107 protein-coding genes, 1 tRNA gene and 2 pseudogenes (2 of these 110 cut by a window edge) are annotated in these 113,706 nt (G+C 68.1%); 33 read left to right on the forward strand and 77 right to left on the reverse strand.

The genetic code is table 11. The features are described from left to right. On the forward strand, positions 1-575 hold the 3' portion of the coding sequence (moaA, locus tag WFG93_RS01540; RefSeq protein WP_336644554.1) for a GTP 3',8-cyclase MoaA. Its footprint begins 511 nt before the window's first position; only the last 575 of its 1,086 coding nucleotides appear in the window; the start codon falls outside the window, past its left edge; it ends in the stop codon at positions 573-575. A 10-nt stretch (positions 576-585) separates the two neighbouring features. Here moaA and coaBC read toward each other — a convergent pair whose 3' ends face one another. Beyond that, the gene (coaBC, locus tag WFG93_RS01545; RefSeq protein ID WP_336644555.1) at positions 586-1,800 is read right to left on the reverse strand and encodes a bifunctional phosphopantothenoylcysteine decarboxylase/phosphopantothenate--cysteine ligase CoaBC; all 1,215 of its coding nucleotides are present in this window, start codon (positions 1,798-1,800) and stop codon (positions 586-588) included. Positions 1,801-1,828: 28 nt separating this feature from the next. Here coaBC and WFG93_RS01550 point away from each other — a divergent pair, with 28 nt between their 5' ends. Continuing rightward, the gene (locus WFG93_RS01550) at positions 1,829-2,527 is read left to right on the forward strand and encodes an NRDE family protein (RefSeq protein WP_336644556.1); all 699 of its coding nucleotides are present in this window, start codon (positions 1,829-1,831) and stop codon (positions 2,525-2,527) included. Positions 2,528-2,652: 125 nt separating this feature from the next. Beyond that, a complete protein-coding gene (locus WFG93_RS01555) occupies positions 2,653-2,805 on the forward strand; it encodes a hypothetical protein (RefSeq protein WP_336644557.1) in 153 nt (50 codons plus the stop codon). A gap of 110 nt (positions 2,806-2,915) precedes the next feature. Here the strand turns inward: WFG93_RS01555 and WFG93_RS01560 are convergent, their stop codons facing one another. From WFG93_RS01560 to WFG93_RS01590, 7 genes are all read right to left on the reverse strand, one after another. After that, entirely contained in the window at positions 2,916-4,046 is a 1,131-nt protein-coding gene (locus WFG93_RS01560) for a glycerate kinase (RefSeq protein WP_336644558.1), read from the reverse strand. Positions 4,047-4,063: 17 nt separating this feature from the next. After that, the gene (gene gcl, locus WFG93_RS01565) at positions 4,064-5,851 is read right to left on the reverse strand and encodes a glyoxylate carboligase (protein ID WP_336644559.1); all 1,788 of its coding nucleotides are present in this window, start codon (positions 5,849-5,851) and stop codon (positions 4,064-4,066) included. A gap of 27 nt (positions 5,852-5,878) precedes the next feature. Next, complete coding sequence (locus WFG93_RS01570; protein WP_336644560.1) at positions 5,879-6,898, reverse strand: 2-hydroxy-3-oxopropionate reductase; 1,020 nt, start codon at positions 6,896-6,898, stop codon at positions 5,879-5,881. Further along, positions 6,783-7,568 carry a hydroxypyruvate isomerase family protein gene (locus WFG93_RS01575; protein ID WP_336644561.1) on the reverse strand — a complete coding sequence of 262 codons (786 nt, stop codon included), beginning with the start codon at positions 7,566-7,568 and terminating at the stop codon, positions 6,783-6,785. Before WFG93_RS01575 ends, WFG93_RS01570 begins: the two co-directional genes overlap by 116 nt. Positions 7,569-7,761: 193 nt before the next feature. Then, positions 7,762-8,571, reverse strand: coding sequence for a bifunctional allantoicase/(S)-ureidoglycine aminohydrolase (locus tag WFG93_RS01580; protein ID WP_336644562.1), 810 nt, complete (start codon positions 8,569-8,571; stop codon positions 7,762-7,764). Beyond that, positions 8,568-9,866 carry a DUF6986 family protein gene (locus WFG93_RS01585; protein WP_336644563.1) on the reverse strand — a complete coding sequence of 433 codons (1,299 nt, stop codon included), beginning with the start codon at positions 9,864-9,866 and terminating at the stop codon, positions 8,568-8,570. Before WFG93_RS01585 ends, WFG93_RS01580 begins: the two co-directional genes overlap by 4 nt. Positions 9,867-9,871: 5 nt before the next feature. Further along, positions 9,872-11,272, reverse strand: coding sequence for an NAD-dependent malic enzyme (locus tag WFG93_RS01590; RefSeq protein ID WP_336644564.1), 1,401 nt, complete (start codon positions 11,270-11,272; stop codon positions 9,872-9,874). Positions 11,273-11,479: 207 nt separating this feature from the next. Here WFG93_RS01590 and WFG93_RS01595 point away from each other — a divergent pair, with 207 nt between their 5' ends. Beyond that, positions 11,480-12,244, forward strand: coding sequence for an IclR family transcriptional regulator (locus tag WFG93_RS01595; protein WP_336644565.1), 765 nt, complete (start codon positions 11,480-11,482; stop codon positions 12,242-12,244). 193 nt (positions 12,245-12,437) lie between these two features. Here WFG93_RS01595 and aceE read toward each other — a convergent pair whose 3' ends face one another. Next, positions 12,438-15,164 (reverse strand): pyruvate dehydrogenase (acetyl-transferring), homodimeric type, encoded by a 2,727-nt coding sequence (aceE, locus tag WFG93_RS01600; RefSeq protein WP_336644566.1) that lies wholly within the window; start codon positions 15,162-15,164, stop codon positions 12,438-12,440. A gap of 68 nt (positions 15,165-15,232) precedes the next feature. Between aceE and WFG93_RS01605 the strand changes: the two genes are divergently transcribed. Beyond that, on the forward strand, positions 15,233-15,985 hold the full coding sequence (locus WFG93_RS01605) for an SDR family oxidoreductase (RefSeq protein ID WP_336644567.1): 753 nt from the start codon (positions 15,233-15,235) through the stop codon (positions 15,983-15,985). A gap of 85 nt (positions 15,986-16,070) precedes the next feature. Here the strand turns inward: WFG93_RS01605 and WFG93_RS01610 are convergent, their stop codons facing one another. The 6 genes from WFG93_RS01610 to WFG93_RS01635 form a co-directional block, all read right to left on the reverse strand. After that, positions 16,071-17,576 (reverse strand): nucleobase:cation symporter-2 family protein, encoded by a 1,506-nt coding sequence (locus tag WFG93_RS01610; RefSeq protein WP_336644568.1) that lies wholly within the window; start codon positions 17,574-17,576, stop codon positions 16,071-16,073. A gap of 108 nt (positions 17,577-17,684) precedes the next feature. Next, complete coding sequence (pucL, locus tag WFG93_RS01615) at positions 17,685-18,578, reverse strand: factor-independent urate hydroxylase (protein ID WP_336644569.1); 894 nt, start codon at positions 18,576-18,578, stop codon at positions 17,685-17,687. A gap of 9 nt (positions 18,579-18,587) precedes the next feature. Next, positions 18,588-18,929 (reverse strand): hydroxyisourate hydrolase, encoded by a 342-nt coding sequence (uraH, locus tag WFG93_RS01620; protein ID WP_099194946.1) that lies wholly within the window; start codon positions 18,927-18,929, stop codon positions 18,588-18,590. An 11-nt stretch (positions 18,930-18,940) separates the two neighbouring features. Next, positions 18,941-19,429: a 2-oxo-4-hydroxy-4-carboxy-5-ureidoimidazoline decarboxylase gene (gene uraD / locus WFG93_RS01625; RefSeq protein WP_336644570.1), complete on the reverse strand. Its 489-nt coding sequence runs from the start codon at positions 19,427-19,429 to the stop codon at positions 18,941-18,943. Positions 19,430-19,660: 231 nt separating this feature from the next. Then, positions 19,661-20,128, reverse strand: a complete 468-nt coding sequence (gene bcp, locus WFG93_RS01630) for a thioredoxin-dependent thiol peroxidase (RefSeq protein WP_336644571.1) — start codon at positions 20,126-20,128, stop codon at positions 19,661-19,663. A gap of 67 nt (positions 20,129-20,195) precedes the next feature. Next, positions 20,196-21,053 (reverse strand): HpcH/HpaI aldolase/citrate lyase family protein, encoded by an 858-nt coding sequence (locus tag WFG93_RS01635; protein WP_336644572.1) that lies wholly within the window; start codon positions 21,051-21,053, stop codon positions 20,196-20,198. Positions 21,054-21,269: 216 nt separating this feature from the next. On the opposite strand from WFG93_RS01635, the gene allB reads away from it, so the two are divergent. Further along, a complete protein-coding gene (gene allB / locus WFG93_RS01640) occupies positions 21,270-22,667 on the forward strand; it encodes an allantoinase AllB (RefSeq protein ID WP_336644573.1) in 1,398 nt (465 codons plus the stop codon). 44 nt (positions 22,668-22,711) lie between these two features. On the opposite strand, the gene WFG93_RS01645 is transcribed toward allB, so the two are convergent. Further along, complete coding sequence (locus WFG93_RS01645; protein WP_336644574.1) at positions 22,712-23,890, reverse strand: glycosyltransferase; 1,179 nt, start codon at positions 23,888-23,890, stop codon at positions 22,712-22,714. A 94-nt stretch (positions 23,891-23,984) separates the two neighbouring features. Between WFG93_RS01645 and WFG93_RS01650 the strand changes: the two genes are divergently transcribed. Beyond that, the gene (locus WFG93_RS01650; RefSeq protein WP_336644575.1) at positions 23,985-24,569 is read left to right on the forward strand and encodes a hypothetical protein; all 585 of its coding nucleotides are present in this window, start codon (positions 23,985-23,987) and stop codon (positions 24,567-24,569) included. Positions 24,570-24,596: 27 nt separating this feature from the next. Here the strand turns inward: WFG93_RS01650 and WFG93_RS01655 are convergent, their stop codons facing one another. Further along, positions 24,597-25,634, reverse strand: a complete 1,038-nt coding sequence (locus WFG93_RS01655) for a YeiH family protein (protein WP_336644576.1) — start codon at positions 25,632-25,634, stop codon at positions 24,597-24,599. Positions 25,635-25,711: 77 nt separating this feature from the next. Between WFG93_RS01655 and WFG93_RS01660 the strand changes: the two genes are divergently transcribed. Continuing rightward, positions 25,712-26,629 (forward strand): LysR family transcriptional regulator, encoded by a 918-nt coding sequence (locus tag WFG93_RS01660; RefSeq protein WP_336644577.1) that lies wholly within the window; start codon positions 25,712-25,714, stop codon positions 26,627-26,629. Positions 26,630-26,671: 42 nt separating this feature from the next. Here the strand turns inward: WFG93_RS01660 and WFG93_RS01665 are convergent, their stop codons facing one another. From WFG93_RS01665 to WFG93_RS01675, 3 genes are all read right to left on the reverse strand, one after another. Further along, positions 26,672-28,303, reverse strand: a complete 1,632-nt coding sequence (locus WFG93_RS01665) for a fucose isomerase (RefSeq protein ID WP_336644578.1) — start codon at positions 28,301-28,303, stop codon at positions 26,672-26,674. A gap of 25 nt (positions 28,304-28,328) precedes the next feature. Further along, positions 28,329-29,837, reverse strand: a complete 1,509-nt coding sequence (locus tag WFG93_RS01670) for an FGGY-family carbohydrate kinase (protein ID WP_336644579.1) — start codon at positions 29,835-29,837, stop codon at positions 28,329-28,331. A 108-nt stretch (positions 29,838-29,945) separates the two neighbouring features. Next, positions 29,946-30,518: a hypothetical protein gene (locus WFG93_RS01675; protein WP_336644580.1), complete on the reverse strand. Its 573-nt coding sequence runs from the start codon at positions 30,516-30,518 to the stop codon at positions 29,946-29,948. Between the two features lie 179 nt (positions 30,519-30,697). Here WFG93_RS01675 and WFG93_RS01680 point away from each other — a divergent pair, with 179 nt between their 5' ends. After that, positions 30,698-31,834 (forward strand): sensor histidine kinase, encoded by a 1,137-nt coding sequence (locus WFG93_RS01680; RefSeq protein ID WP_336644581.1) that lies wholly within the window; start codon positions 30,698-30,700, stop codon positions 31,832-31,834. Beyond that, positions 31,831-32,481 (forward strand): response regulator transcription factor, encoded by a 651-nt coding sequence (locus WFG93_RS01685; RefSeq protein WP_336644582.1) that lies wholly within the window; start codon positions 31,831-31,833, stop codon positions 32,479-32,481. The genes WFG93_RS01680 and WFG93_RS01685 overlap by 4 nt, the downstream gene beginning before the upstream one ends. Before the next feature lie 27 nt (positions 32,482-32,508). On the opposite strand, the gene WFG93_RS01690 is transcribed toward WFG93_RS01685, so the two are convergent. The 6 genes from WFG93_RS01690 to WFG93_RS01715 form a co-directional block, all read right to left on the reverse strand. Next, complete coding sequence (locus tag WFG93_RS01690; protein ID WP_336644583.1) at positions 32,509-33,486, reverse strand: LacI family DNA-binding transcriptional regulator; 978 nt, start codon at positions 33,484-33,486, stop codon at positions 32,509-32,511. Between the two features lie 62 nt (positions 33,487-33,548). Further along, positions 33,549-34,418 carry a dihydrodipicolinate synthase family protein gene (locus tag WFG93_RS01695; protein ID WP_336644584.1) on the reverse strand — a complete coding sequence of 290 codons (870 nt, stop codon included), beginning with the start codon at positions 34,416-34,418 and terminating at the stop codon, positions 33,549-33,551. Further along, positions 34,415-36,064 (reverse strand): tripartite tricarboxylate transporter permease, encoded by a 1,650-nt coding sequence (locus WFG93_RS01700; protein WP_336644585.1) that lies wholly within the window; start codon positions 36,062-36,064, stop codon positions 34,415-34,417. Before WFG93_RS01700 ends, WFG93_RS01695 begins: the two co-directional genes overlap by 4 nt. Continuing rightward, complete coding sequence (locus WFG93_RS01705) at positions 36,061-36,579, reverse strand: tripartite tricarboxylate transporter TctB family protein (protein ID WP_336644586.1); 519 nt, start codon at positions 36,577-36,579, stop codon at positions 36,061-36,063. The genes WFG93_RS01700 and WFG93_RS01705 overlap by 4 nt, the downstream gene beginning before the upstream one ends. Then, complete coding sequence (locus WFG93_RS01710) at positions 36,579-37,544, reverse strand: tripartite tricarboxylate transporter substrate binding protein (RefSeq protein ID WP_336644587.1); 966 nt, start codon at positions 37,542-37,544, stop codon at positions 36,579-36,581. Before WFG93_RS01710 ends, WFG93_RS01705 begins: the two co-directional genes overlap by 1 nt. A 105-nt stretch (positions 37,545-37,649) precedes the next feature. Then, positions 37,650-38,315 (reverse strand): GntR family transcriptional regulator, encoded by a 666-nt coding sequence (locus WFG93_RS01715; RefSeq protein ID WP_336644588.1) that lies wholly within the window; start codon positions 38,313-38,315, stop codon positions 37,650-37,652. A gap of 236 nt (positions 38,316-38,551) precedes the next feature. Here WFG93_RS01715 and mgtE point away from each other — a divergent pair, with 236 nt between their 5' ends. Then, the gene (gene mgtE, locus WFG93_RS01720) at positions 38,552-39,910 is read left to right on the forward strand and encodes a magnesium transporter (RefSeq protein ID WP_336644589.1); all 1,359 of its coding nucleotides are present in this window, start codon (positions 38,552-38,554) and stop codon (positions 39,908-39,910) included. Between the two features lie 71 nt (positions 39,911-39,981). Next, the gene (locus WFG93_RS01725) at positions 39,982-41,565 is read left to right on the forward strand and encodes a cation:proton antiporter family protein (protein WP_336644590.1); all 1,584 of its coding nucleotides are present in this window, start codon (positions 39,982-39,984) and stop codon (positions 41,563-41,565) included. A gap of 28 nt (positions 41,566-41,593) precedes the next feature. Here the strand turns inward: WFG93_RS01725 and WFG93_RS01730 are convergent, their stop codons facing one another. The 6 genes from WFG93_RS01730 to treS all read right to left on the reverse strand — a co-directional run bounded on the left by WFG93_RS01730 (position 41,594) and on the right by treS (position 49,011). Next, entirely contained in the window at positions 41,594-42,055 is a 462-nt protein-coding gene (locus WFG93_RS01730; protein ID WP_336644591.1) for a heat shock protein transcriptional repressor HspR, read from the reverse strand. A 15-nt stretch (positions 42,056-42,070) separates the two neighbouring features. Further along, entirely contained in the window at positions 42,071-43,054 is a 984-nt protein-coding gene (locus tag WFG93_RS01735) for a DnaJ C-terminal domain-containing protein (RefSeq protein WP_336644592.1), read from the reverse strand. A gap of 7 nt (positions 43,055-43,061) precedes the next feature. After that, positions 43,062-43,715 carry a nucleotide exchange factor GrpE gene (locus WFG93_RS01740; RefSeq protein WP_336644593.1) on the reverse strand — a complete coding sequence of 218 codons (654 nt, stop codon included), beginning with the start codon at positions 43,713-43,715 and terminating at the stop codon, positions 43,062-43,064. A 2-nt stretch (positions 43,716-43,717) separates the two neighbouring features. After that, a complete protein-coding gene (gene dnaK, locus WFG93_RS01745; protein ID WP_336644594.1) occupies positions 43,718-45,577 on the reverse strand; it encodes a molecular chaperone DnaK in 1,860 nt (619 codons plus the stop codon). A 132-nt stretch (positions 45,578-45,709) separates the two neighbouring features. Further along, positions 45,710-47,251, reverse strand: a complete 1,542-nt coding sequence (locus WFG93_RS01750) for a maltokinase N-terminal cap-like domain-containing protein (RefSeq protein ID WP_336644595.1) — start codon at positions 47,249-47,251, stop codon at positions 45,710-45,712. Further along, on the reverse strand, positions 47,248-49,011 hold the full coding sequence (gene treS / locus WFG93_RS01755) for a maltose alpha-D-glucosyltransferase (RefSeq protein WP_336644596.1): 1,764 nt from the start codon (positions 49,009-49,011) through the stop codon (positions 47,248-47,250). Before treS ends, WFG93_RS01750 begins: the two co-directional genes overlap by 4 nt. Before the next feature lie 260 nt (positions 49,012-49,271). On the opposite strand from treS, the gene WFG93_RS01760 reads away from it, so the two are divergent. Continuing rightward, the gene (locus tag WFG93_RS01760; RefSeq protein WP_336644597.1) at positions 49,272-50,630 is read left to right on the forward strand and encodes a nucleobase:cation symporter-2 family protein; all 1,359 of its coding nucleotides are present in this window, start codon (positions 49,272-49,274) and stop codon (positions 50,628-50,630) included. A 27-nt stretch (positions 50,631-50,657) separates the two neighbouring features. Here the strand turns inward: WFG93_RS01760 and WFG93_RS01765 are convergent, their stop codons facing one another. After that, positions 50,658-51,119 carry a DUF3817 domain-containing protein gene (locus tag WFG93_RS01765; RefSeq protein WP_336644598.1) on the reverse strand — a complete coding sequence of 154 codons (462 nt, stop codon included), beginning with the start codon at positions 51,117-51,119 and terminating at the stop codon, positions 50,658-50,660. A gap of 93 nt (positions 51,120-51,212) precedes the next feature. Next, the gene (locus WFG93_RS01770; RefSeq protein WP_336644599.1) at positions 51,213-52,553 is read right to left on the reverse strand and encodes an HNH endonuclease signature motif containing protein; all 1,341 of its coding nucleotides are present in this window, start codon (positions 52,551-52,553) and stop codon (positions 51,213-51,215) included. A gap of 92 nt (positions 52,554-52,645) precedes the next feature. On the opposite strand from WFG93_RS01770, the gene WFG93_RS01775 reads away from it, so the two are divergent. Next, on the forward strand, positions 52,646-54,058 hold the full coding sequence (locus WFG93_RS01775; protein WP_336644600.1) for an MFS transporter: 1,413 nt from the start codon (positions 52,646-52,648) through the stop codon (positions 54,056-54,058). Between the two features lie 30 nt (positions 54,059-54,088). Here WFG93_RS01775 and WFG93_RS01780 read toward each other — a convergent pair whose 3' ends face one another. From WFG93_RS01780 to dcd, 3 genes are all read right to left on the reverse strand, one after another. Beyond that, the gene (locus WFG93_RS01780; RefSeq protein WP_336644601.1) at positions 54,089-55,303 is read right to left on the reverse strand and encodes an NAD(P)/FAD-dependent oxidoreductase; all 1,215 of its coding nucleotides are present in this window, start codon (positions 55,301-55,303) and stop codon (positions 54,089-54,091) included. 107 nt (positions 55,304-55,410) lie between these two features. Next, positions 55,411-55,806 (reverse strand): hypothetical protein, encoded by a 396-nt coding sequence (locus tag WFG93_RS01785; RefSeq protein WP_336644602.1) that lies wholly within the window; start codon positions 55,804-55,806, stop codon positions 55,411-55,413. Positions 55,807-55,808: 2 nt separating this feature from the next. Continuing rightward, a complete protein-coding gene (gene dcd / locus WFG93_RS01790) occupies positions 55,809-56,414 on the reverse strand; it encodes a dCTP deaminase (protein WP_336644603.1) in 606 nt (201 codons plus the stop codon). Positions 56,415-56,459: 45 nt separating this feature from the next. On the opposite strand from dcd, the gene WFG93_RS01795 reads away from it, so the two are divergent. Beyond that, complete coding sequence (locus WFG93_RS01795) at positions 56,460-56,981, forward strand: 2'-5' RNA ligase family protein (protein ID WP_336644604.1); 522 nt, start codon at positions 56,460-56,462, stop codon at positions 56,979-56,981. A gap of 39 nt (positions 56,982-57,020) precedes the next feature. Beyond that, positions 57,021-57,094: transfer RNA gene (locus tag WFG93_RS01800), tRNA-Gly, on the forward strand. A gap of 197 nt (positions 57,095-57,291) precedes the next feature. Here the strand turns inward: WFG93_RS01800 and WFG93_RS01805 are convergent. From WFG93_RS01805 to WFG93_RS01815, 3 genes are all read right to left on the reverse strand, one after another. Next, positions 57,292-58,548: a 5-methylcytosine restriction system specificity protein McrC gene (locus WFG93_RS01805; protein WP_336644605.1), complete on the reverse strand. Its 1,257-nt coding sequence runs from the start codon at positions 58,546-58,548 to the stop codon at positions 57,292-57,294. Continuing rightward, positions 58,548-60,068, reverse strand: a complete 1,521-nt coding sequence (locus WFG93_RS01810) for an McrB family protein (RefSeq protein ID WP_336644606.1) — start codon at positions 60,066-60,068, stop codon at positions 58,548-58,550. Before WFG93_RS01810 ends, WFG93_RS01805 begins: the two co-directional genes overlap by 1 nt. Before the next feature lie 237 nt (positions 60,069-60,305). Next, positions 60,306-61,217: a DNA adenine methylase gene (locus tag WFG93_RS01815; RefSeq protein ID WP_336644607.1), complete on the reverse strand. Its 912-nt coding sequence runs from the start codon at positions 61,215-61,217 to the stop codon at positions 60,306-60,308. An 81-nt stretch (positions 61,218-61,298) separates the two neighbouring features. Here WFG93_RS01815 and WFG93_RS01820 point away from each other — a divergent pair, with 81 nt between their 5' ends. After that, a complete protein-coding gene (locus WFG93_RS01820) occupies positions 61,299-62,633 on the forward strand; it encodes a site-specific DNA-methyltransferase (RefSeq protein ID WP_336644608.1) in 1,335 nt (444 codons plus the stop codon). 189 nt (positions 62,634-62,822) lie between these two features. Here WFG93_RS01820 and WFG93_RS01825 read toward each other — a convergent pair whose 3' ends face one another. Further along, positions 62,823-64,439, reverse strand: coding sequence for a Mur ligase family protein (locus WFG93_RS01825; protein ID WP_336644609.1), 1,617 nt, complete (start codon positions 64,437-64,439; stop codon positions 62,823-62,825). A gap of 164 nt (positions 64,440-64,603) precedes the next feature. Between WFG93_RS01825 and WFG93_RS01830 the strand changes: the two genes are divergently transcribed. The 4 genes from WFG93_RS01830 (at position 64,604) to WFG93_RS01845 (ending at position 68,836) form a co-directional block, all read left to right on the forward strand. After that, positions 64,604-65,416 (forward strand): metallophosphoesterase family protein, encoded by an 813-nt coding sequence (locus WFG93_RS01830; RefSeq protein WP_336644610.1) that lies wholly within the window; start codon positions 64,604-64,606, stop codon positions 65,414-65,416. Continuing rightward, complete coding sequence (locus tag WFG93_RS01835; protein WP_336644611.1) at positions 65,410-65,811, forward strand: hypothetical protein; 402 nt, start codon at positions 65,410-65,412, stop codon at positions 65,809-65,811. Before WFG93_RS01830 ends, WFG93_RS01835 begins: the two co-directional genes overlap by 7 nt. Positions 65,812-68,226: 2,415 nt before the next feature. Beyond that, entirely contained in the window at positions 68,227-68,355 is a 129-nt protein-coding gene (locus WFG93_RS01840; protein WP_336644612.1) for a hypothetical protein, read from the forward strand. 229 nt (positions 68,356-68,584) lie between these two features. Then, complete coding sequence (locus WFG93_RS01845) at positions 68,585-68,836, forward strand: helix-turn-helix domain-containing protein (RefSeq protein ID WP_336644613.1); 252 nt, start codon at positions 68,585-68,587, stop codon at positions 68,834-68,836. Positions 68,837-68,934: 98 nt separating this feature from the next. On the opposite strand, the gene WFG93_RS01850 is transcribed toward WFG93_RS01845, so the two are convergent. After that, entirely contained in the window at positions 68,935-69,627 is a 693-nt protein-coding gene (locus WFG93_RS01850; protein ID WP_336644614.1) for a hypothetical protein, read from the reverse strand. Between the two features lie 351 nt (positions 69,628-69,978). On the opposite strand from WFG93_RS01850, the gene WFG93_RS01855 reads away from it, so the two are divergent. The 3 genes from WFG93_RS01855 (at position 69,979) to WFG93_RS01865 (ending at position 72,537) form a co-directional block, all read left to right on the forward strand. Next, positions 69,979-70,203, forward strand: coding sequence for a DUF2188 domain-containing protein (locus WFG93_RS01855; RefSeq protein WP_336644615.1), 225 nt, complete (start codon positions 69,979-69,981; stop codon positions 70,201-70,203). A gap of 8 nt (positions 70,204-70,211) precedes the next feature. Continuing rightward, the gene (locus tag WFG93_RS01860) at positions 70,212-71,222 is read left to right on the forward strand and encodes an ATP-dependent DNA ligase (protein ID WP_336645045.1); all 1,011 of its coding nucleotides are present in this window, start codon (positions 70,212-70,214) and stop codon (positions 71,220-71,222) included. A gap of 122 nt (positions 71,223-71,344) precedes the next feature. Then, a protein-coding gene (locus WFG93_RS01865; protein ID WP_336644616.1) for an IS3 family transposase occupies positions 71,345-72,537 on the forward strand; the annotation gives its coding sequence in 2 pieces (ribosomal slippage) (positions 71,345-71,629 and positions 71,632-72,537; 1,191 coding nt in all). A gap of 75 nt (positions 72,538-72,612) precedes the next feature. Here the strand turns inward: WFG93_RS01865 and WFG93_RS01870 are convergent. From WFG93_RS01870 to WFG93_RS01880, 3 genes are read right to left on the reverse strand one after another with little or no spacing between them, the layout of a single operon-like run. Continuing rightward, positions 72,613-73,320, reverse strand: coding sequence for a DCL family protein (locus WFG93_RS01870; RefSeq protein WP_336644617.1), 708 nt, complete (start codon positions 73,318-73,320; stop codon positions 72,613-72,615). 21 nt (positions 73,321-73,341) lie between these two features. Continuing rightward, positions 73,342-74,481, reverse strand: coding sequence for an XRE family transcriptional regulator (locus WFG93_RS01875; RefSeq protein WP_336644618.1), 1,140 nt, complete (start codon positions 74,479-74,481; stop codon positions 73,342-73,344). After that, complete coding sequence (locus tag WFG93_RS01880; RefSeq protein WP_336644619.1) at positions 74,478-75,200, reverse strand: hypothetical protein; 723 nt, start codon at positions 75,198-75,200, stop codon at positions 74,478-74,480. The genes WFG93_RS01875 and WFG93_RS01880 overlap by 4 nt, the downstream gene beginning before the upstream one ends. Before the next feature lie 796 nt (positions 75,201-75,996). Between WFG93_RS01880 and WFG93_RS01885 the strand changes: the two genes are divergently transcribed. Further along, complete coding sequence (locus tag WFG93_RS01885) at positions 75,997-76,422, forward strand: Panacea domain-containing protein (RefSeq protein WP_336644620.1); 426 nt, start codon at positions 75,997-75,999, stop codon at positions 76,420-76,422. A 71-nt stretch (positions 76,423-76,493) separates the two neighbouring features. Here WFG93_RS01885 and WFG93_RS01890 read toward each other — a convergent pair whose 3' ends face one another. Further along, positions 76,494-78,743 (reverse strand): hypothetical protein, encoded by a 2,250-nt coding sequence (locus tag WFG93_RS01890; RefSeq protein ID WP_336644621.1) that lies wholly within the window; start codon positions 78,741-78,743, stop codon positions 76,494-76,496. A 489-nt stretch (positions 78,744-79,232) separates the two neighbouring features. Between WFG93_RS01890 and WFG93_RS01895 the strand changes: the two genes are divergently transcribed. Then, positions 79,233-80,114: a trypsin-like peptidase domain-containing protein gene (locus tag WFG93_RS01895; protein ID WP_336644622.1), complete on the forward strand. Its 882-nt coding sequence runs from the start codon at positions 79,233-79,235 to the stop codon at positions 80,112-80,114. On the opposite strand, the gene WFG93_RS01900 is transcribed toward WFG93_RS01895, so the two are convergent. From WFG93_RS01900 to WFG93_RS01910, 3 genes are all read right to left on the reverse strand, one after another. Next, entirely contained in the window at positions 80,075-80,554 is a 480-nt protein-coding gene (locus WFG93_RS01900) for a tyrosine-type recombinase/integrase (protein WP_336644623.1), read from the reverse strand. The two genes, WFG93_RS01895 and WFG93_RS01900, sit on opposite strands and share 40 nt — an antisense overlap. A gap of 355 nt (positions 80,555-80,909) precedes the next feature. Continuing rightward, positions 80,910-81,284 carry a hypothetical protein gene (locus tag WFG93_RS01905; RefSeq protein WP_336644624.1) on the reverse strand — a complete coding sequence of 125 codons (375 nt, stop codon included), beginning with the start codon at positions 81,282-81,284 and terminating at the stop codon, positions 80,910-80,912. A 104-nt stretch (positions 81,285-81,388) separates the two neighbouring features. Continuing rightward, a complete protein-coding gene (locus tag WFG93_RS01910) occupies positions 81,389-81,865 on the reverse strand; it encodes a hypothetical protein (RefSeq protein ID WP_336644625.1) in 477 nt (158 codons plus the stop codon). 659 nt (positions 81,866-82,524) lie between these two features. Here WFG93_RS01910 and WFG93_RS01915 point away from each other — a divergent pair. Beyond that, a complete protein-coding gene (locus tag WFG93_RS01915) occupies positions 82,525-82,869 on the forward strand; it encodes a protein-L-isoaspartate carboxylmethyltransferase (protein WP_336644626.1) in 345 nt (114 codons plus the stop codon). A 38-nt stretch (positions 82,870-82,907) separates the two neighbouring features. Here the strand turns inward: WFG93_RS01915 and WFG93_RS01920 are convergent, their stop codons facing one another. Further along, on the reverse strand, positions 82,908-83,207 hold the full coding sequence (locus WFG93_RS01920; protein WP_336644627.1) for a peptide ABC transporter permease: 300 nt from the start codon (positions 83,205-83,207) through the stop codon (positions 82,908-82,910). A 116-nt stretch (positions 83,208-83,323) separates the two neighbouring features. After that, on the reverse strand, positions 83,324-83,683 hold the full coding sequence (locus WFG93_RS01925; protein ID WP_336644628.1) for a DUF7882 family protein: 360 nt from the start codon (positions 83,681-83,683) through the stop codon (positions 83,324-83,326). Between the two features lie 132 nt (positions 83,684-83,815). Between WFG93_RS01925 and WFG93_RS01930 the strand changes: the two genes are divergently transcribed. Next, a complete protein-coding gene (locus WFG93_RS01930) occupies positions 83,816-84,286 on the forward strand; it encodes a MarR family winged helix-turn-helix transcriptional regulator (RefSeq protein ID WP_336644629.1) in 471 nt (156 codons plus the stop codon). A 29-nt stretch (positions 84,287-84,315) separates the two neighbouring features. Here the strand turns inward: WFG93_RS01930 and WFG93_RS01935 are convergent, their stop codons facing one another. The 6 genes from WFG93_RS01935 to WFG93_RS01960 form a co-directional block, all read right to left on the reverse strand. Further along, positions 84,316-85,518: a MalY/PatB family protein gene (locus WFG93_RS01935; protein ID WP_336644630.1), complete on the reverse strand. Its 1,203-nt coding sequence runs from the start codon at positions 85,516-85,518 to the stop codon at positions 84,316-84,318. Between the two features lie 77 nt (positions 85,519-85,595). Then, positions 85,596-86,630: a magnesium and cobalt transport protein CorA gene (locus WFG93_RS01940; protein WP_336644631.1), complete on the reverse strand. Its 1,035-nt coding sequence runs from the start codon at positions 86,628-86,630 to the stop codon at positions 85,596-85,598. 98 nt (positions 86,631-86,728) lie between these two features. Next, on the reverse strand, positions 86,729-87,322 hold the full coding sequence (locus tag WFG93_RS01945) for a copper resistance CopC family protein (protein ID WP_336644632.1): 594 nt from the start codon (positions 87,320-87,322) through the stop codon (positions 86,729-86,731). Between the two features lie 98 nt (positions 87,323-87,420). After that, positions 87,421-88,017, reverse strand: coding sequence for a hypothetical protein (locus WFG93_RS01950; protein WP_336644633.1), 597 nt, complete (start codon positions 88,015-88,017; stop codon positions 87,421-87,423). Positions 88,018-88,061: 44 nt separating this feature from the next. Then, positions 88,062-89,345, reverse strand: a complete 1,284-nt coding sequence (locus WFG93_RS01955) for a serine hydrolase domain-containing protein (protein ID WP_336644634.1) — start codon at positions 89,343-89,345, stop codon at positions 88,062-88,064. A gap of 62 nt (positions 89,346-89,407) precedes the next feature. Then, complete coding sequence (locus WFG93_RS01960; protein ID WP_336644635.1) at positions 89,408-90,820, reverse strand: ATP-dependent DNA helicase; 1,413 nt, start codon at positions 90,818-90,820, stop codon at positions 89,408-89,410. A gap of 69 nt (positions 90,821-90,889) precedes the next feature. On the opposite strand from WFG93_RS01960, the gene WFG93_RS01965 reads away from it, so the two are divergent. After that, entirely contained in the window at positions 90,890-91,990 is a 1,101-nt protein-coding gene (locus tag WFG93_RS01965; protein WP_336644636.1) for a hypothetical protein, read from the forward strand. A 2-nt stretch (positions 91,991-91,992) separates the two neighbouring features. Here the strand turns inward: WFG93_RS01965 and WFG93_RS01970 are convergent, their stop codons facing one another. From WFG93_RS01970 to rpmB, 7 genes and pseudogenes are all read right to left on the reverse strand, one after another. After that, a complete protein-coding gene (locus WFG93_RS01970) occupies positions 91,993-94,014 on the reverse strand; it encodes a cytochrome c oxidase assembly protein (RefSeq protein ID WP_336644637.1) in 2,022 nt (673 codons plus the stop codon). Positions 94,015-94,085: 71 nt separating this feature from the next. Then, positions 94,086-94,373, reverse strand: a complete 288-nt coding sequence (locus WFG93_RS01975) for an HU family DNA-binding protein (protein ID WP_336644638.1) — start codon at positions 94,371-94,373, stop codon at positions 94,086-94,088. A gap of 301 nt (positions 94,374-94,674) precedes the next feature. After that, on the reverse strand, positions 94,675-95,244 hold the full coding sequence (locus WFG93_RS01980; protein ID WP_336644639.1) for an endonuclease domain-containing protein: 570 nt from the start codon (positions 95,242-95,244) through the stop codon (positions 94,675-94,677). Between the two features lie 135 nt (positions 95,245-95,379). Next, a pseudogene (locus WFG93_RS13970) lies at positions 95,380-95,499 on the reverse strand (type IV toxin-antitoxin system AbiEi family antitoxin domain-containing protein); the annotation flags it as partial. Positions 95,500-95,764: 265 nt separating this feature from the next. Continuing rightward, positions 95,765-96,070, reverse strand: coding sequence for a 30S ribosomal protein S14 (rpsN, locus tag WFG93_RS01985; RefSeq protein ID WP_336644640.1), 306 nt, complete (start codon positions 96,068-96,070; stop codon positions 95,765-95,767). Between the two features lie 2 nt (positions 96,071-96,072). Then, entirely contained in the window at positions 96,073-96,243 is a 171-nt protein-coding gene (rpmG, locus tag WFG93_RS01990; protein WP_045250846.1) for a 50S ribosomal protein L33, read from the reverse strand. After that, complete coding sequence (gene rpmB / locus WFG93_RS01995) at positions 96,243-96,479, reverse strand: 50S ribosomal protein L28 (protein WP_336644641.1); 237 nt, start codon at positions 96,477-96,479, stop codon at positions 96,243-96,245. Before rpmB ends, rpmG begins: the two co-directional genes overlap by 1 nt. A gap of 340 nt (positions 96,480-96,819) precedes the next feature. Between rpmB and WFG93_RS02000 the strand changes: the two genes are divergently transcribed. Then, entirely contained in the window at positions 96,820-98,028 is a 1,209-nt protein-coding gene (locus tag WFG93_RS02000) for a Gfo/Idh/MocA family protein (RefSeq protein ID WP_336644642.1), read from the forward strand. Positions 98,029-98,044: 16 nt separating this feature from the next. Beyond that, complete coding sequence (locus WFG93_RS02005) at positions 98,045-99,073, forward strand: LacI family DNA-binding transcriptional regulator (protein WP_336644643.1); 1,029 nt, start codon at positions 98,045-98,047, stop codon at positions 99,071-99,073. Positions 99,074-99,107: 34 nt separating this feature from the next. Here the strand turns inward: WFG93_RS02005 and WFG93_RS02010 are convergent, their stop codons facing one another. From WFG93_RS02010 to WFG93_RS02065, 12 genes and pseudogenes are all read right to left on the reverse strand, one after another. Beyond that, positions 99,108-99,797 carry a DNA-3-methyladenine glycosylase gene (locus tag WFG93_RS02010; RefSeq protein ID WP_336644644.1) on the reverse strand — a complete coding sequence of 230 codons (690 nt, stop codon included), beginning with the start codon at positions 99,795-99,797 and terminating at the stop codon, positions 99,108-99,110. Beyond that, on the reverse strand, positions 99,794-101,398 hold the full coding sequence (locus WFG93_RS02015) for a hypothetical protein (RefSeq protein WP_336644645.1): 1,605 nt from the start codon (positions 101,396-101,398) through the stop codon (positions 99,794-99,796). The genes WFG93_RS02010 and WFG93_RS02015 overlap by 4 nt, the downstream gene beginning before the upstream one ends. Beyond that, positions 101,388-102,176, reverse strand: a complete 789-nt coding sequence (locus tag WFG93_RS02020) for a TIGR03943 family putative permease subunit (RefSeq protein ID WP_336644646.1) — start codon at positions 102,174-102,176, stop codon at positions 101,388-101,390. The genes WFG93_RS02015 and WFG93_RS02020 overlap by 11 nt, the downstream gene beginning before the upstream one ends. Further along, positions 102,169-103,146, reverse strand: a complete 978-nt coding sequence (locus WFG93_RS02025) for a permease (protein ID WP_442928226.1) — start codon at positions 103,144-103,146, stop codon at positions 102,169-102,171. Before WFG93_RS02025 ends, WFG93_RS02020 begins: the two co-directional genes overlap by 8 nt. A gap of 197 nt (positions 103,147-103,343) precedes the next feature. Further along, positions 103,344-103,742 (reverse strand): annotated as a pseudogene (locus WFG93_RS02030) (Fur family transcriptional regulator); the annotation flags it as partial. Between the two features lie 53 nt (positions 103,743-103,795). After that, a complete protein-coding gene (locus WFG93_RS02035; RefSeq protein ID WP_336644647.1) occupies positions 103,796-104,650 on the reverse strand; it encodes a metal ABC transporter permease in 855 nt (284 codons plus the stop codon). Next, entirely contained in the window at positions 104,647-105,468 is an 822-nt protein-coding gene (locus WFG93_RS02040) for a metal ABC transporter ATP-binding protein (RefSeq protein WP_336644648.1), read from the reverse strand. Before WFG93_RS02040 ends, WFG93_RS02035 begins: the two co-directional genes overlap by 4 nt. 71 nt (positions 105,469-105,539) lie before the next feature. Next, entirely contained in the window at positions 105,540-106,526 is a 987-nt protein-coding gene (locus WFG93_RS02045) for a metal ABC transporter solute-binding protein, Zn/Mn family (RefSeq protein ID WP_336644649.1), read from the reverse strand. A 200-nt stretch (positions 106,527-106,726) separates the two neighbouring features. Continuing rightward, positions 106,727-108,400: a glycoside hydrolase family 13 protein gene (locus WFG93_RS02050; protein ID WP_336644650.1), complete on the reverse strand. Its 1,674-nt coding sequence runs from the start codon at positions 108,398-108,400 to the stop codon at positions 106,727-106,729. A gap of 61 nt (positions 108,401-108,461) precedes the next feature. Further along, the gene (locus WFG93_RS02055) at positions 108,462-109,379 is read right to left on the reverse strand and encodes a carbohydrate ABC transporter permease (protein WP_442928220.1); all 918 of its coding nucleotides are present in this window, start codon (positions 109,377-109,379) and stop codon (positions 108,462-108,464) included. Next, a complete protein-coding gene (locus tag WFG93_RS02060; protein ID WP_336644651.1) occupies positions 109,379-110,287 on the reverse strand; it encodes a carbohydrate ABC transporter permease in 909 nt (302 codons plus the stop codon). The genes WFG93_RS02055 and WFG93_RS02060 overlap by 1 nt, the downstream gene beginning before the upstream one ends. Further along, a complete protein-coding gene (locus WFG93_RS02065) occupies positions 110,284-111,588 on the reverse strand; it encodes an ABC transporter substrate-binding protein (protein WP_336644652.1) in 1,305 nt (434 codons plus the stop codon). Before WFG93_RS02065 ends, WFG93_RS02060 begins: the two co-directional genes overlap by 4 nt. A 99-nt stretch (positions 111,589-111,687) precedes the next feature. Between WFG93_RS02065 and WFG93_RS02070 the strand changes: the two genes are divergently transcribed. Then, the gene (locus tag WFG93_RS02070; protein ID WP_336644653.1) at positions 111,688-112,905 is read left to right on the forward strand and encodes an ROK family protein; all 1,218 of its coding nucleotides are present in this window, start codon (positions 111,688-111,690) and stop codon (positions 112,903-112,905) included. Between the two features lie 190 nt (positions 112,906-113,095). Continuing rightward, positions 113,096-113,317 carry a hypothetical protein gene (locus WFG93_RS02075; RefSeq protein ID WP_336644654.1) on the forward strand — a complete coding sequence of 74 codons (222 nt, stop codon included), beginning with the start codon at positions 113,096-113,098 and terminating at the stop codon, positions 113,315-113,317. A 262-nt stretch (positions 113,318-113,579) separates the two neighbouring features. Here WFG93_RS02075 and WFG93_RS02080 read toward each other — a convergent pair whose 3' ends face one another. Continuing rightward, positions 113,580-113,706, reverse strand: partial view of a dihydrolipoamide acetyltransferase family protein gene (locus WFG93_RS02080; RefSeq protein ID WP_336644655.1) — the 3' portion only. It continues 1,208 nt past the right edge of the window; the window shows 127 of its 1,335 coding nt (coding positions 1,209-1,335); the start codon falls outside the window, past its right edge — the gene reads right to left on this strand; its stop codon occupies positions 113,580-113,582.

Consider the following 113,706-nt stretch of genomic DNA (forward strand, 5'->3'; position numbering starts at 1 on the left):
GCATCGACGCCGCACACGAGGCGGGGCTGGGTCCGATCCGGTTGAACATGGTGGTCAAGCGGGGCGTGAACGACGGCGAGGTGCTCGACATGGCGCGCCGGTTCAAGGGCACCCCGTACACGCTGCGCTTCATCGAGTACATGGACGTCGGCACCACCAACGGCTGGTCGCTCGACGAGGTGGTGCCCTCGGCCGAGATCATCCGGCGCATCCACGACGTGTTCCCGCTCGAGCCTGCGGATGCCGTCGTGCCGGGCGAGACCGCGAAGCGCTGGCGCTACGTCGACGGCGGCGGTGAGATCGGCGTCATCTCGAGCGTCACCAACGCGTTCTGCGGCACGTGCACGCGAGCGCGCATCTCCACCGAGGGTCGGCTGTTCACGTGCTTGTTCGCCTCGAGCGGGCACGACCTGCGGGCGCTGCTGCGCGGGGGTGCAGGCGATGACGAGCTCGCCGCGGCGATGGCATCCATCTGGGGTGCGCGCGACGACCGCTACTCCGAGGTGCGCGCCTCGCTCACGCCCGAGCTGCGTGCGCAGCGCAAGCGCATCGAGATGTCCTACATCGGCGGCTGAGGCGCGGCGATCAACCGAGGACGTCGGCGACCACGTTCCAGATCTCGTCGGCGACCGCCCGCTTCGTGCCGCTCGCCTGCGCGAGCACGGCGCCCTCCTCGCCGATCATGTGCACGCTGTTCTGCGAAGTCTCGAAGCCGCGGTCCCAGCCCACCTCGTTGACCACCAGCAGGTCGACGCCCTTGCGCTCCCGCTTGCGCCGCGCGCGAGCGAGGAGCTGGGCGTGGTCGTCCGCCGTCTCGGCGGCGAATGCCACCACGACCTGGCCCGGCGTGCGGCGTGCGGCGAGCGCCGCGACGATGTCGTCATTCGGCACCAGCTCGATGCTCCTGAGCGGCCCGGACTCCTTGGTGAGCTTGCGCTCCGACACCTCCGCCGGCCGGTAGTCGGCGACCGCCGCGGCCATGACGATCACGGCGGCGTCCTCGGCCGCCGTCCGCATCGCCGCGCCCAGCTCGGCGGCGGTGCCGACGTGCTCGACGCGGGTGAGCGGGTGCTGCGCGGCATCCGCGAGCACGGCCTCTTCGACGTGTGCGCAGACGAGCGCGACCTCCGCCCCCAGGTCCGCCGCCGCGAGGGCCAGGGCGACGCCCTGACGGCCGCTGGAGCGGTTGCCGAGGAAGCGCACCGGGTCGAGCGGCTCGCGGGTGCCGCCGGCCGACACCGCGACGCGCAGCCCGTCGAGGTCGCCGGGCGCGTCGTGGTCCACCAGGGCGAGGGCCTGCTCCACGATGCGCTCGGGTTCCCGCATCCGTCCGGGGCCTGAGTCGCCTCCGGTGAGCTCCCCGGAGTCGGGGCCGAGCACCGCGACTCCGCGCCCGCGCAGCGTGTCGATGTTCGCCTGCGTGGCCGGGTGCCGCCACATCTCGGTGTGCATGGCCGGCGCGATCGCGACCGGAGCGGTGGTCGCCAGCAGGGTCGTGCCGAGCAGGTCGTCCGCGAGGCCGGCGGCCATCTTCGCGATGGTGTTCGCGGTCGCGGGAGCCACGATCACCAGCTCGGCGGCCTGACCGAGCGCGACGTGGCGCACCTGCGCGACGTCCTCATGGACGCTGGTGGTCACCGGATGACGGCTGATGGCCTCCCAGGTCGGCTTGCCGACGAAGCGGAGGGCGTCCTCGGTGGGCACGACTGTCACGTGGTGGCCGGCTGTCACGAGCAGGCGCACGAGATGCACGGTCTTGTATGCGGCAATGCCGCCGGTGACTGCGACGACGATGTTCACGTGTTCGATTCTGCCTAGACTCGTGCTCGTGTGCACAGTCGTGATCGATGTCGACGCCGTGGCGGGTGCCGGCTCGCGCCTGCTCGCCGTGCGCGACGAGGACCCGCAGCGCCCCTGGGACGACCTCGGCGAGTGGTGGCCGGAGAGGTATCCGGGCGTCATCGGCATCCACGACCGCCGCGCGGGCGGCGCCTGGCTGGCGGCGGATCCGTCGCGGAAGCGACTGGCCGTGCTGCTCAACCGCGCGGACGTGCTCGAGCTTCCCGAGGACCGGGTGCGCTCACGCGGGTCGCTGGCACTGGAGTCGGTGGCGGGACGCTCACCGCAGGGCGACGACCTGCCGATGCACGGCTTCAACCTGCTCGAGGTGCATCCGGATGGCGCGCGCGTGCTGTCGTGGGACGGCGCGCAGCTGCGTGAGACGCCCGTGCCGAGCGGCGTGCACATGATCGCCCACGACGACCTCGACGACCCGGGCACAGCACGCATCGCTGCATGGCTGCCGCGCTTCGCCGCGGCCCGACCGCACGACGACTGGACGGCGCGCTGGACGGAGGTGCTCGGCGACAGTACCGGACTGGCGCCGGAGGACGACCGCGCGATCATCCGCGACAACAACCCGCACGGCTACCCGACCATGTCGCTGCTGTTCTGCACCGCCGAGGTGTCGGATGCCCGCGTCGTGCTGCGCTCGCGCGCGCTTTCCGAGCCCGGCCACTGGGCCTGACGGAAACATCCCGTCACAGATCTCCGCCGAGGTCTTGACGTTCGGCATGCGCGCGCCTTACTCTTTTCACATAGCAAGACGATTCTTTCACTTCCTGGAAGAACCAGATGAGAACGGAGAGGGACATGAACGCACACGCAGCAGAGGCGCACGGGTACGTCCCAGCCGTCGAGACCAGCATCCCGTCGGTGAACATCGATCCCGATTTCCACCTGCCGGCCGAGCGCGGCAACGGATTCGTCCGCGCCTTCCGGATCCTCTTCCCCAAGGCCGCCTGAGGGCTCAGGGAAGACACACCAGGGACGCGCAAAGGGTTCGGCCCCCACGATGAAGTGGGGCCGGACCCTTCTGCGTGTCCTCCGGACAGGTCTGCGTCTGCGGACTGCGGTCAGCGGCCGAGGAGGCCCGGGATGTCGGCCGCGATCACACGGCCCACCTCGCGCAGCAGCGGCGCGGCGTTCGCCATGCTCTTCGCCGGCTCGGGTTCGATGTCGCTGAGCGCGTAGACCCGGGCGAAACCCGCGGCATCCGCCTGCGCGGCATCCAGGGTGGTGCGACCGCACACCGCCACGACGGGCTTGCCCGCCCTGGCCGACGCGGCCGACACGCCCAGCGGGGTCTTGCCGCCGAGGCTCTGGTCGTCGAGGCTGCCCTCCCCGGTGATGACGAGGTCGGCGTCGGCGATGCGCTCGGCCAGTCCGGTCAGTCGCTGGATGACATCGATGCCCGGCTCGCGCACCGCGCCGAGCACCGCGAGCGCCGCGTATCCCACGCCGCCCGCCGCGCCTGCGCCGGGCGCGGTCGCCGAGGGGCGCACGCCGGGCAGCGGCTCGAGCAGTTCGGCCAGTCGCGCCAGTCCCGCCTCGAGGACGGCGACATCGTCGGCGCTCGCCCCCTTCTGCGGTGCGAACACCGCGGCGGCCCCCCGGTCTCCCAGGAGAGGGTTGTCGACGTCGGCGGCGAGCACGAAGTCCACGCCGTTCAGTCGAGGATCGAGGCCAGTGATGTCGGCCGACGCGAGGTCGACCAGCCCCGCACCGCCCGGGCGGACGGGACGGTCGAGTGTGCGCAGGGCCACGCCGAGCGCCTGCAGCATTCCCGCGCCGCCGTCGGTGCAGGCGCTGCCGCCCACGCCGAGCACGATCGAGGTGCAGCCATGATCGAGCGCTGCCACGATGAGCTCGCCGGTGCCCCGGCTGGTCGCCTCGAGGGCTGACTTCTCGCCGTCGGGCAGCACGTCCAGACCGCTCGCGGCGGCCATCTCGATGATGGCCTGCTCGTCGCGGACCGCGAAGGTGGCGTCCACCGGACGACCGGTCGGGCCGGTCACCGAGACCGTGATCGGCGTGAAGCCGCTCGCGACGGCCGCCTCGACTGTGCCCTCGCCGCCGTCGGCGACGGGAGCGGCGTCGACGACGGCATCCGGGATGATCTCCCGGATGCCGTCGGCGAGCGCTGCCGCCACCTCGGAGCCCGTAGCCGAGCCCTTGAACTTGTCAGAGGCGATGAGGATGCGCATGTCGTGCTCGGAATCGCTCAGTCGAGCAGGGCGTAGATCGCCTCGGGGGCGTCGGCCGGCGAGGCGGCGAGGTCCTCGAACTCGTTCATGGTGTCGAGGTCGGCACCCATCGCGATGTTCGTGACGCGCTCGAGGATGACCTCGACGACCACCGGCACCTGGAACTCCTCCTTGAGGCGCTCCGCCTCGGCGAAGCCGGCAGCGAGGTCCTCAGGGCGCTCCACGCGGATCGCCTTGCAGCCCAGCCCCTCGGCGACCTTGACGTGGTCCACGCCGTAGCCGGTGGCGACGCTGTTCGGGTCGTTCGGGGTGTTGACGTTGTCGAAGGCCAGCGAGACCTCGTAGTCCATCTCGAAGCCGCGCTGCGACTGACGAATCAGGCCGAGGTAGCTGTTGTTGACCACGACGTGGATGTACGGCAGCTTGTGCTGCGCGCCCACGGCGAGCTCCTCGATCATGAACTGGAAGTCGTAGTCGCCCGAGAGCGCGACGACCTGCTCGCCCGGCTTGCCGCGCACGACACCCAGCGCCGCGGGACCGGTCCAGCCCAGCGGGCCGGCCTGACCGGCGTTGATCCACTTGCGCGGACCGTACACGTGCAGCAGCTGGGCCCCGGCGATCTGCGAGAGGCCGATCGTCGTGACGAAGGTGGTGTCGCGGTCGAACGCCGTGAGCATCTCCTGGTAGACGCGGTGCGGCTTCATGGGCACGTCGTCGAAGTTCGTCTTGCGCTGCAGGCGCGCCTTGCGATCGCGGCAGGACTCGGCCCAGGCCGTGTAGTCGGGCAGCTCGGCGACGCGGTCGCGGGCCGCCTCGAGCAGGGCGTCCATGAACGCACCGGCGTCGGAGACCACACCGTAGTCGGGTGCGAATACGCGACCGATCTGGGTCGGCTCGATGTCGACGTGCACGAAGGTGCGGCCCTTGCGGTACGTGTCGAGGCCGCCGGTGTGGCGGTTCGCCCACCGGTTGCCGATGCCGAGCACGAAGTCGCTCTCGAGGAAGCTCGCGTTGCCGTAGCGCTGCGAGGTCTGGATGCCGACCAGGCCCGCGGCGAGCGGGTGGTCGTCGGCGATCGCGCCCCAGCCCATCAGGGTCGGCACGACGGGCACGCCGAGGGTCTCGGCCAGCTCGACGAGCGTGTCGGAGGCACCGGAGTTCACGATGCCGCCGCCGGCGACGATCACGGGGTGCTTCGAGGCGGTGAGCATGTCGAGCACCTTCTCGGCCTGCGCGCGGGTGGCGGCGGGCTTGGCCACCGGCAGCGGCTCGTAGGTGTCGATGTCGAACTCGATCTCGGTCATCTGCACGTCGAACGGCAGATCGATCAGCACCGGACCGGGACGACCCGAGCGCATGATCTGGAACGCGCTCTGGAAGACGCCGGGAACCTGCGCGCCCTCGAGCACGGTCTTGGCGAACTTCGTGACCGGCTTCGCGATGGACGCGATGTCGACGGCCTGGAAGTCCTCCTTGTCGAGCTTGGCGACCGGCGCCTGGCCCGTGATGCACAGCATCGGGATGCTGTCGGCGATCGCCGCGTACAGCCCGGTGATCATGTCGGTGCCGGCGGGGCCGGAGGTGCCCAGGCACACGCCGATGCGGCCGTCGCCAGTGCGGCTGTAGCCGTCGGCCATGTGCGAGGCGCCCTCGACGTGGCGGGCGAGGGTGTGCCGGATGCCGCCGTTGGCGCGCATCGCGGAGTAGAGGGGGTTGATGGCGGCTCCGGGCAGGCCGAACGCCTCGTCGGCGCCCTCCTTGATCAGGATCTGGACGATGGCGTCCACTGCACGCATGCGGGTCATGATGTCTGTTCCTTCGTAGCTGATGTCTTATTCGCGGCCGGACAGCTCTGCGGTGAGCTTGAAGAGGCCGGAGTGGTCGAGGCCGCCGTCGCCGCGGGCGACGAGCGAGGTGACGAGCTGGGCGACCGCCGAGCCGAGGGGCACAGCGACGCCCGCGCCGCGGGCGGCGGCGGTGACGATGCCGAGGTCCTTGTTGTGCAGGGCCAGGCGGAAGCCGGGGGCGAAGTCGCGGTCGAGCATCTTCTGCCCCTTCTGGTCGAGGACCTTGGAGCCGGCGAGACCGCCGCCGAGCACCTTGAGGGCAGCGTCCGTGTCGACGCCGTAGGCCTCGAGGAAGACGATCGCCTCGCTGAGCGCCTGGATGTTGACCGCGACGATCAGCTGGTTGGCCGCCTTGACAGTCTGGCCCGCGCCGGCCGGGCCGACGTGCACGATGGTCTTGCCGATGGCCTGCAGGACGGGCTCCGCCTTCGCGAAGTCCTCCGGCGAGCCGCCGGTCATGATCGAGAGCACGCCGTCGATGGCGCCCTGCTCGCCACCCGAGACGGGTGCGTCCACAGCGCCGAGACCGGCGGCGACGGCCTCCTCGGCCAGCTCCTTGGCGACGTCCGGGCGGATCGAGGAGTTGTCGATCCACAGCGCGCCCTTCTTCGCGTTGGCGAAGACGCCTTCCGGGCCCTGCACGACACCGGCGACATCCGGGGAGTCGGGCACCATCGTGATGATGACGTCGGCGTCCTTGACGCCCTCTGCGACGCTCGCCGCACCCTGACCGCCGGCCTCGACGAGCTGATCGACGGGGCCCTGGCTGCGGTTCACGCCGGTGACGGTGTAGCCGGCCTTGACGAGGTTCTTCGCCATGGGCAGGCCCATGATGCCGAGTCCGATGATGGTGATGTTGGTCATGTCTCGCTCCTTCGCGGAAGTCGGGTCAGTTCTTCGTCCAGGCGAAGGGGTCCGCCTGGGTGGCCTTGTACTCGAGGCCGATGGGGCCGGTGTAGCCTCCGGCGCGTGCGGCGTCGATCCACTCGGTGAGCGGCAGCTCACCGGTGCCGGGCTCGCCGCGACCCGGAGCGTCGGCGATCTGGATGTGGCCGAACTCGCCGGCGTGCTCGGCGATGACGGCGGCGACGTCGTCGCCGTTCACGGCGAGGTGGTAGAAGTCGGCGAGCAGGTGCACGTTTTCGACGCCGTGCTCGTCCTTGACGCGAGCGATGATCGCGAGCGCGTCGTCCGCGGTCTTCAGGGGGTAGGCGTCCGCACCGGACACCGGCTCGAGCAGCACGATGCCGCCGATGCGGCCGACCGCCTTGCCGGCGATCGCGAGGTTCTCGACGGCGAGGTCGTCCTGCGCCTTCTCGTCGACGCCGTCCTGGCGCAGCCCGTACAGCGCGTTGAACGCCTTGGTGCCGGTGCGCTCGCCGATGCCGACGACCACCTCGACGTTGTCGCGGAACTCGTCCTCGCGACCGACCCACGACACGAGTCCGCGGTCGCCACCGGCCATGTCGCCGGCGAAGAAGTTCAGACCGGTGAGCTGCACGCCGGCATCTGCGATCGCAGCGACGAAGGCGTCGACCTCCTGCTCGGCGGGAACGGCCGAGGAGAACGGCCACCAGAACTCGACCGCGTCGAATCCGGCCGCCTTCGCGGCCGCGGGGCGCTCGTTGACGGGCAGATCGGTCAGCAGGATCGAGGCGTTGACGGTGTAGCTCATGGATCTTCCTTGATTTCGGATCGTGAAAGAAAAGTTTCTAGTAATGAAACTCTACGTCGCGGCGTCGGATCCTGTCAACGGTTCGGCGGGGGGATTCCGGCATCCGGAACGTCCCCGAACCGACGACGCACCTGCCCGCGAACGGACAGGTGCGTCATCGAGACCCGGTGGTCGCTGAGCGCGGCGCGGGGGGTCAGGTGAGCTTGATCTGCCGGTTCATGTCCTTGTACAGCAGGTAGCGGAAGTCGCCGGGGCCGCCTGCGTAGCAGGCCTGCGGGCAGAACGCGCGCAGCAGCATGTAGTCGCCCGCCTCGACCTCGACCCAGTCGCCGTTGAGGTGATAGACCGCCTTGCCCTCGAGCACGAACAGCCCGTGCTCCATGACGTGCGTCTCGGCGAAGGGGATCGACCCGCCCGGCTTGAAGGTGACGATGTTCACCTGCATGTCGTGCGCGATGTCGCTCGAGTCCGCGAAGCGCGTGGTGAGCCACGCGTCGGTGCCCACCATGGGCGTCGGCTCGATGTCCTGGTCGCGCGTGACGAACGACGCCGGCGCATCCACGCCCTCCAGCCACTCGTACGCCTTGCGGATCCAGTGGAAGCTGGTGATCTCGTCGCCCTCGTTCTGCAGCGACCACTCGGCACCCGGAGCGAGGAAGGCGTAGCCGCCCTCTTCGAGCACGTGCGTCTCTCCCTCGAGCGTGAGGGTGAGCCGGCCGGTGGTGACGAAGACGACGCCCTCGACGCCCGCCTCGGGCTCGGGCTTCGCAGCACCGCCGCCCGGGGCGATCTCGACGATCAGCTGCGAGAAGGTCTCGGCCGAACTCGGGGTCGGCTTGGCGATGATCCAGGCGCGGGTGTTCGTGAAACCGGGCAGGGTGCTGGTGACGATGTCACGCAGCACGCCCTTGGGGATGACCGTGTACGCGAGCTTGACGATCGCCCGGTCGGTGAGCAGGTCGGTCTGCGGCGGCAGGCCTCCCGTGGGGGTGTAGTAGCTCATGAGTTCTCCTTCTCGAGCGTGTCGGATGCCGCGACCGCGGCGAGCTTCGGGTGCGCGAGCCGCGTCAGCTCGGCGGGCGTGGCGCCGGTGGAACCGCGCACCTCGTCCTCGGTGAGCGCGCCGCACTCCAGGCCTCGCACGACGAAGCGGGCGAGGGCGCGGGCGGTGGCGGGCTCGTCCATGATCGTCGCGTCGCTGCCGTGCAGGTAGTTGTCGAGCCGGCGGGCCGCTGCCGCGAAGCCCTCGCGGTAGAACGCGTAGGTGGCGAGGTAGCGGGTGGGCAGCTGCGCGGCGTGCAGGTCCCAGCCCTGGTAGTAGCCGCGCTCGAGCGAGCGGCGCACGAGCCGCGCGTGCAGCTTCCAGGCGTCCAGCACGTGCTGCGAGTCGCCGACCGGGATGACATTGGTCGACCCGTCCGACAGGCGCACGCCGGTCTCGGCCACCGCGACCTGCATGACCTGCTTGGCGTAGTCGGCGGCGGGATGCTCCATCGACTGGTAAGCCGCGGCGATCTGCAGCGACGCGCTGTAGTCGTAGGTGCCGTAGTGCAGGGCCGAGACCCGGCCCTGAGCGCGATGCAGCAGCGTCGCCACCGGGATCGTGCCGTCGGCGGCGACGATCAGCTGCGGGGTCTCCATCTGCACCTCGAAGCGCAGCCGGCCCGGGGTCAGACCCAGCCGATCCTCGAAGCGCTCGCAGAGGGCGACCATCGCCTCCACCTGCGCGACGGTGGTGACCTTCGGCAGGGTGAGGACGAGCCCGTCCGGCAGCTCGCCGGCGGCGGCGAGGGTGCTGACGAAGCGGTCGAGGGTGCGGATGCCACGGCGCCGGGTGGGCGCTTCGAAGCACTTGAACCGGATGCCGATGAACGGCGGTGCGGTGCCGGCGGCCACCGCCTCGGCGACCCGCTCGGCGGCGAGGATCGCATCCGCGTCCTCCTCTTCGTCGCTGCGCGTGCCGTAGCCGTCCTCGAAGTCCAGACGCAGGTCCTCGATGGGCTCGCGGGCGAGCTTGGCATCCACGAGCGGAGCCAGCTCGGCGGCGAGGTGACCGAGGCCGATCGCCTCGGCGAGCGCAGCCGTGCCGCCGGCCTGCTCGACGGCCGCGGCTGCGTCGGCGCCGAAGCGCGCGGGCAGATCGCGGTCGAAACGGTCGGCGGGCACGTACAGGGTGTGCACCGGCTGACGGCTGCCGTCATCGCCCGGGTAGGCCTGGGCCAGCAGCGCGTCGGTGTCGGCGAGGCGCGCGTCGATGTCGGCGAAGTCGTCCTCGCCCAGCGTGGTGTTGCCTGTCATCCGGGTCACTCCTTGTCTGCCGCGGCGTTCTCGACGACGCGGACGATGGCGTCGGCGACCGCCCCGGCCACCAGCGGGTCGAACACGCTGGGGATGATGAAGCTCGCGTTGAGCTCGTCCTCTTCGACACGCGACGCGATGGCGTAGGCCGCCGCGACCAGCATAGGCGCGGTGATGTCGGCGACGCCCGCGTCGAGCAGACCGCGGAAGACGCCGGGGAAGGCGAGGACGTTGTTGATCTGGTTCGGGAAGTCGCTGCGCCCGGTGGCGACGATCGCGGCGTGCTTGGATGCCACGACCGGGTCGACCTCGGGGGTCGGGTTGGCCATCGCGAAGACGATCGCGTCGTCGTTCATGGCGGCGATGTCGTTCTCGTCGAGCACGTTCGGGGCGCTCACGCCGATGAAGACGTCGGCATCGACCATGGCCTCCTTCAGGCTGCCCTCGAAGCCGCGCGGGTTGGTGGTCGCGGCGATCTCACGGCGGTGGGCGTCGGTGTACTCCTTGCCGGCGACGATGGCGCCGTCGCGGCCGCAGGCCACGATGTCCTTCGCGCCCTCGGCCAGCAGCAGCTGGATGATGGCGTTGCCGGCCGCGCCGACGCCCGAGACGACGATGCGCACGTCCTCGATCTTCTTGTCGACGACCTTGAGCGCGTTGACGAGCGCGGCGAGCGTGACGATCGCGGTGCCGTGCTGGTCGTCGTGGAAGACCGGGATGTCCAGCTCCTCGCGCAGACGCGCCTCGATCTCGAAGCAGCGCGGCGCCGCGATGTCCTCGAGGTTCACGCCGCCGTAGACGGGGGCGATCGCCTTGACGATCTTGATGATCTCCTCGGTGTCCTTGGTGTCCAGACACACCGGCCACGCGTCGACGTTGGCGAACTGCTTGAACAGCGCCGCCTTGCCCTCCATGACCGGCAGTGCGGCCTCGGGGCCGATGTCGCCCAGGCCGAGCACCGCGGTGCCGTCGGTGACCACCGCGATGGTGTTGCGCTTGACGGTGAGGTTGCGCGCCTTGCTCTTGTCCTCGGCGATGGCCATGCACACGCGGGCGACGCCTGGGGTGTAGGCGCGCGAGAGGTCGTCGCGGTTGCGCAGCGGCACGCTGGGCACCACCTCGAGCTTGCCGCCGAGGTGCATGAGGAAGGTGCGGTCGCTGACCTGGCGCACGTGCACGCCCTCGAGGGCCTCGACCGCGTCACGGATGCGCGAGGCGTGCTCGTCGTCGATGGTGTTGCAGGTCAGGTCGACCACGATCGACGTGGGGTGCGACTCGACGACGTCGAGGGCGGTGATCGCGGCACCGGCCGAAGCCGCCGCGGCGGCGAGCTCGCTGGTGACGCTGAAGTTCGAGGGCGCGTCGATACGGAGAGTGATCGAGTTGCCGGGACCCGGATTGGCCATGTTTCCTCTTCCCTGAGGTGCGCCGCACGCGTCAGCGCCGACCCACAGTTGCTTTCGGATTCTTTCGTTGCTTTCGCATCGTGGACACTATTATCTATCATATGAAAGTCGCGCGCAATCGTCGATCGCGATCGCGCACGATTTCCGCCCTGTACTTCTCGCATGATGGAATAGTTCGGTACCTCGTTCGGTACCTAGGAGGACCTGATGGCCGAAAGCAAGACCCGCAGCAGCGGATCGGGGGTGCAGTCCGTCGAGCGCGTGTTCGAGCTGCTCGAACTGGTGACGGATGCCGGCGGCGATGTGACGCTGAGCGAGCTGGCGTCGTCGACCGACCTGCCCCTGCCCACCATCCACCGGCTGCTGCGCACTCTCGTCTCGCTCGGCTACGCCCGTCAGCTGCCCAACCGACGCTACGCGCTGGGCCCGCGGCTCATCCGCATCGGCGAGGGCGCATCCCGGCAGTTCGGCGCCCTGGCGCGCCCGCAGCTGAAGACGCTGGTCGACCAGCTCGGCGAGAGCGCGAACATGGCGGTGCTGGACGGCAACATGATCGTCTACGTCGCCCAGGTGCCATCGCTGCACTCCATGCGCATGTTCACCGAGGTCGGACGCCGTGCGCACACGCACGACACCGGCGTCGGCAAGGCCATCCTCGCCCAGCTGCCCGACGACACGGTGCGCAGCCTGGTCACCCGCGCCGGCATGCCCACGCCCACCGAGTTCAGCATCGGCGACGTGGACGCGCTCATCGCCGACCTCGACCGCATCCGCGAGCGCGGCTACTCGATCGACGACCAGGAGCAGGAGATCGGGGTGCGTTGCTTCGCCATGGCCGTGCAGGACGCCCCGACGCCCATGGCGGTGTCGGTCTCGGGGCCGATCTCGCGTGTGGACGAGTCCTTCGGCGAGCGCGCGGTGCCGCTGCTGCGCCGTGCCGCCGAGGCGATCGGCGCCGAGCTGGCATCCTGACCCTTCGACAGGCTCAGGGACCCACTTCGACAGGCTCAGGGACCCAGTTCGACAGGCTCAGGGACCCACTTCGACAGGCTCAGGGACCCACTTCGACGAACTCCTTCGGGAGGGGTTCTCACCTTCGGGAGGAGGTCCGGACTGCGGACCTCCTCCCGAATGCGTCTTCCCCTCCGATGGGAGTGCGCCGGTCTCAGGCGTCGCCGCCCGCGTTCCCGCTGGTGCCCGCGTTCACGTCGAGCAGACGGTAGCGCTCAGCGGCCTGAGCAGGCGCTGAGGTATCCACCTCTCCGCGCGCGGCGAGCAGCTGCAGCGCGCGCACGACGACCGAGTGCGAGTCGATCTTGAAGAAGCGGCGCGCGGCGGCGCGGGTGTCCGAGAAGCCGAAGCCGTCGGCGCCCAGCGTCGCCCAGTCGTTCTTCACGAACTGGCGGATCTGATCGGGCAGGTCCTTGGCGTAGTCGCTGACGGCCACGATGGGCCCGTCGTGACCGGCGAGCTGCTTCTGCAGGAACGGCGTGCGCACGCCGTTCTCGGGGTGCAGGAAGGCCTGCTCCTCGGCGCGCACGGCGTCGCGACGCAGCTCGGTCCATGAGGTGACCGAGAAGACATCCGCGGCGACACCCCAATCGTCGCGCAGCAGCTGCTGCGCCTCGAGCGCCCAGGTGACGCCGATCCCGGAGGCCAGCAGGTGTGTGCGCGGCCCCTCGCCCTGGGCGGCGGAGATGCGGTGGATGCCGCCGAGGATCCCCTCGACGTCGACGTCCGCCGGCTCGGCGGGCTGCACGATCGGCTCGTTGTAGACCATCAGGTTGTAGATCCAGTTGCGATCCGTCGAGTCCGGCCCGTACATGCGCTCGATGCCGGCGCGCACGATGTGGCCGATCTCGTACCCGTAGGCGGGGTCGTAGGTGACCACGGCCGGGTTGGTGGCCGCCAGCAGGGGGGAATGCCCGTCGGCGTGCTGCAGACCTTCACCGGTCAGGGTGGTGCGACCGGCGGTGGCTGAGATGAGGAAGCCGCGCGTCATCTGGTCGGCGGCCGCCCACAGCGAGTCGCCCGTGCGCTGGAAGCCGAACATCGAATAGAACACGTACACCGGGATGAGCGGCACGCCGTGCGTGGCGTAGGCCGTGCCGGCCGCGGTGAACGCGGCGATGGAGCCGGCCTCGTTGATGCCGACGTGCAGGATCTGCCCCGCCGTGGACTCCTTGTACGAGAGCACGATGTCACGGTCGACGGCCAGGTAGTTCTGTCCGTTCGGGTTGTAGATCTTCGCCGTCGGGAAGAACGCGTCCATGCCGAAGGTGCGCGCCTCGTCGGGGATGATCGGCACGATGCGCTGGCCGAACTCCTTGTCGCGCATGAGGTCCTTCAGCACGCGCACGAACGCCATGGTCGTCGCGGCCTCCTGCTTGCCGGAGCCGCGCGCCGCGACCTCGTACGCCATCGCGTCGGGCAGGACGATCTGGCCGGCCGCGTGGGGGCGACGCTCTGGCAGGTACCCGCCGAGCGCACGTCGGCGCTCCTGCATGTACTGGATCTCGGGGGCGTCCGCGCCGGGGTGGTAGTACGGCGGCTGATACGGATCGGCCTCGAGCTGGGCGTCGGTGATCGGCACGCGCAGGTGGTCGCGGAAGTCCTTGAGGTCCTGCAGCGTGAGCTTCTTCATCTGGTGCGTGGCGTTGCGCGCCTCGAAGCGCTGGCCGAGGCCGTAGCCCTTGACGGTCTTGACGAGGATGACGGTGGGACGTCCGTTGCGCTGCATCGACTGCTGATAGGCGGCGAACACCTTGTGGTAGTCATGGCCGCCGCGCTTGAGGCCCCAGATCTGGTCGTCGGTGAGGCGCTCGACGAGCTTCTCGGCCCGCGGGTCGCGGCCGAAGAAGTTCTCGCGGATGAACGCGCCGGACTCGGCCTTGTACGTCTGGTAGTCGCCGTCCCGGGTGGTGTTCATGATGTCGACGAGGGCGCCCTCGTCGTCGTGTGCGAGCAGCTCGTCCCATTCCCGGCCCCAGATGACCTTGATGACGTTCCATCCCGCGCCGCGGAAGAAGCCCTCGAGCTCCTGGATGATCTTGCCGTTGCCGCGCACCGGTCCGTCCAGGCGCTGCAGGTTGCAGTTGACGACGAAGGTGAGGTTGTCGAGGCCGTCGTTGGCTGCCAGCTGCAGCAGCCCGCGTGACTCGGGCTCGTCCATCTCGCCGTCGCCGAGGAACGCCCACACATGCTGGTCGCCGGTGTCCTTCAGCCCGCGCCCCTGCAGGTAGCGGTTGGACTGCGCCTGGTAGATGGCGTTCATCGGTCCGATGCCCATCGACACCGTCGGGAACTCCCAGAACTCGGGCATGAGCCGAGGGTGCGGGTACGACGACAGCGCGTGTCCCTCGCGGGACTTCTCCTGCCGGAAGCCGTCGAGGTCCTCCTCGCTCAGGCGCCCTTCCATGTATGCGCGGGCGTACATGCCCGGCGATGCGTGGCCCTGGAAGAAGACCTGGTCGCCACCGCCGGGGTGATCCTTGCCGCGGAAGAAGTGGTTGAAGCCGACCTCGTACAGGGTGGCTGCACCGGCGTAGGTGGAGATGTGCCCGCCGACGCCGATACCGGGTCGCTGCGCGCGGTGCACGAGCACGGCGGCGTTCCAGCGCATCCAGGCGCGGTAGCGGCGCTCGAGCTCTTCGTCGCCGGGGTACTGCGGCTCGTCGCCGGCGGCGATGGTGTTGACGTAGTCGGTCGTGGCGGTGGGCTCGTCACGTAGCCCGGCGCGGGCGAACAGGCTGCGCACGAGGTGCTCGCCGCGCGCAGCTCCGCGCTGCGTGACGACGGCGTCGAGGGACTCCAGCCATTCCGCCGTCTCCTCGGGATCGACGTCGGCGGTGGCAGTGGCGGATGCGGGGGCAGAGGCGCGATCGTCGGTCACGGTTCGGCCTTTCTTGTTAGATGGAGGGGAGGCTGCCGGGTGCGGCAGAGGATCGGGAAGCGAAAGGGGTGACTGTGAGCGAACGCGTCGCCGTCGTCACGGGTGCAGGTTCAGGGATCGGACGCGCGGTGGCCGAGGTCATGCTCGCCGCCGGCTTCAGGGTGGCGCTGGCCGGACGTCGATCCGACGCGCTGCGCGAGACCGCGGCCGGGCATCCGAACGCCCTCGTCGTGCCCACCGACGTCACGGTCGGCGCCGAGGTGGATGCGCTGTTCGAGCGGGTGGTGGCGCAGTGGGGCCGTGTGGACGTGCTGTTCAACAACGCCGGGATCTTCGGGCCCGTGGCATCCGCTGCCGACATCCGACTGGACGAATGGCAGCGCACCCTCGACGTGAACGTCACCGGCGCCCTGCTGTGCGCCGGTGCGGCGATGCGCACCATGATCGCGCAGCGCCCCGCGGGCGGCCGCATCATCAACAACGGGTCGATCTCGGCGCAGGTGCCGCGCCCGCTGTCGGTCGCGTATGCGGTGAGCAAGCACGCGATCACCGGCCTGACCCGCTCGATCGACCTGGACGGTCGAGCGCACGGGATCAGCTGCGGCCAGATCGACATCGGCAACGCCGCGACGCGCATCATGTCCGAGATCGGCGTGGGCGCGGGCGCCCTGCAGGCGGACGGCTCGCGGCTGGTCGAGCCCACTTTCGATGTCGCTGACGCGGCGCGGGCCGTGCTGTTCATGGCGCAGCTGCCGGCCGAGGCGAACGTCTCCTCGCTCACCGTCACCGCGGCCGGCATGCCGTTCGGCGGCCGCGGATGAGCTCTGCGTGCTGATCATCGGTGTCGGATCCCCCATCGGGGTCCGCGCTCTCGCAGGAGTGCGGACCCCGATCGCGGTGCGGGTCTCAGTGCCCTGAGCCGGGTTCGTCGTCGACGACCTGCACGACCTTGCCGTCGGCGCCCACGAGCTTGCCGTCGACGTAGCGATCGCCCTCCTTCAGCACCCGGATCACGTCGGTGCGGATGATGCGCACCGGGCTCGCCGCGAACACCGACGGGTCGTCGGAGTTGCCGCGCGTGAAGTGGTTGAAGACGAGATTCAGCAGGATCGCCGTCACGGCCGCCGAGCTGATGCCGGAGTTGAAGATCACCTGGAACCAACTCGGGAAGTTCGAGTAGATCGCGGGGATGAGCTCGGGCAGGATGCCGATCGAGATCGCGGTGGCGACGATGATCAGGTTCATGTTGTTCTCGTACTTGACCTTCGCCAGCGTGCGGATGCCCGACGCCGTGACCGTGCCGAACAGCACGATTCCCGCGCCGCCGAGCACTGCCGTCGGCATCGCGGCGACCACGCGGCCCAGGAACGGGCACAGGCCGAGCACGATGAGCACCACGCCACCGGCGGCGACGGCGTAGCGGCTCTTGATCTTCGTCACCGCGACCAGACCGACGTTCTGGGCGAACGCGCTCTGGGTGAAGGAGTTGAATACCGGCGAGACCGCGCTGGAGAGCATGTCGGCGCGCAGACCGGCCGCGATGCGCTTGCGGTCGACCTTCGAACCGACGATCTCGCCGACGGCGAGGATGTCGGCCGTGGTCTCGGTGAGGATGACCAGGACCACGATCAGCATCGACAGGATGGCGGCCAGGTCGAAGGTGGGCGCCCCGAATGCGAGCGGGGTCGGGAAGGCGAAGAAGTCGCCCTGGAAGACCTTGGAGAAGTCCGCACGTCCGATCAGGGCGGCGAAGATCGTGCCGACGACGAGCGCGAGCAGGATGGACAGCCGCGAGACGAACGCGTTGCCGACCTTGCTGAGCACGATGATGACCAGCAGGGTGAAGCCCGCGATGCCGATGTTGACCGGGTCGGCGAAGTTCGCCGCGGTCGGGTCGTTGCCGACGATCCAGCGCCCGGCGACCGGCATCAGTGAGAGGCCGATCGAGGTGATCACGACGCCCGTGACGACGGGCGGGAAGAATCGCACGATCTGCGCGAAGAAGGGGGCGATGACCAGACCGATCAGCGAGGCGATGATCACCGCGCCGAACACGTTGGTCAGTCCGTCGCGCCCGTTGCCGTTCACGATCGCGAGCATCGTCGCGACGCCGGCGAACGACACGCCCTGCACCAGGGGCAGCTGCGAGCCGAAGAACGGGAATCCGATGGTCTGCAGCAGGGTCGCCAGGCCGCCGACGAAGAGGCAGGCTGCGATGAGCAGTCCGATCTCGGCGGGGCTGACTCCGGCTGCGGAGCCGATGATGAGCGGCGGCGCGATGATGCCGCCGTACATGGTCAGGACGTGCTGGAGCCCGTAGGCGATGGATGGGCCGATGCCGAGGTGCTCGTCCTCCGGACGAGTCGACTCGGTTCTCGCCCTGGCTTTGGTTGAGCTGCGTGCAGCGAACATGTGGTGGACCTCCTTGTCCGGTGACCCGCTATTCGGGGTGGGCATATGAGTGTGAGAGGAGAGGAAGCGGGGGTGGGCCCGTGTTCAGCGGGCCCACCCTCCGTGTGATCAGCAGAAGCCGGCGATGCCGTCCCAGCTCCAGTGGTCGGTGTCGGCGCCCTGACGCAGGAACGCCGCCTCGATCAGGCCGTAGGGACGGTCTGCGGCGAAGAACACCTCGTTGGGGTTCTCGAGTCCGAACGGCGACAGGTCCACGACGAAGTGGTGGCTGTTCGGGGTGGAGAAGCGGATCTCGTCGATCTCGGGGTGCGCCTCGAGAACGGCCTCGGCCATCTCCTTGAGCGTGTGCTGCAGCGCGTAGGAGTAGTTGCGCGAGAAGCCGGCGAGCAGCAGGCGGCGGACGTCCGCGAAGACCTCGTTGAAGTCGATGTCGGTGCGGTTGTAGCGCCACTTGGCGGTCACGGAGGTCGCGAGGATGCGGTCCTCGGTCTCGGCCAGGGTGGTGTACTTGTCCTTCGGGTAGCCCACGAAGCCGCTCTGCGTCGACTTCAGCACCTTGAGGTCCTGCAGACCGGCGATGACGACCGTGTCATCTCCGTCGAGCTGCACGACAGCGGTGCGGGTCTCGGTGCCGCCGCGGACGAACGAGTGGTCGTGCTCGCCCTCGTCGCCCTGAATGCGCTGCCAGGTGTACTGCTCGGCCGCCCAGCGACCGCCGGTGATCCAGTCGAACTCGCCGGTGAAGTGGCGGCCCAGGCGGAGCAGGAACTCCTCGGGGCTGCCGACGCCGTCCTTGGCGAACGCGTAGACGGTGTTCTTCTGCGTGTCGGTCGGCACGACGTGCTCGTTGTTGCCGTCGAAGTGCGCGCTGTCTAGATCGCCGCGCAGCTGCGAGGTGACGTTGAGGTCCTCGATCTCGTGGCGGTCGGAGTCGCGCGTGATGCGGACGACCCGCACCTCGGCCTTGCCGTACTGGTTCTTGCCCAGAATGATTTCGGTCATGCTCTGTACTCAGCTTCCTCGGTAAGTGGAATAGGCGAACGGGCTGAGCAGGAGCGGCACGTGGTAGTGCGCCTGCTCAGCGTCGACCTGGAAGGTCAACACCACCTCCGGGAAGAAGGTGTCCGTGTCGATGCCGGCGAAGTAGGCCGCCGTGTCGAACCGGAGTCGGTATGCACCGCTCTCCAGCCGCTCGGGGCCCAGTTCTTTCACCCGCCCGTCAGCATCTGTGGATCCTGAACCGATCCCGACCCACTCGTCGCCCTGGCGGGCTTCGAGTGCGACGGCGACGTCGGGCGCGGGGCGTCCGATCGAGGTGTCCAGGATGTGGGTGGTCACGTGGGAAACGCTCATGTCGCGCTCCTTCAGCTCTGGAGGGCTCCGGCCAGACGCAGCGCTGCGATCTCGCGCAGCTGCTGGTCGACGACCGCGAGCTCCTGTTCGGGGGTGTTGCCCAGCCGCTCCTGCAGCAGGGCGAGGATCTCTTCGGCGGAGCGTCCGGCCGCGCGCACCAGGTAGACGCGGTCGAACTTCTGCTCGTAGGCCTTGTTGCCGGCCACCAGCGCGGCGGCGGCCTCTGCGTCGACGCCGGGCTGCTCCTTGCGCGACAGCGCCGCCTCTGCGGTCTCGCCCTGCGGCTTCTCCCCGATGCGCGGGTGGTGCGCCAGCGCGGCATCCAGTTCGGCCTCGGTGAACGGCGCAGCCGCAGTGGCGGCGGCGGCGGCGACCTCGTCGAGGTCACGGTACGGGCGCCCGTCGACGATCGCGTCGATCCAGCGCGGGATGTCCAGCGCGGGCTTGACGAGTGCGACTGCGTCTGCACGCTCTGCGGTGTTGAAGTTCTCGAGTGACATCTTCGATCCTCAAGCAGCTGCTGGCATCCGGCGCGAAGGCTATACGGAAACCCCTGACGGAGTCTTCACGAGAAGGTTACTTCCGTATGCCGGAACTGTTATTTCAGCATGTGTAAATAGTGTGCGCGCTGGTCCGGGCGGTTGTCAAGCCGTTCGGCGACCTTTTTCTTTCTCCACCCCGCGCTGGGCGCCCCAAGGCCGGGCCTTCCGGCCCGGCCTGGGTGGGACGGCTCAGACTCCGAGCTCGCTGCGCAGGCGCGCGACGTGCCCCTCGGCATCCACACCGTACTCCGCGCGCTGCACGATGCCGTCGCCGTCGAGCACGAAGGTGGAGCGGATGACGCCGTCGAACGTGCGATCGCCGATCGTCTTCTCGCCCCAGGCCCCCCACGCCTGGGCGACGGCTGCGTCGGTGTCGGCCAGCAGCGGGAAGCTGAGGTGCTCGGTCTCGGCGAAGGCGCGGATCTCGGCCACGGAATCGGGCGAGACGCCCAGCACGGCGTAACCGGCCGCGTCGAGCGCCGAGAGGCTGTCACGGAAGTCGCACGCCTCGGTCGTGCAGCCCGGGGTCGCGGCCTTCGGGTAGAAGTACACGACGACGTTGCGTCCGCGGTAGTCGGCGAGCGAGACCGTGCGGCCCTGCGCGTCGGCGAGGGTGAAATCGGGCGCGGGTGCTCCGGTGGTGAGGGTGTGGGTCATGATGGCTCCGTTCTGGGGTGTTCTGTTGCGGATGGGCGTGATGGTCGGGTGTGTGGATGCTACGCGCTCAGCGGCCCTGGATGTGCACGTCGAACGCCTCGGCCAGCTGCATGATCTTGCGCGCACGTCCCAGACGCGGAAGGTCGCTGCCGTCGCGGACGATGCGGCCGCGCGCGTCGAAGTCCTCGAGGAAGGTGAAGGCCCATTCCACGTCGGTGCGCGTCGGGCTGATGACCTCGTTCACCACCGGGGTCTGATCGGGCGTGAGGCAGAGCTTGCCGGTCATGCCCATCGACACGGTGGTGGCGGACTGCTCGCGCAGGATCGGGTGACTGCTGCCCACGGTCGGCCCGTCGATGGGCCCCGGCAGCTCGCCGCAGCGGCTGGCGATCACCAGGCGGGCGCGCGGGTAGGCCATCGCCTCGCGGTCGGCGGACATGCCGGTGTCGCGACGGAAGTCCCCGCTGCCGAAGGCCAGGCGGAACGCACCCTCGGCGCGCGCGATCTCGGTGGCGTTCTCGATGCCCAGTGCGGACTCCACGAGTGCGACGACGGGCACCCGGCCGCCGAGGCGGTTGAAGGTGTCGGTCACCTGGCTTCCGAACTCCGTCTTGGCGAGCATGACGCCCTGCAGACCGGAGGCCGCGCGCAGCTGTTCGACGTCCGCGGCCCAGTGGTCGCTGGTGACATCGTTGATGCGCACCCAGGCGCGGCCGCCGTCGTGCAGCCAGCGCGAGACGTCGTCCCTGGCGGCGTCTTTGCGGCTGGCGTCGACGGCATCCTCCACGTCGAGCACGACCGCGTCGGCGTGCGAGGCGGCAGCCTCATCGAAGGTGTCGGGCCGCGTCGCAGCGACGAGCAGCCACGAGCGGGCCAGCTCGGGCGCGATCGTGCGCTGCGCGAGGGCGGACAGGGGAGCGTTCATACTGGTTCCGATCAACGAAAATCAACTTCTGCAATGCGATATTCTATCGCGCCCGCCGAGCAGATGCCCTGAGCCTGAAGCCGCCCCCTCCCTTCTGCCCCAGGTCTACACTCTCAGCGAGAAGTCCACGTGTTGACACCGGAATCTGCGCGTGATGAAATCTCCTAGTGCGAAAACTAGTTCTCGCATCATGAAACACTTGAAGGGACGGCCGACATGTCGCAGGACGCCGAACACCACGATTCCGACCTCACGTCCCTCGATCCCACGGGCGAGCACTACGACCTGGTGATCCGGGGCGAGCGGGTACTCACGAGCTCCGGCATCCGTCCGCGCGAGGTGGGTGTGCGCGGCGGTGTCATCGTCGCGATGCAGCCGCTGGGCAACAACCTCTCCGGCACCGAGGTGATCGACCTCGGTGACGACGAGACGCTGATCCCCGGCCTCGTCGACACCCACGTGCACGTCAACGAGCCGGGCCGCACCGAGTGGGAGGGCTTCGCCTCCGCCACCCGCGCCGCCGCCGCCGGCGGCGTCACCACGATCGTCGACATGCCGCTGAACAGCATCCCGCCCACCGTCAGCGTCGAAGCGCTGGAGATCAAGCGCGATGTCGCCCGCGGGCAGACTCACGTGGACGTCGGCTTCTGGGGCGGCGCGATCCCCGGCAACACCGCAGACCTGCGTCCGCTGCACGACGCGGGCGTGTTCGGGTTCAAGAGCTTCCTGCTGCACTCCGGCGTCGACGAGTTCCCCCCGCTCGACCCGGACGAGCTCGAGAAGGACATGCGCGAGCTCGCCACGTTCGACTCGGTGATGATCGTGCACGCCGAGGACTCCCGCGCCATCGATCGCGCGCCCCAGCCCGACGGCGACGACTACGGCAAGTTCCTCGCCTCTCGCCCGCGCGGTGCCGAGAACCTCGCGATCGCCGAGGTCATCGAGCGCGCCCGCTGGACGGGAGCGCGCGCCCACATCCTGCACCTGTCGTCGTCGGACGCGCTGGCCATGCTGCGCACCGCCAAGCGCGACGGGCTGAAGATCACCGTCGAGACCTGCCCGCACTACCTGACGCTGGTCAGCGAGGAGATCCCTCTCGGCGCGACCGCGTTCAAGTGCTGCCCGCCCATCCGCGAGGCGGGCAACCGCGAGCTGCTGTGGCAGGGTCTGGAAGAGGGCACGATCGACTTCATCGTCTCGGATCACTCCCCCTCCACCCTGGATCTGAAGGATCTCGAGAACGGTGACTTCGGCGTCGCATGGGGCGGCGTGGCCTCACTGCAGCTGGGCTTGTCGCTGATCTGGACCGAGGCGCGCCAGCGCGGGCTGTCCCTCGAGCAGGTCGTGTCGTGGATGAGCGAGCGCCCGGCGCAGTTCGCCGGCCTCACCGGGAAGGGCCGCATCGCCCCCGGCTACGACGCCGACTTCTCCATCTTCGCCGCCGACGACGCGTACGTGGTCGACGTGAAGAAGCTGCATCACAAGAACCCGATCACCCCGTACCAGGGCAAAGCGCTCGCGGGCGTCGTGCGCCGCACCTGGCTGCACGGCGAGGTCATCGACTTCGACAATCCGCGCGGGCGCCTGCTGCGCCGCGGCATGATCGACGCCTGAGCGCTGGTCCGCCGCGCGACGAGCCGCTGCCGGCCTGACTCCGCTCAGGCCGGCAGCGGCTCGTCGCGATAGAGCGCCTCGAACGTGTCGAGTGTGCGATTGATGTCGTGCGCAGCGACGCCGTCGAGCGATGCGCGCTGCATCCGCTCGTACTCCTCAGAGCTCGCGGTCAGGACGGCGGTGAGCTTCTCGGCGAGACCATCGACGTCGCCGGGCTCGAAGAGATAGCCGTTCTCGCCGTCGTGGACGAGGTGCGGCAGGGCCACCGCGTTCGCCCCGACGACCGGCAGCGCCGACGCCATCGCCTCCATGGTGACGATGGACTGCAGTTCGGCGATCGACGCGATCGCGAACACCGAGGCGCGCGAGTAGAGCTCGCGCAGCTGCTCGTCGCTGACGAGTCCGTGGAAGGTGACGCGATCCTCGATGCCGAGCTGCGCGGTGAGCGTCTCCAGCGCCTTGCGCTGGTCGCCGCCACCGGCGATGTCGAAGTGCACGTCGAGGGCGGGATCGAGCCGCTGCACGGCGCGCAGCACCACGTCGACCTGCTTCTCGCCGGTGAGCCGCCCGACGAAGAGGATGCGGTTGCGCTCGCGCGGCCCCACGACCGGACGGTAGTTGCGCCGATCGATGCCGCAGCTGATCGGCACGACGCCGGCGATGTCGATCGTGCGCTCGAGGAAGTCGGCGGCGTTGCGAGTGGGCGTGGTCACGGCGCGGGTCATGTCGAACGTGCGCTTGGCATCGGCCCACGCCAGGCGCAGCACGACGTCGTCGACGACCTTCGGCATGGTGGTGTGGTCGAGGATGTTCTCGGCCATCACGTGATTGGTCGCGATGACCGGGATGCCGCGCTCGCGCGCGATGCGGGTCAGTCCGCGACCGATGATGATGTGGGACTGGATGTGCACGACATCCGGCTGCACCTCGTCGAGCACCTTGCGGGCGTAGTGCTTCGAGCGCCACGGCCAGACGAAGCGCACCCAGTCGTGCGGCAGGTAGCGCAGGGCGGGCAGGCGGTGCAGCGTCATCGGCTCGCCCTCGATGATCTCCGTGCGCGCGGGCGTGCGGCGGTACGCCGTGTTGGGTGCGACGACGTGCACCTCGTGGCCGCGCTGCACGAGGCCGGCGGCGAGGCGCTCGGCGAATCGAGCGGCGCCGTTGATGTCGGGTGCGAACGTGTCGCAGCCGATGAGGATTCTCAGGGGGCGTCCGGAGGTCACGGGAAGTCTGCTGCCTCTCTCTTGCTCTGGGCGCCCGTCACTCTACCCGAGCGCGCTGCACCCGCCGGGGAGGCGGGCCGCGTACCGTGTTCTCATGCGTCTGATCTCCTCCGCCGACCCCCGGCTGTGGTCGCCGGTGACCGGTTCCCTCGGATTCGCCGGTCGTCGCCATCGCAAGGCCGCGATCAGGATGCTGATGGCACAGGCTGCCGCCGGCGCCGGTCGGGAGAGCTTGCCCGGCGCACGGGTGGGCAGCTGGCTGGCCAGCCAGGCCATTCCGTTCGCGATGCGTCGCGCCGACGGACGGGTGCTCGCGTGGACGTGGCGCGCGGAACCCGAGCTCGTGGTGGCGATGGCGAACGTGCAGCCTCTGACGCCGCAGCTGCGCACGGCGCGCGCGATGATGCCGATGCAGTACGACGACACGGAGGACTTCCCCACCGCCCTGGGGGTGGGCGAGAAGCTGATGATGCCGGTGCCGGCGAATCCGGCATCCCCTCCGTTCGCCACCTACAGCTGGGACACCGGCACGCACCTGATCACCCTCACCGCCGTGTGCGGCGATCGTGAGCGCTTCGGCACAGTGGAGCCCGCCCTGGATGAGCTCGCGCGCAGCATCCGCATCGCGACCGATGTCACCGGGGGCGAGTCGGACGTGCTGCGACTTCCCCCGGCGTGAGCGTCGGCCCTGCCGGCTCGGGACGGGTCAGAGCTGGCCGGTGGCGGTCATCGTGATCAGGGTGGTGACGGTCACGAGCGCCCACAGCAGAGCGCCGAGCAGCATCGGTCGCCACCCGGCCGATCGGATCCCGGCGGGATCCGTCGACAGCCCGATGCCGGCCAGCGCCACCGCGACGAGGAAGACGCTGATGTGTGCCAGCACGTCGCTCGCGGTGGGCGGGATCACGCCGGCGGAGTTGATCAGCGCGATGAGGACGAAGCCGACCAGGAACCAGGGCACGAGTCGCACGATCCGCGCGAACGAGAGCGGTGCGTCCTCGCCGCGGCGCCGTCCGTCGACGACGGCGAGGCCGACGCTGATGGGGATGATCATCAGCGTGCGCACGAGTTTGACCACGACGGCGAAGCCGAGCGATGCTCCGCTGAACACGCTGGCTGCGGCGACCACCGAGCTGGTGTCGTTGACGGCTGTGCCTGCGAAGAGCCCGAAGGCCTCGGCAGACATGCCGAGGGCGTGACCGAGGAACGGGAACGTGAGCACGGCGAGGATGTTGAACAGGAAGATGGTCGAGATCGCGTAGGCGATCTGCGCGCTGCGGGCGCGGATGACGGGCGAGACCGCGGCGATCGCCGAAGCACCGCAGATGCCCGTGCCGACGCCGATGAGAGTCGTGATGCCGGGATCGATCCGCAGTGCACGGCCGAGGATGAAGGCGCCGACCAGGCATACGGACAGCGAGATCAGCATCACGGGCAGTGTGCGCGCTCCCACCTGCAGCACCACCCCGATCGACAGCTGCGCACCGAGCAGCACGACCGCGCACTGCAGCACGAACGAGCTCGCGTACTTCACCCCGGGCGCCATGCGCGCAGAAGGACGCCGCAGGAGCGCGATGAGCACGCCGATGAGCACGGCGGGAATGGCGGAGCCGACCACCGGCGCCGCCGCGCCGATGACCGTCGCGACCGCGGCGATCGCGACGCAGACGCTCAGGCCGGGCAGCACGTCGACGCCGCGGACGGCGAGACGGGTCGGGAAGGTCGCGACAGGGCTCAGTTGCATGCTGTCCAGTCTGAAAGCGGGCGCCCGCCCTGGGAAGGGACCCGATTCCTGTAGGGTCACAACGAGGAGTTGTGGCCATGGAGATCGTCGACGTCCGTCCGCTGCGCGCGCTGGTGCAGGTGGCCGCAGACGGCAGCATCTCGCGCGCCGCTCGCAGCCTCGGGCTCACTCAGCAGGCGCTGTCGGCTCGGCTGCGCGCATTCGAGCGCGAGCTCGACGTCGAGCTGCTGCAGCGCTCGGCGCGCGGAACGACGCTGAGCCCGCAGGGCGACCTCGTCGTGGTGTGGGCCCGCGAGGCCCTGGCAGGGATGGACCGGTTCAACGCCGCCGTCGGCTCGCTGCGCCGGCACTCCCCCACCGACCTCGTCGTCGCCGTGAGCCAGACCGTCGGTGCGCATCTGCTGCCCGGCTGGGTGGCGGCCCTGCACAGTCGGCAGATCGATGACGGGCAGCAGCCGTCGCCCGTCGTCTTCGTCACCGCCAACAGCGATGAGGTGACCCGCAAGGTGCACGACGGGGAGTGCGCCCTCGGCTTCATCGAGAGCCCGACGATCCCGCCCGAACTCGGCTCGAGGGTCGTGCGCTGGGACACGATGGTCGTCGCCGTCGGAATCAGCCATCCGTGGGCTCGGCGGCGTGCTGTCGACCTCGCCGAGGTGGCGCGTACGCCCCTCGTCGTGCGCGAGCAGGGCAGCGGCACCCGGGCCGCCCTGGATCGGATGCTCGATGCCGCCGGCCACGTGAGCGAGCCGCCGGCATCCGTGCTCTCCACCGAGGCCGCGGTGCGCTCGGCTGCCGTTGCGGGGATCGGCCCAGCCGTGCTCAGCGAGCTGTCCATCGCCGACGACGTCGCCCTCGGCCGACTCCGCGCTCTCGAACTCTCGCCGCAGCCGCTGCGGCGGCCGATCGCCGCGGTGTGGCGCGGGGGCCCGCGCGACCTCCACGGCCTCGCCCGCGAGCTCGTCGAGGTCGCGGCGGGTGCCGGCTCGGCGTGAGGCGAGGCGGCCCTCCCGACTGCAGGGGGCCGCCGACCTCTCTCAGATCCGTACGTCGCCGACGAGGTTGACCTTGATGCCCATCCCCGCGAACATGGCTGCCTTCGCCACGAGCGCACGGTCGGCCGTCGCCGCATCCGGCGCGTAGACCAGCTGCGCGTGATTCGCCTTGTGGCGGGCCATGAACTGGTCCCGGGTCTGACCGTGCAGCACGACGTGCGCGATGGGCCATTCGGGGTTCGTCGCGTCCTTGCGGCGCTGCGTCTCGGCATCCGGCAGCTCGACCACCGATGCGCGGAAGATGTCGGCCTGCAGGATGCCGTCGGCGATGAAGACCCGGCTGAGCACCACCTCGCCGGGCTTGGAGACGCCGTTGATGGTCGCGCCACCCGCGGGGAAGAACACGTGGCCCTGGCGCCAGCCCTCGGCTCGGTCCCACCCGCCGAGGTGCGAGGCGGGCACCGAGCCCGAGATCTCGTACACCCAGACGAACTCGCCCTCGTGGTCATCGCCCCAGCGCACGTCGTGGAGCGTGTTGTCGGGCACCAGCCCCATCGCACGCCAGACCCGATCGGTGACCAGCGCGTCCACCGCGACCCCCTCGTCCGCCTCGTTGAAGTGCGGGAAGGCCCGCCCCTCGTGCAGCACCCGGCCACCGTCGCGCGAGGTCACCGGAGGACGCTCGGTGGAGTTCAGGATCCCCTCGGCGAGATCGGATGCCGGCACGAGGTCCTTCAGGCCCTGCTGGTACTGGATGCCGACCGCATCGAGCCCGAAGTCGTCGGCGATGCGCAGCGCGGCGATGTACATCTTCAGCTGCCACTGCACCTGCTCGCGGGTGAGCTCGGTCGCCGGGTCCTCGCCGAACCGGAAGGTCATGCCGTGCGCGACCAGCCATTCGAAGGCCGCGTCGGCCTCGGCCTCGCTCACCTCCAGCATCTCGGCGTACAGCGCCGACTGGCTGAGACGCTCCTTGTAGATGCCGGTCGGGTTCAGCAGCTCGTCGTCGAAGATCGCGTTGTACATGCCCATGCAGCCCTCGTCGAACACGCCGATGATGGCCTTGTCGGCCAGCAGCTGAGCGGCCAGCGCCTCACCGAGCTGCTTCTCGGGGCTGTCCGGCAGATCCGGCAGGGCACGCACGTGCGAGTCGTCGTGCGTGATGCGTCCGCTCTCGGTCCATTCCCGGATGCCGTCGATGAACCACTGGTCGGTGTAGTCCACGGACCAGGTGGTCGCGTACGGCTTGCCCATCTTGGTGAGCCCCGCGTTGAGCCCGAGCAGGCCCACCAGTCCCGGCCAGTCGCCGGCGAAGTTCGCGACGGTGAGGATCGGGCCCTCGTGGGTGCGCAGGCCCGCGAGCACGTGGTGCGAGTACTGCCAGTTCGCGATCGCGACGATGAGCGGCGCATCCACGGGGATGCTCTTGAACACCTCCATGCCCATGCGCTGGCTGGAGATGAAGCCGTGTCCGGTCTCGGGATCCACGTCGAACGCGCGGATCACGCGCCAGCCGAGGTCCTCGAGCACGCCGGTGACCCCGGCTTCGAGCTCGACCTGCGTCGGCCAGCCCGCGACGTTCGCCGACTCGCGCAGATCACCCGAGGTGATCAGGTAGGCCGTCTTCGGCTGTGCTTCGGGGCGCTCGGCCGGGGCGGGGAGGGTGTAGCTCATGATGTTCTCCGTTGCTGGTGGGGTGTCAGGCGCTGCGCTGCGCGGTGGCGAGTTCGTGCACGACCTCGCGGGTGCCGGCGTACAGGCGCAGGTAGCGGTCGAAGAGCGCGTCGTAGACGTCCTTCACCGCTGGATCGGGGGTGATCGTGGTGGCCACCGGATTCCAGTGCTCGATCAGCGGCTTCGCATCGTCTGGAGCGACTGCGGATGCTGCCAGGAACGCGGCTCCGTAGCTCGCGCCGATCGTCGTGGCCGGCACCTCCTGGATCAGGCCGGTGGCATCCGAGACGATCTGCAGCCAGAGGCGTCCCTGCGTGCCACCGCCGACGGCGACGATGCGGCGGATGTCGGCGCCGGCAGCGCGCATCGTCTCGACGTTGTGGCGCACCCCGAGAGCGGTGGCCTCGAGAGCCGCGCGGTACAGGTCTCCGCGGCCGTGGCGGAGGGTGAGCCCGGCGATCACGCCGCGCGCATCAGGGTCCTGGATGGGCGTGCGCTCACCGGAGAAGTACGGCAGCATCAGCAGGCCGCGTGCTCCGGGGCCGGACGCCTCGGCCTCGGCGAGCAGCTGCGGGTAGTCGGCATCGGTGAGGTCTTTCAGCCAGCCGGTGAGGGCGCCCGAGGTCGAGAGCCCACCGGCGAGGTTGCGCGTGCCGGCGAAGGCGCCGGCCGTTGTCCACATCGACGGCGTGCGCAGCGTGCGCTCTCCCGTCGCGATGAGGAACATCGTCGTCCCGTACATGAGCATCAGGTCACCGTCACGGTGCGCGCCGACGCTGACGGCCTCGCTCCATGCGTCGATCGTGCCGGTGATCACCGGAGTGCCTTCGGGGATCCCCGTGAGGTCGGATGCCACCGGCGTGACCGTGCCGGCGATATCGCCGGCCCAGGTCAGGGCGGGGCGCTCGATCCGAGCCGCACAGGCATCCCACCACGGCTCGTGCCAGCGCTCGTTCTCGATGTCGTAGAGCGGGGAGGTCTGGCTGGCGGACTGGTGGTCGAGCACATAGGCGCCGGTCAGGCGGTGGGCGAGCCAGGAGGCCGGCATGAACAGGCGCGCGGCTCGTGCCCACGCATCCGGCTCCTCGTCGGCGACCCACGCGATCTTCGGTCCCGCCGACTGGGAAGTGAGCACGGAGCCCCCGACGGCCGTGATCTCGTCGGCCCCGAGCTCATCGGTGAGCCGCGCGATCTGCGCGGTGGCTCGCGTATCGACGCCGTAGAGGATGGCGGGGCGCACGGGTTCGCCCTTCTCGTCGGCGAGGAGCACGCAGGGGCCCATGCCGCTCACGCCGACCGCCGCGATCTCCACCTCGCCCTTCTGGGCCCCTGAGCTTGTCGAAGGGCGCAGCAGCTCCCGCGCGATGGCGACGAACTCGTCCCACCACACGTTGCCGTCCATCTCGACCCATCCGCTGTGCGGACGCTCCACCGCGTGCGCACGGGTTGCTGTCGCGAGGATCTCGCCGGTCTCCGAGACGAGGACGCCCTTGCTGCTCGAAGTGCCGATGTCCACCCCTAGGCTGCAGCGCATGTCGTCCTCCTCGACCGTTGACTGCGACCAGCGTATGCGAAATCGATTTCACGCCGCAAGCGGATGCAGCGGATGCTCCCGTCGGGACGGCATCCGCTGCATTCGCTGTCAGCCCTGGTGACGGGCGAGGATCCTTCCGGTCAGCAGCGCCCCGCCGAGAAGCAGCAGGTAGGCGCCCGCCACGACGCCGCCGCCCATTTGAGAGAAGAACAGCAGCGGCACCTGCACGAACGGCAGCAGGAGCACCAGCCACCGACGCACCCGGCGAGCGCGGAGCAGCGAGACGGTGAGCACGATCGAGCCGATCAGCCAGAGAGCGTTGGCCGCCATGGCGACGATCGGGAAGAAGTCCAGATCGATGCCGTTGATGGCGCTGGTCACCGTGCCCAGGGTGAGCAGGACGGTGCCGGTGGCGGCGATGTGCGCGCCGTGACGAGAGCGTGCGTAGCGACCGAGTCCTTCGAACAGCAGCGCGAGCGCCCAGAGGCTGAGGGTGAACATCACGAGGATGCCACGGGTGCGCGGGTCGATCGCGGGGTCCTCATCCTGCGGGAAGACGACCTGCAGGACGCCGATGACGACCGACAGTGCGCCGGCGGTCGCCGCCGCCCATCCCGCGCTGCGGTCGCTGATGGCGCCGATTCGCGGCAGCGGGCCGGCGGTGGGGGTGATGGTGGACATGAACAGCCCTTCTTCTGAGCGGTGAGTCGCCGCCGGTGCAGACGACGACGATCCGAAGCTACGGCCGGCAGTCCGGGCCGCACATCGCACGGAGGTCGAGGATCAGGTCGACTCCGGTCGCGCGCAGATGTCGACTTTCGTCGCTGTTCCAGGTATCCGCCCGGCTCTACGATCGGGGTGTGCACACCACTGTCCTGCGGGCGATCTGGCGTTGGACGACGCCGCTCGATCTGGCGATCGCCGGTGGGATCGGCGCGTGGGCGGTCGTCGAGGCGATGCTCGTCCCGGCTGCAGCACCGCTGCGGCAGCTGGTGTTCGGCGTGGCGATCTCGGCCCCGCTCGCCGTGCGTCGGCGGTTCCCGGCCACCGTCATGCTCACGGTCGCCGTCGCGCTGGTGGTGCATGCCGCTGTGGCGGGAGCGGATGCCACCTTCAACCCGTTCCCCAGCCTTCTCGTGGCGACTTACACGGTGGCCGAGCGGGTCCGCGAGCTCTGGCTTTCGGTCGCGCTCGGCCTGGTGCCCGTCGCGACCATGCTCGCCGCGCACCTGCTCGGCTATTTCGGCTCTCCCGGGATCGAGAACGCGGGTGTCGCCTTCCTCATGTTCTTCGTGTCCGGCGCGTGGGCCGCGGGGAGGATCGTGCGTGCGCGATCGATGTCGCTGCAGCGCGTCGCCGCAGGTGCGCACGTGCAGGCCAGCGAGGCCGCCGCCTCCGAGCGCAGGCGCATCGCGCGGGAGCTGCACGACATCGTGGCGCATTCGCTCTCGATCGTCTCGCTGCAGGCGGCGGCAGCGGAGCAGTTCCTGGAGCGCGACCCGGCGAGGGCGCGCACTCATCTGGAGCTCACCCGGCGCACGGCGCAGAGTGCCCTGGACGAGATGCGGCACCTGCTGGAGGTGCTGCGCGAGAGCGAGGCGTCGTATGCACCTCAGCCCGGGCTGTCGGCGCTGCCGGCACTGATCGCGGGGACCGAGGACGCGGGACACCGCTGCGAGATGCAGATCGATGACGTGCGAGTCTCGGACGGTTGCGCGCTGGCGGCCTACCGCATCGTGCAGGAGGCCCTCACGAACGTGCGCAAGCACGCGCCGGGCGCCGATGTGCGTGTCCTAGTCCAGCAGGGCGACGGCGTGCTGAGCGTCAACGTGGAGAACGGGCCCGCGGCGCACCGTTCCACGACCGTCGAAGGCAGCGGGTTCGGCATCCCGGGGATGGCAGAGCGGGCGCGCGTCTACGGGGGCACGCTGGAGGCCGGTCCGACTGGACGGGGATGGAGCGTTCGCGCGTCTCTTCCCACGGCGGTTCCGCGATGATCGGCCCCCGTGCGCTCGTCGCCGACGACCACGCTCTCATCCGCTCCGGCATCGTCGCGCTGCTCGAAGCGGCGGATATCGACGTCGTCGGTGAGGCGGCGACCGGCAGGGAAGCGGTGAGCGCGGCGTCCCGCCTGAGGCCCGAGATCGTGCTCATGGACATCCGGATGCCGGACATGGACGGCATCGAGGCGACCGCCGCGGTGACCGCGCTTCCGGATCCGCCGCGCGTGCTGGTGCTGACGACGTTCGACCTCGACGAGTACGTATACCGAGCGCTGGCCGCCGGCGCCTCCGGGTTCCTCTTGAAGGACGCGCGTCCGGATCGGCTCGTCGCGGCCGTGCGGACGGTCGCCGACGGGGAGTCGCTGCTGGCGCCGGAGCTCACTCGACGCCTCATCGAGCGCCACCTCGCCGCACCTCCACGGCCCGCGCCGCGGTTCGATCTGACAGCGCGCGAGCGTGAGATCTGGACGCTGATCGCGGCAGGACTGTCGAATGCCGAGATCGGGGGCCGGCTCTTCCTCAGCGAGGCGACGGTGAAGGCGCACATCACGCGCCTGCTGTCGAAGCTCGGCGCGCGCGACCGCGTCCAGGCCGTCGTCGCGGCGTACGAGTCGGGCCTGGTCCGGCCCGGTGGCGCCTGATTCCCCGCCCAGCGCGGAAGATCGCGCTCAGCCGGTGCGGCTCGCCGACTGCAGCTGGTTGCGCAGCACCACGGTGCGGGGCGGCTGCTGATCGCCGCGGATCCGCTCGAGCAGCATTCTTGCCGCAGTGACGCCCATGTGCCGAGCCGGCAGACGGACGACGGTGACCACGGAGGGCGACAGCGTCGTGAAGGGCAGGCCGCCGATCACCGCCACCCCGAGCTTCGGCGGGGTCAGATCCCGCTCGGTGAGAACCTGGATCGCACCGACCCCGATGAGGTTGTTGCCGGCGACGACGGCGTCCGGAGGCTCGGGCAGAGCGAGCAGCTCGGCCATGACCTCTCGGCCGCCCTCGAGGCGGAAGGTGGAGAAGCGCAGCAGCTCCTCGGGAACGTCCATCCCGGCCTCGCGGTAGGCGCGCCGCCAGCCCTCCGCACGATCCGCCGCCGTCTCGATGTGCGCAGGTCCGCCGATGTACGCCACCCGGCGGTGCGTCTCGAGCAGATGCGCGGTTGCCGTGCGCCCGGCATCCGTGTTGGCCATCACCACGCTGTCGATGTCGTATCCCGTCCCCCGGTCGACCGCGACCACAGGGCGACCGGTGGCGAGGATCTCATCGAGGCTGCTGTGGTCCGATGCGGCCGCGAGGATGACCCCGGACATCCGCTCGGCGATGGCGATGCGCAGGTAGGTGGACTCCTTCTCGGTCTGCGCGTCGGAGTTGCACAGCACCACCGAGTAGCCGGCTTCGCTCGCGACGTCCTCGACACCACGCGCCATCTCGGTGAAGTAGGGGTTCTCGATGTCGGGGATGACGAGCGCGATCACCTCCGAGCTCTGCCGCCGCAGCGTGCGTGCCGCTCTGTTGGGGGTGAAGTTCAGCTCGGCGGCGGCGGCTCGCACCGCGTCGACCTTCGTCGCCGAGACGCTCGTGCCGTTGAATACGCGTGACACCGTCGCCGGGGAGACCCCGGCACGCCGGGCGACGTCATAGATCGTGGCCACGGGGCTCCCTCGTTGCTCTGCCTCAGCACAGGGTAGCGCGCGCTGAAACCGATGTCAGCGCATCAGGCGTGCGCTGCGACGACCTCGGCGACGCGCGCCCGCGCATCAGCGTCCGGTTCGTCCAGCGCCATCCGGCAGTGCGCGTCGGTGACTCCGAGCACGCGGTACGCCTCCTTCATTCGGGCCATGTCACCTCCGATCCAGGCGACGACCTCGTCCACGGCGACCTGCGCGGCCGCCACGGCCTCGGCATCGCCCGCCCGTCCGGCGTCGGCGAGCGCACGGAACGGCTTCGGCGTCACCGAGGACACGCCGGAGACGACCCCCTGAGCGCCGACCTCGACGGCCGCGATCAGGTCACGGTCCGCGCCGGTGTACAGCTCGAAGCCGGCGGGAACGGCGGCGCGATAGGCGGCGAGCTCGTCGAGGGACAGCTCGCTTACCTTCGCCCCCACGATGTTGGGCAGCTCCGCCAGCCGTGTGAGCAGCGCGGGCGTGACGGGGTTGCCGCTGCGCGCCGGATAGATGTACACGTAGAGGCGTCCATCGCCGACGGCATCCGATACCCGCCGGAAGTACTCCAGCACCGCATCGTCCGACGAGCGCAGGTAGTACGGGGTGAGCGCGGCGAACTCGCGCGCGCCCAGGTCCCGAGCAATGCGTGTGAGGCGGACGGCCTCATATGCGCTGGGGCGGCCGACGTGCACGATGACGCGCATCCGATCGGCGAGCTCGTCGATCGCGGCCTCGACCAGCGCGCCGAACTCCTCGACGTCGACCGCGGGGAACTCCCCGGTGGTGCCGAGCACGAAGGCCCCTTCGTTTCCTGACCCGGCCACGTAGCGGAAGATCGCTCGCGACCCCTCGAGGTCGAGCGATCCATCCTGCGCGAAAGCGGTGGGGATCGCGGTGAGGATGTCGTAGCGCGTCACTTCTCGTTCTCCTTACGGGTGCGACGCGCACGGCGCGCGCCCCTCTCATCGATGCTGCGCACCGTGGAGGTGAGCAGGTCAGGTTGGGCCGCGAGTTCCTCGCGAGCATGGGTGATCTGCTGGATGCTCTCCGTGTCGAGCACCGAGTCCTCGAAGGCAGCCCGCTCCGCGCGCGGCTTGCGCGCGGCACGGATCGCCGGCATCACGACCGACAGCACTGCCAGGGCGATGAGCAGGATGGCGATCGGGCTGACCACCTCGAAGAACGGGCGCGTCGGCAGGATGGCCAGCGTACGTGCCAGGTTCTCCTCGGCGAGCGGTCCGAGCAGCAGGCCCAGGACCACCGGACCGGCGGGCACCTGCATGCGCTTCATGAGCACGCCGATCACCCCGAACACGAGCATGGTGATCACGGTGGAGATGCTGTTGGAGGTGGCGTAGGTGCCGATGATGCAGAAGATGAGGATGCCGCTCCACAGGTACGGCTGAGGCACATCGAGCAGCTTCACCATGCCGCGCATGCGCACAAGGCTCAGGGCGAGCGACAGCAGGGTCGCGACGAGCATGATGCCGGCGATCGACACGACGAGGTCCGGGCGGTTCGAGAACAGGGTGGGGCCGGGCGTGATGCCCCAGATGATCATCGAGCCGATCATCACCGCCATCACCGAATCGCCGGGGATTCCCAACGCCATGGTGGTGGTGAGGGAGCCGCCGAGCGTGGCGCTGGACGCGGTGTCGGACGCCGCGACACCCTCGATCGAGCCCTTGCCGAACAGCTCGGGGTGCTTCGACACCTTGCGGGCCCGCTCCCAGCCGATGAGTCCGGCGATGTCCCCGCCGGCCGCCGGGATCAGGCCCACACCCAGCCCGACCGCACCGGCGACGGCCGTCGCTCGGCCGCTCTGCCTCAGCTCCGCGCGATTGGGCCACCACCGACCCAGGCTCGAGATGGGACGCACGCGAGACGCGCGATGCGTGAGCAGCTGGTCGAAGAGCTCAGCGATGCCGAAGAGGCCGATGATCACGGCGATGAAGTTGACGCCCTCGACGAGCTCGAGCACGCCGAAGGTGAAGCGCTGATCGGCAGTGGCAGCGTATGTGCCGACTGTGCCCAGCATGAGGCCGAAAAGGCCCGCCAGCACACCCTTGAGCATGGACTTCGACGAAATGCCGATCATGATCGCGATGCCGAACACGACCAGGGCGAACAGCTCTGGTGACCTGAAGTAGTCTCGCGCGAAGTTGGCGATCGGAACGGCGGCGACCGAGAACAGCACGAGCGAGGCGAGGATGCCGACGGCGGACACGATCGCCGACATGGTCAGGGCCAGCCCCGCCCTGCCCTGCTTGGCCATCGGATAGCCGTCCAGAGTGGTGGCGATGGACGCCGGGGTGCCGGGCGTGTTGATGAGGATCGATGGCACGCGGTCGCCGAAGTTGGCTGCGACGTAGATGGTGAGCAGCACGGCCAGGCCCTGCACCGGTTCGAGGGTCATGGTGAACCCGGCGGCGAGCGCGACGGCCATCGTCGCGGTGATTCCGGGGAAGGCACCGACCATGAAGCCGAGCACGAGGCCGATGCTCATGTACAACAGGATCGATACGTCGAGCAGGGAGCTGACTCCCTCGATGAACGGGGTCACAGCGGAATCCTCAGCAGCATGCCGAACACGATGTAGACGAACGCCGTGACGGCGACGGAGTAGATGATGAGGCTCAGCCTGCGACGGTGTCCGTAGGCGAGCATGAGGGAGGCCATCAGCAGACCCGCGGCCACGGGGAAGACCTCGATGCGGTAACCGAACAGGATGACCGAGCCGAGCGACCACACGCCGATGAAGGCGGCCGTGATGAGGAGAGTGAGGACGATCCGGCGTGTGCCGCCGGTTTGCATCCGCTCGATGTCCTCCCGGCCGGGAGCGGGTCGAGAGATGGCGATCACCAGCAGCAGAACGGCGACGACCGCCGCCGAGGTGCCGATCACCATCGGCCAGAAACGGGCGTCGATCTGACCCGCGGCGGCCACGCGGCGCAACGGGATCTGCGTGCTCAGCACCAGGTATCCCGTTGCGACCGCTAGCGCGGTGGCGGCGAAGGCGACCTCCAGGGGGCGGGATGGCGCCGCCCCCTGGTACTCGTCCTGCACGGCGTCGGACATCAGCCCAGCAGATCCTGGAACAGGGTGAACTGCTCGCCGACGAAGGTGGTCCACTCCGCCGAGTCACGGTAGACGACCAGGTTTCCGGCGTCCTTCTGGAACTTCTGGTAGCTGTCGGACTCGACCGCCTCCTTGACAGCCGACTCCAGCTTCGCCTTCACGTCCTTCGGCAGACCCTTGGCGGCGTAGATGCCGCCCCAGCCGCCGAACTCGACCTTCTCACCGACGGCTTCTTCCACGGTCGGCACGTCTTCCGCGTCGGGGTGGCGCTCGTCGTGCATGACGGCGAGGATCTTGACGGCGTCTCCCTGGGCGAGGGCCTCGCCGAGTCCCGAGACTGCGGCGATGGTCTCACCGGATGCTGCTGCGCCGACGGCGGTGGCGCCGCCGTCGTACGGGACGGGCGTGAACTGCGCACCGGTCGCGTCGCCGAGGCCGATCGTCGCCGCCTCCCAGATCGATCCCGCGCCCGAGTTGGCGACCGTCACCGCGCCGGTCTCGGCCTTCGCGACGAGCGCCTCGAGTGAGTCGATGCCGCTGTCGGCGCCGACCGTGATGACGCCGGGGGCGAGCATGATCTGCCCCAGCAGGTCGTAGTTCTCCGGCAACACCTCTGCGCCCTGCGTGGTGTTGAGCATGGCGATCTCGACGGGTGCGAAGCCGATGACGTAGCCATCGGGCTTCTGCGACCCCACGTACTCCATCGCAAGGGCGCCAGCGGCACCCGGCATGTTCTCGGGGATGACGCTGACGTCGAGGATCTTCTCGAGCTCCGTGGCGAGCGCGCGCGATGACAGGTCGGAGCCGCCTCCCGGGTTGGCCTGAATGATGAGGCGGATGTCCTTCTCCGGGTAAGCGGACTCGGCGCCGCCCTCTTCCACCTTCGTGCAACCGGTCAGGACGAGCGCGGTTGCGGCGACGGCGGCGATCGCTGCGGCCGTGCGGGACATGCGGGTGCGGGGCATCTTTGCTCCTCAGTGCGGGTCGACCGGGTTGTCGACGTCGCGAGCGTAGCAGTGTCGACTGTTAACAGTCAACATGCAGATCTTGTGCTCGCGGCCGCGACGCTGTCAGCTGCTCTGCGCGTGCAGTTCGCTCAGCATCCGCTCACGCGCGCCATCGAGGTGCGCGGTCAGCACCTTCGATGCCTCGTCCTCGGATCCGGTTCGCATCACGTCCATGAGAACGCGATGATCGGCGGCGGAGTCGCTGAGGTCCTCGTCGTGGTTGATCGTCACCTCGAGCAGTGCCGTGAACGTCGGCAGGTACTGCCGCCATGCCCCTTCCAATCGGGGGTGATCGGCGAGCGCGTAGATCTGCGAGTGGAAGTCGAGGTCGGCGACCACGAAGGCGGCGTGATCGCCGGCCTCCGCCGCCGCGCGCATGCGTCCCACGGCATCCGCCATCGCCTGCCAGCGCTGGTCGTCGCTCACCCTGACAGCCCGCGAGAGCGCCAAGTGCTCCAGGGCTCCGCGAAGGCTGTACAGCTGGTCGACATCGTCGCGGGTGAGACCGACGACGAAGACGCCGCGCGGTTTGCGGATGCTCACCAGCTTCTCGAAGCTGAGCTGAGTGAGCGCGTCGCGCACCGGCCCGCGACTCACGGCGAACTCTTCGGCCAGGCCCTCCTCGGTGATGCGCTCACCCGGACTCAATTCGCCGCGGACGATGCGCTGACGCAGGACGTTCGCTATCTGTGCTCCCAGCGATTCCGCGCGCTTGACGGTCTGTGTCACCGGCTACTCCCCCATGTTGACTGTTGACAGGTTACATCCGCCGGGTGCCCTACCATCGAGGTGTACGTCGTCATCGCACGTCCCAGGAAGCGAGGTGGTTCATCATGTCGAGTGACAGTCACAGTCGCAGACGACTCCCTACCCCCGCTTCCGCACTGCTCGGCTGATCCGCGACGCGTCCTCTGTGATGCGGTCGCCTGCGGCATCCGGCCGGCGGTGCCTGTCGAAGGCCTGCCATGACCCCCACCCAGCTGCAGAACATCTCCGATTCCGCTGACGCCATCGGTCAGCTGATCACCGACGGCGACCTCGCCGGTGCGTCCGATCTGCTCACGCCGCTCTCGGTGCCCGAGGTCGTCGAGCTGGTCGACCGGCTGCGCACCGACCACGCCGCCATCGTCTACCGCCTGCTCACCAAGGCGAGGGCGCTGGACGTGTTCGAAGGGCTCTCACCGGGTGCGCGCGGCGAGCTCGTGCGGGCGCTGCGCAACGCCGAGGTGGCGACCCTGTTCGCCGAGATGGACCCCGACGACCGGGTCTGGCTGCTCGACGAGCTGCCGGCCTCCGTCGCACCGCAGCTGCTGCGCGGGCTCTCGCGCACCGAGCGCGATCTGACCGCGGCGATGCTCGGCTACCCGCAGGCGTCGATCGGGCGCCGGATGAGCCCCGAGTTCGTCACGACCCACCCGCACCTGTCGGTGCGCGACACTCTCGCACGGGTGCACGCCGCGCTGGACAGCGCCGAGACGGTGTACACGCTGCCGGTGACCGACGCGGGCCGGGGTGTGGTGGGGGTCGTGAGTCTGCGCGACCTGATGTCCGCCGACGCCGACACCCCGGTCAGCGCGCTGATGAGCGAGGCGCAGGTCGCTGTCGTCGACGAGCAGGCCGAGACCGCCGCGCGGCGGATGACGGACTTCGGGCTTCTCGCCCTGCCGATCGTGGACAGTGAGCACCGCCTGGTCGGCATCCTCACGATCGACGACGCCGCTCGCATCCTCAAGCAGGAGGAGAGCGAGGATGCCGCCCGGCAGGGCGGTGTGGAGCCACTGCGGCGGTCGTATCTGTCGACGCCGATCCGGCGGCTGGTGCGATCGCGCGTGGTCTGGCTGCTCGTGCTCGCCGTCGGCGCCACCCTGACCGTGCAGGTGCTCGACCATTTCGAGGCGACACTGGCGCAGATGACGGTGCTGGCGCTGTTCGTGCCGCTGCTGATCGGCACCGGCGGCAACACCGGCAATCAGGCCGCGACGACCGTGACGCGTTCACTGGCGCTGGGTGAGGTGTCACCGCGCGATGTGCGACGGGTGCTCTCGCGCGAGATCCGGGTGGGCTCGTGTCTGGGTCTGCTGCTGGGGGTGCTCGGCTTCGCCCTGGCGGGACTCGTCTACGACTGGCACATCGGGCTGGTGATCGGGCTGACGCTCGTGGCGGTGTGCACGGTCGCCGCATCCATCGGCGGGATCATGCCGCTGGCGGCACGGGCGATCCGCGTCGATCCGGCCGTGTTCTCGAATCCGTTCATCACGACGTTCGTCGACGCGACGGGGCTGATCATCTACTTCCTCATCGCGCGGGCGGTGCTCGGGCTCTGAACGCTACTCTCGGGAGCACACCGACCGTCCGATCGCCGTGACCGGGCGCGGCGCGCGGGCGAAGGAGCAGCATGGAGCAGATCGTTCTGACCTTCGTCGCCGCCGCGGCGCTCGGCACGCTGGCGCACATGCTGCGCATCCCGCCCCTGGCGGGCTTCCTCGTCGCCGGCTTCGTGCTCGGCGGCCTCGGGGTCGAGCCCTTCGCCGGGCTGGAGCTGCTAGCCGACATCGGCGTGGTGCTGCTGCTGTTCACGATCGGCCTGAAATTCGACCTGCGCTCGCTGCTGAGACCCGAGACTTACGGCACAGCGACGATCCACATGCTGCTGCTGTCGGTGATCGGAATGGGGACGGTCGCGCTGCTGGCGGCGCTCGTGCTGGCCTCGCTGCAGAACGGCTGGCAGGAGGCGGCCGTGGTCGGGTTCGCGCTGTCGTTCTCGTCGACGGTGCTGTGCGTGAAGGTGCTCGAGGAGCGCTCCGACGACGGCTCGTTCTACGGGCAGACCGCGATCGCCATCCTGGTCGTTCAGGACATCGTCGCGGTCGCCTTCCTCACCGCGAACGCCGACGAGCCGCCGAGCCCATGGGCCGTGCTCCTGCTGCTGCTCGTGCCGGTGTGCCAGCTGCTGCGACGGGTGCTGGAGCGTGTCGGCTACGGCGAGCTGCTCGTGCTCTTCGGCGCGGTGCTGGCTCTGGGCCCCGGATATCTCGCCTTCAGCGCGGTGGGCCTGCAGGGCGATCTGGGCGCGCTGATCGTCGGACTGCTCTTCTCCACGCATCGTCGGGCGATCGAGCTGTCGAAGTCGCTGTTCGGGGTGAAGGAGCTGTTTCTGGTCGGCTTCTTCCTGCTGATCGGAATGAACTCCAGCCCGACCTGGCTGGACGTGCTCGATGCGGTCATCCTCTGCGCGGTGCTGCTGCCGCTCACGTTCATCGGCTTCGTCGTGCTGGGCCGCGCATTCGGCTTGCGCAATCGCACGACGATTCGGATGAGCCTCGCGTTGAGCAACTTCTCCGAGTTCTCCATCATCGTCACCGCGGTCGGCACGGCGAGCGGTCTGGTGTCGCAGAGCTGGATGACGGTGGTGGCCGTCGCCGTGCCGCTGAGCATGGTGATCTCGTCCATCCTCAACACGCAGTCGCTCGATCTGACCACCCGTCTCGCTGCGCTCCTGCCCGAACAGGACGTGCGGCGTCTGCGCGTGGCGGATCGGCCCATCGACACGAGCGACGCGGATGTCGTCGTGCTCGGCATGGGCAGGGTGGGTCGCGCCGCGTACACGCAGCTCGCCAAGGAGGGCGGACTGCACCCTCTCGGCGTGGACAACGACCATCTCGTTGTGCAGAAGCTCGAAGAAGACGGCTTCGACGTCGTCGAGGGGGATGCCACCGACCAGGAGTTCTGGACTCGAATGGTCGCCGGGGGCTTCGTGCGCACCGTCGTGCTGGCCATGCCGATCCACGACTCGAACATGTTCGCACTCATGCAGCTGCGCGCTGCGGGGTTCGACGGGCGGGTCTCGGCGGTCGCCCAGCACCGCGGTCAGCTCGAGCACCTCCGCCGAGAGGGAGTCGGCGCGGTGGTGAACGTCTACGCCGGCGCCGGCGCCGCCCTGGCGGATGCCACGCTGGCGCTGCCGCTCGACGGCGAGTGAGCACGACGAGCGCTCGGCGGCAAGCCCGTCAGCGTCCGGAGTCGTCGCCGCTCGCGCGCTCGTCGTCGCCCGTGCCCGCGCGTGAGCGCGGACGCCAGAGCACCACCTCGGTGGAGCGCCGGATACGCCGCCCCGAGGCGAGGGTGACGATCGAGCCCGTCGCCCCGGCGGCGAACACCCGCATGCCGGGGCGGCTCTCACGCTCGGCGCGCAGCGCGCCCTCCAGCTCCGAGACCCGCCCGCGCAGCATCCGCACCTCGTCCTCCAGGTCGAGCAGCCGGGCGATGGCCGGCAGGCTCATCCCCTCGCTGGAGAGCTGGGCGACCTCGCGCAGCTGCTCGATGTCGCGCATCGAGTAACGCCGCGAGCCGCCCCGGGTGCGGCCGGGCACCACCAGGCCGAGGCGGTCGTATTGCCGCAGCGTCTGGGGGTGCATCCCGGCCAGCTCCGCGGCGACCGCGATCGCGAAGACGGGCGAATCGGCGTCCATGTCAGACCCGCCTCATCATCCTCGGGCCTTGGCCATGAGGTCGCCGCGCGGATTCTCCTTCGGCTCCAGCGCATGGAAGCGCTCGAGCGCTTCACGAGCGGCGTCGTCCAGGTGAGCGGGCACCGCCACCTGCAGCTCGGCGAGCAGGTCGCCGGTGCCCTTGGCGGTGGTCACGCCCCGGCCCTTCACGCGCAGCACGCGTCCCGAGGGGGTGCCCGGTGCGACGCGCAGCTTGACCGTGTCCCCGCTCAGCGTGGGCACTTCGATCGTCGCGCCCAGCGCCGCCTCGGTGAAGGTCACCGGCACCACCAGGCGCAGGTTCAGGCCGTCCCGGGTGAACACCGGATGGGGACGCACCTTCACCTGCACCACGATGTCGCCGGGCTCTCCGCCGTCGGGCGAGGGGCGCCCGCGACCGCGCAGGCGGATCTTCTGCCCGTCCTTGACACCCGCGGGCACCTTGACCTTGAAGGGCTTGCCGTCTGCCGCCTGCAGCGTGATGGTCTCGCCCTGCACTGCCGTGACGAAGTCGAGCGTGGTCGTCGCGGTGACATCCCCACCCTTCTGCGGACCGCCGAAGCCTCGGAACCCGCCGCCGGTCTGCCCGAAGCGGCCACCTCCGAACGACCCGCCGCCCTGCGAGAACATCGAGAAGATGTCGTCGAAGTCGGCCTGACCGCCCCTGCCGCCCTGCCCGAACCGGCTGAAGACGTCTTCGAAGCCGCCGGCGCCGCCGCCGCCGGGCGCGGTGAAGCGTGCACCCGATCCCATCGCGCGGATCTCGTCGTACTCCCGGCGCTGCTCGGCGTCGCTGAGCACGCTGTACGCCTCGCTGATCTCTTTGAACTTCGCCTCTGCCGCTGCATCACCCTGATTCGAATCGGGGTGGTACTTGCGCGCGAGCTTGCGATAGGTCTTCTTGAGGTCGGCGTCCGAGACGTCCTTCGAGACGCCCAGCGTCTTGTAGAAGTCCTTGTCGAACCAGTCCTGGCTTGCCATACCCCTCCTACTGGTTCTCTGAGCCTGTCGAAGGGGCAGGAACGGCGACGACGACCTTCGCCGGACGCAGCTCTACGTCGCCGAGTCGGTAGCCGACCTCGACGACCTCGAGGACGGTCGAGCTCGTCGCACCCGGCGTCGGCTGCTGGAAGATGGCCTCGTGGTGCTGAGGATCGAATTCCTCGCCCTTCTCCCCGTAAGCGACCACGCCGAGCCGCTCCACCACGCCGCGCACCTTCTCGGCGATGACGGCGAAGGCCGATCCCTCGACGAGGTCGCCGTGCTGCTGGGCGCGGTCGAGGTCGTCGAGCACCGGCAGCATGCCCTTCGCCGCCTCGCCCTTGGCACGTGCGATCTCGATGTGACGCTGCTCCTCGGTGCGGCGTCGGTAGTTCGCGTACTCCGCGGTCAGCCGCTTGAGATCGGTGAGCAGCGCGTTCTCCGCGTCCATCACGGGATCACCGGCTGCGGCATCGGTCGTCTGCTCGGCACCGAGGATGTCGTCGACCGTGAGGTCGTCGTCAGAGCCCTCGGCCGCGGCGGCCTCGGTCGAGTCGGGGTTGCCGGGAACGCTCGGGTTCTGCGGCGCGGGGCCGGATGCCTGAGCATCCGACCCCTCGCGCTGAACCTCGTCGTTGTCGTCGAAGTTCTTGTCCGTCATGATTACTTCTTCTCTTCGTCCTCGTCCACGACCTCGGCGTCGACCACGTCCTCGTCGGAGGCGGTGTCGGCCGGTGCCTCGTCGCCGGCGGGGGCGCCGGCTGCGGCATCCGCCTGCGACTGGGCGTAGATCGCCTCACCCAGCTTGGTCTGCGATTCGTTCAGCTTGTCGAACGCCGACTTGACCGCGTCATCGTCGTCACCGGCGAGCGCCGTCTTGAGCGCATCCACGTCACCCTGCACCGAGGTCTTGACGTCCTCGGGCAGCTTGTCGTCGTTCTCCTTGATGAGCTTCTCGATCGAATACGACAGGGTCTCCGCCTGGTTGCGGACCTCGGCGGCCTCACGGCGCTTCTTGTCCTCGGAGGCGTGCTCCTCGGCCTCGCGCACCATGCGGTCGATGTCGTCCTTCGACAGCGACGAGCCACCGGTGATGGTCATCGACTGCTCCTTGCCGGTGCCCTTGTCCTTGGCGGACACGTGCACGATGCCGTTCGCGTCGATGTCGAACGTGACCTCGATCTGCGGGATGCCGCGCGGCGCCGGTGCGATGCCGGTCAGCTCGAAGGTTCCGAGCGGCTTGTTGTCGCGGGTGAACTCGCGCTCACCCTGGAAGACCTGGATGGCCACGGACGGCTGGTTGTCGTCGGCCGTGGTGAAGGTCTCGCTGCGCTTGGTCGGGATCGCGGTGTTGCGGTCGATGAGCTTGGTCATCATGCCGCCCTTGGTCTCGATGCCCAGGCTCAGCGGGGTGACGTCGATGAGCAGCACGTCCTTGCGCTCACCCTTGAGGACACCGGCCTGCAGAGCGGCGCCGACGGCGACCACCTCGTCCGGGTTCACACCCTTGTTCGCGTCCTTGCCGGTCTCGCGCTTGACGAGTTCGGCGACGGCGGGCATGCGGGTGGATCCACCGACCAGCACGATGTGATCGATCTCGGCGACCTTGATGCCGGCCTCGCGGATGACGTCCTCGAAGGGCTTCTTGGTGCGGTCGAGGAGGTCCTTGGTGAGGTCCTCGAACTTCGCGCGGGTGATGCTCTCGCTCAGCGAGACGGGGCCGGAGTCGGTCAGCGACAGGTACGGCAGGTTGACCGAGGCGCTGGTCGAGCTCGAGAGCTCCTTCTTCGCCTGCTCGGCCGCCTCCTTGAGACGCTGCAGAGCGATCTTGTCGCCCGACACGTCCACACCGGTGGTGTCCTTGAACTGCTTGATGAGGTAGTCGACGAGACGCTGGTCCCAGTCGTCGCCGCCGAGGCGGTTGTCACCGGCGGTGGCGCGCACCTGGATCGTCGAGAAGTCGTCGTCCTTGCCCACCTCGAGCAGCGACACGTCGAAGGTTCCGCCTCCGAGGTCGAAGACGAGGATGAGCTCATCCTCCTTGCCCTTGTCGAGGCCGTAGGCGAGGGCAGCGGCGGTGGGCTCGTTGATGATGCGCAGGACGTTCAGGCCCGCGATCTCACCGGCCTCCTTGGTGGCCTGACGCTCGGCGTCGTTGAAGTAGGCGGGGACGGTGATGACGGCGTCGGTGACGGTGTCGCCGAGATACGACTCGGCGTCGCGCTTGAGCTTCTGCAGGATGCGGGCCGAGATCTCCTGGGGGGTCCACTTCTTGCCGTCGACGTCGAAGGACCAGCCGGTGCCCATGTGGCGCTTGACCGACGAGATGGTGCGGTCGACGTTCGTGACGGCCTGGCGCTTGGCGGTCTCGCCGACGAGCACCTCGCCGTCCTTGGTGAAGGCGACCACCGAGGGGGTGGTGCGGAAGCCCTCGGCGTTGGCGATGACCTTGGGCTCGCCGCCCTCGAGGACGCTGACCACGGAGTTGGTGGTTCCGAGGTCGATACCGACAGCACGTGCCATGTGTTTCTCCTTTGTATTGGTGAAAGTCTGTGGACGACTCGCTTCGAACACGCGAACCTGAGTCGTGATGACTCAAGTGTACGCCCGCGCGGAACGGGTGTCAAAAGGAAGTTGATAGCAGAAGGCTCAACTTCACTCGACGGCCGCGTCGCGCGCGTCATCCTCCGTCGCTCGGATGCGCTCGAGCGCACCGAGCGGGATCGGCAGCCAGGAGGGACGGTTGCGCTTCTCGTAGAGCGCCTCGTAGACCGCCTTGTCCGCCTCGTACGCGTCGAGCAGCGTCCGCTCTGCGGCAGTCGGCGCGGGCGGCCCCTCCTGATCGCCGGCGCTGTCATCGCCGGCGCTGTCCTCGCCACGCAGCGTGGCCACATACGCGTCGAGGAAGCGCCCACGGGCGGTCACCGCCCACTCGTGCGCGCGCTGCGTGCGCAGCTCGCCGTCCTCATCGTCGCGGCCCTGCCCGTCGGCGGCCATCCTGACCACCCCGGGGGCGTAATCGAACGAGCGCAGCATGCCCGCCACATCGCGCCAGGGAGAGTCGGGCAGCGCCCGCTCCTGGAACGGCCGGCCGGGCTCGCCCTCGAAATCGACGATGCGCCAGCCGTGCGAGGTGCGCAGGGTCTGACCGAGGTGCAGGTCGCCGTGCACGCGCTGCACGTCGACGCCCTCCAGCTCGGCCACCGCCGCGTAGGTGCGGCGCAGGCCGGATGCGTACGGCTCGATCTCGGGCACTGCGGCCAGGGCGCGGTCGAGGCGGGCGTCCATCGCCCGAGCGAGCTCGGCCGTCGCCTGACGATCCAGCCGCTGGACCGGGAAGCTGGCTCGCAGCGTCGCATGCACCTCGGCGAGCGCCTCTCCCAGACGCGCGGCCTCACCCGAGAAGTCACCGCCGGACTCGGCGACGGACAGTTCGGGCTCGGCCAGTGCAGTGCGCACGCTGGCGGTGGCCAGCTCGAAGCCGTCCGCGGCGGTGCGCAGGAACTCCTGCAGCATGCCCAGCTGCAGCACCTCGCCGTCGAGCTCGGTCTCGACCCAGCCGTACAGCTCCGCGATGTGCTCGGAGCCGCCGCGGGTGAGCGTCTCGTGGATCTCGATGTCGGGGTTCACCCCTGGGCTCACCTTGCGGAAGAGCTTCATGATGGTGGTGTCGTCGAAGCGCAGCGAGGAGTTGGACTGCTCGCCGCTGAGCGGCGAGGACCGCAGTGCCGGATCCAGCGCAGGACTGTCGGACAGTCGGTGGAAGCGCAGGCCGCCGGCATCCGTCACCTCGCCGTCCTCGGCGTCGACGAAGGCGTGCAGCCACAGGGCCATGGCATCGCGGTCGTGCACCGCGTCGTACAGGTGCTGGTCGCGGCCGTCGATCTCCGCCGGCCCCACGTACGCGAAGCTGTGGCGCTCGTCAATCTCGTCGTACCGCGACAGCGGCACCTGGTACAGCTCGACGCCGCCCTCGTCATCGTCGTACTCGACGCTCACCAGCAGCACGACGACGTCGGGACGGTGTTCCGCACCGTGCTCGGCGCCGTGCTCGGGACTGTGTCCGCCGCCGTGCTCGGCGCCGGACAGGCGTGCGAGCACCCGCACCTGCGGGATGCGGAAGGGTCGCCCCTTCCCGCCGAACCATCGCGTGCGCACCAGGTACCCCTCGAGCAGGGCGTGGTCGATCGTCGTCACAGCATCCCCACCTCCTCCGCATCATCTGCCGCCTCGTGCAGCTGGAACCAGAAGAACCCGTGACCGCCGAGGGTCAGCAGGTACGGGAGCTCCCCGATCCGCGGGAACGGCACACCGCCCACCAGCTCGACCGGGACCATCCCCTCGAACCGCCGCAGGTCGAGCTCGACCGGCTGCGGAAACTGCGACAGATTGTTCACGCACAGGATGACGTCGACGGTGCCGTCCTCGTTGGTGTGCTCGCGGGTGTACGAGAGCACCGACGGGTTGGACCCGCCGAGGTCGTTGAAGCTGCCGAGCCCGAAGGCCGGGTGCCGCTTGCGGGCGTGGATCATCTGCCGCGTCCAGTGCAGCAGCGAGGAGCGGTCCTCCTGCTGCGCCTCGACGTTGACGGCGAGGTAGCCGTAGACGGGGTCCTGCACCACCGGTTTGCTCAGCTTGCCGGGGTTGGCGCTGGAGAAGCCGGCGTTGCGGTCACTGGTCCACTGCATCGGCGTGCGCACGCCGTCGCGGTCGCCGAGCCAGATGTTGTCGCCCATGCCGATCTCGTCGCCGTAGTACAGCACGGGCGAACCGGGCAGCGAGAGCAGCAGGGCGGTGAACAGCTCGATGCGGTCGATGTCGTTGTCGAGCAGCGGGGCGAGCCGGCGGCGGATGCCGATGTTGGCCTTCATCCGCGGGTCCTGCGCGTACTCGTTCCACATGTAGTCGCGGTCTTCGGCGGTGACCATCTCGAGGGTGAGCTCGTCGTGGTTGCGCAGGAAGATGCCCCACTGGCATCCGGCGGGGATCGCCGGGGTGTCCGCGAGGATCTCGCTGATGGGGTATCGGGACTCGCGACGCACGGCCATGAAGATGCGCGGCATCACTGGGAAGTGGAAGCACATGTGGCACTCGTCGCCGCCCACCTCCGGGTCTCCGAAGTAGTCCACGACGTCGGCGGGCCACTGATTCGCCTCGGCCAGCAGCACGCGTCCAGGGTAGTTCTCGTCGACGAAGCGGCGCACCTTCTTCAGGAACTCGTGCGTCTCGGGCAGGTTCTCGCCATTGGTGCCCGGACGCTCGTACAGGTAAGGCACCGCGTCGAGGCGGAACCCGTCCAGGCCCATGTCGAGCCAGAAGCGCATGGCGTCGAGCATCGCCTCGTGCACCTTCGGGTTGTCGAAGTTGAGGTCGGGCTGGTGGCTGAAGAAGCGGTGCCAGAAGTACTGCTTGCGCACCGGATCCCACGTCCAGTTGCTCGGCTCGGTGTCGACGAAGATGATCCGGGCGTCCTCGTAGAGCTCGTCGGTGTCGCTCCACACGTAGAAGTCGCCGTACGGACCGTCGGGGTCGGAGCGACTGGCCTGGAACCACGGATGCTCGTCGCTGGTGTGGTTCATGACGAAGTCGATGATCACCTTGATGCCGCGCTCGTGCGCCGCGTCGAGGAACTCCTGGAAGTCGTCGGTGGTGCCGAGATCTGCCTGCACGCCGGTGTAGTCGGCGACGTCATAGCCTCCGTCGCGCAGCGGCGAGGGGAAGAACGGCGGGATCCACAGGCAGTCCACGCCGAGCCACTGCAGGTAGTCGAGCTTGTCGATGAGCCCGCGGAAGTCGCCGACCCCGTCGCCGTCGCCGTCCTTGAACGAGCGCACCAGCACCTCGTAGAAGACCGCGGTCTTGAACCACTCCGGTCCCGGACTGCCCGGCGTGTCGGGGAACGGATCCTGCGTCAGGATCGGGATGGATGCCGTGTAGGGCGCGGGCTCGGGGCTCATGCGCCACCCCTCCCGGTCAGGGCCGGGGCAGGCAGGCTGCCATCGCCTGCCGCGTCCTCGGCGGCGATGATCATGTCGACGATCGGCATGCTTCCGAGCATGGCTCCACCGTGTCACAGGAGCAGGAAGCGCGCCAGGGGCGATCGTCCCCCTTGCGCAGGGGGAACAGCGGGTGTAGACGGACGCACCGGCCCGTCACGGGCTCGCAGGAATGGAATCCTGCGACGCAGCCTCGGCCGCTGCGGATACGATTCTTCGTCATGAGTGCCGCGCTGCCGCCCGCCCGCCCCGAAGACGCCCGGCTCGGTTTCGGACCCAACATCGCCTACGGCTTCCAGCACGTGCTGACGATGTATGGCGGCATCATCGCACCGCCCCTGGTGATGGGTCAGGCGGGTGGGATGACGCCCGGGGAGATCGGGATGCTGGTGACCTGCTCGCTCTTCATGGGCGGGCTCGCGACGCTGCTGCAGACGCTGGGCCTGCCGTTCTTCGGCTCCAAGCTGCCGCTGGTGCAGGGAGTGTCCTTCTCGGGCATCGCGACCATGCTGGCGATCCAGGGCGACGGCGGGATCCAGGCGGTGATGGGGGCGGTGATCGTGTCGTCGGCGATCGGCCTGGTGCTCGCACCGGCGTTCGCGATGATCCTGCGCTTCTTCCCGCCGGTCGTGACGGGCACGGTGATCACCTCCATCGGGCTGTCGCTGATGCCGGTCGCCGCCGGGTGGGCGATGGGTCCGGACCCGCAGGCGCCCGACTTCGGATCGCCGGCGAATCTCGGGCTCGCGGCACTGACGGTGCTCATCATCTTCCTGCTGAGCAGGCTCGGTACCCCGGCGATGGCGCGGCTCAGCATCCTGCTCTCGCTGGTCATCGGCACGGTGCTGGCGATCTTCCTCGGTGCCGCCGACTTCTCGGCGGTGCCCGATGGGCCGATCCTGGCACTGCCGACGCCGTTCGCGTTCGGCCCGCCGACGTTCGACCTCGCGGCGATCCTGTCGATGATGATCGTGATCCTCGTCACCTTCACCGAGACGACGGCGGACCTGCTGGCGGTCGGCGAGGTGGTGGGCACGAAGGTCGACTCGAAGCGGATCGCCGCGGGCCTTCGGGCCGACATGGTGGCGAGCGCGGTCTCGCGGGTGTTCAACTCGTTCACCCAGAGCGCGTTCGCCCAGAACGTCGGGCTGGTGGCCATCACCGGCGTGAAGAGCCGGTTCGTCGTGGCGACCGGAGGGGTGATTCTCATCGTGCTGGGGGTGCTGCCCGTACTGGGACGCGTCGTGGCCGCGGTGCCGACGCCGGTGCTGGGCGGGGTGGGCATCATCCTGTTCGGCTCGGTCGCGGCGAGCGGCATCGCGACGCTCGCCAAGGTCGACTACCGCGATCATCTGAATCTGCTGGTCGTCGCGGGCGCGTTGGGGATCGGCCTGCTGCCGCTCGTGCGTCCGGACGTGTACTCGGGCTTCCCCGACTGGTTCACCGTGATCTTCAACTCGTCGATCAGCTCGACGACCCTCGCCGCCGTCGTGCTGAACATCGTGTTCCATCACTTCCGGATCGCGCCGCGGGCGCCTCGGGCGGAGGGACGCGAACGCGCGGAGCAGATTCCGGCGTGATCGTGCTCCGCCGGGCAGCGGAGCGGGTCAGCGGCCGCCGGGAGGGCCGATCAGCAGCAGGATGCTGAAGATCGCGATGATCGCGACCAGGATCAGCAGCGCGAGCACCCAGGGCCGGTGCAGGAACCAGCGCATGGTGCGGTCGTACCAGGTGTGGTCGCGGGGGTCCTCGGTGGCGGTGAGGCGCCACCGGCCCTCGAGGCGTCCGCTACGGTGCAGCCAGATCTCGACGGGGATGGTCAGGTAGGGCACGATGGCGCTGGCCACGGCGAGCACGGCGACGCCCACACGCCAGCGCTGATGGAACGCGAGCAGCACGGCAGTCGCACCGTAGGAGAGGAAGACGAAGCCGTGGATGCCACCGGCGGCCGTCACCAGCACGGCGGGCTGTCCGACGGCGCGCGCGATGAGAGCGCTGATGAGCAGCGTCCAGGTGATCGCCTCGGCGATCGCGAGCACGCGGAAGAGGCGGGCGGGGGTGGTGAACACGGGACTCCTCGGATCGGTCTGCTTCCACGCTAGGCGAGCCGAGCTGTGACCCTGGCCCGTGGGTGCGCGATCATGCGGGCGACGGGGGAAAGATCATCCGAAAGGTGGACGGCCGATGCCCACGTCGGCACTCGCTTCGTCCGCGGCGGTGAAGACGACCGTGTTCGGCGGAGGCGGCCTGTCGATGTAGGTGCGTCCAGTCGGGCTCGTCCACTCCAGCAGCCCGTCGTCGAGCTGCTGAACGTGCCACGGAGTCTGATGCTTCAACACGTGATGTCGGCGACACAGCGCTTCCAGGTTGTCTTCGCTGGTGGCCCCGCCCCAGGCTGCGTCGACAGTGTGGTCGAGGTCGCCTGTGCGGACAGGCATTCCGCACCCGGGGAAACGACATCGCTGATCGCGCCCCCGCAGCTTTCGCCGCAGCGCCTGGCTCGGACGATAGCGGTCGACGGCGAGCACCCGGCCGTCGATCGGATGGGTGAGCACACGATCCCATCCCGTCGACGCGTCGGCCAGCAGCTGTGCGGTGGCGGCGTCGATCGGGGCGCGACCGTCGATCTCCGCCGCCGGACCGTCCTGCCCCAGCAGCGTGAGCACCGGAACCGTCACGGCGACCTGCGCCACGATCGCAGAGAGCAGACCGTCAGCGGTGTCGTGGCCGGCGGGTCGTCCGGTCAGCAGCAGGTCCATCGCCAAGTCCAGCCGGCGCTGGCTGAGCGTACGCCGGTCTGCGCCGTCGTGCCCGGCCGCGGATTCGGACGCGGCGGATTCGGACGCCGCGGATCCGCGTTTCGGCGCGAGCGCCTTCGCCATCTGAGTGAGGCGATCGTGCGCACCGTGAATCAGCACGGACGGCCCGAACACGTGCAGCTCCGACATCGCGTCTGGATGATCGGTCACCCATGTCCCGCGGTTCCCGCGGGCGTCCTCATGTCGTTCCTCGAGCGAACGCGCCTGGTACTGCTGCGCCACGCGCTCGGCGATCATGCGCACCCGGTTCGGCGACTCGTCCTCGGCGAACTCGAGCACTCTGGCCGAGTAGGCGGCGCGCGCGGCCGCGTCGTCGATGTACGCGCCGGCGTCGACGATCACACGTGCGTGGCCCGCGGTGATCCGCCCGGCGGCCTGCGCCTGCCATACCTCGGGAAACCGCTCGACGACGATCTCGGCGGCCAGCATGCGTCGCTGCATTGTTCGGTCGCTGACCCGCAGCGCGCTGGCGAGTTCAGCGGCGACGCTGCGCAGGGTGATGTCGGACGCGTCGACACCATCGCCGCGCTCGGCGATCGTCAGCGCCAGCCGATTGGCGAGCGCGAGCATCCCGTCGCGGGCCGCCAGCATCCCCTGCAGGGTCTGCTCGACGGCACGCAGCGACGAGACCAGACCGTCGAGACTGGCCATCTCGGCGTCGGTCGCGTTCGCCATTCCGTTCATGTTCTCAGTGTTACATCGGCCTCCGACATTCGCAGATGCGACCGGACGAGCGGCACCTCAGCGCGCCATCTCGATCGGGTAGCGTGGCCGACATGACCGGTCATGATGCCGCCGCCGCTCCCCCGCCGACCGCGAACACCGGCGCCGTCGCCGCCTTCGGCGCGACGTTCGCCGAGAGCGGGGAAGAGGTCGAGATCCCCCGCAAGCGGGTGCGCTCCTGGGCGCTGTGGGACTGGGCCGCGCAGCCGTTCAACTCGGTGCTGCTCACCTTCGTCTTCGTGTCGCTGTATCTCACCGGCAGCAGCTTCCTCCCGCCCGAGATCGCCGCGCTCGGCGAGAACGATCCGGTGCGTGAGAGGGCCATCGCGGAGTTGACCAGCGGCTACGGCTTCGTGTCGATGCTCGCCGGCATCCTCATCCTGCTCCTCGCCCCCGTGCTGGGGCAGGCCGCCGACCGCTCGGGCTCGAAGAAGCGTTGGCTGTTCGCCGCCACGATCCTGCTCGCGTTCGCGCAGTTCGCCCTGTTCTTCACCTTCGCCGACCCCGCCTTCTTCTGGTACGGCGCGGTGGTGATCTCCCTCGGCGCGGTGATCTCGGAGATCGCGGGCGTCAACTACAACGCGATGCTCGTCAGCGTCTCGACACCGAAGACGGTCGGCCGCGTCAGCGGGCTCGGCTGGGGGCTCGGATACATCGGCGGGATCATCGCACTGGCGATCATCGTCGTGTTCACCACCTTCGACTGGTTCGGTATGGACACCTCGAACGGTCTGGCCTACCGGCTCATCGCGGTCGGATGCGGGGTGTGGACGATCGTGTTCTCGATCCCGCTGTTCCGCGATGTGCCAGAGCCGCCACCGACCCCCGGGCTGAAACGAGTCGGCTTCCTCGCCAGCTATGCCGAGCTGGTGCGCGACGTCGTCCGCCTCTTCCACACGCACCGCTCGACCTTCTGGTTCCTGGTCGCCAGCGCGGTGTACCGCGACGGCCTCGCCGGGGTCTTCGCGTTCGGCGGCATCCTCGCGGCATCCGTGTTCTTCTTCACACCCAACGAGGTGATCATCTTCGCCATCGCGGCGAACGTCGTCGCCGGGATCTCGACCATCGTCGCCGGACGCTTCGATGACCGCTTCGGCGCGAAGGCGGTGATCGTCGTCGCGCTGTCTCTGCTGCTGGTGATGGCAGTGGTCGTCTTCGCCCTGCACGACGCCGGCAAGATGCCGTTCTGGATCTGCGGCCTCGTGCTCTCGGCGTGCGTCGGGCCGGCTCAAGCCGCCTCGCGCTCTCTGCTGGCCCGCGTGACGCCCACCGGGCTGCAAGGCGAGATCTTCGGCCTGTACGCCACGACCGGTCGTGTCGCCAGCTTCCTCGCGCCCATGATGTGGGCGGTCATGATCGCGGCCTTCGGTGCCACCTACTGGGGCGTGCTGGGGCTGGCGATCGTGCTCGCCGTCGGCCTCGTGCTGCTGCTGCTCGTGCGACTGCCCCCGCATGAGCGCGCCTGAGCGCGACCCGGATGATGACCCGGCTGCCCCTCAGGCGCGGCCCTGCAGGATCATGCGCCAGTAGACCTGGGGGAAGATCCGCCGGTCGATGATCCAGTTCATCCGGCTCTCGCGATACGAGCTGCTCCAGAGGGTCGGCATCATGCGCAGCCGGTCGTCGAACTCGGCGAACACGGCAGTTGAGCGCGAGACGGTGAACGGGCACACGCCGTAACCGTCGTAGATGGCCGTCGGCTCACGTCCCTCGAGCACAGCGCGCACGTTCTCGGCGAGCGCCTTGGTCTGCTTGCGCAGCGCGCCTCCGGATTTCGAGTTCATCGTGCCCGCCGCATCACCCAATGCCCAGATGTCGGGGTCCACGGTCGAGCGCAGGGTCCGCTCGTTCACCGCGACGAAGCCCTCGGCATCGGCGAGCCCGCTCGCGCGGATCCACTCGGGGGCCTTCTGCACCGGCTCCACCATGAGCAGGTCGTAGCGCAGCTGCTCGCGCTCGCCGCCCATCGGACCGAACGAGATCGTGCGCTGGTCGGCATCCACCTCCTGCAGCCGCACTCCCGTGCGCACGTCGATGTCGTACTCGTCGATCACGCGCTGCAGCTCGGCGTCGATCTCGGGAATGCCGAAGATCGTCGGCGTCGGCACCAGCAGCACTACATGGATGTCGTGCAGCACGTTCATCGCCTGCCAGTATGCGCACGCCTGATACATCGGCTTCTGCGCCGCCCCCGCGCAGGAGGCGGGCCCGGGTGCCTGCACGAACACCACCGTGCCAGAACGGACCCGGCGGAGCAGCGCGGAGGCCTTGCGGGCGAGATCGAATTCGTAGTTCGAGGCGCCGTGCGGCGAGCGCATCGCCTCCTCGAGCCCCGAAGTCGCGTCCCAGTCATTGCGGATGCCGGGACTGATGATGAGCTGCTCGTAGCGCACTGTGTCACCGGATGCCAGATGCACGCGCTTGTTCTCGGCATCGACTGCGGTGACGGCATCCGCGACCCACCGAACCCCCTCCGGGAACACGTCGGCCTGCGCGCGCACGGCCTCGCTCGCCTTCGCGGTGCCGCCGGCGATATGCGAGAACAGCGGCTTGTAATAGTGGGTCTGCGACGGCTCCACCACCGCTACGTCGGCGACCCCGGCCCTGCGAAGTCGTCCCGCGACCGAGAGCCCGCCGTTGCCTCCCCCGACGACGAGCACCTGATGTGCGCGCTCGTGATCCTCAGCTGTCGATGTGTTCTCCGCGCTCATGCCCACCGACCATAGGCGGCTGCCGCGGGTCGGGCCACGCCCTTGACAGCGCCGGCCCTGACGGCCGTGCGACCGCGCGGCCGCAGCAGCCGCCGCACGGCGGCGGATCAGCTGAGCAGCACGACGATCGTGACGACGGCGCCCGTCAGGAGCAGCCCGAGGAAGCTGTAGCTAGCGATCGTCCACGCGCGGTAGCTGCCCGGCGTCGCTCCGGTCGCCGGCGGCACGACAGCGGGATCTGGCGGCGGCGCGGTCGAGCGGGGCTCAGATGCCGGTATCGGTGCGGCCGCGAGCTTCTGTGCCGCCGTCGTTCGTCGAGCCGCTCGCGTAGGAGCCTCTTCGGGCGGCGCGGGCGGGATCACCGGCTCGGCGAGAGCCGCTTCGGGGATCACCGCATCCGGAATCGTCGGCTCGGGCACATCGAGCTCGGGCACCTCCACCTCGGGCACATCGAGCTCGGGCACGACCGGCGCGTCCTCGGCATCCCTCGACGAATCGGTCATGGTCAGCGCCCGAGAGCTCCCGCGTCTGTGGTGCCGACATCGGTGCGGTGGAAGTTCTGGAACGAGCGGGATGCCGTGGGCCCGCGCTGCCCCTGGTAGCGGTTGCCGTACGGGCCGGAGCCGTACGCGTTCTCGGTCGGTGAGGTGAGCCGGAAGAAGCAGAACTGACCGATCTTCATGCCGGGCCACAATTTGATGGGCAGCGTGGCGACATTGGCCAGCTCGAGCGTGACGTGACCGCTGAAGCCGGGGTCGATGAAACCGGCCGTGGAATGCGTGATCAGTCCCAGCCGTCCGAGAGAGGACTTCCCCTCGAGGCGTGCGGCGAGGTCGTCCGGCAGCGACACCTGCTCGAACGTCGCTCCCAGGGCGAATTCGCCGGGATGCAGGATGAAGGGCTCGTCCGGGGCGACCTCGATGAGCCGGGTCAGCTCGGGCTGATCGACCGCGGGATCGATGAACGGGTACTTGTGATTGTCGAAGAGCCGGAAGTACCGGTCCAGTCGCACATCGACGCTCGACGGCTGCACCATCTCGTCGTCGAACGGCGCCAGACCGATGCGGCCTGATGCGAGTTCTGCCCTGATGTCGCGGTCGCTGAGAAGCACGCCTTCAGCGTAACGGTGCCGCGAGAGCCGCACTATCCTCGACCCATGACGCGCGCCCCGGTGATCTCCGTCGAGCTGCTGCTCGACGAGGCCACCGAGACCGCCGTGCGTGCGGAGTGGGACGCCCTGGCCTCCGCCGGCCTGTCGAGCATGGCCGCGCACACGGCAGCCAGCAACAGGCCGCACGTGACCCTGCTCGTGCGCAGCGCACTCGAGCGTCTCGACGGCGCCGCTCTCACCGCCCGCCCGACGTTCCAGGTGAGCCTCGGATCGCCGCTGCTGTTCGGCGACGGCGACCGGCGAGTGCTGGTGCGCAGCGTCGTTCCGTCGCCTGCGCTGCTCGCCCTCCACGACGAGGTGCACGCGGCGGCAGGGCCTGGCGACGACGCCCCGCACACCGCACCCGGCAGATGGACCCCGCACGTGACCCTCGCGCGCCGGGTGCGGTTGCAGGACCTCGAGCGCGCGGTGCCGCTCGTGGGCGGCGAGATCGTCGGCTCGGCACGGGCGCTGCGGCGGTGGGATGCCGTCGAGCGACGCGTCACGCCGCTCGGCGACTTCCGGTGACCTGAGTTTGTTATGCTGGCCAGGCGCCTCACGGCGTGCGGGGCTGTAGTTCAATGGCAGAACTTCTGCTTCCCAAGCAGACAGCGCGGGTTCGATTCCCGTCAGCCCCTCCACCTGTGACTTCCAAAGCTATTTCGGACATTCTGGAGCTACTCCAGACTGGAGTTTCGGGCTTTGGTGGCTCGTAGTCGCTGGTAGTCGTCCGTTGCGTACAGCCTGACAAGGTGTCCGCTCGCCGCATGATGCGGTTGACGGTTAGCATCGGAGTTCCTCGCCGCCTCACTGGTGGCCAGCCGTATGCCCGCTGAGTTCAGGGAGTACGGGATGAGGCGGCTGCGATGAGGTGGTGAAGCCGACGCGCGCGCGTCGCGTCTCCCACGCCGGCCTCGTACGTGAATAGGCCAAGCCCGATGGTGGCAACACGGGCCGGGTAGCCACCGAAGCCATGAACGTCGAACCAGCGAGGTTCCGTTTCACCGGCGTAGACCAGGACCGCCAGCGGTGACCGCACCACGGCTGCAGTCGTCAGCGCCTGATATAGATGAGCCTCTTTGGGCGTCTCGGTTTGGCGCGTGTACTTTGCCTCGAACGACGCTGCCACGGTACCGTCGGGCCACTGCAATAACCCATCGGGCTCCACTCGTTGGGCAATCGAGCCAGTGCCACGAACAGCGAGAAGGTCGTGCTTGCGCTTCGGAACGTGGATGAAGCCGCCATCGCTCGCTATCCGTCGCAACGAGCGCTCCAGCAAAGTCTCAAGGAGCGGCCAAGGGGTCACAGCGACTTCAAGTCCGGTGGCCTGCCCAGGCTTTCCAAGAACCGACCACGACCGCAACAGCGCGGCGGCGATGTCCCACGCGGGCCGATATCGCACCCACTGCGATGGTAGAGCCCGACGGGCGACTGCCGGGCTGACATACGACGGCACACCGGCACCGGGGATGACTGCGGTCTGCAACCGACGGAGCCGGGCGCTCGTTTCACTCCCTGCTGCAGATCTACTCAGTGCCCCAGCAATGATAGACAGACCTCGCGCGAACTCATTGTCGACGGTGAGCTCGTCCCTCGTCACTGGGAAGCGCGCCGGTGACACTATTGAGGTGCGTAGCCAGCGTCCGACGTCCAGACGGCCATTGAGGCGGGAGCTGAGAGTTGACCTCCTCTCGTACACCTGCAACGGACCCTCCGTGCGCAGCGCGCGTTCCAGCCGTCGCGCGTACTCGAGTGCCAGAGCGCCTGTCAGGTCGCGCCTCCTGACGGTGGGACTCGAACGCTGGGCACCGGTGACCGCAAGAGGAGTGTTCGGCTCGAGCAGTTGCACAACTGACGGGGCCCAGTTCTCCTCAACGCTCACCTTCGGCGAGACCTCTACAGAATCGCCGCCCGGTAGACCGAATGACCCGATGAGGTTCTCGAAGCGCACGGATTCACCGTCGAAGCTGAAGGCCTGCCGCTTTCCAAGCCTGAGTTGGGCGTGCAACTCCGAACCGGCGCGCTCAAGCTCCTTCCGAGTAACAGCATCGACGGGTCGAGCCAGAAGCTCTTCGAACCGGTGTCGGGTAGGCATTAGTCGTCGGTGGTGGTTGCAACTGGCGCGCGCGTCAGCCCAGCCAACCGCATCAGCTCTCCGAGTGCATCATCGGTTGATAGATCACCCAGTGTGCGAAGGTGCAGCCGCGCGGATGCGTAGGTTCCAAGCTCTTGTGGCGCGGGTTTCCAGAACGCGACGGCGTTCGGCTCAGTCACTGGCGCGTCAGCCGTGCCAGCCCGTAGAACAGCAGCAAGGGCTCCATCGTCATCCTGCATCGCGAGCCGCAGAGTCCCGGACACTCTCTGATCAAACGCAAGCGCGAGGCTCTGCACAGCCTCATCCACCGTGTCGCGGCGGACGTGCCAGAAGTTCGAGTGGCCAAGGCGGAAGTCGGCGCCAAGCACGGCGTCGATCCGACTGTTGAGTTGCTCCAGCACGGCTACAGCGAGGTGCGCCACAGTCCCGGCAGACCAGTCGTCGAGGTCATCTGGGAAGTCATCCTCGTCGGCATCGAGCTGCTGTGCCAGAAGCGAATAGTCCGGAGGCATCTCGACGATTGAGAAGCGGCGCCGAAGAGCAGCGTCGAGGGGCGCAACTGACCGGTCGGATGAGTTCATCGCAGCAACAATCCACAGCGCTGGCGGCAAGGTGAATGCGTTAGGAACGTCCGTGGTTTTGTTGCTCATGAACTCCGTATCCACAGCAATGTTGTCGTACGGGAGATTCACCCGAGCAACTCCGCGCTTGTCGCGGTCGAGTAACGCAAGCGTGTCACCGAGCACCGCCGCCGCGTTGCCGCGATTGAACTCATCGAGCACAAGAAGAGCCCGGCGCTCGATGGTCTGATCAGACGCGTAATGAGCAAGACTTACCAGCGGCCCAGCCTTTGCTTCGACTCCGACCGCACCACTAGTCGTCGAAATGGGAAGCAGTCCGACCACCAAGTTCTCGTAGCCATACGACGGGTGAAGCACGACCGTTCGTGTCTTGCCTGGCAGGCCGCCGGTGGCTCCGATGAAGGCGTCGTGATTCAGATCCGGGTCGAAATGGAGCCCGCCGCTCTGATGCTCGACCCACTTGGCCAGGTCCTCCAGAAGAACCGTCTTCCCCGTACCCGGCGGACCGACCAAGAGTACGTTCGGGTTCTCCTCGAGGGCATCGACCAACTGGGCGACATGCGGCGGCGCGATCACGCCACCTTTGAATTCCCTTGCGCGCAATGCCCGTTTGCCTGTCGTTGCCCTGGCGAGGTCGCGCACGACCTGGGGCGTCTGATCAAGCGCAGCCCAGTCCATACCAGACGGCGGATTATCTAGATACGCCCGAAGGTGCAGGATGTTGTTTTCATCCCGGAGCTTCACAGCAACGACGTATGGCTCGATGCCCTGTGCGTCGATCTGATCGAGCACCGCGTCGGCCGCAGCGACTGTTCCGGCGGTTGGATCTCCGGGAATGGTCTCAGGACCGGCCGCGGTCGGTTGAGGCGCAAGCTTCCAGGGCAACGGTGCATTGTTGGTAGACCAACCGACGTGATAGCGCTTGCCCGAAAAGCTCACAAACCCTGGCTGGGATCCTCCGCCAGGCCAAACATAAGTGATCTGCTGAGTCGCCCCACCGACTGGAGGGACACCAAACATGCGTGCTAGAAGGCCACCGGGCTCAGAGCTAAAGGCGCCCGACTGGAGAAAATCGTGAGAATACGGTGCCGGACCTCGACGCCCGTAGATCGCAGCGGAGTTGGACTTGACATACTTCCAGACCCACACTGCCTCGACCGTCTGAGCGACCACGTTCTACCTCCCGATGACGATGGCCTCCGGTGAGCGGTGCGACTCCACCTCACGCTTGCTCTGGGCTGCCAGCGAACGATGTGCTGTGAATCCGACGATATCGGCGAAAGAGAACAGGTCGCGAACTCCCTCCGTGTCCCGGTTAGACATCATCCACTTGATACCCCGACGAGTGAAGTCCTCGCAGATGCTGGCCAGGGTCATCAAATCGGGTAGTTCGAAGGTCTGCGCGGTGTACTTATTGAACTTCGCGGTCGGCTCTCGCTCGATGTCGGGCCTCGTGTACACCGGCAGATACGGCGGGTCGAGATACACGAAATCACCCGGCTGGACACGGTCAAGGGCGACGCGGAAGTCCTCGTGCCTAATGTCAGCAATGGAGAGCGTCGTTGCCAAGCCCTCGTAGACCTCATCGCTGAAGCTCTTGAAGGCGCGAGCGCCGTGAGGGGTGTTCATCGCGCCCGTCTTGGAGTTCTCCCGCCACAAGTGGTTCCAGGAGGTCCCGTTCAGATATAGGAAACGAGCCGCGCTTTCCAACTGACTCGTGGGCTCCTGCGCGCGGACCTCGTAGTAGTACTCCTTGGAGTCCTTGGCCTGATACTCGTCCAACAACGGGCGGAGCTCATCTTGACAGTCGCGCATAGCGTTCCACGCGTTGACGAGGTGCACGTTGAGGTCGGCCAGATACGCCCGTTTCTGGATTCGTCCTTGCACGGCGAAGAAGACGGCGCCGCCCCCCAGAAACGGCTCGTGGTAGTGCTCGAACGACTCAGGGACATACGGCAAGATGCGCGGAAGCAGTTTCGTCTTGCCGCCGGCCCAGCGGACAAACGGCTTCGTCGCGCGGATCTGTGTGTTGTTGAGAATTTGTAGCCTCCGTCGTGCCTGCCGACCAATGTCGATGGCCGGTGCCATCGTAGTCTGTAGTGGACCACCGACAGCGGCTGCAGGCGCCAGCGGGCCAGGTCAGTGGAGCGCACTGCGCATGGATAGAAGGTGACCAAGCCCGTGAATGACGGCATCGAACTCGTGTGGCCGAACAAGGACCTCGAGCTCCACGCCTCCGGGAGCAGCAGCTATGTCTGGGTGCCGAGTGACGACGCTCGCCTCACCATGCCGCCCGTACGCCATGACTACACGACGTCGATGTACTCCTCGACGTCAAGCGCCCTAGTCATCGGTGACGGCCTCGACGCTCTGATCGCGCTGAGCGCGACGCCGCTGTTCGCTGACGGGATCCGCGTCCTCTACATTGACCCGCCTTTCAACACGCAGAAGACCTTCAACCAGTACGGCGACGCGATGTCCCGGTCGATGTGGCTGAGCATGTTGCGCGACCGTCTCGCTGCTGTGAAGCCGCTGCTCCGCGATGACGCGTCGATCTGGCTGCACCTCGACGATTCCGAAGTGCATCGAGCCCGGATGGTGCTCGACGAGGTATTTGGTGAGGGCGCGTTCGTCGCGTCCGTGATCTGGCAGAAGCGGCAGACGCGCGATTCACGCGCTGCATTCAGTTCAAACCACGACACGATCCTGGTGTATGCACCGTCCGGCCCACGCAGCTGGAAGACCAGCCGAAACCTGTTGGTTAAGGACGAGGCAACGCTTCGCAATCGCGACGACGACCCACGCGGCCCTTGGGCAGATGCGCCCTTCACGGCGCCCGGGTTCCGGAAGGCCCAGCAGTACGAGATCATCACGCCAGCTGGCGATGTGCTCCGGCCGCCGCGTGGTCGGAGTTGGTACGCCACCGAACCGACGTACAAGCAGCTGTTGGACGAGGACCGGATCTGGTTCCCGAAGCAGGGCCACGGGTCGCCGAGGCTCAAGCTTTTCGCGCACCAACTGCGAGGACTCGTCCCGTTCACCGTCTGGGGCTCGTCGGATGTTGGCACGAATGACGACGCGAAGAAGCACCTTCTGCAGCTCTTTCCAAACTCGACCGTCTTCGATACTCCGAAACCCGAAGAACTCCTCGAGCGCATCATCCACATCGCTTCTAACCCGGGCGAGCTTGTCGTAGATCTTTTCGCGGGATCCGGGACGACGGCTGCCGTTGCTCACAAGATGCGGCGGCGATGGGTCACTGTCGAGCGCAACACTCAGACGGTGCTAGATTTCACCCTCCCGCGACTTCTCGCTGTTGTCGACGGCTCTGACCCGGGCGGAATTAGTGGGCAGATCGCGTGGGCTGGCGGGGGTTCATTCGCGGTCACCCAAGTGACGCCACGGTTCGGCACACTGACCGGAGTCCACCGGCCGCGCATCCTCGAATCGAAACTCGAGGCGATTCGTTCCACTCATACGTTCACATCGCCCCTCAGCGCGTGAGCCGTGAACGGCAACCCCGAATCGACCCAACTTTGGGCTTGTCCCCGGTGCGGAGCGCTGCTGCACATTTTCACGCTCATCGACGGAACCGTGTACCTCGGCTGCGCTGAGCCTTTCTGCGGATATGCATCCCACCTGGAAGGCGGCGGCGAGGAGACCGATGACGATTTCCTCGCCGATCTCTAACGCTCAGCGTGCGTCAATGTACGGCACCGGCCAGTGCGATTCGGGTGCCGGCCATCCGGCGGCGATGAGCGCCCGGCGGGCGAGTTCACGCGCGGAGTAAGGCGTGCGCACACCGCGGATGTCGCGGTAGTCCTGGTGCCCGGGTCCCGCCCAAAGGATGGCATCGCCCTCGCCGACCAGGCCCACGGCCGTGACGATGGCGTCCTCCGGCGGCGAGACCTCGTGGACCTCGGCGTCCGGACGCGCACGGCGGGCGCCCTCGACCAGGGTGGCGCGGATAGACGCCGGGTCCTCGAATCGAGGGTGATGGTCGGTGATCACGAGGATGTCGCTGCCCTCGACGGCCGTGCGGGCCATGTCGAAGCGCTTGGTGGCGTCGCGGTCGCCGTCGGCGCCGAACAGCATGAGCACCTTGCCGGGGGTGACTCGGCGCACGGCCGCGAGGGTCTTCTCGAACGCGTCGGGGGAGTGGCCGAAGTCGACATAGACGGCAGGGCCCGTCTCGCCCGAGATGAACTGGGTTCGTCCGGGCAGGTGCGCGACGATGTGGCCGTCGCGGGCGAGGGCGTCGGTGATGCGCTCCCACGTGTAGCCACCTTCGAGCAGCATGATGATCGCGAGTCCGGCGTTGGCGGCCATGTGCGGGCCGATCACCGGCACCACGCTCGAGAGCGTGCGTCCCCCCGGTCCGGTCAGCGTGAACGCGGTGCCACTCGGGCGTTCGTCCTCGACCGCGACGACCCAGTCCGCCGCGGCAGCGGCCTCGGGGTCGTCTGCGATGGCCGGGGTGCCGACGGTGATGACGGGGACGGTTGCGCGGTCGACGACGACCGCCCCCGATGCCGAGTCGACGCTCACCACAGCGCGGCGGGAGCGCTCGGGCGTGAAGAGCGGAAGCTTCGCCTCGAAGTACTCCTCCATGTCGGCGTAGTCGTCGAGATGGTCGTGAGAGAGGTTGGTGAATCCGGCGACGTCGAACATGATGCCGTCGACGCGGTGCCGGGAGAGCGCCTGGGCACTGACCTCGACCGCCACGGCCTCGACCTGCCGCTCGCGCATGAGGGCGAGCAGCGCGTGCATCTCGGATGCCTCGGGTGTGGTCAGCCGTGACACGATGACCTCCCCGGCGATGTGACGCTCAGCGGTCGACGACAGACCCGATACCACCCCGATCTGATCCAGCAGCCCCTGCAGCAGGTGCGACACGCTGGTCTTGCCGTTGGTTCCGGTGGTGCCGAACAGCAGCGGCAGGGGATCACCTGCGCCGGTGCCGTACACCCAGGCGCTGAGCGCGCCGAGCACGCCGCGCGGATCGTCGACCACGATGATCGGCAGACCGGCGGACGCGGCGATCTCGGCACCCACCAGGTCGGTGATGACCGCGACGGCACCCTGCTCGGCGGCGATCTGCGCGAACTCAGCGCCGTGCCGATTCACGCCCTGGATCGCGACGAATGCCTCTCCCGCGCGCAGGTCGGCGGTGGCGAGGGTGATGCCGCTCAACTGGACGTCCGCGATGTCACCCCGGACGTCTCGGGCAAAGCGGTCGGCCAGCTCGGCCAGCGCACGACGGGGTGGGTCGGCCGGACGGAGCACAGGGGGCAGCGATGTCGTGGTCATATCCCGTCCATGATCTCACGCAATGCCCGGCTACACTCGTCCAGGTATAAATGGAATTGCGAGGATTTGCCTGAAAGAATCGAATATCCCTTGAACACACGTGGATAGCCAGCGTCCGAACATTTTTTGGGGGCATCATCCCTGGAACTCACCGAAGGAGGGCTGTGAAAGTTCGCGAGTACGCGAGCCACCTCGCCATCCCGGACGAGCGCGTGGCTGTTTGCGGCGACTGGCACGGCAACGTCGGTTGGCTGAAGATGCTCACCCGAGCGCTGCCCCGTCTCGCCGTGGGCGTGACGACCGTCCTGCAGCTTGGCGACTGGTGGATGGACCCGCTCGAGACAGACGCGCTCTTCGGCGAGGCAGGCATCGAGCGCGTCTTTGTCACGGTCGGGAACCATGAGCCGTGGGATCTGATCAGCCCGCTGCTCGACGCGCATCCCGGAGCTGCGGTGCGTGTCTCCGACATCACCTGGATTCTCTCGCGACCAGCTCGGCTCACCATCGGCGGCAGAAGCATCCTCTCGCTGGGCGGCGCTGCCTCCGTCGACCGGCATTGGCGCACCGAAGGCCGCGACTGGTGGCCCGATGAGGCCATCACCGACGAGCATGTCGCGGCAGCTGTAGCCGGTGGTCCCGCGGACGTGATGCTGACGCACGAGTCGCCGGCGAACACACCGGTTCGTGCGGTGCGGGAGCTGCTGGGCACCAATCCACATCGGTTTCCCACGGAGGCCCTCGCGGAATCGGCGAAGTCTCGAGCGCGGGTCAGCGAGGTGTGGGACGCCGTTCGCCCTGAGCTGTTGATGCACGGTCACATACACACGCCAGGCGGCGGCATGGCTGAGGACGGGCGACGAGTTGTGAGCCTCGGTCGCGATGTTCAGGAAGACAATCTCGCCTTCCTGGACCTGAGCACGCGGAGCCTGGAAACTCCAAGCCTCCACGAGATGCGGAACGCGGCGCGACGATGGTGAACGAGCAGAGCGCAAACAACACGAACCCTTGGGCCGAGATCGTCGGCCCCTGTTACACCACGGTGTCCGTCGCACGCACACTCGGGTGGACGGAGGCGATGGTGAACGAGGCCGTAGATTCGCTCGCGCTACTCAGGCTGACCACTTCCGATGGGGTGCAGCTCTACCCGGCGTTTCAGATCTGGGATGGCAGACCAGCGAGCGACCTTGCAGACGTGCTTCGCGTGCTTCGCACCGGCGTCAACGACCCGTGGACGTGGGCTCAGTGGCTGAACACCCCGCTCACCGATGAAGACGGCGTTGAACAGCCCGCGAACATCGAGCGGCTCCGCGAGGGGCAACTGGCCGATGTGCTGCTTGAAGCGAAGCACGACGCGGCTGTATGGGGCAGCTGACCCGCCTGAACGTCAGCGCTCCGGGATCCGCCCTGGGCATTCAAAGTCTGGCGAGAAGCTCATCGAGGATCTCCTGGCGTCGCTCCTGTGTCATGACATCCAGGAAGAGGGTGAGATTTCTCATCTTGACGGAGTTCTCGTCTTCCGAGGTGAGGTACGGCGGACTTGTTCCCAGTCCCTATTGATGAGGAGGCTTCGCCACGTCTCCACGAGCGCTCGCCCACCGGTACTGCGAACGTTGGGGAGCACTCGGTTGACCCCGTCGAGCCCGCGACTGCGGACCAGCTCGGGGTCGAGATTCATGATGCGTTCGATCTCGCGGTGGAGTTCAAGGCTCACCCAGAACTTCTTGTCTCGGCGGACATCCGTCTCAGGCATGGCGCAAACCTCCCTTCGTCATTCTCGCATCACCATGCACGGCTCACCCCGGTGAGGTGCTCCACCTTGGTGTACTCGGTGACAGTGAGCACGATGCTACGGCGCCGGCATGCCGATTCTCGGTGCGCGCTGTCCGGCACGCGCATGCCTCGCCCCAATTGCGCAACGACCTGTTGCGCAATTGCATGCAGCCTATGGAGAGCACCGATCCTCATTTCACCAACGGGCCGTTGGAGGATTGGCTGCGGAGCCTCCGGAGGACACCGTTCGTTCGCTCGTCGTTGGTCGCGTGGCGCCGCGAGCGACCCTGCAACGTGAAGGTCTTGGCCCGGCGATGAACGAACCGACCCACGATTCCGATTTGTCCAACGGGTTGTTGGACAATTGGCGGCAGCACCCTCGTGGTGGCCGTTCCGTTCGCTCACCGCTTTTCCCGTAACGCCGAAAGCGGCGATGCAACGTGGCGGGCACGGCTCGGCTGTGGGCGCAAACCGACGCCCGATCCGAATTCTCCAACAGATCGTTGGAGAATTGCCGGCGGGCTCTCCTGTGACACCTGCTACCCCACGCCGTCGGCCTCATGGCGCTTCGGCTGACCGCGGACGGCCCGGACGAGCGCACAAGCGACACTCCACGCCGGGATCCTCATACGGAGGGGACATCGCGCGTCGGTGAATGCCCAGTCGCTTAGCCACGCACTCGAGACGTGGCGGCCGCGCACGCTTGCCCCCGACGTTCGAGCCGCATGGCTCTATCTCCACTGTGGACTTGTCAGTTGTGGAGCACGCGCCCTGGCAGAAGGCCCCGCCTCCCTGCAATGGCCGCGGTACGCTCGGCAGCCCGCTGACTGCTCGACCGGGGATGTGCTCTCCGCGACACTCTCTCGCCTCATACCCTGCGGCACATTCGCCGGTCGAAGCGCAGATTCGCCGAATCTGGCAGCTGCCAAGCTCAAGTCAAGTAGGAAAATGGCAACTTTTCCCAGGTCAAACTCGAAAAACGGACCTCCAGCCAAGGTTGCCAAGTGCGGGGTGCTCTATATAGGGGATTTCAGAGTGAAGTTGGCCCTATCTCTCTTACTTCTCTCTTTTTCTTCTCATGTAAGAGATCTACTACTTGGCAACCTTGGCAACGGCTCCCGATCCCAAGCGAGAGTAGGGGAAGCTCCAGCCAAGGTCACCTTGGCAGACCTTGCCCGACTTGGCAGGATCGCTGCTTTCGAGTCGGAGATCGGAGCCTACGGGCCCCTCAGCGCGCCGGCGGTCCATGCCTAGCTGCAAGAAGAGGAAGACGGTTCAGCACAGCGGGAGGTCAGATCCACAAGTCAACCGCTATGCGATTCGGGTGCAGTCGCCGTCATCGCACCGCAAAGGTGCGACCAGTGGTCGTTCACACATCGGCTCGAAGGGGGGATCGTTTCCGGCTCGCAGAGGTAGAGGATGAACTAGTTTTCTACGGTCGCCACGTCAATGTGCGCCTCGAGCCGAGTGCAGGTGTACAGCGCGCCATCTTCGCTCAGGATATCCACGGCGATCCACGTCGCACGTCACTGAGCCATCGCGGACTCGAACGTCCGCACGACCTTTGCTACGGCGTCTGGCGAAGGCCAGAGGTATGGCGTTCCGGATGAACGCATCACTTCGAACGAGACCTTGGCGGTGTCGAAGTCGAGATAAACGCGAGGAACCCGCCACCCCGATGCCGCAGAAGAGGCAGATACCTTGGTGACGGTGCTGAGCGCATTACCCCGCTCAGGCGCCCCCCGAGCGAACGACGTTCTTCCCTCGGAACTCCTCGATGAAAACTCGGCCCCCTAAGACCAGGCACCAACCCCTCCCGCCGTGACGCGGCTCCCCGCTCGCGTCGGACACCGTGAACTTGACGATGGGACAGACCAACTCAGCACCGAGCTCCGCCGCACGTTCACTTGCGGCCCGAGGGACAGAGCCCCAAAGCCGAAGCGAGAAGGCGACCGAGAGCAGAGCTATGGCAGCCATCGCGAAAGCGAGAGATCCCATAGTTCCCCAGAGCCGGACCATGACGACCAGGATGCGCGGCTACTTCGAGTGGACGGGAGAGAAGGGCAGCAGGCCCCCGCACTTCCTCCACGGCGACGGCCTGGTCGCGGCCGCCGGTCTCACCTGGTCGATGGAGCTTCCGGACTGAGAGCGCTCGCGCTGCTTCGTCGTGACCACCCGTGAAGAAGCCGGTGGCGAGCTTCTCCATGCGAGCGTGATGATGGGCGCGCCCTTGGGGCGGTTCGCAGTCGCACGATGGGCGCATCCTGGGTGGGAGCGATGCTGTACGCACCGGACCAACTCTTCCACCAGTCCTCGGGCTTTCCGCCCTTGGCGACGAAACTCCTGAAACGGCGGGTACGAGTACCGTGTCATTCATGGCCAGAACATCGTCGGCGGCCGCGGCACACATCGACTCGCGGATCAGCGAAACACGGATAACACGTTCCATGAGCGTTGACGAGCTCGCCGTCGCTAGCCGGATCGACTCGTCGAACATCCGCGGGTACGAAGCAGGGCGGGGACTGACTAGCGTTCACTCGCTAGTGAGGATCGCCGAAGCCCTAAAGATCGACCCCGGATCGCTACTCGAAGGCGTCACCTCCGAGATGTTCACGAACGCGCGTTGAACGCGCTGCCTCGAGCCTCCAGCAGACCCTTGCTGAGCATCGAACGAAGCACATGGGTACCTGGTGGGGGCTTGCGGACTGGTCGCAGGGCTGTGCGCCTACGGCACGACCGTCGCCGAGAGGACCTGCATCCAGCCATCGTCGGTCTCTCCGTCGATGGTCTTCTCCACGTTTTCTAGAACCAGCTGTACGCGTGTACCATCGGTCCACCCGTCCGCCACCGATTTATCCTCGAGCAGGATCATGAGATCGTCGGCGCCGTCGTGCGCGTTAAGAGCGACTGCGTAGTCCCCCGTGGCTCCGGTGATCCAGTACTCGCTACCCGCAAGCTCACCCATGACGCGGAACTGGTCTCCTACCTCGATGCCACCCAGGTCTGCCGAATTCAGCCTGTCGAGAAGCTCATCCACAGTTGTGTCGACGACGTTTGCCGGCTCCGACGTCTGGGCTGGCGCTGCAGTGGGTATGGCAGACGGCGTGGCGCTCGGTTCAGATGAGGTCGCGGTAGTCGGCTGCGAAGTGGCCGCCGGCTCATCCTTGTCGCCCCCAGTGATCTGGGACATGACGAGCGCGAAGAGGATCAGGGCGACGATGAAGGCACCGAGTCCGGCAAGCAGACGCCAGGGGGTCTTTGGCTTCGGGCGACGGATGGTGAGCTCACTGGTGAGCTTGCCGGCCGTCTGAGAGACGACCTCCCAGCCTTGCTCTTCCCACTTCTTCGCTGTGCGCGCCTCCATGCCGCGCACCGTCTTCAGGGTGCGCGTCTCGTACTTAATGCCATCATCGGCCATTGAATACTCCCGGTCCAGGCGCCCTGTGGCGCACAACCTGCTCACACTATCGGCGGGCAGGCACTCGGTGCACGCCGTCGTCATCGGCGGCGCCGGGAGGCTGATGCCTCGGCCTGCACGGTCCGGCCGTTACGCGCAGTTGCGGGCACTGATGCCTCTGCAGGGTGCTCCCGACGGAACGCGCTCAGCCGAGCACCCTTCGGCTTTCAGTCGATGACGGCACCAGCGGCGAACAAGGACCGGCCTGGCTGGGCGCAAACCGTCCGTAGCCCGGACGTCAACCGCTCCGCAAGGGGCTCGCGCGCATGCCGCGGCGACCGTAGACAGGGGATTCAAAGATAGGGGGACACTATGCCGCACGGCGACGTCGACACATTCCACCAGAACGGCATCTGGCGCAACAAGATCGAGGGCCGCAGCACCATCGAGGGCAGTTACGACACCAAGTCCGAAGCTGTCGCCGCGGGACGCGAACTCGCGCGCTCGCTCAAGGCGGAGCACATCATCCGCAACGAGAACGGGCAGATCGCCGAACGCAACAGCTACGGAAACGACCCTCGGGACGTGAAGGGCTGAACATGCCGATGCCAGCCGGGCTCCAGCCGCCACTATCCGTGGCGCTGGCTCGGCCCGCATCCCTCTCGAGCGCGAACTCGCTTCCAGGCGGGCCCGTCTATGAGCCGAAGTGGGACGGGTTCCGCATGCTCATCGTCGTCGACGGCGCGGTTTCACTCTGGTCACGACAGGGCACCGACCTGACGAAACGGTTCCCCGAGATCGTCGCGGCAGCCGACGACCATCTTCCGGACGGCATCATCCTCGATGGCGAAGCCGTTATCTGGAGGGATGACCGCCTCGACTTTGACGCGCTGCTGCGAAGGATGAACAGCGGCACCGCCGCAGTGGCGCGAATGGCCCGCGAGCTGCCCGCCTCCTACGTCGCCTTCGATGTCTTAGCCGTCGCACATCAGGACGCGAGAGCTCTGCCATTCCAGGATCGACGGACCCTGCTAGAGGAAGTCGCCGTCCCATGGGCACCGCCCATGAACCTCTCACCGACCACGACAAAGCTTGAAGTGGCCGAACAGTGGTTCGAGGCACTGACCGCATCCGGCATCGAAGGCCTCGTCGTCAAGGGCGTCGCGCAACCGTATGTAGGCGGACAGCGCGACTGGATGAAGGTGAAGCATCGCGACACCATCGACGTGATCTGTGGCGCGGTAATCGGCGAACGAGCCCGACCCAGTGAGCTGGTCGTTGGGCTCCCGGTCAACGGTGAACTCCGGATCGTCGGACGCACGTCGTCGCTGGATGCGCAAGCCTCCAGGATGCTCGGCAAGATCCTTTCACCGCCCCTCGGTGAACATCCCTGGCCGAGCGAGGTCAAGCCAGGAGCGGTGGACCGATTCAACCGAAGTCGCCGCGACACGGTACCTCTCACACTCGTCGAGCCGATGGTCGTCGAGATCTCCGCGGACGTCGCAATGACCGGCTACTCCTTTCGCCACGTCGTGCGTCTTCTTCGCCCACGCCCTGAGCTCGATCCGGCTGAGTTGCCCGGCTGGAGCGGAGAGGGCACTGCGACCCTCGGCTAGTGCTTGTCGGCGTCGCAGAGTTGCACTGCATTACCCCACACCCAGCAGCGGTAGGGATTGCTGCACGGATAGGTGACATCTGAGGTGGCTAGCTGAGAGGGCTGGCCTGGAAGGATGTCATCATGCCCAAGCCGTTTCCTAAGGAGTTCCGCGACGATGTCGTGCGTGTGGCGCAGACGCGTGAGGCGAATGTCACGCTCGCGCAGATCGCGAAAGACTTCGGCGTGCACGTCGGCACTCTGGACAAGTGGCTTCGCGAAGCCCGTATCGAGGGTGGCGAACAGCCCGGCGTGACCCGCTCGGAGAGCGAGGAGATGCGGCAGCTGCGCAAGCGCAACCGGCTCTTGGAGCAGGAAGTCGAGGTGCTGCGGCGGGCGACAGCGTACTTGTCGCAGGCGCATCTGCCGGGAAAATGATGTACCCGCTCGTGACAGAGCTCGCCGCCGCAGGGATCCCTGTGACGGTGACGTGCCGGGTACTCAAGCTCTCCCGCCAGCCCTACTACCGGTGGCTGGCCGCCCCCATCACCCCGAGCGAGGTGGTGGAGGCGTATCGCGCGAACGCGTTGTTCGACGCCCACCAGGACGACCCCGAGTTCGGGCACCGACTGCTCGCGGACGAGGCCCGCGACGCAGGTGAGGGCATGTCCGATCGGACCGCGTGGCGGATCGCCTCGCAGAACGGCTGGTTCAGCGCGTTCGGCAAACCCAAGCGCGGCAAGGCCCGCCGGCCCGGCCCGCCCGTTCACGACGACCTCTGCGCCGTCGTCGACGAGAACGGCAGGACCCGACACGTGTTCGACGCCGACGCGCCGAACGAACTCTGGCTGACGGACATCACGGAGCACAAGACCGCTGAGGGCAAGCTCTACCTCTGCGCGATCAAGGACGTGTACTCCGGCCGGATCGTGGGGTATTCGATCGACTCACGAATGAAGTCCCGGCTAGCCGTCCAGGCGCTGGAGAACGCGGTCCAGGTGCGCGGCGACGTCGCCGGATGCGTGGTGCATTCGGACAGGGGATCTCAATTCCGAAGCCGCAAATTCCGGCGCGCACTGACACGCCATCGGATGGTCGGGAGCATGGGAAGAGTGGGCTCCAGCGGAGACAACGCGGCCATGGAATCGTTCTTCGCGCTGCTGCAGAAGAACGTCCTCGACCGGCGCTCCTGGAGCACCCGCGACCAGTTGCGCATCGCGATGGTGACCTGGATCGAAAGGACCTATCACCGCCGTCGACGCCAGGTCCGCCTGGGGCGTTTGACGCCCATCGAGTTCGAGACCATCATGAACACGACCGTCGCACTGGCGGCGTGACTACAACCTGTCACCTATCCGTGCAGCAGTCCCATCGATCTCCGCTTGGAGAGTCCGAGCGGGACCACACTAGTTTTAGGGTGTCCAGGCGTCCTTCGGGGGACGCGGACGCGCGCTAGCCTCGCTCGAGGTCGCGAGTTGCATGTTGGCATGAGCGTCATAGAAGGCTAGCCACCTCGTGTGGACCCCGTCGTCCATAAGATGGCTGCCGATCTGTACGCCGCCGTCGCCAGAATCGACGAGGATCTGGTCCCAGCCTCCCTCGCTCTCAGCGAATCGGAACGTGAGTTGACCCCACGTGGGCTCGTCGTAGATGACGTACCCGTCCTGACGCTCGGCGAACATCGCGCCAGAGATATCGCTGGCGAACGTTCCGTCTTTGATTCGAGCCTCCCGGTAGTCCAGTCGGCGGTCCTCCACTGCGAGGCGCAGGCCTTCCTTCGCGTCGGATTCGGGCGTGTGCTGGTTGATGCAGGTGGTGTAGCTGAAGTCGACTTTGTCGCCGTTTGTTCGCTTAATCCAGATTCCGGTCGCGTCGGGTCGAACGTTGAACTTGTCGCCATCACTGGTGAGGCCGACAAAGAAGTACTCGACGCCACCACCAATCTTTTCCTCAGCGTCGGGGTGCAGATCCAGGAGCTCCCTCAGCATCAGATCGTGCGCCGGGTCTGTGATCTGGCCATACGGTGCGTAGGGTCCGCCCGTGTGGAGGAGTCGGAATGCCGCGAGGGCGTCCTTCTTGCTGCGCCACTGAAACGAGGGAAGTACGACGGGAATGGCCACTTCTTTCTCCTTCTTGAGTGCCTAATCGACCAGTGTCAGCCGAGGGCGTTCGTCTTGTGCCCCGAGCATGCGGCGGACGTGCGCGGGCGTCCACGCGAGTTCGGCGGCAAGCTCCGGGATCGTCACGCCGCGCTGTTCCGCGAGTTCGACGGCCCTCGAGAGCAACGCGGGAAGCTCGCCCGGGAACTGTGCGACCGGCTCGTGAACGACGCCGACCTGGTTGATGCGAATGTAGCCTCGGCGCGCGGTGGCGTCGGAGATCTTCCCAAGTTCACGACTTCGGTAGATCACCGATTTCGGCTCAACACCCCACTCCAGGCTCACTTTCAGCACATCGGCCATGTCCAACCGGCTCTTCAGCCGAGCCTCCATCGCGGCGCGCGGGGTGAGGAACTCGGCCGCGAACTTGTCGGCCTCCCGCTCGACGTCAGTGGTGCCAGCAACTCGTCCGCCGTGAAGCACCAGGTGGCCGAGTTCGTGTGCAGCGCTGAACCGATGGCGGTAGACATCGTCGGCGCGGTCGGGCGAGAGCACCATGACGGGTCGGTTGAAGGCTGAGGTGGAGAAGGCGTCGATACGGGCAACCTCGTCCTCGGCCATTGGGACGAGGACGGCAATGATCCCCTTCGATTCCGCCAGCCTGACGACCTGGGGCACCGGCCCGTCGCCCATATCCCAGGCCTCTCGTAGATGCCTAGCAGCAGCTGCGGGGTCCGTAGGGAAGGTGCCTGGCGCGATCTCCCCCCCGGCAAACCCAGGAATGTCGACAGTTGGGAAACGCACGTGCCGCTCGAGAGCGTTCGCGAGCTCCCACACCTGTTCCGTGTATGAGATCGCCTTCTTCCGCTGTCGAGAAGTCGTGGCTCTCAGGCTCCGGAAGTAGACGTTGTCGGACTCGAGTCGGACCCGGGGTCGCCCCGCAGCGAAGAATCCCACCGGCACCTTCAAGTAGCCCGCAAGCTTCTCGAGCGTGTCTGCTCGCGGCGAAGTAACGCCTGACTCGAACTGACCGATGGCTGCTGCGGACACGCCGACGGCTTTCGCCAAGTCCTGCTTCGTCCGAAGCGCAAGCTGCCTGGCCTGTTGCAGCCGCTCTGGGTCGAACGTGCGCGCGACGGTAGCTGGGTCCGCGGTCGGCGCGCCTCCCGAGATCGGTTTCACTGGCCACCTGCAACGAGGTCATCGTCGTCGCCACGAACACCCATATCAAGGTCCTTCATGGGCGCTTCGTCGAAGCGACGCGGCTGGCTAGTCGCGTTGGCGGCGCCGAGATTGACCTCAACCTCAACAGGCAATTCTTCGTGGTGGATCCAGATCACACCACCGTGAGCATCGAGGTAGCCGTCGCCGATGTGGATGCGCTCGAGGCCAGCACGATCACTCGCGACGAAAGCGACAAGCACGACAGCCTCGGCCTCTGACGTCGGGGAGGCAAGCTCTTCAGCGTCCTCATCATCCTGCCACTCCGGGAGGGGGAGGTATTCTTCGGGCCGCCGTTCGACATCGGACAGCAGTTCGTCCCGGAACTGCGACCAGCGGATGACCAGGCGATCAGCTTCGGGACCGGACTGGGAGGCACACTTCGCCGCGTAAATGGTGGTCCCTCCGACGACCGGCAGGTAGAAGCGGCTGCCCTTCGGGCGAATCTTACGCACGTTCTGGACCTCAGCCAGCTCTTCCACGACGCCGAGAGCGAGCACCTGCCAGAACGTCGCGCCGTACGGTTCATCCGTCCGCAGCCCGCTCGCCGCCTTGGTGTCGGCGGACGTGTCGTGTGCGGAGCGGCCCGCCCGGATGAGCGCTTCGGCCACGGTGGGCGCGGCGTCACCGAACCGAGCCCGGAACCACTCGCTTCCGCCGAGTCCATGCATTGCGCCCATGCTTTCCCCTCGCGATCTGCTTTCGTTCGACAGTAGCACTTTATTGGCGAACGCGAAACGTACATTTTCCGTTCATTTTCGACGCTCAGCCATCGGCCGGGGAAGGTCGCGCCACGCCATCTTCGGGCGCTTGGTAACGGGCTTGCTGCCACGACGGGCCGAGTCGGGGCCGTTCGAGGCACGCTCGTGCGGCAATCGAGGGGCTGGCCCCTTGACGACACCCCTGTCCGGCGGATGCGTGGTGTGCCCGTGGCATGAGCGGTCGGAGATGAAGACCTAGCCTCGCCCGCGCCTGCCAGCCACTCCTTGAAATCGACCATCTGAACGTGGGCCGAGCCTTCGACATAAACCCACGTGTATGTCGCGCCACTCTCGTTGCAACAGGGCGAATCGCCGCTGGAGCGATTCTCGGGTGTCATACCAGGATGCCTAAGCCACGGACATGCAGGTGGCCTAAAGCCAACGGCACTTGGTCTTCGCTGGGAAGTGCAAATGACGTGCGCATCGCCGGGTGTGTCACGCCGCACGCTTCATTCCATGGTCGGTAGCCTTCCAGGCGGGGGTGCCATGGGTAGAAAGTCAACTGAGTGAGGTCTGCCGCCGGCCAAGGTTGGTGGCAACTCTGGGGGGCAGCCGCATTCGGGGGCCTCTTGCTCATCCTTGGGCCCTTCCTGATTTCGGCTGGGCAGAACGCCGCCGCGTCGCCAACCCCCGATACGTCCGTCGGATTCTGGTGGTGTGGTGGAGTCTTCCTGATCCTGGGAGGAATCGCGCTGACGACCGTGAATCAGGTGTCTTGAAGCTACAGAAGCTCTGCTTTCTCGCGCAGGGCTGGAACTTGGGGTTGCTCAACCGACAACTCTTCAGCGAGGACTTCGAGGCGTGGGCCAACGGTCCGGTAGCCTATGCGCTGTTCGACCGTCACCGAGGCAAGTACACGGTCAGCTCGTGGAGCGGAAACCCTGCCACGCTCGACCACCAAGAACGAATCGTCGTTGACGCTGTGCTGCGGAACTATGGAGCTCTTACAGGCCTGCAGCTGAGTGAGATCACCCACGAAGCCGGTTCTCCGTGGGCCCGCACTCGGATCGCATGCGGGGTGCGCGAGGGGCAGTCGTCCAACTCGACCATCCCGAAGAACATCATCCGCGACTATTACGCGGACAAGCTCATCGTGACCAACGCTGGCTCGAACCACTCAGCGACTCAGCGGCCGCACTAATCGCGAAACCGCGTAAAGAACGCGGACCGCCGCGCGCCCGAAGGTTATGCGCTTCGTTGCCTGGGCGGGAGTCAAGGTGATGGAAGCGATTGCAGATAACGGGTTCGCGCATCCATCTCTTCACTCCTCGGGATAACTTCCCCGTCGTAAATGACATCAATCAGGCGCTTGGTCCCCTCGTCAAAGATGAAAGCCGCGCCACGCGCAACTCTCGTCTGATACTTCTTGTCCCTCAGATACGTGGCGGCATTGGCGGCGATGCTCTCTCGCGTCTGGCCGCGAGGTTGCGTCACCCAGACCAACGCCCATGCATCTGTCTGTGCGCTGCCGACGCCTTCGAAGTAGCTGCGGCCCTGTCCGTCCTTCCGCGGCCGCGCAAGAAGCTTCCGAGGGATCCGCGCCCATTTTCGTTGAGTCTGCCCGTCACCCGATAGGAGCGTGGCACCGATACTCAACCAACCAAAGTCCTTGCGAGACGCCAGTTCATCGACAAGCCGATCCATCGGTCGGGCAGTTCGGTGCGGTTTTGGCGCCGAAAGCACATCTGGATCAATCTGAGACTGGTGCCATGCATCGAGCGGTCCAGTCCGCGGGTGAATGTAAACCTGTTGCTGGTCTTCCCAACGACCGAGATCGCGCTCGTTCACCCCGGAGGCGTGGGAAAGCTCAGCGCGCATCACCTTCGAGTCCGGCGCAACATACAGACCGGCATCGAAGTAGTACATGAACAGGTCTAGTTCATCCACGGCAAAGTAAGAGTGCGGCATTGCAGGGTCACGCCGACGCCGGAGGTATAGGAGAAAGTCAGCGGGGCGCTCGACTAGCTGCGCGATGATCTGAAGATCGTGGATCGAGATCAACCATGGCACTTCCCCGGCGTTCAGCAGCCCAGCGTCGACCAGCGCAGTGGTAGCAGTGGCTACATGCGTGAGATCCTCCAAAGTCAACGCGACCGTGTGCACTTCGCTTACGCGAGATAGATCCAGCCATTTGCCGGATTTCAGACGGATGCCTCCGTCTGACTCGATGCGGTTCTGGAGTCGACTAGCCTGCGCAGCCGCCCGCGAGATCATGTCCGTCAGGTTGCGGCGCAACTTTCCAATTACACCCACGCGCGCGTCCGGCGCTATCGATACAGCCTTGGCTTCGACGATCACGGCCACGTCGTCTACGACGAACAACATGTCACCTTCGACGCGCTTTGTGTAGTTGTCCGGCGGAAGCAACTGTTCGGCCTCGGTCGCCGGGATGAAGTAGTCGAATGCGAAGTGGGTAGTCGCTCCGGGCAGCATCAGTTCAAAGGCGGTCTTCCCGATGTCCTCCAGGACATCACCCCGGCGCTTCTGATACGCCTCCCATTCGGAACCCTTTCGTATGATCAGCTCAAGGTTCTCTCGCAGTGCTGGCAGAACGAGTGCCTCGTGGACGAGAATGTATCGCCCCTCCGCGGTCCGTATCACTGGTCGTGTACGGAGGGGGTTACTCCCGGCAGCGAATGCGTCCAGGATCTTCCTGGCCGAGCACGTCTCGGACGAGACGCTGAAGTGATCAAGGACAGCTCGCGTTGTCTCATCACCACATTGAGCGACGGCGCCGACTTCGGAGACCGAGAAGACGACGAGATCCGCAGTCGGCTGCCAGAATTCGTTAAACGCCACCTTCTCCTCTGACGTCAGCACCAGCTCGTTCACGCCGGCAAGAAATCCGGGCCGCGCATGGACGGTAGCGACGTACTTCTTCGAGCGCTTGTTGGTCGAGCTCATCTGGAGCTCGTTGAGTGCGGTGAGCACACGGGTCGCTTCCCGGGCATCGAACCCGAGGGTGCGCTTCAAGAAGCCAGCGACCTGGGGTGAGTCGAAGAGCAAACCGTGGGTTCGGGCGACCATGTCGGGGTAGGAGCTGTTCCGCACCCATACCTCCCGGCCGCGCACAGAAGTCGCGATGCGCGCCAGCGGATCGTCCGGAGTCTGCAGGGCGAAGAGCGCCAACGACCGGTTAATGAGATCGCCCACAGTGGAGACCCAATCATGCGCCTCCACGTAGAGGCCGTTTGTTGGTTCAGAACCGGCTGACCCATTATCGGTGCCGCGCGAGACTGCGAGCGCCAACAGTGCAAGGAGCTCAGCCTTGGTTGGACCTCCGTCGGTGTTCGGTTTGACCAGTCCACCAACTTGCCATGGCAGACAAGCGATGCGAGCGAGCTCCACAACGCGCTCAGGACGGTGTCTGCTGAGTTGCGCGATGAGAGCCGCGAGTCCACTTTCGATCCGCGCATTGAGCGCGCCGACTGGATTGTCAGTTTCAGTCGCCTCGCGGATCAAGCGTTCATACTGCCCCTCCACTGCACTTCGCTCGTTGGTGAACGAGGACGGAAGCGGAGCACCCGATCCAGACTTAGGACGCACCCGCCTTCGGCTCATACGTTCACCCAACCACGTCTTGTGCCGCGGACGAAGTCAACAAAGATGGCCCATGAGTGCCTCGCCCTCATCAGCGCCATCCCTCAACCCCAACCACTGACCAGAAGCGCCCGCTGAACAGGCCTTCATCGGTGCGGTTTGTCCGGACTTGCTGTGGAAGACGCATTGGCGGGCTTTCGGAACACCTCGGGAAACGTCGGTCCGGGAACACGGGCCAGAGCACGTTAGTAGTCCGGAATAGCTTTGGAGGTGACACCACCGGATTATCCCCAGGTCACAGCGGCTTTCCATCGGCCGTTGGTTCCAGCCGGAGGACCGCCTCTAGTCCCGGCCGTGCCATAGACGTGCCACATCGGCGTAAATGCAGGCGCGTGACGCTATGGTCGCTTCATGCCCCGACCCCCCGTCTCGACCGTTGCCGATCAGGTTTTCTACTCCACCGTCCGCATCGAGACGGAGGTTCCGGGAGGCACTTCCACTGGGACCGGCTTCCTCGTTCTCTACGACTATGGAGACGGTTCGTCATACCCGGTACTCGTGACCAATAAACACGTGCTCGCGGGGGCAACCGAGGCACGATTTACCCTTCCTCGACTCGCGGACGGGACCACGCTCGCGGACGGGGTGCCAATGAACGCGGGGACGCAAACAATTGTTCGGGGCTTCGGGACGAACAGTTGGGTTGGCCATCCGCGCGCTGACGTAGACGTGGCCGCCATGATGTTCGGCCCCATCCTCCACAACATGACCGAGCGAGGCGCGCCCGCGTTCTACCGAGGCTTCGGTGCAGACCTCCTTCTCACCGAGGTGCAGTCAGAGGCGCTTGACTCGATCGAGGATGTCACGTTCGTCGGATACCCAAGTGGCCTCTACGACACCGACTCGATGCTTCCGATCGCGCGCCGAGGTCAGACGGCGACACCCGTGTTCAACAACTACCAGGGCAAGCCCGCGTTCCTAATCGACGCCTCGGTCTTTCCAGGTTCCAGCGGAAGTCCGGTCCTGATTCTCAATCGGGGGAGTTACACAACCCGAGAGGGTGCGACAGTGATCGGTTCCCGGCTTCATGTGGCGGGCGTCGTTGCGTCTGTGCACACTCGACAGGTACACGGCGAAATCATCCTCACCGCCGCAGGCATAGCCTCGTTCGACGACATGATCGACCTCGGCATCGTGTTCAAGGCGAGCGCGATTCAGCAGTGCGTAGACGCACTGTTCCAAAGTGCTGGCGTTCAGCCCGTGGCGACGCCCGCTCCGTCGGAACTGGCATAGCCACCGCCTACCGGCAAGGCGACGGCGCTGAGCGCATCCATTGCCACCGCGAGCACCGCATTCCGCTCCTCCGCGGCGTGCTGGTAGATAAGCGCGGCGCGCGCTGTGCGGTGCCCGGCGCGGGCCATGAGTTCCCGGGTGGTGCCACCGACCTGGGCGGCCGCGGTTAGCCCAGCGTGCCGGAGGTCGTGCACGTGGAACTGCCCCAGGTCGACGCCGCGGGCCGCCTTGCGCCAGGCGTGCCCGAGGGCGTTGCCGGTGATGGCCTTGCCGTCCCGGCGGGGGAACAGCGGCGACTTGGCGAGTCCCTTCGTCGCGGCCAGGTAGGCCTCGACCTCCGCGGCGATGCTGGGCGGGAGCATCACGGTGCGCGCCTCCCCCGTCTTCGTCGGCGTGGTCGTTGACTCCCGCGCACGTAGATGCGCTGGCGCTCCACCCATAGGGCTCCGTTCGCGTAGTCACCCGCTGGAGCGCTTCCAACTCCCCCACGCGGAGATGCGCGCCGTAGGCCACGCGGATGGGCAGGTGCTACTTCTCCGGCATGGCCGCCACGATGGCGGCCAGGTGCTGTGGCGTAGGGGCCGAACGGCTGGAGCCCGGCGCGGTGGTCCCGGTAGGTGCTGCGCATGCGGTCCGCGCGAACTCCGGCGATGTGGTCAAGAGCCTCACGCTTCGTGCCGAACGTGGTCGGCGCGGTCATGGGACGGCCCGCGGGGTCAGGGTATCGGGCCTGGTAGCGGCCCGAGGGCAGTTTGCGGACGCTCCCGAAGGAGGCCCGACTCGTCTTCCGACTGGTCATCGCTTGCCTTTCACGTTGCGGGCCTCTGGTCGCCTGGACCAGTGAGCCTCGGGGATCTCGTAAGTGTTGAGCGCGTCGCACGCGGCGAGCATCGCGGGCGTCGGACGCGGCCTGGTGCGGATCGTTTCGGGGTCGAGCCCGAGGATTGCGGCGTGCTCCCGGTCGTCGGCGTCGATCGACTCGCTCTGGGCGCGAGCCTCCGCGAACGCTTTGTCCTGATAGGTAGCGACACGATCCCGGAGTCCGGGGACGTCCACGACGCGACGGCGGGCGATCTCGATCAAGTGGGCGTATCGCATCCAGGCCCGTCGAGCGTCCGCGAGAGCCTCCGCCGCCTCCTGAAATCGCGCCCATCCCTCGATCTCAGGCATCGCGCTCTCGCCGTTCACTGTCGCATCGAGCCGACCGATTCTGGCAGAGTCCGTGCCGCCGCCCAGATCGACCGCTTCCGGCACAGCAGTGAGGTCCGCTGAGTTCAGGCGGGGAAGCGTTCCTTCCACTCCGGCCGTAGATGAGCGCGCATCAGCTCCCACATGTATTCCAGGGCCTCCAGAACGCGGCCCAGATTCGGGGTGGCAACATCATGCCTGTTCACGGAGAGGTGACAGATTCGAAGGTCGATGGATGCCTTCACATCGGTGACAGACATGCCGATGCGGCTCTCGAATTCAAGTCTTCGCTCACTCGGGCGCCATGCGCGGGTGGTGTACCACGTCGCTCGCGATAGTGCCGTCTGCCTCTCACGCGGTTGAAGCGACGGGTAGAAGAGGAACTCCATGAGTGCACGAGCGTGGATGAGGCCGGCCTCCGCGAGAAGCCAGGACCGCGGATCGTCCCAGCCAAGTTCAGCGCCGGCCGTCTGAGCGAGCCGCATCTGTTCGAGCTCATAGGAGATATCCCCGACCATGTCCATGTCCTCGTCGGTTGGGATGTAGTACTCGGGCTTAGGCATCGGTCCCCTTTCGATATCTGAACGATAGCGAGGCGCGAACGCACGCATAGAGCGCCCATGACCATCTACCGCCTCGTACATGTACTGGCGACCCCTGCTGACTTCCTGTTTTTCGCCCCCGGGTTGCCTGCCCGCCGGGCTCGAAGAAGCATGTCGGCGGCGGCCGGCTGGTGGAGGCGTCGCAGAGTATCAAGCCGTGGCGTACCGCCATCGAGAAGGCTCTCAAGACGCAAAAGCCTGCGGGAATGCTCCCAATGGATGGTGCTCTGTCCTTTGCGGTGGAGTTCTGGCCCCCCCGCCTGAAAGGACACCCCAAGACGAAAATGACCTTGCCTCGGCCCACCCGACCTCGACAAGCTGGGCCGCGAAGCCCTGGACCCGCTCATCCAGAACGCGGTCATCCAGGATGACTCACGCATCACAGACCTGCTGAGCGTGAAGCGGTTCGTCCCGACCCATCCCCGCCATACTTTCGCCGACGACAAGCACCTACCCGGGGCGATGTCCCGGAATTGCCACCACCGGATCACTGCGGCTTCCCGGCGCGACAGCGCACTTCGCATTCCGTACGGGCCGCTGCGCATGCGAGCCGGTGCCTCCACCGTGCGTTAGCGTTCTATGAGGGCGCGCGTGCGCTCCATGAAAGAACAGGGTGCTGCATGCCGTATCGCGACCGGGCCAGAGTCGAAGGCTGGGTGAACGAGTACAACGCGACTCACGATGTCGAGGCGTTGCGGGTCGGCGTCCTCGACAAGAACTTCGAGTCAGGGCCGAACTCCGCGATCGTCATCGTCACGCTGCGCTCCGCCAGCACCATCACGTTCCTGCACCCGGCGATCCGCAAGGGCGCACCGGTGTGGATGGTCACCTTCGAAGAGCGCAACGAGCCGGTCGACCTCGACGACGCAGGACTGCGGCTGCTGGCTGAGGACATGTGCGCTGTCGCCGAGCTTCGGTCGTATCTGCAGGAGAAGACCGACGCTCTGCTGGTCCAGGCCCACTGAGCCCTCGGGCTCCGCTCCTCGGAGCGAGCGCCGGCGGGTCAGGCCGGGATCGCGGTGAGCAGCGCGCCGATGGCCGCCGTCGCGCCCGCCACGATTCCGGCCGAGGTCGCCACCGGCATGAAGGCGCGGGCGACCCGACGCTCGCGCTCGCGGGAGCCCTCGGGGACCCAGCCGGTCACGGCCGAGCGCGCCTCGACGAAGCTGGCATAGCGCCCGATCGGCGCGCTGGTCGCGTCGAAGGCGATGAAGTGTCCGTCGGCTGTCGAGTCGATCGAGCCCACGAACTCTCCGGCGCGGGAGGCGACGTGGAAGCCCTTGTCGACGGTGCTCCAGGTCACCGCCCGCGATGAGGAGGGGGCGGGGCGAGTCGGCGCCTGCGTCCTGCTGGCACGGACGGCCGTGGCTCTCGGGGGTCGCTCGAACCGTACTCCGGCGAAGCGCTCTGCGGCGATGGTCATGCGGCACGCACCAGGGTGGGGGTGCGGACGTCGAGGTCGGCGATGTCGCGCTCTGCGACCTGGTCGCAGAGATCGATGATCACTCCGTTGCTGGTGTTCGCAGCATCGGCGAGCTCCTGCAGGTACGCGCGGTCGAGCTTCGACGCGGCTTCGGCATCCATCTGGAACTGCAGCGGGATGGAGCAGTGCAGCCAGATGCTGGAGCGCTCGACGGCACCGTCGACGATGTGGTCCCAGGAGAGCGAGAAGCTCTCGGACCTTCTGAGCTTGGTGGAGATCAGAACCTTCAAGTGAGCGAGGATCCGGTCCGGCATCTCGATCGGATCGCCGGTGGCTCCGTAGTGCAGCGTGCCCATGTTCACTCCTCAGGTCGTGCGGGGATCCTCAAAAGTTGAGGTGTGAGAAAACTTACTCACAGGCAAAGTAGTTTGTCAAACTACATACCTGACACACTTGATATCGGTTATGCTGATGCGGGAGGAGGACGCATGTCTCAGAAACACGACCCCGCGGCACAGGTGCTGGAAGCACTTCGTGCGTACCGCGAAGCCGACAGTGCGATGAACGCTCGCGCTCGCGCCGCTTCTTCGATGACCGACAACGAGATGCGGATCATCCAGTTCCTCCTCTCGGCCCAGAAGAAGAACGCCGCCGTCACTCCCACTGCGCTCTCCCGGCACCTCGGCGTCACCTCCGCGTCGATGACGGCCCTCCTGGACCGTCTGGAACGAGCCGGCGCAATCGAGCGGGTGCGTCACCCCTCCGACCGTCGCAGTCTCCTCATCACCGCCACACCGCGCGCCGAGGAGACAGTCGGCGCTCCCGTCGTCGCCATCCAGGAGGCGACCCGTCAGATCGCCGCAGAGCTGAGCGACGAGGAGCACTCGACCATCCTGACCTTCCTCGACAAGCTCACGGGTGCCGTGGATGAGGCCGGGCGCACCCTCGCCGCGTCCTGATCGCGCGTCCTGATCCCGCGTTCGCCCGATCAGACGGCGTCACCGAGCGCCGCGGCGATCCGTGCGATGGCCTCGCGGATCAGCGGACGCGGCGTCGCGAACACGAAGCGCGTGCATCCGATCGCCGCTCGTCCGCACTGCGCACCGTCGGTCATCGCCACCCCGGCGTGCTCGCGGAACCACGCGCCCAGATCGATCTCCACCCCGGCACGCGCGAACAGGTCGGTGCCACGGAAGTCCAGCAGCGCGATGTAGGTGCCCTCCGGCACGGTCACCCGCACCCCGGGAAGGTGCTCGGCGACGAGGTCTGCCAGCAGCCGCCTGTTGCCGTCGAGATAGTCGGTAACCCCTGCGAGCCAGTCGGCGCCGCCCGTGTACGCCGCCAGCTGCGCGATCACGCCGATGGTCGCGGTGCCGTGCCCGGCCCACCCACCGTCGGCGTCCCATGCGTCGCGGGTCTCGTCGTTGGAGAGGATCAGCTGCGCGCACTTGAATCCGGCGAGGTTCCACGCCTTCGAGGCGGACGTGCCCGTCAGGGTGTGCGCTGCCGCCTCTGCGGAGATCGACGCATAGGGGATGTGCTGGGCCGGCGCGTAAACCAGCGGGGCATGGATCTCGTCGGAGAACACGCGCCCACCGGCATCCGATACGGTCCGGGCGATCGCGAGCAGCTCCTCGCGCGTGGCCACCGTGCCCAGGGGATTGTGCGGGTTGCACAGCACCAGCAGATCGCCGCCGTCGGCGAAGGCCGCGGTCACCGCCGCCAGATCCATCGTCCAGCGACCGCCGACCTCGCGACTGGGCACCTCGATCACACGACGACCGTGCCGCACCGGCACATCGAGGAAGGGCATGTACGCCGGAGTCGGCACGATCACCGCGGCATCGGGAGCGGTGTAGGTCGTGATCGCGAACTCGTAGGCGGCGATGACATCCGCGACGAGGCGAACGTCACTCTCTGCCACCGCCCAGCCGTAGCGGTGCTCGTACCACTGCGCCACAGCGCGCTGCAGCGCCTGGGCGGTGGGCAGGGGCAGGTAGCCCGTGAAACCCGCGTGCAGCGCCTCGGTGACGGCATCGGTGATCGCCGGCGCGACCCCGAAGTCCATCTCAGCGATGAACGAGCCGATCGAGTCGGGGAACCGCGTCCACTTCACGCTGCCCGCGCGGCGCAGCTCGGCCTCGGTGATGGCGTCGTACGGGTGCGTGGCGGTGAGGTCGGCGAGCGTCATGCTTCCATTCTGGTGCGCGGCCCACGCCGTGGCATCCTCACGCGCACCGCGGCGTCACACTCGCACGCGGCCGCGAGCTACAGCCAGCCCTTGCGCTTGAAGCCCAGGTACAGGCCCCCGGCGAGCGCCGCCATCGCTCCCAGCGCCAGCGGATAGCCCGCCGGCCAGGCGAGCTCGGGCATGTGACGGAAGTTCATGCCGTAGATCGCGCCGATCAGGGTCGGGGCGAACAGGATGGCCGCCCACGCCGAGATGCGCTTCATCTGATCGCCCTGCCGGATGCTCTCCTCGGTCATCCGCCGCATCGCGTCGTTCTGCCGGCGTGCGACGATCGTCGACTCCACGGTGAGGGCGTTGTCGAGCACCGCACGGAACGTCGCCGCGCGCTCCGCCACGCGGATGGTGTGGTCCTGCACGTCGCGCAGTCGGCGCTGCAGCTCGGCATCCGCCTCCACGACGGGCTCTTCCGCGCGTCGGGGCTCCTGCTGCAGCAGCGCGGCGACCAGGTCGGTGAGCGGCTGAGCTGCCCGCTGGAAGTCGATGACCTCCCGCGAGAGACCGTAGATGCGCTGCGTGGCGTCGACATCCTCGACGAAGAGCTGACTCTCGATCTCGTCGATGTCGTTCTCGAGGCCGGTGAGCACCGGTGCGTAGTCGTCGACCACCTGGTCGAGGATGGCGTACAGCACCGCGGGGGGACCGTGTGAGAGCAGCTCGGGATCCGCCTCGAGCCGCGCGCGCACACGGCCCAGGTCGGGAGCTTCGGCATGACGCACGGTGACCACGAAATCACGCCCGACGAAGACGTGCACCTCGCCGAACTCGACCTCCTCCTCGGCGTCGAGGTAGCGCGCGGGGCGCAGCACGACGAAGAGGTGATCGCCGTAGCGGTCGACCTTGGGCCGCTGGTGCCCCCGCAGCGCGTCCTCGACGGCCAGCTCGTGCAGCCCGAACTCCGAGGCCACGGCGTGCAGCTCGTCCTCGCTGGGACGATACAGCCCGATCCAGCCCATCCCACCGCGCGCGTGCATGAGCTCGAACGTCTCGTCAAGGGTGCGCGGGTTGGCGGTGCGCACCCCGTCCACGTAGATGCCATTGTCGACGATCGTCATGCCGTGCCTCTCGGGTCGTGTGCGGGATGACGCCGCTCGGCGCCGCCCCGGCCCGACGGTATCACCGGAGCGGGGACGGCACCGATCGAGCAGTGGCGTCAGCGGCGGCGGCGTGCCGCCATGACGACGGCGAGGACGATCGCGACGAGCACCACCACGCCCAGCCCGATCAGCAGCGGCCACGGCGTGGCATCCGCTTCGACGGTGGCGGTGGGTGTCGCCGTCTCGCTCGGGGTGCCGGTCTGCGCCGGGGCGGCGGTCTCGGTCGGCTGCGCCGTCGCTGTCTCGACCGGCGGCGCAGCGGCGAGCGCGAAGCCGTACTCCCCCGACGTGGGGTGGCCGTCGCTGGAGACCACCTGCCAGGTGACGCGGTACGCCCCGTTCGGCATGCCCTCGGCGAGCGGAACCGTCACGGTGTCGGCGCTGATCTCCGGCTCGCCGGCGACCCAGTCCTTGCCCGACTCGTCGGTGACGGTCATCGCGGTGCCGCTGTTCTCGTCCAGCGAGAGCAGGTTGTTCGAGAACGTCAGCACGACTTCGGTGGGGGCGCTGGTGAGCTGCGCGTCGGCCGCCGGCGTGCTCGAGACGATCGTGTCGTGGGCGGATGCCGGTGCGGCGACGGCGAGGGAGGCGGCCACGGCTGCGGCGGCGACGGCGGTCGCGATACGGGTGCGGATGCGGGTACGGAACATGAGAACTCTTTTCTGGTGGCCGCTGAGCGGCGACTTCATCGGAAGCAGGCGCGACTCCGGTCGGGGTCGCGCTCTCGCAGCGGGTGCTGCTGCGTGGATCAGATGAAGAGCGGCGGCGGCCCGCGTCGGCGCAGCGTCGACAGCGTCGGGTTCTCGCGCTGTGGTGCGGGGTGCGCCGCCCACATCGTCCGCACCGATACCGGCGCCGATCGCACGGTCGACGGAAGCATCCGGCGGAGCCAGCCGACGATCGTGTTCGCGATCGCCACCAGGCCGTGCACGAGGCGCTCACCGCGATGCAGCGCGAGTACCGTGAGGGCGGCGGCGACGGCGTGCGCGCACCACATGGCCGCGTCGGGAAGCACTGCCCCGGTGCCCACGGAGCTCATCGCGCCGAGTGCTCCGATCCCGTGCACGTGCGGCGCGAATCCGCCGCGCGGAGTGATGGCGCCCAGGACGAACAGGATGTGGAACAGCGCCTGAGACAGCATCACCGACAGGGTCAGCCGGCTGAGCGAGAGCCGGATGCCGGCGAGCACGGTGCACACCATGAACGACAGCAGCCAGGGGATGACGATGCCCAGCATCCCGGGCAGCTGCCCCCCGCCGCAGACATGCGAGGTCAGCGCGACGAACGTCGCGACGGTGCCGCCCACGAGACCACGCAGCAGCGGGATACGACGAGACGGACGCACCCTCTCATCCTTTCACGCGATGCCGACGCATTCGCCTTCGTCGGTCACTCCCCCGCAGCGGGGCAGATCGCCGTGTCCGCGATGGTCTGCCCGTACTGCTCGGCGGTGAACGGCAGGCCGAAGTCGGGGGCGGCCTGCCCCTCGGCGGCGGGCGACTTCGAGGCGATCGCCGCGAGCTGCCAGGCGAGGTAGGCGGCGGGAGAGCTGCCCGCGGTGGAGCCGTTCAGGGTGACCGCCACGGTGAAGCCGGTCGCCGGGTCGGAGTATGCGGCCGTCGCATAACCGGGCACCCATCCCTGCTGACCGATCATCGAGCCGACCAGGAACGCGCCCCCCGTCGCCTGATACCAGCTCGGCGCCTTCGAGCTGGCGGGCAGCGGCGCGGCGAAGCGGGCCGGCTCTGCGTTCTTCTTGCGCAGCGCCTGACGAGCCTCGGCCTGCGTGTAGCGGCCCAGATCGGTGATCGTCGAGACCACGCCCGAGTCGGTGTAGCCGATGCTCGAGGAGCTCTCGGTGATGTCGATCGGAGCGGCGCAGTCGACGCCACCGCCCTCGGCCGGCGGGAGGTAGGTGCCCTTCAGAGCGGGCGCGGGCGTGGGCGGCGCCGAACGCGGCGAGGGCAGCGAAGTCGACGAGAGCTCGAGCGGGGTCGTGACGTACTTGGCGATGAGCTCGGACGCGCTGCGGCCGGAGATGCGCTCGAGGGCGGTGCCCAGCATCAGGTAGCCGGCATCGGAGTCACGGTACGCCGTGTGCGCCGGGCCGCGACTGGAGCCCAGCCCGAAACTCGCCAGCTGCATCGGCGCCCACTCGCGACCGGGCGTGTTCAGCCAGTACTCCTTGACCGTCGCCTCTGACGAACCCACCCCGCTGGTGCCGTTGCACAGATCGAGCAGGGTGATGTCGGTGAGGTCGGCGACTCCCGAGACGTACTTCGGCACGGGAGCGTCGAGCTTGACCTTGCCGTCGTCGGCCATGCCGTAGAGCACATCGCAGGTCATCATCCGGGTTACGTCCGCCACGCGGAACGACATGTCGGCGGTGACCTCGGGACCGTCCGGGCCCTGCGTGCCGAGGCCGGCGACCCATTGGCCGCTCCACGGCACCCAGACGCCCACGATCGCGCCGCTCGAACCGCTGGCGGCCATGGCCTGCTCGACGGCCGCCTGCAGCTGCCCCGTCACATCGTCGGGCAGCGCCCCATCGACCTGCTTCGGCGGGGTGTAGCTGAACTCCTGCTCCGACGCGGAGCAGCCGGTGAGTGCGAGAGCCAGGGCGAGCGCGCCGCCCAGGACTGCGCGCACGCGGCGCGACGAGCGAAGATGCATGTGACGTGTCTCCCGGGGATGGATTCTCCGAGTCTAGGGTGCGGATGCTGAAAGGCCGCCGGTCATGGCATCCGCTGCGCCTTCTCGACCTTCTCGGCCTGCTTGGCCTCCCATGCCTCGCGCATGAACCGGCGCACGTCCTCGTCGACGCGGATGTCGCTCGGCCGCAGCGGGCGGGACAGGTACAGCCCGTCGAGCGAGGTCAGTCGCGACAGGGCCACGTAGGTCTGACCCGGTGCGAACGCACCCGAGCCGAGGTCGACGACGGCCCGGTCGTACGTCTTGCCCTGCGACTTGTGGATCGTCACGGCCCATGCCAGGCGCAGCGGGAACTGCGTGAACTCGGCGGCGACCTCGCGGCTGAGGGTCTTCGTGCCGGGGTTGTATGCGTAGCGGAACCTCTCCCAGACGGCGGGTTCGACGTCGAACTCGTCGCCGTCGACCTCGACGCGCACCGTACCGCCGAGGATGCGGGTCACCGTTCCGATCGATCCGTTCACCCACCGCGGCGGCTCACCGGGAAGGGCGGTGTCATTGCGCAGGAACATCACCTGCGCCCCGACTTTGAGCTTCAGCTCGGCGTCGGCCGGGTAGTTCGCCTCACCGCGGCCGAAGTCGCCGGAGACCTCGGCGTGCGCGGTCTGCTCGCGCCCGGGCAGGGCCGCCAGGTGCCGCCTGTTGATGCTGTTGACGATGTCGTTGCGCGTCGCGAGCGTGATGATCGGCACCTCGCCCAGCTCGGGTTCCGGGGGCGTGCGCGCGCCGCGTTCGTTGAGGATGCCGGCGATCTCGGCGGTCACCCGCCCGTAGCGCACGGCGTTCAGCATCGCCTTGAAGCCGTCGTCGGACTGGCGGTGGATGTGCACCAGCTCGTGCACATGCAGCCGGGCGCCGTGGACGCCGAGATCGAGCGCTACCTCTTCAGGATGGGTCCCTGAGCCTGTCGAAGGGCGCCCGCCGGTCCACACCTTCGCGTCGAAGAACCAGAACGAGCGGTAGTGGTCCTGGATGTAGCGCAGCTCGTCGCCGCGGGGCGGCACGGGCGCGAGCTGGTACGGGTCGCCGAACATCACCACCTGCACACCCCCGAACGGGATGCCGCGCTTCCCGCGCGCCTGGCGCAGGGACCGGTCGATGGCATCCATGAGATCGGCGTTGACCATCGAGATCTCGTCGATGACGAGCGTCTCGATGGCATTGAGGATGCGCCGGGTAGCATCCGACTGCTCGATCTCGCTCTCCGCGATCAGCCCGATCGGCAGGCGGAACAGCGAGTGGATCGTCTGGCCCTCGACGTTGAGCGCGGCGACGCCGGTGGGCGCGCAGATCGCGATCTGCTTCTCGGTGTTCCACGCGAAATGCTGCAGCAGCGTCGATTTCCCCGTTCCGGCGCGGCCGGTGATGAAGACGTGCTCGTCGGTGTCCTCGATGAGTCGGAACAGCGCCTGCTGTTCTTCGGAGAGCGACACGGACACGCCCCCTATGTTAAGTCCCCGTGTCGCGCCCTCGGCTTCGTCCCAGTGCTGCTCTCTAGACTGAGCGCCATGATGCAGGGGCGGGTGTCACGGGGGCGAGCGAGCCCGCGCGCCCGGTCGCGGCTGCGCGCCGACCTCACGCTGCTGGCATTCATCGGGGTGCTGCTGTTCACGGCCATCGCCGCCGGCGGCATGTCGCTGTATCAGCAGTTCTACAGCCCCTCGGCTTTCGTGCAGCGCTACCTCGACCTGCTGGCCACGGGCCGCTCGGGCGAGGCGCTGAAGGTGCCGGGTGTCTCGCTCGATCTCGCCGTGCTGCAGGATGCGGGCATCGACCCGGGGGCCTCGGAGGCACTGCTGCGCCGCGCCGCCCTGGCACCGCTGAGCGACGTGAAGGTCACCGCCGAGAAGCAGGACGGCGAGGTGCATGAGATCACGGTCGGCTACCGGGCTGCCGGGGTGAAGGGGTCGTCCACCTTCCGCATAGCGCAGGACGGCTGGGTGGGCGTCACGCCCAACTGGCGCTTCACCCGCAGCCCGCTGGCGGAGATCGAGCTGACCGTGCTCGGTTCGGACGTGTTCGCGGTGAACGGCTTCACGGTGGATCGGCGGCAGGTCTCGGTCGATGGCGCAGAGGCCGCACCGCTGGATCCACTGCACCTGCTCGTGTTCACGCCGGGGGTGTACTCGGTCACGGTCGATACGGCGATCTCGGCCACGCGGGGGGTCAGCGTGCTCGCCGACACCGCGCTGGCGCGGACCCCGATCGAGGTGCAGGCCGAGCCGACCGATAAGTTCGTCAAGGTGGTGCAAGAGCAGGTCGAGAACTTCCTCACCGAGTGCGCGACGCAGGAGGTGCTGCAGCCCACGCGCTGCCCGTTCGGGCTGCAGGTGCACAACCGGCTCGCGCCGGACACGGTGCCGAAGTGGTCGATCATCCGCCAGCCGACGATCGCCGTCGTGCCGGACGGCGCGGACTGGGCGGTGCCCGCGACCGAGGCGGTCGCCCACATCGAGGTGCAGATCCAGTCGCTCTTCGACGGCTCGGTGCGCACGGTCTCCGAAGACGTCCCGTTCCGTGTGAACGGCACGATCACCGTGCTGCCGGACGGCTCGGTGTCGATCCGGGTGGGATCGCCGGAGGGCGAGGGCTCCGCCGTCGAGGGCTGAACTCAGGCTCGTTCGCGGTCGCGCTCGGCAAGCCGGGCGAGCTGGGCGTTGTACTCCTCCAGCTCGGCGTCGCCGGTGCGGTCGGCGTGCCGGTCACGGCGCCGCTGCAGCCGGTCATCCGACCGCGACCACTGGATGGCGACCGTGATCGCCAGGATCAGCGTGGGGATCTCGCCCACCGACCACGCGATGCCGCCGCCGATGTACTGATCCTCCAGCGGGGTGGGGCCCCACGTGCGGCCCATCGACCCGAACCACTCGGCGACGAACAGGCCCTCCTGCATCATGATCGCCATGCCGAAGAAGGCGTGCGTGGCCATCACGGCGATGAGCGTGATCAGCCGGCCCGCGTACGGCAGGCGGTACGGGATGGGATCGACCCCGATCAGGGTCATCGCGAACAGGTACCCCGAGATGAGGAAGTGGATGATCATCCACTCATGGCCGAGATGGTCGTACATCGCCCAGCGCACCAGGTCGGTGAAGTAGAACGCCCACAGCGAGAGAGCGAAGATCCCGGCGGCGACGAACGGGTGGGTGATGAAGCGCGAGTAGGGCGAATGCACCGCCCACAGGATCCACTCGCGCCCGCCGCGGGTGCCGTCGTCGCGCTTTCGGATGCTGCGCAGCGCGAGCGTGATGGGCGCACCGGCGACCAGCAGCACGGGGATCGCCATGCTCAGCAGCATGTGCCCGGCCATGTGCACGCTGAACAGGTACTCCTGGTACTCGTTGATGGGTCCGCAGGTTACCCAGACCAGCAGCAGCAGGCCCGACATCCAGAAGATCGTGCGGTGCACCGGCCACGAGTCGCCACGGCGGCGCAGCCGCAGGATGCCGGCGATGTACAGGAACACGCCGAAGGCCGCCGCGACGATCCACAGCACGTCGATGTCGTACGAGCTGAACCAGCGGTCGAGGGTGAGCTCGGGCGGCAGCGGCACACGGGTGAGGCGCTGCGCCGGTGTCTGCACGGCCGGCGCCTCCTCCCCCTGCGGCGGCGGCGTGCGCGCGAGCGCGGCCGCCGCGCCGGAGGCGAGGCCCATGAGCACGAGCTCTCCGAGGATGAGGGTCCAGAACGAACGGCGCTGGCGCGGGCCGTCGAGGTGCGGGATGAGGCGGCGGCGGTACCAGGCACCGAACGCGCCCAGTGCGAGCAGGGCGATCGTCTTGCCGATCACGATCAGCCCGTAGGGCGAGAGCAGCTCGCTCCACTCCCCCAGGGCGACGACGGTGCGCGCCACCCCCGAGAACGCGACGACGGCGAACGCGGCGAGCGCGAGGGAGGAGTAGCGCGAGACCAGCAGAGGCACGTCGACGCCGGCATCCCGTGCCTTCTTGTCCCGACCCCTGCCGCGGGCGACGCCGCCCGCGCGGGTGTCGAGGTGGCGCAGCAGCACGAGCAGCATCAGCCCGCCGATCCACACCGCGGCGCCGATCGTGTGCAGCAGGATCGCGTTGACCGCGACGGTGTGACCGGCGACGTCGCCCGAGTGCCCCTGCGTGGCCATCGGCAGGAAGGCCGCGGCCGCGAGGACGGCGGTGAGCATGGTGCCGGTCCACGAGCGCCAGCCGAACAGCAGCAGCGTGACCACGGCGCCCATCAGGGTGGTGATCAGCCACGCCTGGCCGAGCGGCAGCTCGAGCAGGAAGCGGCCGAACTGCTCACCGAACGAGCGATCGGCCGTCAGCTTCGGATTGAACGCCGCCATGAAGGTGAGGAAGGCGGTGAGACCCGAGCCGATCGTGAAGACGGCGGCGCCGACGGATGCCGTGTCGACGGCAGTCTCGAAGGGGCGTGTTCCCGCGCGCAGGCCGAAGAGCGCCAGCACGAGCGAGCCGAGCATGGCGGCCGCTGCGAGATTGGTGACGAGCTTGACGACCGGCAGGCCCCACATGACGATCGGGCCCGGATCGAGCAGCTTGGGCGGCACGGCTCCGCCGCCCACCACGAGCGCTGCGATGAGCCCGACGACCGCGCCGACGACGAGCGTCGCCAGGCCGGCGAGACGGTACGGATTCACCCTTCCAGCCTACGGCGGATACGACGGAAGGCCGCCCCCGGAGGGACGGCCTTCACGTGCGGCGAGCGGTCTTACTTGACGGCTGCCTTCAGCTTGGAGCCAGCGGTGACCTTGACGCGCTTGCCGGCCGGGATCTTGATCTCGGCGCCGGTCTGGGGGTTGCGGCCGGTGCGGGCGGCGGTGTCGACCTGCTCGAACGCGATCCAGCCCGGGATCGAGACCTTGCTGCCCTTGGCAACGGCATCCGAGACCGAGGTGAACAGCGAGTCGAGAACGCGCGAGACGGTGGCCTGGCTCTCGCCGGTGGCCGAAGCGATGCTCGCGACGAGCTCGGTCTTGGTGATGGACTTGTCAGCCATGTCACTCCTCCAGCGACGAAGGTCCGTCGCATCGTGTTGATTTCGAGGGAGACCCTCGTCGGTCGATCGACCGCCTTGAACATACCAACCCCGACCGGTGATTCCGCGTCATTTCGCGGGTTTCGGGCTGATTTCCGGTGACTTCCAGTCACTTCAGCCACTCCAGTCACAGATTTGCAGTGCTCGCGGCATCGAGCGCGAGGCGGCGCCGCCTGCTCGGGAGGACTTCTCACCGTCGGGCGGGCATTCGGGCAGGAAGCCTCCTCCCTCCGGCAGTTCTCCTCCCCAACCGGGCTAGGAGTCATGCGGCCAGGTGCAGGCGCTGCGCGATGGCGGCGATGATGAGGGCGTGCACCTCGGGCCACCGATCCATCAGCTGCGTGTAACTGATCCGGATGACGTGATAACCGTGCAGTTTCAGCAGCGCGTCGTGGGCGATGTCCTGGGACCGCTGCTCATCCACGTGGTGCCCGCCGTCGATCTGCACGACCAGTCGCTCTCCGATCAGGAAGTCGACGCGATGGCCGAGCAGCCACACCTGCGGTGTGATGGGCAGACCCAGCCAGCGCAGTCTGGTGCGGAAGATGCTCTCGGTGCCTGCGTCAGCGAAGGGAGTGGCCTGCTCAAGCATCTCCCTTGCGTGCGGTGGAAGAGGTGCACGTCCGAGGACGACGGGATCGACGAGCGACTTCTTGAGGGCAGACTCCCACAGCGCGAGCGCTGTTTCGAACGGCTGGCATCGTGCGGCGATCACGAGAGCGTTCTCGAGAGAGTCCTCGCATGAATCCGGATGCCGCGGGAACAGCGGCCTGTTCCAATGGATGACACCCTTCGAAACGGCGGCATGACCGGAGTGGGACGGTGCGGCCACGTGCGGTTTGGAGGCATCGAGCACCCAGAGTCCGCGCCGTTCCGCCAGCGTGATGCAGCTGAGAACCACTCCGCGTCTCGCTGCGGCAACCAGCATCCGATCGGCGTTGCAAAGAGCAACCCATCCTCGCCTGACCGAGAAGATCAGCCCACTCTCCCGAGCCCGCCTGAGCTGATGGGCCGACACACCCAGGCGCCGAAGCGTCTCGATGCGGGCGACTCCGTCGGTCTGCTGCAGCGCCTGAAGGACTTCCATCCCTCGAGCGTGCCGCGCCGGGGAGGCCGGCGATGCGCCGGAGACGCTCTGCGTGCACAAGTACGCAGGCCGCACCGCTGTGCAGGACGAACGCTCGGGAGGAGAACCCTGTCAGGGGAGGACCGCTGTGCAGCGAGGATCCTCCCCTGCCTGCGTTCTCCGACGGAACGCGAGTGCGGCGCGCCCGACCGTAGGGGCAGCGCACGTGCGGGGGACGCAGAAAGGGGCGAGGATCCGAAGATCCTCGCCCCTTCTCAGCGGATGCTTACCAGCTCGACTTGGTGATGCCGGGCAGCTCGCCACGGTGCGCCATGTCACGGAAGCGGACACGCGAGATGCCGAACTTCGTGAGCACACCGCGGGGGCGGCCGTCGATGGCGTCACGCGAACGCACGCGCACCGGCGACGCGTTGCGCGGCAGCTTCTGCAGGCCGACACGAGCGGCCTCGCGGGCCTCGTCGGTGGCGTTCGGGTCGACCAGGGTCTTCTTCAGCTCGGCGCGACGCTCGGCGTAGCGGGCGACGACGTCCTTGCGCTGCTCGTTGCGAGCGATCTTGCTCTTCTTCGCCATGATTAACGCTCCTCGCGGAATTCGACGTGCTTGCGAACGACCGGGTCGTACTTCTTCAGCACGAGGCGGTCCGGGGTGTTGCGGCGGTTCTTCTTGGTCACGTAGGTGTAACCGGTGCCCGCCGTCGAGCGCAGCTTGATGATCGGACGGATGTCCTGAGCCTTCTTGGCCATTAGAGCTTCACACCCTTCCCCTGGAGGTCCGCGACAACCCTCTCGATGCCGCGCGCGTCGATCACCTTGATGCCCTTGGCGGACACGTTCAGGGTGACCTTACGACCGAGCGAGGGCACGTAGTAGGTCTTCTTCTGCACGTTCGGGTCGAAGCGGCGCTTCGTCCGGCGGTGCGAGTGCGAGATGTTGTGACCGAAGCCGGGAACAGCTCCGGTCACCTGGCACACTGCTGCCATGTGATGACTCCTTCATTACCGTGAGGCCGGACGGCCTCACCCAAGATCCCTTGTCTGCACCCCCATCGGCAGGCTCGACGAGCCGGACGAATGGTGAGGGGGTACGAACTGCGCACAGGAGAGCGCGCAGACAAGGAGTCAGTTTAGCACGGACGGCGCTCTCCTGCCCGACCGCCCCGGGAGAAGTCGAATGACGGGATGCGCGCGGCGGCGTTTCGTGTTAGTCTACCCGCGTAGACCCACTGGGGAAGCAGGGATCCCGAAACCCTACTGAGGGGCAAGGTTTCGGGGTCCCTGGTCCCAGTTGACACCCGTTAACAGCGGATGGAAGACTGCGCATATGGCGTTCAGCATGGGGCTCGTCGGCGCGGGCCAGTTCGCAGGCCAGTTCGCCACCCTCTTCCACCATCATCCGGGCGTCTCCGCTGTCCACGTCACGGATGTGGTGCCCGCACGCGCTTCTGACCTCGCGGCATCCGCCGGTCTCGCCGGAACTTTTGACACGTTCGACGAGATGCTGGCGTCGCCGTCGATCGACGCCGTCGCGATCTTCACTCAGCGCTGGACCCACGGGCCCCTCGTGGTCAAAGCGCTGCGCGCCGGGAAGCACGTCTACTCGGCCGTGCCCATGGCGGTCTCGGTCGAGGAGATCGCGGCGATCATCGACGCCGTCCGCGAGACCGGCCTGACGTACATGATGGGCGAGACCAGCTACTACAACCCCGCCACGGTCTTCGCGCGGCAGAAGCTCGCCGCCGGGGAGTTCGGCCGCGTCTTCTACGGCGAGGGCGACTACGTGCACGACATGGACCTCGGCTTCTACGAGGCTTACCAGTACTCCGGCGGCGAGCGGTGGAAGAGCACAGCCAGCTACCCGCCGCTGCTGTACCCCACGCATTCCATCGGCGGCGTGCTCGGCGCCTGGCCCACGCACGCGGTCGCCGTGTCGGCGATCGGGGTGAGCGACCAGCGCGGCGACGGGGTCTTCGACCGGCAGGTCAGCCAGTTCGACAACGACTTCTCCAACGCCACCGCCCTGTTCGAGGTCGCCGGCGGCGGGTCCATGCGCATCAACGAATTCCGGCGGGTGGGCTACCCCTCCCATCTGCGCGAATCCCGCTTCCGCTGGTTCGGCACCGAGGGGTCGTTCGAGCAGCTCGCGCGCACGACGGTGTGGCAGACGCGGGAGGGCTACGAGGACATCTCGCACCTGATCGACACGCACGCCACGGCATCCGTGGACGATCCGGCGCTCGCCCACGTCGCTCCGGCGCTGCGCGATGCCTTCGTCTCGGGCTACGCCGAGATCCACGCGCACGACCGCGCCCGCATCCCCGAAGAGCTGCAGGGGCTGCACAACGGCCACGAAGGCAGCCATCACTTCCTCGTCGACGATTTCGTGCGCGCCGTCCAGACCCGGACCCTTCCCCCGGTGAACGCGTGGCAGGCGGCGCGCTTCACCCTGCCCGGCGTGATCGCCCATGAGTCCGCACGGCGTGGAGGCGAGCGGCTTATGATTCCCGATATGGGACAACCGAATGCACGCTGACCGCCGACCGCGGTCAGTGACCCGGGCCGACGTCGCCCGATACGCCGGCGTCAGCACGGCCGTCGTCAGCTATGTGCTCAACGACGGGCCGAAGGCCGTCGCGCCCCTCACCCGCGAGCGCGTGCTCGACGCGGTGCGTGTGCTCGGCTATCGCCCCAACGCGGCGGCGCGCGCGCTGTCGATGGGCACGGCCGACATGTTCGGCCTGCTCGTGCACGACAACCGCAGCCCGTTCTTCGCGGAGCTCTGCCACATGCTCGATCAGGCGAGCGCAGACAAGGGCCGGTCGCTGCTCATCGTCAACTCCGACCGCGAGCAGGTGGCCACCTCCGAGCAGATCCGCGACATCGTCTCGCGGCAGATCAGCGGCTTGATCATCGCCGATGTGCTGACGGCCCGCGAGCAGACGCTGGTCGAGGCGCTCGGCATCCCGACCGTCGTGATCGGCCAGTTCGGCGAGACCGACGGCATGTACAGCGTCGGAGTGGACTTCGCGCTCGGCGCACACGAGGCGACCGATCACCTCATCGGTCACGGCTACGGCGAGATCGCGTTCGTGGGAAGCGCAGCGCGCTACGACGAGCGCGAGCGCGGCTGGCGCGAGGCGCTGAGCGCGGCGGGGCTGCCGCTGGGTCCGCTCGTGCACGTGCCGTTCACGTATCAGGGCGGCTACGACGGCGCAGTGCACCTGACCGAGCTGCCGCACCTGCCGCGCGCGGTGCTGGCCGCCTCGGACCAGATCGCGATCGGCATGCTCGCCGCCTTCGGCGAGCGCGGCATCCGCGTGCCCGAGGACATCGCGATCGTGTCGTTCGACGGCACGGCGTCGGCGGACTTCGTGTGGCCGCGCCTGACCACGGCGGTGCAGCCGCTCGCGGAGATGGCCGATACGGCGGTGCGGATCCTGCTGGGCGGTCGCGATCAGCCCGGGCACTGCGCGTTCACCACACGCTTGCGCATCCGGGAGTCGTGCGGATGCCGTGCGGTGCATGACAGCGCGGACGTCGACAGCCACCCGGATGCCGACGCGGCCTCCCCCTCCTGAGCGGCGGCTCAGCGCTTCAGCCCTCGACCGCAGTTCAGCGCTCGACCGCAGTTCCGCCGTCCAGCGCGGCCTGCTGCGCTCCCCGCCCCCACCGGAACGGCGAGACCGTCGGGTCGCCGGTGATCCAGAACCGCCAGGGGAACGCCATCGTGCCGGCGACGCCCGCCACGCCGACCCTCGGGCCCGCCGACACGTCCGGCACCGGCTCCCCCCAGCTCAGTGTGGCGGTGGCGCCGTTCATCTCCGCGCCCGTGACGAAGTCGATGCCGTCGTGCAGGGCGTGGCGCAGGCCCAGCGCCTGTCCGAGGCGTCCGGGCCCGCGGGCGAGGTCGCGCCGCGCGGTTCGAGTCAGGGGCGTTGCGACGCCGCGACGGGCGGCGACGGCATCCATTCCCGCGGTCACTTCACCGGCGCGCAGCAGCACCCCGCCCGCCGTGCCGTCGGGCCCGCACACCACGTTCACGCAGGAGTGGATGCCGTGGCTGAGGTAGACGTACAGGTGGCCAGGCTCGCCCCACATGGTCGCGTTGCGGGCCGTCGGTCCCATCCGCGCGTGCGAGCCCGGATCGGGCATCGTGCCGGTGCCGCGTCCGTGATAGGCCTCGACCTCCGTGATGCGCAGTGCCGTCTCCATCCCGTCGACGACGGTGCGCAGCTCGGCGCCCAGCAGCCGCGGCGCCACCTCGAGCGGCAGATCGAGCAGATCGGAACGCGCGACGCTCACGGCAGCGGAGCCGTTCGGCACCAGGAGATGTCGAAGCCGTTCAGCGTGGGCAGGGTGCGATCGCCGACGAGGTCGATGAGCTCGGTGTGCATGGTCGTGGGCAGTGGCAGCAGCAGATCGTCGTACGCGTTGTTCGCGAGATCGGGCGCCGTGGTCACCGCCACGTACTGTCCGCTCGGCGAGGCGCAGGTCTGCAGGATCGAGTCGGTCCCGCTCACCTCGGCGATCACAGCGGCGGCGCCCTGCTCGTCCACGCGCACGACGGCCTGACCGGTGGGCATCCCCTCCTCGTCACGCTGCACGATATGGCGCAGGGTTCCCACAGGGAGGGCCTCGATCCCCACCGCGTCACCGTAGTCGGGGTCGGACGGCGGCAGCGGCTGCTCGGTGCCGTCGGTGAGATCGAGCACGATGAAGCTGCCGTCGGCTCGCTCGACGAGCGCGGTGTAGGTGCCGCGATTCACGCCGAGGATGCTGGCCGCCGTGCCCATGGGCTGCGCGCCGGCGTCGGTGGTCGGGTCCTCGACGCTGAGCGCGCCGTCGAAGTCGATGAACAGCAGCGACGAGGAGTCCGGCACGAAGCGCCAGTCGGCCACGCTCACCTCAGCATCGCCCACCGTTGCGATGCGCGGTTCGCCGGCCCCGCTCAGCGGCTGGGTGACGAGCACACTCGCCCGTCCGGAGGTCTCGTCGAGGTCGCGGTCGGAGTAGCTGTACCCGACCAGGCCGGCGCGGTCGGACACCTGCACCGATGACACATAGCCCTCGCCGGGCAGTTTCAGCTCACGCTGATCCGAGCCGTCGCGGTTCATCACGATCAGCCGCGAACCGGCGTCCTCCTCGACGGCGACGACAAGTCGCGAGCCGGTCGCGCGGTAGTCGCTGATGCGAGGATGCTGGAAGACAGGCGCGGCCTTCTCGCCGCTGAGATCGGACAGGAAGATCGTGTCGTCGCCATCGGCGTCGCGCTGCAGCAGCATGATCTGCGAGGCCGGCGTCGTGAAGCGAGTGGTGAGGGCGGTGGGCTCGCCGCCGCCGGCAGCCGAGACGCCGGCCACCGAGACGGTGTAGGTCGTCTCGTCGTGCAGCGGCACGGTGAAGCGGACCCCGATGCTGCGCCCGGCGGCATCGACCGTGAACGGCACCGCGGGCTGCACGCTGACCTGTTCGGCGTCGATCGGATCGAGCGTCTGGTTGGCGGTGAGGATCACCCGGGTGCCGGAGGATTCGATCGCCTGCGCGGGATCGACCTGCACGGCGCTGAGCCGCGGTCCCTGTACCAGGCTGACCACGCCGAGCACACCCGCGAGGATCGCGAGCACGCCCAGCACCGACAGCAGCGCGAGCGTGAACCGGCGGTCGGGGGCGGAGGGCGGACCGAGTTCTGGGGAGTCCGCTTCGGGGGCCGGTGCGGGCTCTGAAGAGTCCGCTTTGGGGGCCGACACGCCAGATGTCGGACGTTCCGCGGCGATCCGTCCGACATCCGGAGTGTCGGCCTCCGTTCCGTGTGCGGCGGGAGCGGATGCCGCCGGCTCGGCGGCCCGCAGCGCCCGCAGCTCTGCTCTGGTGAGCGGTCGCTCGTCGGATCCGTCAGTACTCATACGGGTCCTTCGGCTCGTCGATCCGCTTCACCGATGCGGATTCGATGCTCAGCGTGCCGTCATCCGCGGCGCGCACCGTGCCGGTGACCTGCACCCACTGCCCGGTCGGGTAGTCCGCAGCCAGGCCCTTCCCCGACACGGGCACGGAGGCCGGCTGCGCGTCGATCACGCAGTGCGAGATGACCATGCGGGTGAGGTTGACGTCGCCTTCCTTCGCCGGCGTCACGAACCCGGTGAGCGTGACCGGCGCGCCGTCGTACTTCTCGGGCCGGGTGGAGTTGGCGAAGGCGATCGACCAGTCCCCCACCCCGAACGTGGTCGTGTCGGCGATGCCCAGCTCGACGTCGTCCGCTCCCGCGAAGAGCGTCGGCGACTCGCCGGCTCGCGACAGGGCCAGCTGCGCCGAGAGCGATGCAGGCGGCAGCACGAGCCCCGCAAGCACCACCGCGGAGGCGATCACGCCGCCGGTCGCCACTGCGGCGGTCTGCAGCATCCGGCGTCGGTGCGCAGTGGCATCCGCTCCCCCCGCATCCGCAGTGTGATCGTGATCGCCTTCGGCGCCGAGCGGCAGGGTGCACGACCACACGGCGGCGATGAGGGTCACCGCGGCGGCGGCCGCAGCGAACCAGACCGCTTCCGGGCTGATGTACAGCGTGAGGCGCCCGGTCAGCGCGAGCACCAGGGTGACCACCGAGATGACCGCGGCGAGCCCCACCCCGAGCCACCGAGTCGCGAGCGCGTGCAGCCGGTGATGCCGCTGCGCAGTCGGATCAGACAAGGACGTTCACCCCGATCCCGATCACGCAGGCCGAGAGCACGACGACGCCGACCACCCCGGCCAGCACGCGGGCGGTGAAGGTGGTGCGCAGCAGGGCGAGCATCTTCACGTCGACGAGCGGACCCACCAGCAGGAAGGCGATGATCGCCCCTGACGAGAAGGTGGACGCGAACGACAGCGCGAAGAAGGCGTCGACGTTCGAGCAGATCGCGACGGTCATGGCCAGGGCGATCATCGCCACGATCGACAGCACCGGGTTTGACCCGATGGCCAGCAGCACGTCGCGCGGGATGAGCACCTGCACTGCACCGGCGAGCGCCGAGCCGATCACGAGCGCGGGCATCACGGCGCGCAGCTCGATGAGGAACTGCAGCAGGCTGCGCCGGGCCGGGCTGCCCGGCTCGTGCGCGACGTGCGCGCAGGTCTCGACGAAGCGCTCGGTGAGCAGCGCCTGCTGGTCGCGGCGCAAGCTGTGGATCCAGCCGATGAGGTTGGCGATGACGAACCCGCCCACCAACCTGGCCACGAGCACGCCGCCGTCCCAGCCGAAGGCCGCGTGCGTGGTGAGGATGACGATGGGGTTCACGATCGGTGCGGCGATGAGGAAGGTCATCGCCTCGGCCGGGGCGAGGCCGCGCATCATCAACCCGCGGGCGAAGGGCACGTTGCCGCACTCGCACACCGGCACGAACATGCCCAGCAGCGACAGCACGCCGCGCCGCGCCCACGCATTGCGCGGCAACCAGCGCTGCACGGCGTCGGCCGGCAGCCACACCTGCACGACGATCGAGAGCACCACGCCGAGGATGACCCAGGGCAGCGCCTCGATCAGCACGCTCAGGGCGAGTGTGAGGCCGTCCTGCGCGCGCTCCGGGAGCGCGCTCGGGAACAGCGCCGGCGCGAACAGGTCGATGAGCACGAGGGCCGCGAGGATCCCCCCACCGACCGCGATCGCCGTGCCGGTGGGCACGCGCCGGGGCGGATGACGATGGGCGTGCGGCAGCGAAGGCGCCTGCTCGGACGTGTGCGTGGGGGCGGAGGTCACCGCGTCGCCCCGTCAGCGCTCCCGGCGCCGGACTCGACAGCGGCGTCGGACGCAAGACCCCCGGCGGCGACGCCGGGCTCGACACCCGCGGCCGCAGCGCCGGCGGTCGCCGGGCGCCCGCCCTCGGCATCCTGCCTGTTCGCGCACGATGCACACAGCCCGAAGATGTCGACGACATGCTCGGCGTCGCGGAAGCCGTGCAGCGCCGCAGTGCGCTTGGCCCACTGCTCGACGTCCTTGCCCTCGATCTCGACAGTGAGACCGCAGGATCGGCAGATGAGGTGATGGTGGTGACCGGTGCTGCTGCACGCCCGGTAGAGCGCCTCGCCCTCGGGGCTCTGCAGCGAGTCGGCCTCACCGGATGCCGCGAGGCCCGCGAGGGCGCGGTACACCGTCGCCAACCCGATGCCGGTGTTGGCCTGGCGCAGCTCGGCGTGCAGGGACTGCGCGCTCACGAATCCGCGTGCGTCGGCGAGCGCGTCACGCACTCGCTCGCGCTGCCAGGTGTTCCGCTGAGCCATGCCTCGAGTCTAGGCCGCGACCCTGTGCGGCCGGTCAGTCCGCGGGCCCGGTCTCAGACGCGGCGGACGCGCCTGCGCAGCCGCTGCGCGATCCAGCATCCGGCGTAGATGACGAAGGAGATGGTGGTGATGTAGGGGCTCACCGGCAGGGTGCCGGCCAGCGCCAGCAGGATGCCGCCGACCGCCGCGACGAACCCGAACAGGGCCGCGAGCACCGGCACCGCGACCGGCCCCGCCGACAGGCGCATGGCCGCGGCGGCCGGCGTCACCAGCAGCGCCATCACCAGCAGAGCGCCGATGATGTGCACGCTGACCGCGACGATCAGGCCGAGCAGCACCATGAACGCCAGGCTCACCGCCCGCACCGGCACACCGCGTGCCGCGGCGGACTCCGGGTCGAGGGAGTCGAAACGCAGCGGGTTCCACATCAGCAACAGCCCGAGCAGCACGACCACGCAGATGCCGATCAGCCAGCCCAGGTCGGGATTGGAGACCGAGACGATCTGACCGGTGAGCAGGCCGAAGCGGTTGGCGGTGCGCCCCTCGACGAGCGAGAGGAACAGGATGCCCAGCCCCAGGCCGAACGGCATGAGCACGCCGACGATCGAGTTGCGATCGCGTGCGCGCGCGCCGAGCACGCCGATGAGGATCGCCGCGACCAGCGCGCCCGCCAGCGAGCCTGCGACCACGCTGCCGCCGAACAGCAGGGCCGCCGCGGCGCCGGCGAACGAGAGCTCGCTGACCCCGTGCACGGCGAAGGCGAGGTCGCGCTGCATGACGAACACGCCGATCAGTCCTCCGACGAGGCCCAGCACCGCACCCGCGATGATCGAGTTCGACAGCAGCGCGAGCAGCTCGCCGTAGTCCTGGAACGAGAAGACGTCCGACCAGTCGAGCAGCGGCCTCATGCGTGCGCCCCCGCCGCGTCGTGCCCGACCGAGTCGTCGTCGTGCGCGTGGTGCGTGCCCTGGGCATCCGGGGCACCGACGACGACGAGGCGGTCGCCCGCGCGCAGCACGAAGACCGGGGTGCCGTAGAGGTCGGTGAGCACCCTGCTCTGCAGCACCTCGTCGGGCGTGCCGAGGACGAAGCGGCCGCCGGCGATGTAGAGGATGCGATCGACCAGGCCGAGGATCGGATTGATGTCGTGCGTGACGAACAGCACCCCGGCGCCGCGATCGCGGCGCTGTCGGTCGATGATCCCGGTGATGCCGCGCTGATTGGCCAGATCGAGTCCTGACAGCGGCTCGTCGCACAGCAGCAGAGTGGGGTCGTCGGCGAGCGCCTGACCCACCCGCAGCCGCTGCTGCTCACCGCCCGAGAGCAGCCCCACCGGCCGCTCGCCGTAGTGCGCCGCGCCGACGCCGGTGAGCAGGGCGTCGATCCGCTCGCGCTCACCGCGCCGCGGAAGGGGCAGTCCGAACCGGCTGCCGCTCACGCCCAGGCCTACGAGATCGCGTGCGCGCATGCTCGTGTCGGGCGGCAGCGGGCGCTGCTGCGGCACGTAGCCGATGCGGCGGTTGCCGCGCCGGGCGGGATGCCCGTCGACCCGGATGCTGCCGCCGGAGAGCGGCTGCAGGCCCAGGATGCTGCGCAGCAGCGTCGTCTTGCCCGAACCGGAGGGCCCGAGAACGGCGAGGAACTCCCCGCGCGCGACGTCGAGATCCAGCCCTGACCACAGCTCCCGCCGGTCGCGGTGCAGGGAGGCGCCGCGGATGCTGAGCACGGGCGCCGCGGAGGAGCCGGGCTGGGCAGCGGCCGCCCGACCGGGGGGCCGCCGAGCGGGGCCGCTGCCGCTCACGCGAGGGCTGCGGCGAGGTCGGAGATCGCGGCGCGCATCCACTCAGCGTACGACTGATCGGCCTCGAGCAGCTCACTGAAGGACACGACGGGGATGCCGTCCTCTGCTGCCGCGTCCTCTATGCGAGAGGTCTCGCTGCCGCCGGTCTGCGTGGTGACCAGCACCGCCCGCACCGCCGCGTCGCCTTCGAAGAGGGAGAGCGACTCGAGCAGGATCGCCGGGGCGACCTCGTTGCCCTCTTCCACGGCGGAGGCGAAGCCGTCGGGCGCCACGTCGTCGAGGCCCGCGGCCGCCGCGAGCAGGCCGGGCAGCGGTTCGGTGATGAACACCGGAGTGCCCTCGAGCCGGGCGTGCAGGGCGTCGAGCTCGCTCTCGATGCCGTTGATCTCATCGGTGAGCTCGGCTGCGGCGGCGGAGTACGCCTGCGCTCCGTCCGGGTCGAGCTCGGTGAGCTCGCCGGCGATCTGCTCGACGACGTGCGCAACGGTGTGCGGGTCGAACCACACGTGCTCATTGGCGCCTTCCAGGTGCGAGTGCCCCTCGTGCCCGGCCCCGTCGTGCTCGTGTCCGTCGTGCTCGTGGGCCGCGCCCTCTTCGGCCTGGTCGTGCGCCTTTTCGGCATCCGCGTACGCGTGCGAGTGGTCCACTGCGGTGATGACGGCGGCATCGGAGCCCTCGAGCAGCTCGGTCATGAACGCGTCGTAGCCGCCGCCGTTCTCGATGACCAGGTCGGCCTTCTGCACCGCGAGACGATCGCGGGCGGTCGCCTCGTAGGAGTGCGGGTCCTTCTCGGGCGAGGCGATCACGCTGGTCACCTCCACCCGCTCGCCACCGATCTCGCTTGCGAGCTGACCGTACACGTTCGTCGACGCGACGACGTGCACCCTGCCGTCGTCCGCAGCCTCTCCGGCTGCCGACGAGCAGCCGGAGAGGGCGAGGACGGTGGCTGTGGCGAGCGCGAGGGCGCCGAGAGTCTTCTGCATGCCCCTAGCTTAAACGCTAATGAGAACCATTATCAACTAGGCCGCGCCGTCCCCTTCCACTCCCGCGCCACATCCGGCCTCCCCCGCACCCGCTCCCGCCTTTCGCTCCGGTATGACTTTCTGCCGCTTCGAAGCCGAACTGGCGGCAGAAAGTCATACCGGAAGCAGGGGCGGTTGCGGTGGACGGTTCGGCTCAGAGCTCAGAGGCGCAACCAGGCAGTCGCCTCCCCCGGCAGCTCACCATCGCGAAGCGGCTGGGTGGCCAGCACGACGGCATCCGCATCGCGGCCGAGCGGGAACGGCTCGGTACCGAAGTTCGAGATCACCTGCCACCCGTTGGGCCGTGCGAAGCGCAGCACGTCCGCGCGTCCGGTGTCGTGCCAGTCGAGCATCTCGTCGGTCTGCAGCCGGCGGCGCAGTCGCAGCGCCTCCCGGTACAGCGAGAGCGTGGATGCCGGGTCCGCGGCCTCCACGTCGACGGCGTACTGCGCGAACCAGCCCGGCTGCGGCAGGTGCGCACCGTTGGAGCCGAAGCCGAACGACGAGCCCTCGGCGGTCCAGGGCAGCGGCACGCGGCATCCGTCCCGGCCGAGACCGTCGAATTCCCCACCGCGGAAGAAGGCGGGGTCCTGACGCTGCGCGGGCGGGATGTCGGCGACCTCGTGCAGCCCGAGCTCCTCCCCCTGGTACAGGTAGGTACTGCCCGGCAGCGCCAGCAGCAGCATGGTCGCGGCATGCGCACGGCGCCGGCCGCGCTCGCGATCGAGCTGGTCCTCGGGACCTCCGGCGGCCACCCACTCGGTGCCCTGCTTGACGTGCCTGCCGTTCAGCGGCGGCAGCCCGTAACGGGTGGCGTGACGGGTGACGTCGTGATTCGAGAGCACCCACGTGGTCGACGAGCCGGTGGCATCCGCCTGCGCGAGATTGACGGTGATCAGCCGGCGGAACGCCGCGGCGTCGAAGTCGGCCTCCAGCAGGTCGAAGTTGAACGCCTGGCCGAGCCCTTCCGCCGACGCGTACCGGGCGCGCCGCTCCGGCGTCTGCACCCACGCCTCGGCCACCGCGGTGCGGGGCGGGTCGTACTCGTTGAAGACCCGTCGCCACTCGGCGTACACCTCGTGCACGTCGTCACGGTCGGTGATCGGATGCTGACCCGTGGTGCTGTCGATGGCCTCCAGCTCCGCCCGGCTGGGCAGCGGCTCGGTGAGGTCTTTGGTGAGCATGTGCGCCACGTCGATGCGGAAGCCGTCCACCCCGCGGTCGGACCAGAAGCGCAGCGTGGTGAGGAAGTCCGCCCGCACCTCCGGGTGGGACCAGTTGAGGTCGGGCTGCTCGACGGCGAAGTGGTGGAAGTACCACTGGCCGTCGTCGACGCGCTCCCAGGCTGGCCCGCCGAAGACCGACTCCCAGTCGGTGGGCGGCTCGCTGCCGTCGGGGCCGGTGCCGTCGCGGAAGATGTAACGCTCCCGCGCGGCCGAGCCACGGCCGTCGGCCAGCGCCTCCTGGAACCAGGCATGCCGGTTCGAGCTGTGGTTGGGGACGATGTCGATGATGACCTTGATGCCGCGCTCGTGCAGGGCGGCGACCATCGCGTCGAAGTCCGCGAGGGTGCCCAGGCGCGGGTCGACATCACGGTAGTCGTCGACGTCGTAGCCGCCATCGGCGAGTGCGGACGGGTAGAACGGGCTCAGCCATACGGCGTCGATGCCCAGCTCGGCCAGGTAGTCGACGCGGGAGAGGATGCCGGGGATGTCGCCGATGCCGTCGCCGTCGGCATCCGCGAAGCTGCGGGGATAGATCTGGTAGACGGCCGCCTGGCGCCACCAGGCTGCCTCGTCTGCGGTGTGGATGTCGACGTCGGTCGGGTCGGTCATGGATCTCCTTGTCTCGGATGCGGTCGGGTGGGGCAGACGGGTTGCTGAGCCTGCCGAAGCGTCAGCCCTTGACGGCGCCCTGCGTGACGCCCTCCATCACCCAGCGCTGCGTGAACAGGTAGGCGACGATCGCGGGCGCCATCGCCATGAGGTACGAGGCGAAGGCGACGTTGTAGTTGTTGCTGAACTGGTTCTGGAACAGGTTCTGCCGAACCGGCAGCGTCTGCAGGTCGGGGTCAGAGATGATCAGCGATGGCATCATGAAGTCGTTCCAGGCGTACAGGAACGCGAAGATGCCGACCGTGGCGCTCATCGGCGCGAGCAGGGGGAAGATCAGTCGCCAGAAGGTCTGCCACGTCGTCGCGCCGTCGATGCGGGCGCTCTCCTCGAGCTCGAGGGGGATCGAGCGCAGGAACGCGGTGAACAGCAGCACGCTGAAGCTGAGCTGGAACATCGTCGCCAGCAGGATGACGCCGACCGGGTTGTCGAGCCCGACCCGGCCCGTGAGCTGGATCTGCGGCAGGGCGACGACGGGGAACGGGATGAACATCGCCGCGAGCAGGTAGTAGAACGAGTAGCGGAAGAAGCGCCGATCCCAGTTGCGCACGATCGCATAGGAGGCGAACGCCGCCAGCAGGATCGTGGCGATCACCGTGCCCGCCGTGACGAACAGCGAAATCGCCGCGCCGACCGGGAACTTCGTGAGATTCCATGCCTGCACGAAGCCGTCGATGCTGAACGGCGCGGGCAGCGAGAAGGCGTTGCCGTCGACGGCTTGACCGGTGGTCTTCAGCGCCATCGAGATCGTCACGTACAGCGGCAGCAGCACCGTGACGGCGCAGAGCAAAAGGATGATGGTCCCCGACCAGTTCACCCGCTCCATCGCCGTGCGCGTGGAGCCGGTGCGCGTGGAGCGGGTGGGTGTGCGCTCGGTGAGCGCGCCCGGGGTGGCCGAGGTGAGAGCGGGTTGCGTGGTCATCAGAGCGCATTCCTTCCGCGCGTCAGCGAGAGCTGGAGGAGGGAGATGAGCACCGCGACGATGAAGAAGATCGTCGCGTTGGCCATCTGGTAGGCGTAGTCGCCACCGTTGAAGCCCGCGATGATCGTCATCGCGACGCTGCGGGTGGAGGTGCCCGGTCCGCCGTTGGTGAGACCGACGATGATGTCGTAGGCGTTGAGGAAGCCCTTGAAGCCGAGGATGACGTTGATCACCACGTACCCGGCGACCAGCGGCACGGTGATGCGGGTGAGCTGCTGGGTCTTGCTCGCACCGTCGATGTCGGCGGCCTCGTACACCTCGCCGGGCACCGACAGCAGCCCGGCGATGTAGATCAGCATGGTTCCCGGGATCGCCTGCCAGGCGGTGACGATCACGATCGCGACCCACGCGAGGTCAGGGTTGGCGAGCAGGCTCGTCTGCAGCCACGAGATGCCGGTCGCCGCCCCCGCCGCAGGGAGGGAGTTCGAGAACAGGAAGTTGAAGACGTACGCGATGATGATGCCGGAGATGACCATGGGGATCACGAAGATCGTGCGCAGCCCGGTCTTGAAGCGGATGCGGGAGGTGAGCCCCACCGCGAGCAGGAACGCCACCACGTTGACCACGACGACCGTGGCGATCGAGAACCCGAACGTGAACAGATAGCTCTGCAGGATCGCCGGGTCGCTGAACATCGCGATGTAGTTCGTCAGTCCGTTGAAGCTCCACTCGCCGATGCCGATCGAGTCGGTGAAGCTGAAGAAGATGCCGATGATGCCCGGCAGGGTGATCGCCAGCGAGAACAGCACCAGCGTCGGCACGAGGAACAGGTAGTAGATCGGCTCGGCCCGCCGGCGGCTGCGCCTACGCGTCCCTCCTTCGCCGAGGACGATGTTCGAGGTGCTCATTGTGCGGACTCCTTCGTCTCGCTGCCGGGTGCGGGGGCGCGGAAGGCGATGCGCGCCCAGTCCGCGTCCATGGTGGCGAGGATGCGGTCGGGATCGGCCCCGAGCACCATGGCCTGCGCGTAGTTGAAGACCGGGATGGTCTTGGGCACCAGCACCGACGGGCCCTGGTAGATGTCACCGTCGTCGTAGTACTCGATCATCCCGGCGATACGCGGGTCGTCGGGTGCCGGGGCGTCCTTCGTCGGGGTGAAGCCGAGCTGCGAGGCGTTGTACTCCTGGATGTGCTCGGGCTCGTAGAGGTACTCGAGGAAGTCACGTGCGGCGTCGTGGTGCTGGGACTCGGCGGGGATCATCACGGCGAGGTCCATGTTCACCCGCACCGCGAGGTCGTCGGGGTCGTCGGTCATGGGCAGTGGGAACGTGCCGAGATCGAGGTCGGGGTCGGTCTTCGCGATCTCGGTGAAAGCCCAGGGCCCCTGCAGGTACATCGCCGCCTCCCCCTTGGCGAAGGCGAGGTTGCCGTCTCCGTACCCGCGACTGGGGGCATCGTCGTTGGTGTAGTTCTCGGCGAGCTGCAGCATCCGGTCCATCGGCTCGGCGAAGTTCTTCTGGAACGAGACCTTGGAGTCGGGACCGACGTCGGCGCCCTCCTTCGCGAGCGCGTCGAAGAAGTCGAGCACGTCGAGCGAGCCGCCGACCGAGTAGTCGTACCAGCCCTGCCCGACCGTCCAGTCGTCCTTGAAGGTGCCGTAGATCGGGGTGATCCCGGCATCCTTCAGCGCATCGCACACCGCGAGCAGCTCGTCCCAGGTGCGCGGCACCTCGAGTCCCTGCTCCTCGAAGATCTGCTTGTTGTAGATGACCGACGCCGCCATCACCGAGTACGGCAGTGCGCTGGTGCGTCCCTCGCATGCACCGTACTGCTCCATCAGCGGCTGCAGGTCCTCGCGCACCCGCTGAGCGGCGTCGGTCTTGCTGAGATCGCTCAGCGCGCAGCGCTGCACGAAGCGGGCGACCTCGTAGTTGTAGTTGGCCAGCATGATGTCGGGCGGGTTGCCGCGCACGAAGCTGGCCGAGACGACGTCGACCCCGGAGGTGTCGATCTCGACGCGCACGTCGTCCTGCGAGGCGTTGTAGTCGGCCACGAGCTTCGTCATGAACTCGATCGCCTCGCGTTTGCTGAATGTGAAGCGGATGGTCTCGCGGCCGTCGGACGAGCAGCCGGCCAGGCCCGATCCGATCAGGGCGAGCGCAGCGGCTCCCGCCGCCCAGCGCAGCGCGCGTGCAGATTTCGCAGACACCGTCGTCCTTCCGATCTGAAGATGCGGATAGTAAATCTAGTCATCGAATTTACTCCGTTGAGAGGTACTCTCGCACTGGGGCGAAGAAAGGTCAAGAGGGTGAGCGAAGTCTCCGCCGATCTGGGAACCGGCCGCGCGAGCGTGGGCGCGGTGCTCGACTACGCGTGGACCGCCGAGCAGTTCACAGCCACCGATGTGATGGCATCCACCTCCCTCACCCGCTCCACCGCGATCGAGGCGCTCGCGACGCTCGTCGACGCGCGCGTGCTGCAGGAGCTGCCCAACGCACGCATGGCGGGCAGCTACCGCGGCGGTCGGCCGGCGCGGCGCTTCGCGCTCTCTCCCGATCTGGGGGTGGTCGTCGGGATGGATGCCGGCGACACCCACCTCGCCGTGAGTGTTGCGGATGCCAGAGGTGACGCGCTCGTGCACCACCGTGTCGAGGTGGATCCCGCGGACACGCCCACGGAGCGCCGCGCGAGCATCGAACGTCACCTGGGCGACGCCCTCACCGAGGCCGGACGCGACCGCGCGGATCTGCTGGCACTCTGCATCGGCGTCGCGGCGCCCGTCGATCGTTATGGCGTCTCACCCCCGCATCCGGAGGGCTTCTGGGAGCGCACCAACCCCGGCCTCGCGACCGCTCTCGCGGAATGGGCCCCGGTGGTGCAGGTGAAGAACGACGCGATGCTCGCCGCTGTCGCGGAGGGCGCGCACGGTGCGGCGGTCGGATGCGGCGACTACGTGGCGCTGCTCGCCGGTCTGCGCTTCGGGGCGGGCGTGGTGATCGACGGCAACATCCTGCACGGCGCGCACGGCGGCGTCGGCGAGGGCGTCGCGTTCGACCATGTCGTCGGCGTCGGGTCGGCGTTCGGCCTGGCGCCGCTGCTGCGGGATCAGGCCCGGGCCGCGGTGGAGGGGGGCGAGATCGCCGCGACGAGTGCGGTCGGGCACCTTCTCGACGGCGAACGCGTCGACGCGCGGGCCGTGCTCGACCTCGCGGCCGCGCATGACCCCGACGCTGAGCTGGTCAGCGCCCGCGTCGGCGAGATCCTCGCGCGCGTGGTGGGCGTGTTCGGCAGCGTCTACGACCCGGCCAGGGTGATCATCTGCGGTGCGATCGCCGAGAGCATCGAGCCTGTTCTCGCGGCCGCGCGGACGGCGCTGCCCGGCCAACTCGATCTCCCGGCGCCCCAGCTGCTCGCCTCGCCCCTGGGTGCCGAGGTCGTCTCGCTGGGCGCGATCACCACCGCGCGGCTCGCCGCCCGGTCGCTGGCTGTGCCGCTGCTGGCCGAGCGGCGCCTCGCCCGCGCCTGACCCGAGAACCGCTTCTCGCTCCGGTATGAGTTTCTGCCGCTCCCCGGGCGTGGAAGCGGCAGAAACTCACACCGGAGCGAGGAGTGGGTTTGGTTTAGCGTCGGGTGGCTCGGCAGGGGAGGTACCTCTGCACGACGGCGCTACGCTGTCGCGAAGCGCTCTGATCGTCAGAGACGAGGTGAGGATGACGATGGAAATCATGGCTCTGCTGATGATCGGCACATGGATCCTCTGGGTCGTCGCGATCGCGTGTGTCGTCTATGCGATCATCCGGTTCGCCGTCGTGCACGCGTTGCGCCAGGCGCGCCACGAGGCGCGCATCGAGCAGGGTGTGCCGAATGCCGCGACCTGGCTCAAAGGCGATGAGCGTCGCCTTCTGGAGATCTCGAACTCCTCGCGCCGCGAACGATGACTAGACGTCCGGCAGATGGCGACCGCCGGACTGACCAGCAGCATCCCGAGCTTCGAGGTCGACGAAGCTTAACCGCTTCTCGCTCCGGTATGAGTTTGTGCCGCTCCCCGGGCGTGGAAGCGGCAGAAACTCACACCGGAGCGAGGGGCGGGTCGGCGGCGCGGAGCGAGGAGGCGAGACGGCGCGGAGCAGGGGCGGGTCGGCGGCGCGGAGCGAGGCGGCGAGACGGCGCGGAGCGAGGCGGCGAGGCGGGCGACGGGAGTCACTCGACGAGGAGGGCGGGCTCCTCGAGCACGGATGCCACGTCGGCGATGAACCGGCTCATGCCGTCGCCGTCGATCACGCGGTGATCGAACGAGCCGCTGACCGTGGTGACCCAGCGCGGGCGC

The organism is Microbacterium sp. USHLN186, from assembly GCF_037145155.1.
Taxonomy (GTDB): domain Bacteria; phylum Actinomycetota; class Actinomycetes; order Actinomycetales; family Microbacteriaceae; genus Microbacterium.

Excerpts from the sequence above, each read along its gene's own strand:
- WFG93_RS01660 (WP_336644577.1), top strand. The coding sequence starts at position 25,712 with ATGGAGATCGTCGACGTCCGTCCGCTGCGCGCGCTGGTGCAGGTGGCC.
- WFG93_RS01860 (WP_336645045.1), top strand. The coding sequence starts at position 70,212 with ATGCCAGCCGGGCTCCAGCCGCCACTATCCGTGGCGCTGGCTCGGCCC.
- WFG93_RS02075 (WP_336644654.1), top strand. The coding sequence starts at position 113,096 with ATGGAAATCATGGCTCTGCTGATGATCGGCACATGGATCCTCTGGGTC.
- WFG93_RS01840 (WP_336644612.1), top strand. The coding sequence starts at position 68,227 with ATGACGACCAGGATGCGCGGCTACTTCGAGTGGACGGGAGAGAAGGGC.
- WFG93_RS01895 (WP_336644622.1), top strand. The coding sequence starts at position 79,233 with ATGCCCCGACCCCCCGTCTCGACCGTTGCCGATCAGGTTTTCTACTCC.
- WFG93_RS02060 (WP_336644651.1), bottom strand. The coding sequence starts at position 110,287 with ATGAGCACCTCGAACATCGTCCTCGGCGAAGGAGGGACGCGTAGGCGC.
- WFG93_RS02000 (WP_336644642.1), top strand. The coding sequence starts at position 96,820 with ATGGCGTTCAGCATGGGGCTCGTCGGCGCGGGCCAGTTCGCAGGCCAG.
- WFG93_RS01955 (WP_336644634.1), bottom strand. The coding sequence starts at position 89,345 with ATGCATCTTCGCTCGTCGCGCCGCGTGCGCGCAGTCCTGGGCGGCGCG.
- WFG93_RS02035 (WP_336644647.1), bottom strand. The coding sequence starts at position 104,650 with ATGAGGCCGCTGCTCGACTGGTCGGACGTCTTCTCGTTCCAGGACTAC.
- rpmB (WP_336644641.1), bottom strand. The coding sequence starts at position 96,479 with ATGGCAGCAGTGTGCCAGGTGACCGGAGCTGTTCCCGGCTTCGGTCAC.
- WFG93_RS01785 (WP_336644602.1), bottom strand. The coding sequence starts at position 55,806 with ATGACCGATTCGTCGAGGGATGCCGAGGACGCGCCGGTCGTGCCCGAG.
- WFG93_RS01795 (WP_336644604.1), top strand. The coding sequence starts at position 56,460 with ATGACGCGCGCCCCGGTGATCTCCGTCGAGCTGCTGCTCGACGAGGCC.
- WFG93_RS01610 (WP_336644568.1), bottom strand. The coding sequence starts at position 17,576 with ATGTTCGCTGCACGCAGCTCAACCAAAGCCAGGGCGAGAACCGAGTCG.
- WFG93_RS01945 (WP_336644632.1), bottom strand. The coding sequence starts at position 87,322 with ATGTTCCGTACCCGCATCCGCACCCGTATCGCGACCGCCGTCGCCGCC.
- WFG93_RS01735 (WP_336644592.1), bottom strand. The coding sequence starts at position 43,054 with ATGGCAAGCCAGGACTGGTTCGACAAGGACTTCTACAAGACGCTGGGC.
- dnaK (WP_336644594.1), bottom strand. The coding sequence starts at position 45,577 with ATGGCACGTGCTGTCGGTATCGACCTCGGAACCACCAACTCCGTGGTC.
- uraH (WP_099194946.1), bottom strand. The coding sequence starts at position 18,929 with ATGAGCGTTTCCCACGTGACCACCCACATCCTGGACACCTCGATCGGA.
- WFG93_RS01825 (WP_336644609.1), bottom strand. The coding sequence starts at position 64,439 with ATGACCACGACATCGCTGCCCCCTGTGCTCCGTCCGGCCGACCCACCC.
- WFG93_RS01635 (WP_336644572.1), bottom strand. The coding sequence starts at position 21,053 with ATGAACGCTCCCCTGTCCGCCCTCGCGCAGCGCACGATCGCGCCCGAG.
- WFG93_RS01560 (WP_336644558.1), bottom strand. The coding sequence starts at position 4,046 with ATGCGCATCCTCATCGCCTCTGACAAGTTCAAGGGCTCGGCTACGGGC.
- WFG93_RS01575 (WP_336644561.1), bottom strand. The coding sequence starts at position 7,568 with ATGAGCTACACCGTCAACGCCTCGATCCTGCTGACCGATCTGCCCGTC.
- WFG93_RS01655 (WP_336644576.1), bottom strand. The coding sequence starts at position 25,634 with ATGCAACTGAGCCCTGTCGCGACCTTCCCGACCCGTCTCGCCGTCCGC.
- WFG93_RS01845 (WP_336644613.1), top strand. The coding sequence starts at position 68,585 with ATGGCCAGAACATCGTCGGCGGCCGCGGCACACATCGACTCGCGGATC.
- treS (WP_336644596.1), bottom strand. The coding sequence starts at position 49,011 with ATGAGCCCCGAGCCCGCGCCCTACACGGCATCCATCCCGATCCTGACG.
- WFG93_RS01855 (WP_336644615.1), top strand. The coding sequence starts at position 69,979 with ATGCCGCACGGCGACGTCGACACATTCCACCAGAACGGCATCTGGCGC.
- WFG93_RS01675 (WP_336644580.1), bottom strand. The coding sequence starts at position 30,518 with ATGTCCACCATCACCCCCACCGCCGGCCCGCTGCCGCGAATCGGCGCC.
- WFG93_RS01770 (WP_336644599.1), bottom strand. The coding sequence starts at position 52,553 with ATGAACGGAATGGCGAACGCGACCGACGCCGAGATGGCCAGTCTCGAC.
- WFG93_RS01740 (WP_336644593.1), bottom strand. The coding sequence starts at position 43,715 with ATGACGGACAAGAACTTCGACGACAACGACGAGGTTCAGCGCGAGGGG.
- WFG93_RS01805 (WP_336644605.1), bottom strand. The coding sequence starts at position 58,548 with ATGCCTACCCGACACCGGTTCGAAGAGCTTCTGGCTCGACCCGTCGAT.
- WFG93_RS01925 (WP_336644628.1), bottom strand. The coding sequence starts at position 83,683 with ATGGGCACGCTGCACTACGGAGCCACCGGCGATCCGATCGAGATGCCG.
- WFG93_RS01725 (WP_336644590.1), top strand. The coding sequence starts at position 39,982 with ATGGAGCAGATCGTTCTGACCTTCGTCGCCGCCGCGGCGCTCGGCACG.
- allB (WP_336644573.1), top strand. The coding sequence starts at position 21,270 with ATGTCGCAGGACGCCGAACACCACGATTCCGACCTCACGTCCCTCGAT.
- rpsN (WP_336644640.1), bottom strand. The coding sequence starts at position 96,070 with ATGGCGAAGAAGAGCAAGATCGCTCGCAACGAGCAGCGCAAGGACGTC.
- gcl (WP_336644559.1), bottom strand. The coding sequence starts at position 5,851 with ATGACCCGCATGCGTGCAGTGGACGCCATCGTCCAGATCCTGATCAAG.
- WFG93_RS01595 (WP_336644565.1), top strand. The coding sequence starts at position 11,480 with ATGGCCGAAAGCAAGACCCGCAGCAGCGGATCGGGGGTGCAGTCCGTC.
- WFG93_RS01900 (WP_336644623.1), bottom strand. The coding sequence starts at position 80,554 with ATGGGTGGAGCGCCAGCGCATCTACGTGCGCGGGAGTCAACGACCACG.
- WFG93_RS01930 (WP_336644629.1), top strand. The coding sequence starts at position 83,816 with ATGTCTCAGAAACACGACCCCGCGGCACAGGTGCTGGAAGCACTTCGT.
- WFG93_RS01940 (WP_336644631.1), bottom strand. The coding sequence starts at position 86,630 with ATGACGATCGTCGACAATGGCATCTACGTGGACGGGGTGCGCACCGCC.
- WFG93_RS01835 (WP_336644611.1), top strand. The coding sequence starts at position 65,410 with ATGGTGAACGAGCAGAGCGCAAACAACACGAACCCTTGGGCCGAGATC.
- WFG93_RS01590 (WP_336644564.1), bottom strand. The coding sequence starts at position 11,272 with ATGGCCAATCCGGGTCCCGGCAACTCGATCACTCTCCGTATCGACGCG.
- WFG93_RS01760 (WP_336644597.1), top strand. The coding sequence starts at position 49,272 with ATGAGTGCCGCGCTGCCGCCCGCCCGCCCCGAAGACGCCCGGCTCGGT.
- WFG93_RS02045 (WP_336644649.1), bottom strand. The coding sequence starts at position 106,526 with ATGCAGAAGACTCTCGGCGCCCTCGCGCTCGCCACAGCCACCGTCCTC.
- uraD (WP_336644570.1), bottom strand. The coding sequence starts at position 19,429 with ATGTCACTCGAGAACTTCAACACCGCAGAGCGTGCAGACGCAGTCGCA.
- WFG93_RS01585 (WP_336644563.1), bottom strand. The coding sequence starts at position 9,866 with ATGACAGGCAACACCACGCTGGGCGAGGACGACTTCGCCGACATCGAC.
- bcp (WP_336644571.1), bottom strand. The coding sequence starts at position 20,128 with ATGACCCACACCCTCACCACCGGAGCACCCGCGCCCGATTTCACCCTC.
- WFG93_RS01965 (WP_336644636.1), top strand. The coding sequence starts at position 90,890 with ATGATGCAGGGGCGGGTGTCACGGGGGCGAGCGAGCCCGCGCGCCCGG.
- WFG93_RS01975 (WP_336644638.1), bottom strand. The coding sequence starts at position 94,373 with ATGGCTGACAAGTCCATCACCAAGACCGAGCTCGTCGCGAGCATCGCT.
- WFG93_RS01780 (WP_336644601.1), bottom strand. The coding sequence starts at position 55,303 with ATGAGCGCGGAGAACACATCGACAGCTGAGGATCACGAGCGCGCACAT.
- WFG93_RS01775 (WP_336644600.1), top strand. The coding sequence starts at position 52,646 with ATGACCGGTCATGATGCCGCCGCCGCTCCCCCGCCGACCGCGAACACC.
- WFG93_RS01730 (WP_336644591.1), bottom strand. The coding sequence starts at position 42,055 with ATGGACGCCGATTCGCCCGTCTTCGCGATCGCGGTCGCCGCGGAGCTG.
- WFG93_RS01665 (WP_336644578.1), bottom strand. The coding sequence starts at position 28,303 with ATGAGCTACACCCTCCCCGCCCCGGCCGAGCGCCCCGAAGCACAGCCG.
- mgtE (WP_336644589.1), top strand. The coding sequence starts at position 38,552 with ATGACCCCCACCCAGCTGCAGAACATCTCCGATTCCGCTGACGCCATC.
- pucL (WP_336644569.1), bottom strand. The coding sequence starts at position 18,578 with ATGACCGAAATCATTCTGGGCAAGAACCAGTACGGCAAGGCCGAGGTG.
- WFG93_RS02015 (WP_336644645.1), bottom strand. The coding sequence starts at position 101,398 with ATGAGTACTGACGGATCCGACGAGCGACCGCTCACCAGAGCAGAGCTG.
- WFG93_RS01850 (WP_336644614.1), bottom strand. The coding sequence starts at position 69,627 with ATGGCCGATGATGGCATTAAGTACGAGACGCGCACCCTGAAGACGGTG.
- WFG93_RS01710 (WP_336644587.1), bottom strand. The coding sequence starts at position 37,544 with ATGCCCCGCACCCGCATGTCCCGCACGGCCGCAGCGATCGCCGCCGTC.
- WFG93_RS02050 (WP_336644650.1), bottom strand. The coding sequence starts at position 108,400 with ATGACCGACCCGACCGACGTCGACATCCACACCGCAGACGAGGCAGCC.
- WFG93_RS01905 (WP_336644624.1), bottom strand. The coding sequence starts at position 81,284 with ATGCCTGAGATCGAGGGATGGGCGCGATTTCAGGAGGCGGCGGAGGCT.
- WFG93_RS01555 (WP_336644557.1), top strand. The coding sequence starts at position 2,653 with ATGAACGCACACGCAGCAGAGGCGCACGGGTACGTCCCAGCCGTCGAG.
- WFG93_RS02055 (WP_442928220.1), bottom strand. The coding sequence starts at position 109,379 with ATGACCACGCAACCCGCTCTCACCTCGGCCACCCCGGGCGCGCTCACC.
- WFG93_RS01935 (WP_336644630.1), bottom strand. The coding sequence starts at position 85,518 with ATGACGCTCGCCGACCTCACCGCCACGCACCCGTACGACGCCATCACC.
- WFG93_RS01815 (WP_336644607.1), bottom strand. The coding sequence starts at position 61,217 with ATGGCACCGGCCATCGACATTGGTCGGCAGGCACGACGGAGGCTACAA.
- WFG93_RS01910 (WP_336644625.1), bottom strand. The coding sequence starts at position 81,865 with ATGCCTAAGCCCGAGTACTACATCCCAACCGACGAGGACATGGACATG.
- WFG93_RS01685 (WP_336644582.1), top strand. The coding sequence starts at position 31,831 with ATGATCGGCCCCCGTGCGCTCGTCGCCGACGACCACGCTCTCATCCGC.
- WFG93_RS01670 (WP_336644579.1), bottom strand. The coding sequence starts at position 29,837 with ATGCGCTGCAGCCTAGGGGTGGACATCGGCACTTCGAGCAGCAAGGGC.
- WFG93_RS01915 (WP_336644626.1), top strand. The coding sequence starts at position 82,525 with ATGCCGTATCGCGACCGGGCCAGAGTCGAAGGCTGGGTGAACGAGTAC.
- WFG93_RS01650 (WP_336644575.1), top strand. The coding sequence starts at position 23,985 with ATGCGTCTGATCTCCTCCGCCGACCCCCGGCTGTGGTCGCCGGTGACC.
- rpmG (WP_045250846.1), bottom strand. The coding sequence starts at position 96,243 with ATGGCCAAGAAGGCTCAGGACATCCGTCCGATCATCAAGCTGCGCTCG.
- WFG93_RS01580 (WP_336644562.1), bottom strand. The coding sequence starts at position 8,571 with ATGAGCTACTACACCCCCACGGGAGGCCTGCCGCCGCAGACCGACCTG.
- WFG93_RS01880 (WP_336644619.1), bottom strand. The coding sequence starts at position 75,200 with ATGGGCGCAATGCATGGACTCGGCGGAAGCGAGTGGTTCCGGGCTCGG.
- WFG93_RS01705 (WP_336644586.1), bottom strand. The coding sequence starts at position 36,579 with ATGTCCGACGCCGTGCAGGACGAGTACCAGGGGGCGGCGCCATCCCGC.